At 70.5% G+C, this 115,343-nt stretch carries 96 protein-coding genes and 1 pseudogene (1 of these 97 only partly in view); 44 read left to right on the forward strand and 53 right to left on the reverse strand.

The window, feature by feature from the left end:
* Nucleotides 1-214: pseudogene (locus tag OC490_RS16905) on the reverse strand (DedA family protein); the annotation flags it as partial.
* 196 nt (nucleotides 215-410) lie between these two features.
* On the opposite strand from OC490_RS16905, the gene efeU reads away from it, so the two are divergent.
* The 3 genes from efeU (at nucleotide 411) to OC490_RS16920 (ending at nucleotide 5,073) form a co-directional block, all read left to right on the forward strand.
* Nucleotides 411-2,447 (forward strand): iron uptake transporter permease EfeU, encoded by a 2,037-nt coding sequence (gene efeU / locus OC490_RS16910; RefSeq protein ID WP_262058767.1) that lies wholly within the window; start codon nucleotides 411-413, stop codon nucleotides 2,445-2,447.
* 56 nt (nucleotides 2,448-2,503) lie between these two features.
* Nucleotides 2,504-3,775: an iron uptake transporter deferrochelatase/peroxidase subunit gene (efeB, locus tag OC490_RS16915; protein ID WP_262058768.1), complete on the forward strand. Its 1,272-nt coding sequence runs from the start codon at nucleotides 2,504-2,506 to the stop codon at nucleotides 3,773-3,775.
* Nucleotides 3,776-3,909: 134 nt separating this feature from the next.
* Nucleotides 3,910-5,073: a HoxN/HupN/NixA family nickel/cobalt transporter gene (locus tag OC490_RS16920; RefSeq protein WP_262058769.1), complete on the forward strand. Its 1,164-nt coding sequence runs from the start codon at nucleotides 3,910-3,912 to the stop codon at nucleotides 5,071-5,073.
* Nucleotides 5,074-5,077: 4 nt separating this feature from the next.
* On the opposite strand, the gene OC490_RS16925 is transcribed toward OC490_RS16920, so the two are convergent.
* The 4 genes from OC490_RS16925 to OC490_RS16940 form a co-directional block, all read right to left on the reverse strand.
* The gene (locus tag OC490_RS16925; protein ID WP_262058770.1) at nucleotides 5,078-6,037 is read right to left on the reverse strand and encodes a hypothetical protein; all 960 of its coding nucleotides are present in this window, start codon (nucleotides 6,035-6,037) and stop codon (nucleotides 5,078-5,080) included.
* Between the two features lie 10 nt (nucleotides 6,038-6,047).
* A complete protein-coding gene (locus OC490_RS16930; RefSeq protein WP_262058771.1) occupies nucleotides 6,048-7,520 on the reverse strand; it encodes an APC family permease in 1,473 nt (490 codons plus the stop codon).
* Nucleotides 7,521-7,745: 225 nt separating this feature from the next.
* A complete protein-coding gene (gene sthA, locus OC490_RS16935; RefSeq protein ID WP_262058772.1) occupies nucleotides 7,746-9,149 on the reverse strand; it encodes a Si-specific NAD(P)(+) transhydrogenase in 1,404 nt (467 codons plus the stop codon).
* A gap of 69 nt (nucleotides 9,150-9,218) precedes the next feature.
* Entirely contained in the window at nucleotides 9,219-9,416 is a 198-nt protein-coding gene (locus OC490_RS16940; RefSeq protein WP_262058773.1) for a hypothetical protein, read from the reverse strand.
* Nucleotides 9,417-9,571: 155 nt separating this feature from the next.
* Between OC490_RS16940 and OC490_RS16945 the strand changes: the two genes are divergently transcribed.
* Both OC490_RS16945 and OC490_RS16950 read left to right on the forward strand, forming a co-directional pair.
* A complete protein-coding gene (locus OC490_RS16945; RefSeq protein WP_262058774.1) occupies nucleotides 9,572-11,407 on the forward strand; it encodes a glycoside hydrolase family 15 protein in 1,836 nt (611 codons plus the stop codon).
* 135 nt (nucleotides 11,408-11,542) lie between these two features.
* On the forward strand, nucleotides 11,543-13,030 hold the full coding sequence (locus tag OC490_RS16950; protein WP_262058775.1) for an FG-GAP-like repeat-containing protein: 1,488 nt from the start codon (nucleotides 11,543-11,545) through the stop codon (nucleotides 13,028-13,030).
* A gap of 214 nt (nucleotides 13,031-13,244) precedes the next feature.
* Here OC490_RS16950 and OC490_RS16955 read toward each other — a convergent pair whose 3' ends face one another.
* Together OC490_RS16955 and OC490_RS16960 are read right to left on the reverse strand one after the other, a co-directional pair.
* On the reverse strand, nucleotides 13,245-15,971 hold the full coding sequence (locus OC490_RS16955; RefSeq protein ID WP_262058776.1) for a SpoIIE family protein phosphatase/ATP-binding protein: 2,727 nt from the start codon (nucleotides 15,969-15,971) through the stop codon (nucleotides 13,245-13,247).
* Nucleotides 15,972-16,047: 76 nt separating this feature from the next.
* Nucleotides 16,048-18,591, reverse strand: coding sequence for a SpoIIE family protein phosphatase (locus OC490_RS16960; RefSeq protein WP_262058777.1), 2,544 nt, complete (start codon nucleotides 18,589-18,591; stop codon nucleotides 16,048-16,050).
* A 493-nt stretch (nucleotides 18,592-19,084) separates the two neighbouring features.
* On the opposite strand from OC490_RS16960, the gene OC490_RS16965 reads away from it, so the two are divergent.
* Nucleotides 19,085-20,263, forward strand: a complete 1,179-nt coding sequence (locus OC490_RS16965; protein ID WP_262058778.1) for a cytochrome P450 — start codon at nucleotides 19,085-19,087, stop codon at nucleotides 20,261-20,263.
* Between the two features lie 17 nt (nucleotides 20,264-20,280).
* Here OC490_RS16965 and OC490_RS16970 read toward each other — a convergent pair whose 3' ends face one another.
* On the reverse strand, nucleotides 20,281-20,775 hold the full coding sequence (locus tag OC490_RS16970) for a MarR family winged helix-turn-helix transcriptional regulator (protein WP_262058779.1): 495 nt from the start codon (nucleotides 20,773-20,775) through the stop codon (nucleotides 20,281-20,283).
* Nucleotides 20,776-20,873: 98 nt separating this feature from the next.
* On the opposite strand from OC490_RS16970, the gene OC490_RS16975 reads away from it, so the two are divergent.
* Nucleotides 20,874-22,151 carry a multidrug effflux MFS transporter gene (locus tag OC490_RS16975; RefSeq protein ID WP_262058780.1) on the forward strand — a complete coding sequence of 426 codons (1,278 nt, stop codon included), beginning with the start codon at nucleotides 20,874-20,876 and terminating at the stop codon, nucleotides 22,149-22,151.
* Nucleotides 22,152-22,231: 80 nt separating this feature from the next.
* On the opposite strand, the gene OC490_RS16980 is transcribed toward OC490_RS16975, so the two are convergent.
* From OC490_RS16980 to OC490_RS17010, 7 genes are read right to left on the reverse strand one after another with little or no spacing between them, the layout of a single operon-like run.
* The gene (locus OC490_RS16980; protein WP_262058781.1) at nucleotides 22,232-23,695 is read right to left on the reverse strand and encodes an aldehyde dehydrogenase family protein; all 1,464 of its coding nucleotides are present in this window, start codon (nucleotides 23,693-23,695) and stop codon (nucleotides 22,232-22,234) included.
* A gap of 57 nt (nucleotides 23,696-23,752) precedes the next feature.
* On the reverse strand, nucleotides 23,753-24,577 hold the full coding sequence (locus tag OC490_RS16985; protein WP_262058782.1) for a mycofactocin-coupled SDR family oxidoreductase: 825 nt from the start codon (nucleotides 24,575-24,577) through the stop codon (nucleotides 23,753-23,755).
* Nucleotides 24,578-24,585: 8 nt separating this feature from the next.
* On the reverse strand, nucleotides 24,586-25,212 hold the full coding sequence (locus OC490_RS16990; protein ID WP_262058783.1) for a histidine phosphatase family protein: 627 nt from the start codon (nucleotides 25,210-25,212) through the stop codon (nucleotides 24,586-24,588).
* Between the two features lie 2 nt (nucleotides 25,213-25,214).
* Nucleotides 25,215-25,436, reverse strand: a complete 222-nt coding sequence (locus tag OC490_RS16995) for a hypothetical protein (protein ID WP_262058784.1) — start codon at nucleotides 25,434-25,436, stop codon at nucleotides 25,215-25,217.
* A gap of 3 nt (nucleotides 25,437-25,439) precedes the next feature.
* Nucleotides 25,440-25,880 (reverse strand): Zn-ribbon domain-containing OB-fold protein, encoded by a 441-nt coding sequence (locus OC490_RS17000; protein ID WP_262058785.1) that lies wholly within the window; start codon nucleotides 25,878-25,880, stop codon nucleotides 25,440-25,442.
* Nucleotides 25,877-27,088 carry a thiolase C-terminal domain-containing protein gene (locus OC490_RS17005; RefSeq protein WP_262058786.1) on the reverse strand — a complete coding sequence of 404 codons (1,212 nt, stop codon included), beginning with the start codon at nucleotides 27,086-27,088 and terminating at the stop codon, nucleotides 25,877-25,879. The genes OC490_RS17000 and OC490_RS17005 overlap by 4 nt, the downstream gene beginning before the upstream one ends.
* A gap of 4 nt (nucleotides 27,089-27,092) precedes the next feature.
* A complete protein-coding gene (locus tag OC490_RS17010) occupies nucleotides 27,093-28,217 on the reverse strand; it encodes an amidohydrolase family protein (RefSeq protein WP_262058787.1) in 1,125 nt (374 codons plus the stop codon).
* A gap of 158 nt (nucleotides 28,218-28,375) precedes the next feature.
* Between OC490_RS17010 and OC490_RS17015 the strand changes: the two genes are divergently transcribed.
* The 3 genes from OC490_RS17015 (at nucleotide 28,376) to OC490_RS17025 (ending at nucleotide 36,859) form a co-directional block, all read left to right on the forward strand.
* Complete coding sequence (locus OC490_RS17015; protein WP_262058788.1) at nucleotides 28,376-29,062, forward strand: TetR/AcrR family transcriptional regulator; 687 nt, start codon at nucleotides 28,376-28,378, stop codon at nucleotides 29,060-29,062.
* A gap of 228 nt (nucleotides 29,063-29,290) precedes the next feature.
* Entirely contained in the window at nucleotides 29,291-32,305 is a 3,015-nt protein-coding gene (locus OC490_RS17020) for a helix-turn-helix transcriptional regulator (RefSeq protein WP_262058789.1), read from the forward strand.
* Nucleotides 32,306-32,602: 297 nt separating this feature from the next.
* A complete protein-coding gene (locus OC490_RS17025; RefSeq protein WP_262058790.1) occupies nucleotides 32,603-36,859 on the forward strand; it encodes a carboxypeptidase regulatory-like domain-containing protein in 4,257 nt (1,418 codons plus the stop codon).
* Nucleotides 36,860-36,953: 94 nt separating this feature from the next.
* Here OC490_RS17025 and OC490_RS17030 read toward each other — a convergent pair whose 3' ends face one another.
* The 5 genes from OC490_RS17030 to OC490_RS17050 form a co-directional block, all read right to left on the reverse strand.
* Nucleotides 36,954-39,413, reverse strand: a complete 2,460-nt coding sequence (locus OC490_RS17030) for a CoA transferase (RefSeq protein ID WP_262058791.1) — start codon at nucleotides 39,411-39,413, stop codon at nucleotides 36,954-36,956.
* Nucleotides 39,414-39,450: 37 nt separating this feature from the next.
* A complete protein-coding gene (locus tag OC490_RS17035) occupies nucleotides 39,451-40,305 on the reverse strand; it encodes an SDR family oxidoreductase (protein WP_262058792.1) in 855 nt (284 codons plus the stop codon).
* Between the two features lie 29 nt (nucleotides 40,306-40,334).
* Complete coding sequence (locus OC490_RS17040; RefSeq protein WP_262058793.1) at nucleotides 40,335-40,739, reverse strand: MaoC/PaaZ C-terminal domain-containing protein; 405 nt, start codon at nucleotides 40,737-40,739, stop codon at nucleotides 40,335-40,337.
* Nucleotides 40,736-41,167 (reverse strand): MaoC family dehydratase N-terminal domain-containing protein, encoded by a 432-nt coding sequence (locus OC490_RS17045; protein WP_262058794.1) that lies wholly within the window; start codon nucleotides 41,165-41,167, stop codon nucleotides 40,736-40,738. The genes OC490_RS17040 and OC490_RS17045 overlap by 4 nt, the downstream gene beginning before the upstream one ends.
* A 101-nt stretch (nucleotides 41,168-41,268) precedes the next feature.
* Complete coding sequence (locus OC490_RS17050; RefSeq protein ID WP_262058795.1) at nucleotides 41,269-41,952, reverse strand: PaaI family thioesterase; 684 nt, start codon at nucleotides 41,950-41,952, stop codon at nucleotides 41,269-41,271.
* Between the two features lie 664 nt (nucleotides 41,953-42,616).
* Between OC490_RS17050 and OC490_RS17055 the strand changes: the two genes are divergently transcribed.
* The gene (locus OC490_RS17055) at nucleotides 42,617-43,249 is read left to right on the forward strand and encodes a hypothetical protein (protein ID WP_262058796.1); all 633 of its coding nucleotides are present in this window, start codon (nucleotides 42,617-42,619) and stop codon (nucleotides 43,247-43,249) included.
* Between the two features lie 22 nt (nucleotides 43,250-43,271).
* Here OC490_RS17055 and OC490_RS17060 read toward each other — a convergent pair whose 3' ends face one another.
* A complete protein-coding gene (locus OC490_RS17060) occupies nucleotides 43,272-44,441 on the reverse strand; it encodes a serine/threonine-protein kinase (RefSeq protein WP_262058986.1) in 1,170 nt (389 codons plus the stop codon).
* Between the two features lie 206 nt (nucleotides 44,442-44,647).
* Between OC490_RS17060 and OC490_RS17065 the strand changes: the two genes are divergently transcribed.
* Both OC490_RS17065 and OC490_RS17070 read left to right on the forward strand, forming a co-directional pair.
* The gene (locus OC490_RS17065) at nucleotides 44,648-45,367 is read left to right on the forward strand and encodes a DUF6461 domain-containing protein (protein WP_262058797.1); all 720 of its coding nucleotides are present in this window, start codon (nucleotides 44,648-44,650) and stop codon (nucleotides 45,365-45,367) included.
* 14 nt (nucleotides 45,368-45,381) lie between these two features.
* Nucleotides 45,382-45,750 (forward strand): signal peptidase I, encoded by a 369-nt coding sequence (locus OC490_RS17070; protein WP_262058798.1) that lies wholly within the window; start codon nucleotides 45,382-45,384, stop codon nucleotides 45,748-45,750.
* Nucleotides 45,751-45,913: 163 nt separating this feature from the next.
* On the opposite strand, the gene OC490_RS17075 is transcribed toward OC490_RS17070, so the two are convergent.
* From OC490_RS17075 to OC490_RS17100, 6 genes are all read right to left on the reverse strand, one after another.
* Nucleotides 45,914-47,719, reverse strand: a complete 1,806-nt coding sequence (locus tag OC490_RS17075; RefSeq protein WP_262058799.1) for an RICIN domain-containing protein — start codon at nucleotides 47,717-47,719, stop codon at nucleotides 45,914-45,916.
* Between the two features lie 23 nt (nucleotides 47,720-47,742).
* Nucleotides 47,743-49,899 carry a beta-galactosidase gene (locus OC490_RS17080; RefSeq protein ID WP_262058800.1) on the reverse strand — a complete coding sequence of 719 codons (2,157 nt, stop codon included), beginning with the start codon at nucleotides 49,897-49,899 and terminating at the stop codon, nucleotides 47,743-47,745.
* A 52-nt stretch (nucleotides 49,900-49,951) separates the two neighbouring features.
* Nucleotides 49,952-50,878 carry a carbohydrate ABC transporter permease gene (locus tag OC490_RS17085; protein WP_262058801.1) on the reverse strand — a complete coding sequence of 309 codons (927 nt, stop codon included), beginning with the start codon at nucleotides 50,876-50,878 and terminating at the stop codon, nucleotides 49,952-49,954.
* Nucleotides 50,875-51,792 (reverse strand): carbohydrate ABC transporter permease, encoded by a 918-nt coding sequence (locus OC490_RS17090; protein ID WP_410098636.1) that lies wholly within the window; start codon nucleotides 51,790-51,792, stop codon nucleotides 50,875-50,877. Before OC490_RS17090 ends, OC490_RS17085 begins: the two co-directional genes overlap by 4 nt.
* Nucleotides 51,793-51,862: 70 nt before the next feature.
* Nucleotides 51,863-53,260: an ABC transporter substrate-binding protein gene (locus tag OC490_RS17095; protein WP_262058802.1), complete on the reverse strand. Its 1,398-nt coding sequence runs from the start codon at nucleotides 53,258-53,260 to the stop codon at nucleotides 51,863-51,865.
* Between the two features lie 357 nt (nucleotides 53,261-53,617).
* Nucleotides 53,618-54,769, reverse strand: a complete 1,152-nt coding sequence (locus tag OC490_RS17100; protein WP_262058803.1) for a LacI family DNA-binding transcriptional regulator — start codon at nucleotides 54,767-54,769, stop codon at nucleotides 53,618-53,620.
* A 273-nt stretch (nucleotides 54,770-55,042) separates the two neighbouring features.
* Here OC490_RS17100 and OC490_RS17105 point away from each other — a divergent pair, with 273 nt between their 5' ends.
* Nucleotides 55,043-55,165 carry a hypothetical protein gene (locus tag OC490_RS17105; protein ID WP_262058804.1) on the forward strand — a complete coding sequence of 41 codons (123 nt, stop codon included), beginning with the start codon at nucleotides 55,043-55,045 and terminating at the stop codon, nucleotides 55,163-55,165.
* Nucleotides 55,162-56,973: an ABC transporter ATP-binding protein gene (locus tag OC490_RS17110; protein ID WP_262058805.1), complete on the forward strand. Its 1,812-nt coding sequence runs from the start codon at nucleotides 55,162-55,164 to the stop codon at nucleotides 56,971-56,973. Before OC490_RS17105 ends, OC490_RS17110 begins: the two co-directional genes overlap by 4 nt.
* A gap of 28 nt (nucleotides 56,974-57,001) precedes the next feature.
* Here OC490_RS17110 and OC490_RS17115 read toward each other — a convergent pair whose 3' ends face one another.
* Nucleotides 57,002-57,634: a hypothetical protein gene (locus OC490_RS17115; RefSeq protein ID WP_262058806.1), complete on the reverse strand. Its 633-nt coding sequence runs from the start codon at nucleotides 57,632-57,634 to the stop codon at nucleotides 57,002-57,004.
* A 172-nt stretch (nucleotides 57,635-57,806) separates the two neighbouring features.
* Between OC490_RS17115 and OC490_RS17120 the strand changes: the two genes are divergently transcribed.
* The gene (locus OC490_RS17120; RefSeq protein WP_262058988.1) at nucleotides 57,807-58,589 is read left to right on the forward strand and encodes an alpha/beta fold hydrolase; all 783 of its coding nucleotides are present in this window, start codon (nucleotides 57,807-57,809) and stop codon (nucleotides 58,587-58,589) included.
* A gap of 15 nt (nucleotides 58,590-58,604) precedes the next feature.
* On the opposite strand, the gene OC490_RS17125 is transcribed toward OC490_RS17120, so the two are convergent.
* From OC490_RS17125 to OC490_RS17135, 3 genes are all read right to left on the reverse strand, one after another.
* Nucleotides 58,605-59,261 carry a response regulator gene (locus OC490_RS17125; protein WP_262058807.1) on the reverse strand — a complete coding sequence of 219 codons (657 nt, stop codon included), beginning with the start codon at nucleotides 59,259-59,261 and terminating at the stop codon, nucleotides 58,605-58,607.
* Nucleotides 59,258-60,559, reverse strand: a complete 1,302-nt coding sequence (locus OC490_RS17130) for a sensor histidine kinase (RefSeq protein ID WP_410098680.1) — start codon at nucleotides 60,557-60,559, stop codon at nucleotides 59,258-59,260. Before OC490_RS17130 ends, OC490_RS17125 begins: the two co-directional genes overlap by 4 nt.
* Nucleotides 60,560-60,663: 104 nt before the next feature.
* Entirely contained in the window at nucleotides 60,664-62,901 is a 2,238-nt protein-coding gene (locus OC490_RS17135; RefSeq protein WP_262058809.1) for an MMPL family transporter, read from the reverse strand.
* A gap of 286 nt (nucleotides 62,902-63,187) precedes the next feature.
* Here OC490_RS17135 and OC490_RS17140 point away from each other — a divergent pair, with 286 nt between their 5' ends.
* On the forward strand, nucleotides 63,188-64,678 hold the full coding sequence (locus OC490_RS17140; RefSeq protein WP_262058810.1) for a serine/threonine-protein kinase: 1,491 nt from the start codon (nucleotides 63,188-63,190) through the stop codon (nucleotides 64,676-64,678).
* Between the two features lie 94 nt (nucleotides 64,679-64,772).
* On the opposite strand, the gene OC490_RS17145 is transcribed toward OC490_RS17140, so the two are convergent.
* Nucleotides 64,773-65,198 (reverse strand): hypothetical protein, encoded by a 426-nt coding sequence (locus OC490_RS17145; protein ID WP_262058811.1) that lies wholly within the window; start codon nucleotides 65,196-65,198, stop codon nucleotides 64,773-64,775.
* A 219-nt stretch (nucleotides 65,199-65,417) separates the two neighbouring features.
* Here OC490_RS17145 and OC490_RS17150 point away from each other — a divergent pair, with 219 nt between their 5' ends.
* Nucleotides 65,418-65,930 (forward strand): SigE family RNA polymerase sigma factor, encoded by a 513-nt coding sequence (locus OC490_RS17150; RefSeq protein ID WP_262058812.1) that lies wholly within the window; start codon nucleotides 65,418-65,420, stop codon nucleotides 65,928-65,930.
* Nucleotides 65,920-66,513 carry a hypothetical protein gene (locus OC490_RS17155; protein ID WP_262058813.1) on the forward strand — a complete coding sequence of 198 codons (594 nt, stop codon included), beginning with the start codon at nucleotides 65,920-65,922 and terminating at the stop codon, nucleotides 66,511-66,513. Before OC490_RS17150 ends, OC490_RS17155 begins: the two co-directional genes overlap by 11 nt.
* Before the next feature lie 49 nt (nucleotides 66,514-66,562).
* Here the strand turns inward: OC490_RS17155 and OC490_RS17160 are convergent, their stop codons facing one another.
* Nucleotides 66,563-67,456, reverse strand: a complete 894-nt coding sequence (locus tag OC490_RS17160; protein WP_262058814.1) for an MBL fold metallo-hydrolase — start codon at nucleotides 67,454-67,456, stop codon at nucleotides 66,563-66,565.
* A 115-nt stretch (nucleotides 67,457-67,571) separates the two neighbouring features.
* On the opposite strand from OC490_RS17160, the gene OC490_RS17165 reads away from it, so the two are divergent.
* The 3 genes from OC490_RS17165 to OC490_RS17175 all read left to right on the forward strand — a co-directional run bounded on the left by OC490_RS17165 (nucleotide 67,572) and on the right by OC490_RS17175 (nucleotide 71,947).
* Nucleotides 67,572-68,456: a LysR family transcriptional regulator gene (locus OC490_RS17165; protein WP_262058815.1), complete on the forward strand. Its 885-nt coding sequence runs from the start codon at nucleotides 67,572-67,574 to the stop codon at nucleotides 68,454-68,456.
* Between the two features lie 153 nt (nucleotides 68,457-68,609).
* The gene (locus tag OC490_RS17170) at nucleotides 68,610-69,650 is read left to right on the forward strand and encodes a LacI family DNA-binding transcriptional regulator (RefSeq protein ID WP_262058816.1); all 1,041 of its coding nucleotides are present in this window, start codon (nucleotides 68,610-68,612) and stop codon (nucleotides 69,648-69,650) included.
* A gap of 119 nt (nucleotides 69,651-69,769) precedes the next feature.
* Nucleotides 69,770-71,947 carry an RICIN domain-containing protein gene (locus tag OC490_RS17175; RefSeq protein ID WP_410098641.1) on the forward strand — a complete coding sequence of 726 codons (2,178 nt, stop codon included), beginning with the start codon at nucleotides 69,770-69,772 and terminating at the stop codon, nucleotides 71,945-71,947.
* On the opposite strand, the gene OC490_RS17180 is transcribed toward OC490_RS17175, so the two are convergent.
* Together OC490_RS17180 and OC490_RS17185 are read right to left on the reverse strand one after the other, a co-directional pair.
* Entirely contained in the window at nucleotides 71,944-72,450 is a 507-nt protein-coding gene (locus OC490_RS17180; RefSeq protein WP_262058817.1) for a fibronectin type III-like domain-contianing protein, read from the reverse strand. The genes OC490_RS17175 and OC490_RS17180 overlap by 4 nt on opposite strands.
* Before the next feature lie 476 nt (nucleotides 72,451-72,926).
* The gene (locus OC490_RS17185) at nucleotides 72,927-73,280 is read right to left on the reverse strand and encodes a hypothetical protein (RefSeq protein WP_262058818.1); all 354 of its coding nucleotides are present in this window, start codon (nucleotides 73,278-73,280) and stop codon (nucleotides 72,927-72,929) included.
* Between the two features lie 275 nt (nucleotides 73,281-73,555).
* On the opposite strand from OC490_RS17185, the gene OC490_RS17190 reads away from it, so the two are divergent.
* Both OC490_RS17190 and OC490_RS17195 read left to right on the forward strand, forming a co-directional pair.
* Nucleotides 73,556-74,734: a PP2C family protein-serine/threonine phosphatase gene (locus tag OC490_RS17190; protein ID WP_262058819.1), complete on the forward strand. Its 1,179-nt coding sequence runs from the start codon at nucleotides 73,556-73,558 to the stop codon at nucleotides 74,732-74,734.
* Between the two features lie 254 nt (nucleotides 74,735-74,988).
* Nucleotides 74,989-76,416 (forward strand): alkaline phosphatase family protein, encoded by a 1,428-nt coding sequence (locus OC490_RS17195; RefSeq protein WP_262058820.1) that lies wholly within the window; start codon nucleotides 74,989-74,991, stop codon nucleotides 76,414-76,416.
* A 153-nt stretch (nucleotides 76,417-76,569) separates the two neighbouring features.
* Here OC490_RS17195 and OC490_RS17200 read toward each other — a convergent pair whose 3' ends face one another.
* Both OC490_RS17200 and OC490_RS17205 read right to left on the reverse strand, forming a co-directional pair.
* Nucleotides 76,570-77,478 carry a fructosamine kinase family protein gene (locus OC490_RS17200; protein ID WP_262058821.1) on the reverse strand — a complete coding sequence of 303 codons (909 nt, stop codon included), beginning with the start codon at nucleotides 77,476-77,478 and terminating at the stop codon, nucleotides 76,570-76,572.
* Nucleotides 77,453-77,995 carry an AAA family ATPase gene (locus tag OC490_RS17205; RefSeq protein ID WP_262058822.1) on the reverse strand — a complete coding sequence of 181 codons (543 nt, stop codon included), beginning with the start codon at nucleotides 77,993-77,995 and terminating at the stop codon, nucleotides 77,453-77,455. The genes OC490_RS17200 and OC490_RS17205 overlap by 26 nt, the downstream gene beginning before the upstream one ends.
* 123 nt (nucleotides 77,996-78,118) lie before the next feature.
* Between OC490_RS17205 and OC490_RS17210 the strand changes: the two genes are divergently transcribed.
* Entirely contained in the window at nucleotides 78,119-79,348 is a 1,230-nt protein-coding gene (locus OC490_RS17210; RefSeq protein ID WP_262058990.1) for a PP2C family protein-serine/threonine phosphatase, read from the forward strand.
* 24 nt (nucleotides 79,349-79,372) lie between these two features.
* On the opposite strand, the gene OC490_RS17215 is transcribed toward OC490_RS17210, so the two are convergent.
* Genes OC490_RS17215 through OC490_RS17225 form a run of 3 tightly spaced genes read right to left on the reverse strand, consistent with a single transcriptional unit; the run spans nucleotide 79,373 to nucleotide 84,990 of the window.
* Nucleotides 79,373-82,318: a tetratricopeptide repeat protein gene (locus OC490_RS17215; protein WP_262058823.1), complete on the reverse strand. Its 2,946-nt coding sequence runs from the start codon at nucleotides 82,316-82,318 to the stop codon at nucleotides 79,373-79,375.
* Nucleotides 82,319-82,321: 3 nt separating this feature from the next.
* On the reverse strand, nucleotides 82,322-83,584 hold the full coding sequence (locus tag OC490_RS17220) for a hypothetical protein (RefSeq protein ID WP_262058824.1): 1,263 nt from the start codon (nucleotides 83,582-83,584) through the stop codon (nucleotides 82,322-82,324).
* Entirely contained in the window at nucleotides 83,584-84,990 is a 1,407-nt protein-coding gene (locus tag OC490_RS17225) for a hypothetical protein (protein WP_262058825.1), read from the reverse strand. Before OC490_RS17225 ends, OC490_RS17220 begins: the two co-directional genes overlap by 1 nt.
* 126 nt (nucleotides 84,991-85,116) lie before the next feature.
* Here OC490_RS17225 and OC490_RS17230 point away from each other — a divergent pair, with 126 nt between their 5' ends.
* The 3 genes from OC490_RS17230 to mftR all read left to right on the forward strand — a co-directional run bounded on the left by OC490_RS17230 (nucleotide 85,117) and on the right by mftR (nucleotide 87,726).
* A complete protein-coding gene (locus OC490_RS17230) occupies nucleotides 85,117-85,539 on the forward strand; it encodes a hypothetical protein (RefSeq protein WP_262058826.1) in 423 nt (140 codons plus the stop codon).
* Nucleotides 85,540-85,672: 133 nt separating this feature from the next.
* Nucleotides 85,673-87,088 (forward strand): hypothetical protein, encoded by a 1,416-nt coding sequence (locus OC490_RS17235; RefSeq protein WP_262058827.1) that lies wholly within the window; start codon nucleotides 85,673-85,675, stop codon nucleotides 87,086-87,088.
* 8 nt (nucleotides 87,089-87,096) lie between these two features.
* A complete protein-coding gene (gene mftR / locus OC490_RS17240) occupies nucleotides 87,097-87,726 on the forward strand; it encodes a mycofactocin system transcriptional regulator (RefSeq protein WP_262058828.1) in 630 nt (209 codons plus the stop codon).
* A gap of 14 nt (nucleotides 87,727-87,740) precedes the next feature.
* Here the strand turns inward: mftR and mftG are convergent, their stop codons facing one another.
* Nucleotides 87,741-89,285 carry a mycofactocin system GMC family oxidoreductase MftG gene (mftG, locus tag OC490_RS17245; RefSeq protein ID WP_262058829.1) on the reverse strand — a complete coding sequence of 515 codons (1,545 nt, stop codon included), beginning with the start codon at nucleotides 89,283-89,285 and terminating at the stop codon, nucleotides 87,741-87,743.
* A 135-nt stretch (nucleotides 89,286-89,420) separates the two neighbouring features.
* On the opposite strand from mftG, the gene mftA reads away from it, so the two are divergent.
* The 9 genes from mftA (at nucleotide 89,421) to OC490_RS17290 (ending at nucleotide 97,055) form a co-directional block, all read left to right on the forward strand.
* Nucleotides 89,421-89,558 carry a mycofactocin precursor MftA gene (gene mftA, locus OC490_RS17250; RefSeq protein WP_262058830.1) on the forward strand — a complete coding sequence of 46 codons (138 nt, stop codon included), beginning with the start codon at nucleotides 89,421-89,423 and terminating at the stop codon, nucleotides 89,556-89,558.
* Between the two features lie 9 nt (nucleotides 89,559-89,567).
* Nucleotides 89,568-89,843 (forward strand): mycofactocin biosynthesis chaperone MftB, encoded by a 276-nt coding sequence (gene mftB / locus OC490_RS17255; RefSeq protein WP_200712301.1) that lies wholly within the window; start codon nucleotides 89,568-89,570, stop codon nucleotides 89,841-89,843.
* Nucleotides 89,840-91,048: a mycofactocin radical SAM maturase gene (gene mftC, locus OC490_RS17260; protein WP_262058831.1), complete on the forward strand. Its 1,209-nt coding sequence runs from the start codon at nucleotides 89,840-89,842 to the stop codon at nucleotides 91,046-91,048. Before mftB ends, mftC begins: the two co-directional genes overlap by 4 nt.
* A gap of 23 nt (nucleotides 91,049-91,071) precedes the next feature.
* Entirely contained in the window at nucleotides 91,072-92,295 is a 1,224-nt protein-coding gene (mftD, locus tag OC490_RS17265; protein WP_262058832.1) for a pre-mycofactocin synthase MftD, read from the forward strand.
* Nucleotides 92,292-93,026 (forward strand): mycofactocin biosynthesis peptidyl-dipeptidase MftE, encoded by a 735-nt coding sequence (gene mftE, locus OC490_RS17270; protein ID WP_262058833.1) that lies wholly within the window; start codon nucleotides 92,292-92,294, stop codon nucleotides 93,024-93,026. The genes mftD and mftE overlap by 4 nt, the downstream gene beginning before the upstream one ends.
* Nucleotides 93,023-94,408 carry a mycofactocin biosynthesis glycosyltransferase MftF gene (mftF, locus tag OC490_RS17275; RefSeq protein WP_262058834.1) on the forward strand — a complete coding sequence of 462 codons (1,386 nt, stop codon included), beginning with the start codon at nucleotides 93,023-93,025 and terminating at the stop codon, nucleotides 94,406-94,408. Before mftE ends, mftF begins: the two co-directional genes overlap by 4 nt.
* Before the next feature lie 120 nt (nucleotides 94,409-94,528).
* Entirely contained in the window at nucleotides 94,529-95,710 is a 1,182-nt protein-coding gene (locus OC490_RS17280; protein WP_262058835.1) for a hydroxylase, read from the forward strand.
* 36 nt (nucleotides 95,711-95,746) lie between these two features.
* Nucleotides 95,747-96,265 (forward strand): flavin reductase family protein, encoded by a 519-nt coding sequence (locus tag OC490_RS17285; protein WP_262058836.1) that lies wholly within the window; start codon nucleotides 95,747-95,749, stop codon nucleotides 96,263-96,265.
* Between the two features lie 121 nt (nucleotides 96,266-96,386).
* The gene (locus tag OC490_RS17290; RefSeq protein ID WP_262058837.1) at nucleotides 96,387-97,055 is read left to right on the forward strand and encodes a hypothetical protein; all 669 of its coding nucleotides are present in this window, start codon (nucleotides 96,387-96,389) and stop codon (nucleotides 97,053-97,055) included.
* Between the two features lie 47 nt (nucleotides 97,056-97,102).
* Here the strand turns inward: OC490_RS17290 and OC490_RS17295 are convergent, their stop codons facing one another.
* The 5 genes from OC490_RS17295 to OC490_RS17315 all read right to left on the reverse strand — a co-directional run bounded on the left by OC490_RS17295 (nucleotide 97,103) and on the right by OC490_RS17315 (nucleotide 101,110).
* Nucleotides 97,103-97,750 carry a hypothetical protein gene (locus tag OC490_RS17295; protein ID WP_262058838.1) on the reverse strand — a complete coding sequence of 216 codons (648 nt, stop codon included), beginning with the start codon at nucleotides 97,748-97,750 and terminating at the stop codon, nucleotides 97,103-97,105.
* A gap of 43 nt (nucleotides 97,751-97,793) precedes the next feature.
* Nucleotides 97,794-98,183, reverse strand: coding sequence for an alpha/beta hydrolase (locus OC490_RS17300; protein ID WP_262058839.1), 390 nt, complete (start codon nucleotides 98,181-98,183; stop codon nucleotides 97,794-97,796).
* A 204-nt stretch (nucleotides 98,184-98,387) separates the two neighbouring features.
* Nucleotides 98,388-99,146, reverse strand: a complete 759-nt coding sequence (locus OC490_RS17305) for an SDR family NAD(P)-dependent oxidoreductase (protein ID WP_262058840.1) — start codon at nucleotides 99,144-99,146, stop codon at nucleotides 98,388-98,390.
* A gap of 48 nt (nucleotides 99,147-99,194) precedes the next feature.
* Nucleotides 99,195-99,959, reverse strand: coding sequence for an SDR family oxidoreductase (locus OC490_RS17310; RefSeq protein ID WP_262058841.1), 765 nt, complete (start codon nucleotides 99,957-99,959; stop codon nucleotides 99,195-99,197).
* 26 nt (nucleotides 99,960-99,985) lie between these two features.
* Nucleotides 99,986-101,110 carry an acyl-CoA dehydrogenase family protein gene (locus OC490_RS17315; protein WP_262058842.1) on the reverse strand — a complete coding sequence of 375 codons (1,125 nt, stop codon included), beginning with the start codon at nucleotides 101,108-101,110 and terminating at the stop codon, nucleotides 99,986-99,988.
* Between the two features lie 130 nt (nucleotides 101,111-101,240).
* On the opposite strand from OC490_RS17315, the gene OC490_RS17320 reads away from it, so the two are divergent.
* Nucleotides 101,241-102,413, forward strand: coding sequence for a thiolase family protein (locus OC490_RS17320; protein WP_262058843.1), 1,173 nt, complete (start codon nucleotides 101,241-101,243; stop codon nucleotides 102,411-102,413).
* A 15-nt stretch (nucleotides 102,414-102,428) separates the two neighbouring features.
* Here the strand turns inward: OC490_RS17320 and OC490_RS17325 are convergent, their stop codons facing one another.
* Entirely contained in the window at nucleotides 102,429-103,907 is a 1,479-nt protein-coding gene (locus tag OC490_RS17325; RefSeq protein WP_262058844.1) for an aldehyde dehydrogenase family protein, read from the reverse strand.
* Nucleotides 103,908-104,097: 190 nt separating this feature from the next.
* Between OC490_RS17325 and OC490_RS17330 the strand changes: the two genes are divergently transcribed.
* Nucleotides 104,098-105,357 (forward strand): amidohydrolase family protein, encoded by a 1,260-nt coding sequence (locus OC490_RS17330; RefSeq protein ID WP_262058845.1) that lies wholly within the window; start codon nucleotides 104,098-104,100, stop codon nucleotides 105,355-105,357.
* A gap of 88 nt (nucleotides 105,358-105,445) precedes the next feature.
* Here OC490_RS17330 and OC490_RS17335 read toward each other — a convergent pair whose 3' ends face one another.
* The gene (locus tag OC490_RS17335) at nucleotides 105,446-106,450 is read right to left on the reverse strand and encodes an LLM class flavin-dependent oxidoreductase (RefSeq protein WP_262058846.1); all 1,005 of its coding nucleotides are present in this window, start codon (nucleotides 106,448-106,450) and stop codon (nucleotides 105,446-105,448) included.
* A gap of 63 nt (nucleotides 106,451-106,513) precedes the next feature.
* Entirely contained in the window at nucleotides 106,514-107,287 is a 774-nt protein-coding gene (locus OC490_RS17340; RefSeq protein ID WP_262058847.1) for an enoyl-CoA hydratase/isomerase family protein, read from the reverse strand.
* Nucleotides 107,288-107,403: 116 nt separating this feature from the next.
* Between OC490_RS17340 and OC490_RS17345 the strand changes: the two genes are divergently transcribed.
* Genes OC490_RS17345 through OC490_RS17355 form a run of 3 tightly spaced genes read left to right on the forward strand, consistent with a single transcriptional unit; the run spans nucleotide 107,404 to nucleotide 110,285 of the window.
* Complete coding sequence (locus OC490_RS17345) at nucleotides 107,404-107,712, forward strand: hypothetical protein (RefSeq protein WP_262058848.1); 309 nt, start codon at nucleotides 107,404-107,406, stop codon at nucleotides 107,710-107,712.
* Between the two features lie 18 nt (nucleotides 107,713-107,730).
* Nucleotides 107,731-109,248, forward strand: a complete 1,518-nt coding sequence (locus tag OC490_RS17350; protein WP_262058849.1) for a class I adenylate-forming enzyme family protein — start codon at nucleotides 107,731-107,733, stop codon at nucleotides 109,246-109,248.
* Entirely contained in the window at nucleotides 109,245-110,285 is a 1,041-nt protein-coding gene (locus tag OC490_RS17355; protein WP_262058850.1) for a phosphotransferase family protein, read from the forward strand. The genes OC490_RS17350 and OC490_RS17355 overlap by 4 nt, the downstream gene beginning before the upstream one ends.
* Here OC490_RS17355 and OC490_RS17360 read toward each other — a convergent pair.
* Both OC490_RS17360 and OC490_RS17365 read right to left on the reverse strand, forming a co-directional pair.
* Nucleotides 110,213-110,836, reverse strand: coding sequence for a TetR/AcrR family transcriptional regulator (locus tag OC490_RS17360; RefSeq protein WP_262058851.1), 624 nt, complete (start codon nucleotides 110,834-110,836; stop codon nucleotides 110,213-110,215). The genes OC490_RS17355 and OC490_RS17360 overlap by 73 nt on opposite strands.
* A gap of 67 nt (nucleotides 110,837-110,903) precedes the next feature.
* Entirely contained in the window at nucleotides 110,904-111,641 is a 738-nt protein-coding gene (locus OC490_RS17365) for an SDR family oxidoreductase (RefSeq protein ID WP_262058991.1), read from the reverse strand.
* Nucleotides 111,642-111,734: 93 nt separating this feature from the next.
* Here OC490_RS17365 and OC490_RS17370 point away from each other — a divergent pair, with 93 nt between their 5' ends.
* Nucleotides 111,735-112,574 (forward strand): LysR family transcriptional regulator, encoded by an 840-nt coding sequence (locus OC490_RS17370; RefSeq protein WP_262058852.1) that lies wholly within the window; start codon nucleotides 111,735-111,737, stop codon nucleotides 112,572-112,574.
* 64 nt (nucleotides 112,575-112,638) lie between these two features.
* Here the strand turns inward: OC490_RS17370 and OC490_RS17375 are convergent, their stop codons facing one another.
* Both OC490_RS17375 and OC490_RS17380 read right to left on the reverse strand, forming a co-directional pair.
* Nucleotides 112,639-113,418, reverse strand: coding sequence for an SDR family NAD(P)-dependent oxidoreductase (locus OC490_RS17375; RefSeq protein WP_262058853.1), 780 nt, complete (start codon nucleotides 113,416-113,418; stop codon nucleotides 112,639-112,641).
* A complete protein-coding gene (locus OC490_RS17380; protein WP_262058854.1) occupies nucleotides 113,415-114,734 on the reverse strand; it encodes an acyl-CoA dehydrogenase family protein in 1,320 nt (439 codons plus the stop codon). The genes OC490_RS17375 and OC490_RS17380 overlap by 4 nt, the downstream gene beginning before the upstream one ends.
* A 113-nt stretch (nucleotides 114,735-114,847) precedes the next feature.
* On the opposite strand from OC490_RS17380, the gene OC490_RS17385 reads away from it, so the two are divergent.
* Nucleotides 114,848-115,343, forward strand: the 5' end (the start) of a protein-coding gene (locus OC490_RS17385; protein WP_262058855.1) for a CaiB/BaiF CoA transferase family protein. The gene runs 737 nt beyond the window's last position; the window shows 496 of its 1,233 coding nt (coding positions 1-496); its start codon is at nucleotides 114,848-114,850; the stop codon falls past the right edge of the window.

Here is a 115,343-nt window from a genome sequence, read left to right on the forward strand (position 1 = left end):
GGAGCGACAGCTTCACGGCTCTGTCCGCGCCGCCCGTGCAGAGCAGGCCCGCCGTGAACAGCAGGGAGTCACCGGGGAGGAAGAACCCGATCAGCAGCCCCGTCTCGGCGAACATCACCACGCCGACCCCCAGCGCACCGAAGGCGGCCAGCAGCGACTTGGCGTCCAGCACGTTCACGGCGAGCTGGGACGCCAGGTCCAAGGGTGTGGTCATCGTCGTGAGCCCCTTCGCCGGTGTGTGACTACAAATCTGTAGACGGTCTACTGAACTGTAGACGATCGCGACCCGCGAGGAGTTCCGCACTTTTGCCCGGTCGTTGCCGATTCATGACTGACGGACTACATGCATGTCGTCATGATGGTCCGCGAAGTAAGGCATGCCTTCACTAACCCAGGAGGGGTCGCACCCAATGTGGGACGACGCGTTTCCGAGCTTTCTGATCGGGCTGAGGGAGGGACTGGAAGCGGGACTCATCGTCTCGATCCTGGTCGCCACCCTCGTCCGCGCCGACGCCAAATCCCGCCTGCCGCAGGTGTGGACAGGTGTGCTGGCCGCGATCGCCCTCGCACTGAGCTTCGGCGCCGTGCTCACGTTCACCGCGGCGAACCTCTCCGCCACCGCCCAGGAAGCGTTCGGCGGAGTGCTCAGCGTGATCGCCGTCGCGTTCGTCACCGCGATGGTGTTCTGGATGCGCCGCTCGGCCCGCACCTTCTCCGGCGAGATCAGGGAGAAGGTGACCGGCGCGCTCGGCATGGGCGCGGGCGTCCTGATGCTCACCTCGTTCCTCGCGGTGGGCCGCGAAGGCCTGGAGACGGCCCTCTTCCTGTGGACCACCGCCCGCGCGGCCGGCGAGTCCTCCGGCCCCCTCACCGGCGCGGCCATCGGCCTCGTCCTCGCGGCGGGCCTGTGCTGGGGCCTGTACCGCCGGGTTCTCCGGATCAACCTGACGAAGTTCTTCACCGCCACCGGCGTCGTCCTCGTCGTCATCGCCGCCGGTGTCCTCGGCTACGGTCTGCGTGACCTCCAGGAGGGCGGTGTCCTGCCCGGCCTGACCACGTACGCCTTCGACCTCAGCGGCAGCGTCGACGCCGGCTCCTGGTACAGCACCCTCGTCCAGGGTGTGTTCAACCTGATGCCCACGATGACCTGGCTCCAGGTGGTGGGCTACGTCGGCTATCTCGCCGTGGTCCTGCCCCTGTTCGTGCGCGGAGTGCGGGTCAGGACGCCGGAACCGGAGCCCGTACCGAAGCCGGCGCCCGCACCGGAGGCCGTGTCGTCCCCGCGCCACCGCCCCGTCTGGGTGGTCCCCGTCGCCGTGGTCGCCGTACCCGCCGTCGTGGCCGGGCTCGTTGTCGCGTTCGCCCGCCCCAAGCCCGCGCGTTCCGAGACGGTCGCCGTCTCCGAGACGGAGTGCGGCAAGGGCTTCACCGCGCCCGACACCGGACGCCAGACCTTCCGGATGCACAACACCGGCGACAAGACGTCCGAGGTGTACCTCATCGACCCGGCCTCGGGCGCGGTCTACGGCGAGGTCGAGGGCATAGCGCCGGGCACCACCCGGGATCTGGTCGCCACCGTCGCGGGCGGCTCGTACGCCTGGCGCTGCGTCCCCACCGGCGCGAAGGCCGTCACCTCGGCCACCGTGCACGTCAGCGGTGGGGGAGGGACGGTGAAGGCGGTCGTCCCCGTCTCCGAGAACGACCTCGCCGCGCCGCTCAAGGCCTACAAGGTGTACGTCGACCAGGGCCTGGCCACGCTCGAAACCCAGACCCGGCAGCTCGGCGCCGACATCGCGGGCAACCATCTCGACAAGGCGCGCACCGCCTGGCTGACCGCGCACCGCACCTACTCCTCACTCGGTGCCGCCTACGGAACCTTCGAGGACTTCGACCAGAAGATCAACGGCCGGTCCGACGGGCTGGCCGGGGGAGTCGACGACAAGGACTTCGCGGGCTTCCACCGCATCGAGTACGGGCTGTGGCACGGGCAGTCGGCGGGCGAGCTGAAGGTGCCCGCGCAGCAACTCGCCACCGCCGTCGTGGGGTTGAGGAAGGCGTTCCCCACCCAGGACTTCGACCCGGGCGACCTCCCGCTGCGGGCCCACGAAATCCTGGAGAACGCCCTGCAGTTCGAGCTGACCGGCGACACCGACGAGGGCAGCGGGACCAACCTCGCGACCGTCGACAGCAACCTCGCAGGCACCCGTGAACTCCTCACCGTACTCAGGCCGTTGTTGACCAAGGAGTCCACGACGCTGCTCCCGACCGTCGACGCCGCCGTGGCCCGGCTGCAGAAGCTGCTCGACTCGGCGCACCACGGCGGCAGTTGGACCCCCGTCGAGCAGCTGAGCCAGCCGGACAGGGCTCGACTCAACGGTGCCACCGGGCAGTTGCTGGAGGATCTGGCCCCGGTGCCGGACCTGCTGGAGATCAGGAAGTCCGCCTGATGAGCAGCGAGAACACGAGCAGTACCGAGAACAGCCGTAGTGAAGGGAACCGTCCGATGTCCACTGCCGAAACCCCGGGCTGCCCGGCCGGAGCCGGCCGTCGCTCCTTCGTCCGGACGGCGCTCGGTGCCGGGGCCGCCGGAGCGGTGCTGGCCGGCGGGGCGTTCGCGCTCGCCGAGACCGGCGGCACGGCCCAGGCACAGGCCGCGGACACCACGAACGCGGCGAAGGTGCCCTTCCACGGTACCCACCAGGCAGGCATCCTCACCCCCGCGCCGGCCGCCGCGACCTTCGTCTCCCTCGACGTGATCGCCGACAACCGCGCCGAACTGGCCGACCTGCTGCGCACGATCACCGAACGGGCCCGCTTCCTCACCTCCGGCGGCACCCCCGCCGACCTGGGCGTGGGCGCGCCGCCCGCCGACAACGGCATCCTCGGACCCGAGGTCCCCGCCGACGCCCTCACGGTGACCGTCGGCGTCGGTGCCTCCCTCTTCGACGACCGCTACGGCCTCGCCAAGGCCAGGCCGAGCCGGCTGACCCCCATGAAGACGTTCCCGAACGACAACCTGCGCGCCGCCGAGTGCCACGGCGACCTGTCGCTCCAGGTGTGCGGCGCCCGCCAGGACACGGTGCTGCACGCGCTGCGCGACATCGCCCGGCACACCCGCGGCGGCATGCAGATCAAGTGGCGTGTCGACGGCTTCCAGAACACCCCGCGCCCCACCGGCGCCCAACGCAACCTGCTCGGCTTCAAGGACGGCATCGCCAACCCCGACGTGAAGTCCGCCCGCGAGACCGACCGGCTGATCTGGGTCGGCGCCGGACAGGGCGAGCCCGCCTGGGCCAGCGGCGGCAGCTACCAGGTGATCCGGATCATCCGCATGCTGGTCGAGTTCTGGGACCGGGTCTCGCTGAGCGAACAGGAGCTGATGTTCGGCCGCCGCAAGGACACCGGCGCCCCGCTGGACGGCGCCAAGGAGACGGACATCCCGCACTACGCGAAGGATCCGAAGGGCACGGCGATCCCGCTCGACGCCCATATCCGTCTCGCCAACCCGCGCACCGCGGCCACCGACACCTCGCGCATCCTGCGCCGCGGCTACAACTACGACCGGGGCATCGACACCGTCGGCAACCTCGACATGGGCCTGGTCTTCTGCTGCTACCAGCAGGACGTGAAGCGGCAGTTCGAGGCGACCCAGACCCGGCTGATCGACGAACCCCTCGTCGACTACATCTCCCCGACGGGTGGCGGCTATTTCTACGCGCTGCCCGGTGTGCGGGACGCCAAGGACTGGCTCGGACGGGGTCTGCTGGCGACCTGACCAGGTATTTTCCTCCCCCTTGACCAAGACCTGCCGTGGGCTTTGCCGACCGTTACTGCGAATGGGTTGCAGGTACGGGAGGATGGCACGAGGTTGCAGTCCGCGACCGCGTCCCCGGCAGAAAGACCCCCTTGATGACGGCCGCCCCCGAGTCCACCCCGACCCTCCCCGCCACGGCCGCGACCTCGCGGCCGTCGGTCTGGTACCGCGTCCGTACGTCCATGACGCGGCAGGAGTGGACCAGGGTCGGCGGGATGGCCGGCTTCATCCTGGCGCTGCATGTGATCGGCTGGTTCACGCTCGTGTGGATCGTCGCGCCGGGGCACTACAGCGTCGGCGAGAAGTCCTTCGGCATAGGCATGGGCGTGACCGCGTACACGCTCGGCATGCGGCACGCGTTCGACGCGGACCACATCGCGGCCATCGACAACACGACCCGCAAGCTGATGAGCGAGGGGAAGCGGCCCCTGTCGGTGGGCTTCTGGTTCTCGCTCGGCCACTCCAGCATCGTCTTCGGCCTGACGCTCCTGCTCTCCCTCGGCGTCAAGGCACTCGCGGGCCCGGTCCGAGACGACAACTCCCAACTCCACGACGTCACTGGCCTCATCGGTACGACCGTCTCGGGCACCTTCCTCTACGTCATCGCCGGCATCAACCTCGTCATCCTGGCCGGCATCTGGAAGGTGTTCCGTCAGATGCGCTCGGGCGACTTCGACGAGGCCGCCCTGGAGGAGCACCTGAACAACCGGGGCTTCATGAACCGCATCCTGGGCCGCTTCATGAAGTCCATCACCAAGTCCTGGCAGATGTATCCGCTGGGCCTGCTGTTCGGCCTGGGCTTCGACACCGCGACCGAGATCGCGCTGCTGGTCCTCGCGGGCTCGGGCGCCGCGTCCGGCCTGCCCTGGTACGCGATCCTGTGCCTGCCGGTCCTGTTCGCCGCGGGCATGTCGCTGCTCGACACGATCGACGGCACGTTCATGAACTTCGCCTACGGCTGGGCCTTCTCCAAGCCGGTCCGCAAGGTCTACTACAACCTCACGATCACCGGTCTGTCCGTCGCCGTCGCGCTGATCATCGGCACGGTCGAACTCCTGGGCCTGTTCGCCGAGAAGCTCGACCTGCACGGCTTCTTCTGGGACTGGATCGCGGGCCTCGACCTCAACGTCATCGGCTTCGTCATCGTCGGCCTCTTCTTCGCGACCTGGGCCGTGGCCCTGCTGGTCTGGAAGTTCGGCCGGATCGAGGACAAGTGGACGGCGGGCCTGGCCCAGTCGGCGGAGCAGCCCACAGAGTAGGCCGTCAGGTCCGGACGCCCACATCCTTGCGCCACTTCACGATCTGCTTCTCGGCGTCCCCGGTGTACGACCAGGGAGTCGGCGTCGCCCGACGCCCCAGCATGCCGAGAACGGCCGCCGCCACGTCTTTCGTCCCCGCGTAACAGGCCGCGTGAGCAAGGTAGTTGACGTCGCGGAGTTCGCCGGGCGGGATCGCGCCCTCCTCGCGGGCCGCGATCCAGCGCTGCCAGGTCCGGCGTACGTCGCTGACGGCGCCGTCGTGCGTCCAGTGCTGGCCGAGGCCCACGGCGGCCTGCCTGCCCTTGGCCGCGTCGAGGATGTAGCGGTACTCCTCGACCCGCGCGTACTGCACCAACACGGGCAGCGCGCAGCCGGGCGGTGCCACGCCCGCCGCGTCGCGGGCGAAGTCGTACATCAGGCCGTGGCTGCCGTGCCAGCGGGAGGAGTAGTAGTGGAGGACCTGGAGGTGACCCTCGACGCTGTAGGGGTCGCGCCGGTGCAACTCGTCCCACCAGCGGGCGAGTTCCTGCCGCCGTACGCCCGCCGGATAGAGGCGGGCGACGGAGATCAGGGAGATCCACGGCGTGGGGTCGTCCGGGTACGTCTCGGCGGCCTGGAGGCAGGCCATGACGGCGCCGTCGATGCGGTTGCGGTCGATGGGCACGCCCCGGCCCGCCGCGATGGCCAGGTTGAAGGCCCGGGCCGTCTCCGTGGCCGCCCGCAGCGTGAGCGCGTCGCCGCTGCCGGGCTCGGCGGCCAGCCAGGACTCCACCGTCGAACTGCTCGCGCAGGCCTGTGCGAGCATCCGGACGCGGTGGCCGCGGGCGAGCCAGTGCGCGCCGGTGTTCCGCAGCAGGTCCCGCAGGCCCTGCCAGCGGCCGATGACGATGTCCTGGCGTGCGGAACTGAGGGGCGCGTCCCCGCAGTCGGGGTCGAAGTCGGGGGTGAAGCGGTCTCGCGCCATCGGGTGCCCCTCAGAAGTCCGTCGGGAGACCCTGGTGGACCCGGGACTGTTCGGGCACGAAGTCGTCCGGGACGTAGTCCGTCACCACGGTGTGGGTGGCGTCGAGACGCGCGGGCCGGTAGTAGTCGCTGCCCTGCTTCCAGTACCAGAGCATCGGGATCAGGCCCACGGCAAGGCCGCCGATGCCGATGGTGATCGCGGCGGTGCTCAGGCTGCTCAGCGACTCGGCGAAGATCCAGAACATGAACAGGGCGCCGAACAGCGGCCACAGCCCGCCGAAGAGGAAGTTCCCCGCCGACTTGAACAGCATCTTGCGGTAGGCGACGACCACCGCGAGGCCCGCAAGGCCGTAGTACACGGCGATCTGCAGGCCGATCGCCGAGATCGCGTCGGCGAGGATGTCGCCCACCGAACCGAGCGCGTTGGAGGCGATGAACATCGCCAGCGCCACCCCGCCGACCACGACGATCGCCACCCACGGCGTGTTCCAGGTGCGGTGCACCCGGCCCAGCGCGGACGGCATCGTACGGTCGCGGCCCATCGCGAACAGCGACCGCGTGACCTGGATGAGCGTGGTCTCCAGGGTGGCGATGGTGGACAGCATCACGGCCACGATCAGCAACTTGCCGCCCCAGCCGGGCCAGATCTCGTCGCCGAGCACGGCCAGCACATTGGCGTCGTTGCTCTCGATCTGCCGCGAGGACAGGATGACGTTCACCGCGATGGTGAACACCTCGAAGAGCAGGAAGACGATGCCGACACCGATCAGGCCCGCGAGTCCGGTCGTACGACGGCTGTTGCGGGTCTCCTCGCTGAGGTTGCTGGTGACGTCCCAACCCCAGTAGTAGAACGCGGCGATGAGCGCGCCCGACGCGAAGCCGGACACCCCGTCGAAGTGGCTGAAGCCCAGCCAGGACCAGTCGAAGACGCGGGCGTTGTCGGTGTGGACGAGGGCGAACACCGCGAACAGCGCGAGGATCCCCAGCTCCACGCCGGACATGACGAGCTGGGCGCGGACCGTGAGCCGTGCGCCGCCGAGCACCACGAGCAGCATGATCACGAACCAGGCCGCGCCGACGACCGTCGACAACGCCGTGTTGTCCGCGAGGCTTTGATCGAAGAGGGACAGGGTCATCGACCCGGCGGGCAGTGATCCGGCGACCATGAAGATGGTCGCGGAGATCACCAGGGCCCAGCCGCTGATGAAGCCCAGAAAGGGGTGCAGGGTGCGCCCCACCCAGGAGTAACTGGCGCCCGCGTTCACATCGATACGGCCGAGATAGCTGAAGGCCAGCGCGATGCCCAGCATGGGTATCGCGCAGTAGAGGAGGGCGGCCGGACTGGCCAGCCCCACCGCGCCGACCAGGACCGCGGTGGTCGCCGCGATCGAGTACGCCGGGGCGCTGCCCGCCACGGCCATCACCACGGTGTCGAACGTACCGAGGGCGTTGGCCTGCAGCCCTCTGCCCCTGTTGTTGCTCATGGATGCGCTGCTTTCCGTCTTGCACGACGTGCGGAGTTGAGCGGACCGGCCCCGGACCCGGAGAGGGGTGGCCTCGGGTCGAGTGGCCGGTCGGAACAACAGATAGGGAATGGCGGATACCGCTTAACCGCTGCGTCGGCGGACGGTCACACCGTGTGTGGGTGTGATGATAGCCGTAGCTCTTGACCTTTCAAGATTGACCAGCGAGTAATCTCCTGTGAACGATCAGTCGCCGAGTCGGTCGATCTGCCGCAGTTTGTTCGTCGCGTCGAGGGCGGCGACCTTGTAGGACTCGGCCAGCGTCGGGTAGTTGAAGACCGCGTCCACGAGATAGTCGACCGTTCCGCCGCAGCCCATGACCGACTGGCCGATGTGAATGAGCTCCGTCGCACCGGTGCCGAAACAGTGCACGCCGAGCAGGGTGCGGTCGGTGGGGGAGACCAGCAGCTTCAGCATGCCGTGCGAGTCGCCGATGATCTGGCCGCGCGCGAGTTCGCGGTAGCGGGAGATACCGACCTCGAAGGGCACGCACTCCTCGGTGAGTTGGTCCTCGGTCTTCCCGATGAAGCTGATCTCCGGAATGGTGTAGATGCCGATCGGCTGCCGGTCGTCGATCCGGTGCACCGGCTCACCACAGGCGTGGTACGCGGCCGTACGGCCCTGTTCCATCGAGGTCGCCGCGAGCGCCGGGAAGCCGATGACGTCGCCGACGGCGTAGATGTGCGGGACGGCGGTGCGGTAGTTCTCGTCGACGTCGATCCGGCCGCGCCGGTCGGCGGACAATCCGGCCTTGTCCAGGTCGAGTTCGTCGGTCAGGCCCTGCCGTCCCGCGGAGTACATCACCGCGTCGGCCGGGATCTTCTTGCCGCTCTCCAGGACCGTCAGCGTGCCGTTGGTGTGCCGCTCGACGGCGGCGACGGTCTCCCCGAAACGGAAGGTGACGGCGAGGTCCCGCAGGTGGTACTTGAGCGACTCGATGACCTCCAGGTCACAGAAGTCGAGCATGCCGGCGCGCTTCTCCACCACGGTGATCTTGCTGCCGAGCGCGGCGAACATGGAGGCGTACTCCATGCCGATGACACCCGCCCCGACGATGACCATGGACCGGGGGACCTTGGGCAGATCCAGGACGTTGTCCGAGTCCATGATGGTCTGCCCGTCGAACTCGACGGTGTCCGGCCGCGCGGGACGCGTGCCGGTGGCGATGATGATGTTCTCCGCGGTCAACAGCCGCTCGTGGCCGGTGACTTCGGTCAGGGCGATGGTGTGCGGGTCGACGAAGCGGCCGGTGCCGGCGAACAGGGAGACCTGGTTGCGGGACAACTGGTTGCGGATGACGTCCACTTCACGGCTGACCACGTGCTGGGTCCGCGCGGTGAGGTCGCCGACGGTGATGTCGTCCTTCAGGCGGTAACTCTGCCCGTACAGATCTCGCTGGGTGAGGCCGGTGAGATACAGCACCGCCTCGCGCAGGGTTTTGGAGGGGATGGTTCCGGTGTGGATGGAGACGCCGCCCACCATGTTCGGGCGGTCGACGACGGCGACCCGGCGGCCGAGCTTGGCCGCGGCGATGGCGGCCTTCTGGCCACCCGGTCCTGAACCGATGACAAGCATGTCGAAGTCGGGCACCTCCGGAGTCTGTCAGCCGGAGCGCCTTCTCCGAAAGGGTGAACGGGTAACCAGGTGCCCACAGCACGGCTAAGGGAGCAGTTTGTCCAGCGCGGCCACCCCCTCCGTCTCGATCTTCCGCTTGGCCCACTCCAGATTCTTCGGCGTGACATCCCGGCCGGCCGCCAGGACCACGTCCTCCGGGGTCACCTCGGTACCCGTGCGGGTGTGCAGCAGGGCGTCCGGAGTGGCGCGATCGGTGCCTTCATCGGGTTGCGCTGTCGACATGGTGCCTCCTCGCCTGAGACCGGGTGAGTGCCGTGGGTCCCACTCCCACGATTCCTCGCCCGCCCCCAGTGTGCATCCGGAAGAGTGGCCGACGGAGAACCTGAACCTAAGCTTGGAACCGGCCCGCGCGGGCCCGAACCAGGGAGGCTGCCGCGATGGTCGAGACCCCGCCCGAACAGGACACCCCCACCGAACCCGGATATCTGCCCATCGCCGAGCACGGACTGATCGGCGATCTGCGGAGCGTGGCGCTGGTGGGCACCAACGGCACGATCGACTGGTACTGCTGCCCGTCCTTCGACGCCCCCAGCGTCTTCGCCGCGATCCTGGACGCGGAGCGCGGCGGCTCCTTCGAGCTCGCCGCCGCCGTGCCCGCCCGCACCAAGCAGTTCTACTTCCCCGACACCAACGTCCTGATCACCCGGTTCTTCACCGAGGACGGCGTCGGCGAGGTCCAGGACTTCATGCCGGTGACCGGGGAGTCGGACGAGTCCGCCCGGCACCGGCTGATCCGCCGCGTGGTGTGCGTGCGCGGCTCGGTCCCGTTCCGGATCAAGGTCGCGCCCAGGTTCGACTACGGCGCCAGCCCGCACACCGCACGGATGCTGGGCGACGTGGCCCTCTTCGAGTCCGCCGAGAAGTCCCTCGCGCTGACCGCCACCGTGCCCCTGGAGTGCGACGAGGTCGACGTATGGGCAGACTTCAAACTCGACGAGGGCGAGTCCGAGGTGTTCGCCCTCGACCAGGTCGACGGCGAGGTCACTCCCCGGGGCTGCGCGCGCACCGAGGCCGAGGACGAGTTCAACACGACCGTCGCCTACTGGCGGCGCTGGCTGTCCCAGTCCCGCTACCGGGGCCGCTGGCGCGAGATGGTCCACCGCTCCGCCCTCACCCTCAAGCTGCTGACCTATGCGCCCACCGGCGCGATCGTCGCCGCCCCCACCACCAGCCTCCCCGAACAGCTCGGCGGCGAGCGGAACTGGGACTACCGCTACGTCTGGATCCGCGACGCCGCCTTCTGTGTCTACGCGCTGCTGCGCCTCGGCTTCACCGGCGAGGCGAAGGCGTTCATGCAGTTCGTGTCCCGCTACATCAGCCCCGGCGACGGCAACCCCTCCGGCCCGCTGCAGATCATGTACGGCATCGACGGCCGCACCGAACTCACCGAACGCGAACTCCCCCACCTCGAAGGCCACCAGAAGTCCGCCCCGGTCCGCGTCGGCAACGCCGCCGCCGACCAGCTCCAACTCGACATCTACGGCGCCCTGATCGACTCCATCTACCTCTACGACAAGTGGGCCGAGCCCATCTCCAGCGCCCAGTGGGACGACGTGTGCGCCCTGGTCGACTGGGTCTGCGTCAACTGGGACCAGCCCGACGAGGGAGTCTGGGAGACCCGCGGTGGCCGCAAGAACTTCCTCTACTCACGCCTGATGTGCTGGGTGGCGATCGAGCGCGCGATCCGCCTCGCCAACCGCCGCGGCCTCCCCGCCAACCTGCCGTACTGGGGCGGCTGCCGCGACACCATCTACCGCCGCATCATGGACCGGGGCTGGTCCGAGACCCGTCAGGCCTTCGTCCAGTACGAGGGCAGCGACGTCCTCGACGCCGCGCTGCTGATGATGCCGCTGGCGAAGTTCATCGCCCCCACCGACCCCAAGTGGCTTTCCACACTGGACGCGTTGACCGAGGAACTGGTCTCCGACTCGCTCGTCTACCGCTACAACCCGCAGGCCAGCCCCGACGGACTGCGCGGTGACGAGGGCACGTTCTCGATCTGCTCCTTCTGGTACGTCGAGGCCCTGGTCCGGGCCGGCCGCGTCGACGAGGCCCGGCTCGCCTTCGAGAAGATGCTCACCTACGCCAACCATCTCGGCCTGTACGCCGAGGAGATCGGCCGCACCGGCGAGCAACAGGGCAACTTCCCCCAGGCGTTCACCCATCTCGCCCTGATCAGCGCCGCGTTCAACCTGGACCGGGCGCTCGGCTGATCCGTCCGAGTTCGTCCGGGGCGCGCAACAAGCGTCACCGACGTGTCACAGCACACCGAGGCACCACAACTCCCGCGTCATGTCTCGTGTCGAACCCGTTGACCGCAACAGATTTGACCCACGGGGGAACACATCATGACGAACGTGTCACGCAAGAAGGTCTCCGCCGCCGTCGCGTCCGCGACCTTCCTGCTCCTGGCCGGCGCAGGCATCGTCGCCGCACCGGCCAGCTACGCGGGCGTCCCGGGCGGCACCAGCGCCGTCGACCGCAACAGCGACTTCAACGGGGACGGCTACGACGACGTCCTGATCGGCGCGCCGGGCGGCAGCGTCGACGGCAAGGAGGGCGCCGGGTACGTCACCGTGCAGTACGGCGCCCCGAACGGCATCGCCACCAACAACACGGTCCCCAAGGGCCGTACGGCCGTCATCAGCCAGTCCACGCCCGGTGTCCCGGGCACCTCGGAGACCTACGACTCCTTCGGCCAGGCGATCGCCACCGGCGACCTGGACGGCGACGGATACGACGACGCGATCATCGGGGCGCCCGGCGAGGACGAGGGCACCGTCGAGGACGCGGGCCGCGTCACGGTCCTCTACGGCTCGAAGGCGGGCCTCGGAGCCGAGACCAACGACTCCTTCACCTCCGCCACCCCGAAGGCGGGCGACCGGTTCGGCCAGTCCGTGGCGGCGGCCCGCTTCACCGGGGCGACCGACACCGACGAGATGGCCGTGCTCGACAACAACGGTGCCCAGATCTTCACCTACCACACCGGCATCCTGCACACGATGGGCGCCCTGAACACGACCACCCGTCCCGGCGGCCACCGCCTCCAGCCCGCGTACCTCACCACCGGCGACTACGACCGCAACGGCTTCGCCGACCTGGTGATCTCCGGCTACAGCCCCGACGACGACTACCAGCAGGGCTGGTCGGCCCTCTACGCGGGCGGCGAGACCTCGCTGACGTACCGTCAGGACCTCAACGGCGGCCTCGGCACCGCCTCCGGCGACATCAACCACGACGGCTACGACGACCTGGTCCTCGGCCAGCGCAGCAGCGCCGACGACAAGGCCGAGGGCGACGACGGCGGCAAGATCGCTGTCTACTACGGCAGTTCGAAGGGCCCCACCGGCCCCGCGGACTGGTGGTCGCAGAACTCCCCTGGCGTGCCCGGCACTTCGGAGCACGGCGACGCCTGGGGCAACGACCTGTCCGTGGGTGACGTGGACGGCGACGGCTACGCGGACGTGGCCGTCGGCGCGCCCGGCGAGGACGTCGGCACCGTCCAGGACGCCGGCGCCGTCTGGCTGTTGCGCGGTTCGCGGGACGGCGTGACCGCGACCGGTGCGCAGTCCTTCGACCAGAACACCGCGAACATCCCCGGCACCGCCGAGGCCGACGACGCCTGGGGCTCCCAGGTCCGCCTGGCCGACACGAACCACGACGGCCGCGCCGAACTCGTCGCCTCCGCACCGGGCGAGAACTCCGGTGACGGCTATGTGTGGTTGCTGCCCGCGGGCCCGAACGGCCTGCTCGCGGAAGGCTCTTCGCTGTACGGCGCGGCGGACCTCGGCGGTGCGGCCGGGGCGGCCCGGTTCGGGGCGGCGATCGACGAGTAAGGGGGAGTGCGTCGGTGCCCGCATCCGGTGCGGGCACCGCGTGCGACCTGGTTGGATGCGCGCATGTTGGTGGGGACGGTGGTGGCGTGAGGCGCTGGCGGTCAACCCCTCGTCCCGGATCCTGGAGTACGAGGCGGCGGGCGAGCCCCTGCTGATCGCGGCCTTTGTGGGCGACTTCGACGCGATGGCGGAGATCCTCGGCGAAGCCCAGGTCTCACAGCGCCTGTTCGGCCCAGATCACCTTGCCCGCCGGGGTGTACCGGGTGCCCCAGCGTTCGGAGAGCTGGGCCACCAGGAACAGGCCCCGGCCGCCCTCGTCCGTCATCGCCGCGTACCGCAGATGCGGCGACGTCGTGCTGCCGTCGTAGACCTCGCAGATCAGGGTGCGGTCGCGCAACAGGCGCACGCGGACGGGGTCGTTGCCGTAGCGGATCGCGTTGGTGACCAGTTCGCTGAGGATGAGTTCGGTGGTGAACGTCAGGTCGTCCAGGCCCCAGTGGGTCAGTTGGCGGGTGACCGAGGCGCGCATGTCGGCTACGGCGGCGGGCTCGGACGGTACGCGCCATTCGGCGATGCGGTCGGCGCCGAGGGCGCGGGTGCGGGCGACGATCAGGGCGATGTCGTCGCTCGGCCGTACCGACAGTTCCGAGTCGAGGACGGCGCGGCAGGTGTCCTCGGGCGAGTCGCCGGCCCGGGTGAGTGCTGTGCGGAGCATCTCCAGGCCCACGTCGATGTCCCGCTCCCGGTCCTCGACCAGCCCGTCCGTGTAGAGGACCAGCCGGCTGCCCTCGTCGAGCTTCAACTCGGCCGTCTCGAAAGGGAGTCCGCCGAGACCGAGCGGGGGTCCGGCGGGGACGTCGGGGTACTCGACGGTGCCGTCCGGGCGGATGAGTGCCGGGGGCGGATGGCCGGCGCGGGCGACGGTGCAGCGCAGGGTCACCGGGTCGTAGATGGCGTAGAGACAGGTCGCGCCGGTGACCGGGGCGCCGCTGTCCTCGGTCGTCTCGTCCTGGTCGATGCGGCCGACCAACTCGTCCAGCAGACCGAGGAGTTCGTCCGGCGGCAGGTCGAGTGCGGAGAAGTTGAGGACCGCGGTGCGCAGTCGTCCCATGGTGGCCGCCGCGTGCAGACCGTGGCCGACGACATCGCCCACGACCAGCGCGACCCGGGCACCGGACAAGGGGAGTACGTCGAACCAGTCGCCGCCGACCCCGGACTTGGCGGGCAGATAGCGGTAGGCGACGTCGAGCGCGGTCTGCTCCGGCAGCCGGCGGGGCAGCAGACTGCGCTGGAGGGTCACCGCCATGCCGTGCTCGCGGGTGTAGCGGCGGGAGTTGTCGATGGAGACGGCAGCGCGGGCGACCAGCTCCTCGGCGAGGGCCAGCTCCTCCGAGTCGAAGGGCTCGGGCTTGTCGGAGCGCCAGAAGTTGACCACGCCCAGGATCAGCGCCCCGGCCCGCAGCGGCACCGTGATCAGCGAGTGGATGCCGTACTCCACGACCTGCGCGGTGCGCTCCGGATCCTGGGTGAGCCAGCCGGGGGCCTCGCCGAGCCGGGGTTCGACGACGGCTTCACCGGTGTCGAGGCTGCGCGCCTGCGGGGCGGACTCCACGAACTGGATCTGCTTGCCGACCGGGTAGAGCGGCGCGTCGTCCCGTACCCCGCTGTAGGCCGTGCGGCGCAGCTCGGTGCCGGGCTGGGGTTCCTCGCCGCTCAGGACGGCGTCGTAGAGGTCGACCGTGACGAAGTCCGCGAAGCGGGGGACGGCCAGTTCGGCGAGTTCCTCGGCGGTGCGGGTGACGTCCAGGCTGGTGCCGATGCCCACTCCGGCGTCGTAGAGCATGTTGAGACGTTCGCGGGCCACCTCGGCGCGGCCGGAGAGGGCGCGCAGTTCGGTGGAGTCGCGCAGCGTGGTGACGCTGCCGGGCGGGCCGCCCTCCAGGTCGGTGGGGCGCTGGTTGACGGCGAGGAGCCGGCCGCCGACCCGGTGCACCTCGTCCGTCGCGACCCGTGCGGAGGCCAGCAGGGCGGTCATCTCGTCGTCCAGCCCGAGGTCGAGGACCAGGCGTCCTTCGCCGTTCTCGGGCAGGTCGAGGAGCTGGCGTGCCTCGTCGTTGGCGAGCAGCAGCCGGCCCTCGCCGCTGACGATGATCACGCCCTCCCGGACCGAGTGCAGCACCGCGTCGTGGTGCTCGTACATCCGGGTCATCTCGTGCGGGCCCAGGCCATGGGTCTGGTGCTGGAGGCGTCTGGTGACCAGGGCGGTGCCGCCGAGGGCGAGGACGAGCGCCGCACCCGCGGCGATCAGCAGGAGCGGGAGCTGCTGGTCGGCGGCGCCGCCGACGTTCGCCTTCGTCACGCCGGCCGACACGAGGCCGACGACCTTGCCGCCGGGGCCGTCGACCGGCACCACTGCCTGCACCAGCGGCCCGATGGTGCCGGTGATCTCCTCGGTGACGACGTGACCGGCCAGCGCGGGCGCGATGTCCCCGACGAACTTCTTGCCGATGCGGTCCGGTTTGGGGTGGGTGTAGCGGATCCCGTCGGTGTTCATCACGACGATGAAGTCGACCTTGGACGTCTTGCGCGCGGCCTCGGCGCGCGGCTGGAGGATCGCCGTGGGGTCGGCGCTCTTCAGGGCCGCGACCGTGCCCGGCGCGTTGGCGAAGGTCTCGGCGACGGCCACCGACCGGTTGCGGGCCTCCTGCGTGCTGTCGTGCCGCACCTGGAGGACCTGTGCCACCACGGCCGACACGACCAGCAGCAGCACGATCACCACCTGCAGCATGAACACCTGCCCGGCGACGCTGCGGGCGGCGAGACCGGACCGCCGGTGCCGGTGTTCGCGCGCCCGACGGGCACGGTCGTACGGGCGCTGCGCGCGCAGACCGTCGGGGCGGTGGGTCGACCGGGCCCTTGGCCGACCCGTCAGGCGGACCATGAGCCCATGTCTACACTGCCCGACCTCAGGAGGCGAGGGGCGTCACGCCCGGTGACAGGCCGGGGCCGAACCGGGATCAAGGGTGCCTGCCCGGCTTGGCGCGCCGGGCCGCGAGCAGCAGCGCGATGTCGTCGGGGCGGTCGGCCGCGTGCCGGGCGGCCGTGGTGAGCCGGTCGGCGACACCGGCCAGGGAACGCCCGCCCGGCCGGGCGGCGGGACCGCCCGCCTTCGAGAGGGCGACCCGCAGGGCGGCGATGCCGTCGTCGATGTCGACGCCGGGCCGCTCGACGAGGCCGTCGGTGTAGAGCGCCAGGATGGAGTCGGGCTCCAGCTGGAGTTCCGTGACGGGGTACTGGGCGTGCGGGTCCACCCCGAGTACCACGCCCCCGGGGATGTCCCAGACCCGGGTTCGGCCGTCCGGGGTACGGATGAGCGGGGGCGGATGCCCGGCCCTGGCGACCTGGACCAGGCCGCTCGCCGGGTCGAGACGGAGGTAGCAGCAGCTCGCGAACTGGCCGGGGTCGAGGTCGATGAGCAGATGGTTGGTGCCGCTCATCACCTCGTCGGGCGGCCGGTCGCCGAGCGCGAACGCCCTTACCGCGCTGCGGAGTTGACCCATGGTTGCGGCGGCCTGGACACCGTGTCCCTGGACGTCGCCGATCACCAGGGCCAGAGCGTCGCCCGACTCGACGACGTCGTACCAGTCGCCGCCCACCTCCATGCCCTGGGTGCCCGGCAGATAGCGGCCCGCGGTCTCCACCTGCGGGTGGGCCGACAGTCGGCGGGGGAGCAGGGCCTGCTGGAGGCCGCGGGCGAGGGCGGCCTCCGAGTCGTAGCGCTGGGCCTTCTCCATCGCGTGGGCGATCAGTCCGGCCAGCGCGGTGAGCACAGCGCGCTCCTCGGAGCTGAAGTTGCGGGACCTGTCGAAGCCCAGGATGGCCGAGCCGACCGGGCGCCCGGACGCGATCAGCGGCAGGAACGCGCGGGCCCCCACCTCCGCGTCCAGCGGGATGCCCGGGTAGGCCTCCGCGAGCTGTTGCATGGAGTCGAAGAAGAGCGGGCGTCCGGTGGTGAGCGTCTCGACACCGGGCAGCCGGGCGTCGAGTCCGATCCCGTCGAAGGGTGCGAGGAAGCCCTGCGGGAAGCCGGTCTCCCAGGCCAGATACAGATGGCGCTCCTGCAACAGGTAGATCGCCAGGCGCCGGCCACCGAACGCGGGCAGCAGCTCCTTCATGACCACCGCGGACACCTGGCGGGCGGTGACCGCCTCCGTCAGCGCGATGGCGAGCACGATCGGCCGGTACAGCGGGGCCAACGAGGTGACGCCGTTCCCCGGCGCGTCGGCCCCCTCGGGGTGCACCGGCACCAGCGGGATCGGCGGGCCGGACACCCGGGTGGACGGCGCGACCGTGCAGGTCAGCTGGTCGTGGCCCGGATGGACCGCCAGCGCCAGCCAGTCGCCCTCGTACCCCTCCGGCGGCTGCTTCTGCCCCTCCGGACGCCGGACGTGGAAGTGCACCGACCCCAGCGACAGCAGGGCGCCGCGCAGCTGGTCCTCGCAGCCGATCTGGTTCAGCCAGGGCACGCCCTCCCACAGCGGGCGGCCGAGCAGCTCCTCGCGCGGGCTGCCCAGCAGCTGGGCGGCGCGCGGATTGGCGTAGGTGACCAGCCCCAGCCGGTCCAGGCAGAACACGCCGTCCGGCAGCAGATCGGCCGCGCTGTCGGCGACCGGGGCGGGGCCCGGGTCCAGGACGACACCGCTGACCGGATGCCCGCCGCCCGCCGGGACGGGGCCGGTGGCGGGCGTCCACAGGTCCAGCAGCCGGATCGAGCCGTCCGCCGCCCGCACCCGCAGAGGCAGCGGCGGGGGATTCCCGGCGGCTGTCGCCCGCAGCGCCGCCATGACCTGGTACGTGTCACCGGGGGCCAGGGCGTCCGCGATGGCCCGGGCGGTGCCGGGGGACTCGTCGGGCCCGACGCCCAGCAGGGTGTGCAGAGCGCCGTCCCCGGTGACGACGGCCGTCGCCGGGTCCCACACGAACCGGGCCATCCGGCCCTCGGGGCGGTGCGTGGCCGCCGTCCGGACGCACACCGGTTCGCCGTCCCAGGCGACGCACGGCCCGTCCTCGTCCTTGTGCTCGTCCTCCAGGTCCCGCAGCGCCGCGCCCAGCTCCTCGGCCAGCCGTGTCATGCGGTCCAGGCCGGACAGCACCTCGGTGGTGTCCGCGGCGGACGGCCGCAACACGGTGAGCACGCCGTACGTCGTCGACCCGCTCATGACCGGCACGTACTGCGAGCCGAACTGGAAGGGCAGACTGGCGGCGAACTGGGGGTAGCGGCGCATGCACTCCGCGGCGTTCGGCAGGACCACCTGGACGCCGAGTCGGAAGGCGTCCGCGACGGGGAACTTGTTGTCGACGCTCAGCCGGTTCCAGGGGCGGAAAAGCGGCCCGGGCAGTCCCGCCAGCACGGCGAGGCGCAGCAGTCCGGGCGTGCTCGACCGCAGGTAGACGCCCCCGGAGTGGCCGCCGGCCGCGTCGATCGCCTCCGTCGAGGCGTCGATGAGCAGCTCGGCGAGCCGTCCGGGCGTCCCCTTCTCGCGCTGGGCACTCCCAGTCATCGGGGATCTACCTCGTCCCTGTGGCGCCGGGTGGGTGACACAGCAAGAATGCGCCAGGACGCGGCTGGGGTCACCTGGGCGGACGGGATGGGCTGGAAGGGCACGGGTATCGCCGGTCCGTCGGGGTCTGATGAAGTGATCAAGAGTGACTCAAGTGTCGGTGTCGGTATCGGTGTCGTCGGATCGGGCCGAGGGTGCCGGATCGGCACATTGAGTGGACAGTCGGAACAGGGGAGTTGAGGCCCGACGTGCTGCTGTGACCGGGTCCGCGTCTCGTGGCGTTCAGGATGGCGCAAACTCTGCCTCGCGCGGGGCGAATTCGATCTGTTGCCCGCATTCGTCGGCGGTGACCGGGAGTCGGCGGGACACAGGGCGACCGAGAGGTGGCAGGCGGTGACGGCCGTCTCGCCGTACGGTCCCACCCGCGGTGGGCCGCGCCCGAATTGTTAGCCTCGGCCATGGCCAGTTTCCCTCTGCCCCGACCTGGAGCGCGATGAGTACGGTCGCCGCCGCCTACCCGCTCGGTGCCGGGACCACGCTCGCCGAACTCGCCGACGACCCGCACCCGCGGCTGGCGCGGCTCCGCGAGAGCGAACCCGTGTCCTGGCTGCCCGAGTTGGACGGCTGGCTGGTCACCCGGCGCGACCTCGCGCTCAACGTGATGCGGGACGCGGCCACGTTCACGGTGGACGACCCTCGCTTCTCCACCGCCCAGGTCGTCGGCCCGAGCATGCTCTCCCTCGACGGGGAGCGGCACACCCGCCACCGTGAACCCTTCACCGCGCCTTTCCGACCGCGCGAAGTACGGGACGGCTTCGCCTCGTTCATCGAGCGGGAGACCGACCGGCTCGTCACCGCGCTGCGACCGGCCGGCGCCGGCGAACTTCGCCGCGACTTCGCCGGCCCGCTGGCGGTCGCCGTCGTGACCCACGCACTCGGACTGACCGGCACCACCCCGTCCACCGTGCTCTCCTGGTACGACGCCATCGTGCGGTCGGTCTCGGACATCACCGCCGGACACGCGGCGGGAGCCGCCGGCACCGCGGCCTACGCGGAACTGCGCGCGGCCGTCGAGGCCACCGTCGCCGACCGGGACGCCGCCTCACTCCTGGTCTCGGCCGCCGGGCAGCTGACGGTGCCCGAAGTCGCCTCCAACGCCGCCGTGTTGATGTTCGGCGGCATCGAGACCACCGAGGCGATGATCACCAACGCGCTGCTGCACCTGCTCCGGCACCCCGACCAACTCGCCCTCGTCCGGGCAGACATGAGCCTGCTGGACGGCGCGATCGAGGAATCGCTGCGCCTCGAACCCGGCGCTGCCGTCGTGGACCGCTACGCCACCCGGGACACGGTCCTCGGCCCGGCCACGATCCGCGAGGGCGACCTGGTCACGGTCTCCCTCACCGGCGCCAACCGCGACCCGGCGGTCTTCCCCGACCCCGACCGCTTCGACGTCCGCCGCGAGAACGCCCGCCTCCAACTCGCCTTCGCCCACGGCCCGCACTACTGCCTCGCCGCACACCTCGCCCGCCTGGAGACCCGTATCGCCCTCCACCACCTGCTCGACCGCCTCCCGTCGCTGCGCCTCGACCCGGACCACCCGACGGCCCCGCACGGGCTGGTCTTCCGCAAGCCGCCGACGCTTCATGCGCGGTGGGACGCTGCGTTCTGACGGTTCGTCAGGATCCATCACTCGCGGTCGACTTGGCGCTCCATGGCCTTCACGAGATGCTCCAGTGCGTTCAGTACCCGGTCCCTGTCCTCGCCCAGGCCCGCCAACAGCTGTACTTCGGCGGCCAGTTGGCGGGGGAACAGGTCGTCCACGGCCTTGGCTCCGGCCGGGGTGATGGTCACCAGTGCGGCCCGCCGGTCGGCCGGATTCGGCGTACGGGCGATGAAACCGCGCTTCTCCAGCTTGCCCAGGGCCTTGCTGACCCCCGCACGGGACAGGCCCAGCCATTCGGCGAGCCGGCGGGCGATCACCGGTTCGGTGGCGTGGCGCAGCGGGATCAGCATGTCGACCTCGGGGGCGGTGAGCGCGGCTCCCGCGTAGAGGGGTTCCACCGCCCGGTTCAGGAGCCCGGTGGCGTGCTTGAGCAGGCCGATCAGCTCCATGGGGGAGGTGTCGAGACCGGGGTTGTGCTCGGTCCACTGCGCGCGGACGTCGGTGGGGGAGGGCGGCATGCGGCTCTTGTTCTCGCTTTCGGGACTTCGGGGACCTCGATCGGGGCTTGCGGGCCCCGTCATTGTTAACCGGTAAACCATCGGTTACCGTTACCGTCATGGTATCGCCGTCCCCCTCCCGTTCCGCCGCCGCGCGCCCCGCCGCACCGGCCGACTCCGCCGACCCCTCGCGGCGCGCCGTCGTCGTCCTGGTCGCGGTCCTCGCCGCGCTGACGGCGGTCGCCCCGCTCGCGACCGACATGTACGTCCCCGGGTTCCCCGCCATGGGGGACGCGCTCGGCGCGAGCAGCTCGGCCGTACAGCTGACGATGACCGCCTTCCTGGCCGGACTCGTCGTCGGACAACTGCTCATCGGCCCGATCAGCGACAGCCTCGGCCGCCGCGGACTGCTGCTGTCCGGGACGGCCGCGTTCACCGTCTTCTCAGTCGCCTGCGCCCTCGCACCCGATGTCGGTCTGCTCGCCGGCGCCCGGTTCCTCCAGGGCCTGGCGGGCGCGGCCGGCATGGTGCTGGCCCGCGCCGTGCTCACCGACCGCTTCCACGGCGCCGACCTGCCGCGCTACTTCGCGGTGCTCTCCCAGATCATGGGCGTCGCGCCGGTCGCCGCACCGGTGCTCGGCGGGGCGGTCCTGGCCGTGTCGACCTGGCGCGCGGTGTTCGCCGTACTGACCGTGATGGGCGGGCTGTTGCTGCTGGGCGTCCTCCGCAAGGTCCCGGAGACCCTGCCGCCGGAGCGACGGCACGCAGGCGGGATCACGCAGACCTTCCGCGCGATGGGCGCGCTGCTCGGCAGACGTACGTTCATGGGGTACGTCCTCGTCCTCGCGTTCATCTCGGCGGCGCTGTTCGCCTACATCAGCGGCTCCAGCTTCGTCTTCGAAAACCTGCACGGAGTGTCGGCCACGACGTACTCCCTCATCTTCGCGAGCAACGCCGTCGCCATGCTGATCGCCGGCGCGGCCTTCTCCCAACTCGCCGGACGCGTACGGCTGAACACCCTCCTCGCCGCGGCGGTCGGTGTCGCCGGGGTTGGTGCCCTCACGCAGGTCCTGCTGGTGCTGACCGTGGGGGAGACCCTCGCCGGCACCTGGATCAGCCTGTTCGTCACGGCCGGCGGCATCGGCATGGTCTTCCCGTCGACCCTCAGCATCGGCCAGGCCCTCGGCCGCGCTGCCCCCGGCGCGGCCTCCGCCCTCCTCGGCGGCCTGCAGTTCCTGTTCGGCGCCCTCGCCGCGCCGCTGGTCGGACTGTTCGGGGAGGAGAGCTCGCTGCCGATGGCGGTGATCATGCTGATCGCCGTGGCGGCGGCGGGAGTTGCGCTGGTGGGGATGGCCAGGCCTTGGGAGGGGCGGGGAGAGCCGACGGCGACGGCGTAGTCGCGGACGTCCCGTCCGGAGTTCCCGCTGGTCTCCCTTGAGGACCTCGACAGGAATGCATAGATCTTCGGCTTCCTCCCCTACTCCGGCTGGATGATCGACACGGTCTTGTAGCGCAGGAACTCGTCGATGCCGGCTCGGCCGCCCTCCTTGCCGTAACCGCTGAGGCCGAGACCGCCGAAGGGGGCGTAGGGGAGGTTCTGCCGGGCGCCGTTGACGTAGACGCCACCGGCCTTCAGCCGCTCGGCCACGCGATGGACGCGGGTGAGGTTCGTGGACTGGATGTTGGCGCCGAGACCGTACGGCGTGCTGTTGGCCAGGGCGACCGCCTCGTCCTCGGTCGTGAACCTGAACACCAGCAGCACGGGGCCGAAGACCTCCGTCTGCGCGATCTCGTGCTCCGGGTCCACGTCGACGATGACCGTGGGCTCGACGAAGTTCTTGTCGGCGAGGTCACCCCCGGCCCGGTTGCCGCCGAGGGTGATCCGCCCGGCCTTGTCCTGCCTGGCGCGGTCGAGCATTCCGCAGACCCGCTCGACGGCGGCGGCGTTGATGAGCGGACCGACCTTGACCCCGGGATCGAACGGATCCCCCATCCGGTAGGTCGCGGCGACCTCGGTGACCCGCTCGACCATCTCGTCGTAGATGTCGTCGTGCACGATCAGCCGCGTCGGCACCACACAGCCCTGCCCGGCCAGCACCCCGATGCTGTCCCGTACGGCGCGGCTCGCCACCGCCGCCGGGTCGCCGGCGTCGGGGAAGACGATGCTGCCCGTCTTGCCACCCAACTCCAGTACGGCGGGCTTGAGTTGCTCCGCGCAGGCGTGCATGATCCGGCGGGCCGCGACGGGGCCGCCGGTGAAACTCACCTTCTCCACCTTCGGGTGGCGCACCAGGGCCTCGCCCGCCTCCGCGCCGCCGCTGAGGATGCTGCACACGCCGTCCGGTACGCCTGCCTCGCGCAGGAGCCGGGCGTAGAGGTGCGGGGCGAAGGGGGTGAACTCCGAGGGCTTGACCACCACGCAGTTCCCCGCCGCCAGCGCCGGGATCACCTTCATGCCCAGGGAGACGACCGGGCCGTTCCAGGTGACGATGATGCCCACGACGCCGTACGGCTCGGGTGTCGTGTAGGAGAAGTAGCCGCGGGTGTCGAGGGTCGAGAGCAGCTCGCCGGAGAGTTTGTCGCACCAACCGGCGTAGTAGCGCGTCCAGTTGATCGAGTTGTCGACGATCCGTTCGCCGAAGTGGGTCGGGGTGCCGCCGTCGAGCGCCTGGAGGTCGACGAACTCCTGCCGGTGTTCGCCCAGCAGCTCGGCGAACCGCGTCAGGACGTCACGCCGCGCCTCCGGCGTCCAGCGGCGCCAGGACTCCGCCTGCGCTGCGGCCAGTTCGACGGCCTCGTTGATTTCGGTGGCGCCCGCCAGCGGGATCGACGCCTGTACCTCGCCCGTGTAGGGGTTGCGGTGCTCGAAGACACCGCCGGAGCCGGAGTCGAGGACCTTGTCGCCGTAGCGGAGTCGGACGTGCGGAGCGGTCACGGTCATGGGTGTTGTCTCCCGGGGAGCTCTTGGCCGGCGGGGTCGGGTGCGGTGTCGCGCGGCTCAGCGGACGGCGAAGCCCGCGTCGAGGGGCAGTTGGACGCCGGTGATGTAGGCGGCTTCGTCGGACACCAGCCAGGCGACGGCGTTGGCGATGTCCTCGGCCCGGAGGATGTCGATCGGGAGGGCGTTCTGCATCTGGCTGATCGGGTTCTTCTCGCCCTTGGCGGCCTGCGCGTGGAGCGCCTCCATGGCGGGGTTCTGTGTCATGCCGGACAACACCCCTGTGGGATGGATGGTGTTGACCCGGATCCGCTCGCCCGCGTACTCGTTGGCGAGTACCTGCATCAGGCCGACCAGGCCTCGCTTCGCCGCCGTGTAGGCCTGGCCGCCGGCCTTGTCGTTCGCGCCGCCCTTGAGCCCGGCCACCGAACTGGTGATGACGATCGACCCGCCGCGCTCCCCGGCCCTGATCGCGGGCAGCACCACCTCGATCGTGCGCCAGACGCCCGTGAGGTTCACGTCGATGATGTCGGTCCAGGTGCGGTCGCGGTCGCCGCCGGGGGAGAGCCGGATGATGCCCGCGTTCGCGAGCAGCACGTCGACCCGGCCGAAGCGTTCGACACCGTGGTCCAGGACCCGGCGCAGATCGTCGAAGCTGCGCACGTCGCCCTTCTCGGCGACGATCGACCCGCCCGCCTCCTCGACGGCCTTGACGGTCGCCCGGAGGTCGTCCTCGGTGGCGTTCGGGTAGTCCATCGACTCGATGTCCTCGCAGATGTCGAGACCGATGATGTCCATGCCCCGGGAGGCGAGTTTCACCGCGTGCGCGCGGCCCTGACCGCGGGCGACACCGGTGATGAAGGCGACCTTTCTGCCTGACTCCATGTCAGCCCCTATCTGTAGGTGACGAGTTGAGCGGGCAGGTGGGAGTGCTCGTTGAAGGTGACGAGCGTGCAGCCCCGGCCGCCGACGACCACCTTTGTGACCCCGCTGTTGACCGCAACGCGGTTGAGCGCGGACCACTGCGGCTCACCGCCGCCCAGCAGCGACGCGGCGACCCACCCGATCACCCCCGCGCTGGTGAAGACGACAGCGGTCTCGCCCGAGCCCAACTCGGCGGCCAGCGTGCGCAATGCGTCGTCGACCCGCTTCGTGAACGCGGGGAACGGCTCCGTGTACTCGTGGTCGTGCAGTCCCGAGGACCAGCGCGGAATGGCCCGGTCGAGCGGCTCGGCGTCAGGGGTGTCGACCTCGCGATGCGCGGCGGCGACGTCCTCGTGGTCGAACTCGTTCCACGCCTCGTCGACCTCCACCGACGTCGACCACCGCGACGCGCGGAGTGTGCAACGGGCGGTCTGCTGCTGGCGGTTGAGGCGTCCGGTCAGGATCCGCGCCGGGGAGACGCCGCGCCGGGAGAGTTCTGTCCCCAGCAACTCCGACTGGAATTCACCGGTGTCGGAGAGCACGTCGTAGTCGGCCGCGCCCAACGATGCCTTGCCGTGCCGGACGAAGAGGATCACGCTCACTGTCGTGCCCCCGCCGTGGAGGTGTGGAGCCGGGCAAGTCGCAGTCCCTCGGCCTGAGTCGGTGCCTGGACGTTCCACTCGCCGCAGGAACACCAGCACCGGTAGCGGTCGCCGTCGGGGACGACGGCCTGGCCGTCGCAGGAACCCCCGCTGTTCGCCACGCTCGCCAGGAATTCGAGCGGCTTCTCCTCCAACGCGCTTTCGTAGTCGTCGCTCATGTCTCAGACTTCCTCGGCGGCCACGCGGAACACGGGCAGCAGCCAGCCGTCGGTGATGGGGTGGAAGTCGACGGTCAGCGCCAACCCGATGCGCACGTCCGCCGGTTCGACTCCGATCACGTTGCTGACCAGCCTCACCCCGGGCGCGTCCGGCAGTTCCACGACGGCGGGGACCAGGGTCAGATCGGGCAGCCCGGGGTAGCCGTGCACCACGGCGAAGCTGTAGACCGTTGCGCGGCCCGACAGTTGGGGCCAGTCGACCGCCGTGGACTGGCACTCGGGGCAGAACGGGGTGGGCGGCAGCCGGAAGGTTCCGCAGTCGCCGCATCGCGGTGCCACCAGTCGCCGTTCCTTCGCGGCCTGCCAGAACGGCTCGGTGACGTGGTCCGTCGCGATCCGTACGACGTCCGAAGGCAACGCCGTCGCGAGACGCGCCCCGGTCACCGGTCGCGTCCCAGGATCAGTCCGCTGACCGGCAGGCTCGCCGGACCGCCGGTGCACAGCGCGAACTCGGCGTCGTCGACCTGGTTGATCGCGATGCCGCGCATCTGCTCGACGCCTTCGACGAGGTGGGTCATCCCGATGACGTACGCCTCGGAGAGCTGTCCGCCGTGCGGGTTGACCGCGACGGTCCCCGGCTTCCTGTGGCGGGAGTAGCGGATCGCGCCGCTCTCGACGAAGGGGCCGCCGTCGCCCTTGGCGCAGAAGCCGTAGTCCTCCAGTTGCATGAGCACCATCGGGGTGAAGTGGTCGTAGATCAGGGCCACATCGATGTCCTGGGGTGTGATGCCGGCCCGTTTGAAGAGGCGTCCGGCGATCGGTCCGTGGCCCGACGAGGTGAAGGTCTCGTCGGGCATGCCGTACCAGGAGAAGCCGCGGCCCCAGTCCCGGGTGCCGCCGTGGGCGACGGCCACCACGGGGACCGGCTTCTGGCGCAGGTCGCGGGCGCGGTCGGCCGAGGTGGTGATCACGGCGACCGCACCCTCCGTCTCCAGGCAGAAGTCGTAGACGCAGAGCGGTTCGGCGATCATCCGTCCGCCGAAGTACTCCTCGCGGGTGAGGGGCGTCTTCTTGATGGCCTTGGGGCGGTTGAGGGCGTTCTGGCGGGTGGAGACGGCGATCTCGGCGAACGCGTCCCGGGTGGTGCCGTACTCGTGCATGTGACGGCGGGCCAGGACCGACATCAGATGGCCCGGGCCCGCCAGTCCGGACGGCTGGAGGAAGGAGCTGATCGGGGTCACCGGCTTGGCCGCTATCACCGTGCCGAGGCGCTGCCGCTGCTGTTGCAGGGCCATGACCGTGACGACGACGCTCGCGTCACCGGCGACGATCGCCGCGCGGGCGAGGCCGATCGAGCCCGCCGAGCCGCCGCCCCCGTTCGTGAGCGACGCCGAGAAGCGGACCTCGGGGATACCCAGAGTCTCCATGAAGTCGACGGACTCCATCTTGTCGCCGTAGCCCGCACCGGCGCCCGAGTAGTAGGCGAAGCCGTCGATCTCCTTCACGGAGAGACCGGCGTCGGCGCAGGCGGCGAGGATGGCCTCGCCGGCGAGGTGCGTGATGCTCTTGTCGGCGGACTCTCCGCGTCGGTAGTAGGGCGTGGCGCCGACGCCGACGATCGCCACGTCGCGCAGTCCCGAATCCCGAGGCATCGGCTCAGACCCCGTTCGTGGGGACCGGCGGCACCTGCGGGAAGAGTTCGAAGAACGCGCCCTGGGTGATCCGCAGCCGGGTCTCGTCCGGGACGCCGTCGAACAACGACGTCAGGGTGTCCTGCGTGTGCCCGAACGTGCCTTCCATGTGCGGGTAGTCGGAGCCGAACATGACGTTCCGGTAGCCCATCGACTCGAACGCGGCGACCGCCGTCTCGTCGTGCTGGAAGGAGGCGTACACCTGGGTCATCAGGGTTTCCTTCGGGTCCCGTTCGAGTGTGGGACGCACCGCCATGTGGTGCTGGCGGTAGCCCTCCCGCATACGGTCGCCCAGGAACGGGATCCAGGTGGCGCCGCCCTCGGAGATCAGCACCTTCAGCTCCGGGTGCCGGTCGAGGGCGCCGGAGGCCACCAGCTTCATCGCGGCCCGCTGGCCGGAGAACGTCGTCTCCGCGTAGTTCATGACCGCGCCGCCGGGGCCGCGGTAGACCAGGCCCGCGCCGCCGGTCGTCATGTCCACCGGATCGGTGCCGATGTGGAAGGCGAGGACGATCCGGGCGCGTTCGGCGGCCTCCCAGAACGGCTCCCAGTCGGATCGGTGCCAGTCCGGTGCGCTGGGGTGCGGGGTGGTGGGCAGGAACACGGCACGGAAGCCCTGTTCGGCGGCCCACTCCAGTTCGGCGATCGCGTCCTGGACCACCAGCGTCGACACCTGCGCGGTCACGACGTAGCGGTCCGAGACCGCCGCGATCTCCTCCAACGCCCACTCGTTGCTCGCCCGCATACACGCCTTGAGCAGTTCGGGCGTCCGGAAGGTCGAGGACCACATGCCCAGTGACGGGAAGATGACCTCGCCCCAGACGCCCTCCTGGTCCAGGTCGCGAAGGCGGGCCCGCGCGTCCCGGATGCCCTGCGCCTTGCGGCTCTCCTCCAGGAACTCCCTGGCCACCGAGGTCGGCAGTTTCCGACGGAACGACTGACCGTCGACATGCACCGTCTCGTACTCCCCGTCCGGATCCTTCTCGGACTTGGGCGTCAGATCGGCGAGCCGCTTGGGGAGTCGCGACTCCCAGAGATCACCCGGTTCGAGGAAGTGGGAGTCGCCGGAGTTGGTCCAGATCTTCGGCATCGTGTGAAGTCCTCCGGAAGTAGGGAGGGTTGAGGCCTGCGTCGGCAGGTCTTCGCAGTGAACTGTTCCATCGACCGGGCCCTCTGTCCATACTTTCTAATACATCTCCATTAGTTTTGGCGTTGCGCGTGCCACGCCGCATCCATGAACATGAGGCCATGGCAGTGGACGAGAAGGCCGCGGGCCGCAGACGCCGGCACACCACGGGGGAGGCGACCCGTGAACTGCTGATGACGACCGCCGAGCGGCTCTTCGCCGAGCGAGGGGTCGAGGGTGTGACCCTGCGGGAGATCCAGATGGAGGCGGGGCAGTCGAACTCGTCGGTCATCACCTACCACTTCGGCTCCAAGGCGGGCCTGGTCCGGGACCTGATCGCCTTCCGCTACCGCACCATCGACGCGCGCCGGGCCGTACTCCTGGAGGAAGCCCGCGCCGACGGCGTGGCCGAGGACCCCCTCGCGGCGGTGTGGCTGGTGGTGCGCCCGCTGATCGAGAGCATCGAGGCCGGCGAGATGTTCGTACCGTTCCTGGCCCGGCTGGCCCCCGCCACATCGGACGCGGAGTACTGGCCGCGCCAGATCGAGGACGCGACCGACGTACTCCAGGAGTTGGTGCCCGAACTGCTCGGCGCGCTGCCCGACCGGGTACGGCGGGGTCGCGAGGTGCAGCTCTACAACAGCGTGCTCAACCTCCTGGGCGACCACGCGCGCAACCGGCACCCGATCAGTGACGCCCAGCTCAACAACTACATCGACGGCTGGGTGGGCATGCTCACCGCGCCCGTCTCGGCGGTGACGTACGACCTCATGGAGGACGAGGCGCGGGCGAAGCGCCGACGCGGCTGACCCGGTCCCTGGGGGAGGACGCCGACCTCGGCAGGGTCGGCGAGGCGAGGCGTCCCGGCCGGCACGGTCAATATTGACGCAGGGTCAGAAGTGCTTGGGGAGAGTGCAGTTGTGGCATACCCGGGCACGTTTGGTTTGGGCGTCGTGGCATGCTGCGGTGTCGGGACTCGCACACGTGGTCGGCGCCTGGGTCGCACACACTCGGGGCGCGGGGGGAAAGGCGGTCGGATGGAGCGCTCTGCGGACGGCGGCCTTCCGCGTGTGCTGCCCGGCGTCAGTGTTCCGCGTTTTGTCGGCCGGGCGGTCGAACTGCACCGGCTGACGGACGCCTTGGCCCGGCCGCCGGCCACGGTTCTCGTCGAGGGCGAGGCCGGTATCGGCAAGAGCCGGCTCGTTCAGGAGGCGCTGGACGAGCCCGGTGTCGCTGCCCAGCGGCCACTGGCCGCCGTATGCCCTCCGTTCCGGGAGGCACTCACCCTGGGCCCGGTCGTCGATGCCGCCCGCGAAGCCATGCCCGATGTGGCCGAGTTGAGCCTCACCTCCCTCGCCGGGGTGCTGCGACCGCTGTTCCCCGAGTGGGGGCAGGATCTGCCGCCGGCCCCCGAGGCGCTGTCGGACGCGGGCGCCGCCCGGCACCGGCTGTTTCGCGCACTGGCCGAACTGCTGGACGCGATGGGAGTCGGCGTGCTGGTCCTGGAGGACGTCCACTGGGCCGACGAAGCCACCCTGGACTTCCTGCTGTTCCTCGCCTCCCGCCGTTCCCGCCGGATGAGCCTGGTGCTGACCTACCGTCCCGAGGACGTGGCGCCGGAGTCCGCGCTGATGCGGCTGACCTCCCGGCCCCAGTCCGGTACCGGACACGTACGGATCTGTCTTGGTGCGCTGGACGTGGCGCAGACCGCCGAGTTGATGTCGTCGATGCTCGACGGGGAACATGTCTCCGAGGCTTTCGCGTCGTTCCTCCAGGAGCGGACCGACGGTGTGCCGCTGGCGATCGAGGAGTCCGTCCGGCTGCTGCGCGACCGGGCCGATCTGGTCCGGCGCGACGGCGAGTGGGTGCGCAGGACGCTGGCGGACATCGCTGTGCCGCCCACGATCCGGGACGCCGTCGCCGAGCGTGTCTCGCATCTCACCCCGATCGCGCAACGGGTGCTGCAGGCCGCCTCCGTGCTGGCCGAACCGGTCGGCCCGGCCGTCCTCGCGACGGTGAGCGGGCTCTCGGACAACGTTGCCGGAGGGGCCGTCGACGCCGCCGTACGCAGTGGACTGCTCGGCGAGGACCGGGCCGGCCGGGTCAGTTTCCGGCACGCGCTGGCGGCCCGCGCGGTCTACGACATGACGCCCGCGCCCGATCGCCGGGCCCTGCACCTTGGAGCGGGCCGCTCGCTGCGGGCCATGACGCCGCAGCCGGTGGCCCGGCTCGCCCACCACTACCGGGAGGCGGGGGACACCGGGCAGTGGCGCGAGTACGCGGAACGGACCGCCGACCTCGCGCTGGCCTCCGGGGACCATCGCACCGCCGTCGGACTGCTGCACGAGTTGCTCACCGGGAGCGATCCGCCCGCCGCCTCGGTGGCCCGGTGGGCACAGAAGATGCCGGTCCTGGCCTTCGCCGGGCTCGTCGCCCGCGGCGACCTGATCCGCGCGCTGCGCAGGGTGCTGGACGGGGAGGCGCTCGCCCCGCACGACCGCGCGGCCGTCCGCATTCAACTGGGGAGGATGCTGCTACAGGTGGCCGAGTACGCGGCCGGTGCGGCGGAACTGGAGAGGGCACTGCCGGATCTGGCCGACGAACCGTTCCAGGCAGCCTGGGCGATGACCACGCTCGGCAGTCCGCCGAGCACCCTGATGTCCGCCGGGGAGCACCGCCGTTGGCTGGACCGGGCGGCCGACGCGGCCCGGCTGCCGATGACGGCCGACCAGCGGCTGGCTCTCGTGGTGGACCGGGCAACCGCCCTGCTGGACATGGGCGACGAGGCCGGCTGGGCTGTGGCCGCGGAACTGCCCGACACCGCGACGACGCCCGCAGGAATGATGCAGCTGACCCGCAGCGGACTCAATATCGGTAACGCGGCCATGCGTTGGGGCCGCTACGGCGAGGCCAGAGCGCTGCTGACGACCGGGCTGGCCAGGGCCGAGGAACACCGGTACCTGCGGCTGCACGACATGATCCTGGTGACGCTGGTGCACCTGGACTGGTTCACCGGCGCCTGGGACGGACTGGCCAGGCGAGCCGCAGCCCTGGCGGCGGTGGACGAGGAACCTCTGCTCCAGCTGGACGCGCTGCTGGTAACGGCCCTGCTGGACGGGGCCGTTGGCGGCGCCGGAGCGGATCCCGCCCCCGTGGCGGCGGCCGTAGACGGGACCGGGACTGCGACCGAGACCGGGACCGTCGAGGAGCGGCTGCGCCAGGTGCTCGACGCGGGGCTGCGGCGGGGCATCGTGGATCTGCCGCTGGAGCCCGCGGCAGCCCTGGCGCGGATCCGGCTCGCCGAGGGGTCGGCCGCCGAGGCGCTGGAGCTGACGGACGGACCGGCCGACGTCGTGGCTCGCAAGAACATCTGGTTGTGGGCCACCGAGTTCGCTCCGGTGCGCACCGGAGCGCTGCTCGCACTCCAACGGCCGGACCAGGCAAGGAAGTTCGTCGCGGACCTGGCCGAAGGGCTCAGCGGCAGGAACCTGCCGGGAGCGGACGCGGCCCTGGAGACATGTCGCGGGGTACTGGCAGAAGGAGAGGGCCGCAGCGTCGAGGCAGCCGCCGCGTTCGGCCGGGCCGCCACCGCCTGGAAACGCCTGCCCCGGCCGTACGACGCACTGCTCGCGGCCGAACGCCGGGCCGGCTGCCTGCTGGCAGCGGGGGACAGGGACAACGGACTGGCCGAACTCGCCCGCGCCCAGGCCGGGTTCACGGCTCTGGGAGCCCGGACGGACGCCGCCCGGGTGCACGCCGCACGCCGTGCGGCCGGGGCGCCGGTACGAGAGGTGTGGCGCGGCGGGCGGCGCGGATACGGCGACCAACTGTCCCCGCGCGAGCTGGAAGTCGTCCGGCTGATGCTCACCGGCCTGACCAACCCGGCCATCGCACGCGCACTTTCGCGTTCCCCGAAGACCATCGCCACGCAACTGAACTCCGCGATGCGCAAATACGGAGTGACCTCGCGTACCGCACTCGCGGTCAGCCTGACACAGGCCGGAATCACCCCGTCGGAAGGCGACGCCACCGGCGTCGGCTCCGATCTTTAGGTCATCCGCCCCATCGCGAAGCCACCCGGCAGCCGTCGATACTCAGTGCGCGCAGGGTCCGCAGGCCGGCCTGCACCTGGACATGACCGGAGAGGCATCCATCCGTCGGATGAGCAGCGCACCCCCCGAACCGACACGCCCCGAACCGACACCCCCTGAACCGACGCCCGCCGCACCGGGTGTACCTGCCGACGACACGACGGCAGACCCCGCCTGCGAGGACGACTCGTACAGCGGTTACGAACCCCTGTGATCCCGGCCCGACCGGGTCCTGAACGCGACGAAAAGGGTGCCCCCTTGCTGTCCTCCAGACGTGCGCGCGTACGCGCGCCCCTCTCCCTTCTCATAGCCGGCTGTCTCGCCGCCGGAGCTCTCGCCGCGATACAGCCGGCCACCGCCTCCGCGGCCACCCCTACCTCCTCGGCCTCCCCCACCTCCTCGTCCGACGCCGGCTCTTCCAAGGCTTCCGACCTGCTCAACGCCGTGCCGCAGGACAACGTCCCGCAGAACTACGTCCCGGCCGGTTGCAACAACCCGAGCCTCAAGGACGGCGTGGCCCAGTGCTTCGCCGATGTGCGCACCGGCTCCGACCACATCGTCCGGCCGCAGGCGGTTGCGCCCCCGTCCACGGCGTTGGGCCCGACCGACATCCAGGCGGCCTATGACCTTCCCGCCGGGGGCGAGGGCAGGACGGTGGCGATCGTCGACGCGTACGGCAACTCCCACGCCGAGGCGGACCTTGCCGCGTACCGCGAGCACTACGGGCTGCCCGAGTGCACCACCGCCAACGGCTGCTTCCGCAAGGTCGATCAGAACGGCGGCACGGACTACCCCGCCGACGACGCGGGCTGGGCGCTGGAGACCGCGCTCGACCTCGACGCCGTCTCCGCCGCCTGTCCGGCGTGCAACATCCTTCTCGTGCAGGGTGATTCGGCGAGTCTGGACGACCTGGGCACCGCGGTCGACACCGCCGTGCGCCTGGGCGCCAAGTACGTCTCCAACTCCTACGGTCTGCCCAGCGAGAGCGCCTCCCAGACCGCGTACGACCACCACTACGACCATCCCGGTGTGGCCGTGGTCGCGTCCACCGGCGACACCGGCCATGTCCAGAACTGGCCCGCCACCAACCCCAATGTGGTGGCCGCCGGCGGCACCCGGCTGACCCGTGCTGCGGACACCGCGCGCGGCTGGACGGAGTCCGCCTGGGACTCCGGCGGATCGGGCTGCTCGCTGTACGAGGCCCAGCCCGCCTATCAGCGGGGGCTCGCCACCGGCTGCGACACCCGGGCGACGGCTGACGTCTCCGCGGTCGCCGACCCCGCGTCCGGCCTCGCCGTGTACGACACCCTGAGCAAGGACGGCTGGCTGCAGGTCGGCGGCACCAGCCTCTCCGCGCCGTTGATCACGGCGATGTACGCGCTGGCGGGCACACCCGTCGAGGGCACCTACCCGGTGACCTACCCGTACATCAACGGCTCCGGGCTGAACGACGTCACCGAAGGGTCCAACGACGACTGCGGCACGGTGGTGTGCACCGCCGGCGCCGGCTGGGACGGCCCCACCGGTCTCGGCACCCCCGGCGGCGTGTCCGCGCTGGCCTTCGGCGTCCACGGAACGCTTTCCGGGCGAGTCACGGACAGCGCGTCCGGCGCACCGCTCGCCGGTGCTGCGCTGGCCCTCTCCGAGGAATCGGCGGACGGCCGGGAGTACCGCGTCACCACCGACGCCGATGGCGCGTACGACCTCCCCGTCGCGGTGGGCAACTACCGGATCACCGCCACCGACTTCGGCTACCAGGAGAAGACCAGCTCCGGAGTGGGCGTCGCCGAGAACCAGAGCACCACCGCCGACCTGACCCTGGTGAAACTCCCCACCCGCACGGTGTCCGGCACGGTCAAGGACGGCAGCGGGCACGGCTGGCCCCTGTACTCGAAGATCACCATCGACGGCTACCCGAACGGCGCCGTCTACACCGACCCCTACACCGGCAAGTACAGCGTGGAGCTTCCGGAGAAGACCACCTATGCCCTCCATGTGGCCCCGGTCTACCCCGGCTACCGAAGCACGGACCTGAGTGTCCCGGTGGGCACGGCCGACGTACGTACCAACGTGGCCCCGGACGTGGACCTGACGGCCTGCGTCGCACCCGGCCACGCCTACCCGGCCGAGACCGGCTTCGAAGGCTGGACCGGCACCACGCCGGAGCACGGCTGGACCGTCGTCAATCACGGGACGGACGGCGCCGCCTGGGACTTCGCCGATAAAACGGTGTGGAACTTCACGGGCGGAACCGGGAACTGGGCCTCCGCGTCCCCCTACACCCGGGGCAGTGTCCCGGAGGACACCGAACTCGTCTCACCCAACTTCAGCCTGGCAGGCCAGACCTCACCCGTCCTCGGCTTCGACGCCGCCTACGCCCCCAGCAAGGACTCGGTGGCCAACGTCGACCTCAGCCTCGATTCGGGCGCGACGTGGACCACGGTGTGGCACCAGGACACGGCCGAGTACCTGGGCCACGCCGAGGTTTCCCTGCCCCAGGCGGCAAACGCGAAGCACGTGAAGGTGCGCTTCCACTACTCCGGCAGCGGCCTGTCGCTCTGGCAGCTCGACACCGTCACCGTCGGCTCCTGCGCCGCCGTGAGCGGAGGCATCGTCGCCGGAAAGGTCGTCGACGGCAACACCGGCGGCACCATCACGCCCGCCACCATCACCGACACCGCCGACCGCTACGCGACGGCGACCACCGTGGCGACCCCCGACGACCTGGCGCTGGCCGACGGCTACTACTGGCTGTTCAGCGCCCCCGCCGGACGCCACACCTACACGACGGCCTCCGCCCGCTACACCACCTCGACCGGCACCCTCACCACACAGCCCGACAAGGTCAACCGGTTCGACCGCACGCTCAAGGCGGGCCGCCTGGCGGTGAGTTCGGACAGCCTCTCCGTCAGCGAGACGCTGGGCGGAGCAAGCAGCAAGAAGGTCACCTTCACCAACAAGGGGCAGGCGCCGCTGCACGTCAACCTCGGTGAGCAGAGCACCGGTTACACCTCACCGGCCGGCACCTCCACGACCACGTCGGACTCCTCGGCAGGCACACCGACGCTGCGCGTCAAGGGCAACTACTCACCCGGACCGATGAGTTCCACCTCCTCGGCCTCGAAGAGCCCGTCGACCGACCCGCCGGCCACGGCAGCGACCGGGCCCTGGACCGGCATCGCCGACTACCCCGAGCCCGTCATGGACAACGCGGTGGGCACGTACCAGGGCAAGGTCTACTCCGTCGCCGGAGTCTCCGGAATCATCAACGGGCAGTACCTCAGTCACAGTTATGTGCACGACCCGTCCACCGACGCCTGGACACCCATCGCCGACCTCCCCGAGGCCCTGGAGTCACCCGGCGGGGCGTTCATCGACGGGACCATGTACGTCGCCGGCGGCTGGGCCCCGGACGGTGCCCGCGCCACGCTCTACGCGTACCACCCCACCACCGACACCTGGACCCGCCTCGCCGATCTGCCCCAGGCGGTCGGCATGCCGAATGTGACCGTCCTCGACGGCAGCCTCTATGTCATCGGAGGCTGCACCGGATCCGGCTGCACGGACATGGTCAGCACCGTCTACCGCTACACCCCGGCCACCGACACCTGGACCCGCCGCGCCGACTATCCGTTCCCCATGGAACGTGCGGCCTGCGCCGGCATCACCGGTGAACTGGTCTGCGCCGGGGGCATCTCGGGCAGCGACAGCAAGGGAGAGACCTACCGTTACAGCCCCTCCGCCGACACCTGGACCCGCGCGGCCGACATGCCCGACACGCGCTGGGGCGCCGTCGCCGGCGGGAACGACGGCAAACTTCAGGCCGTCGGCGGCATCGCCGGACGGGACTCGGTCAACACCGTCGTCGAATACGACCCGGTGTCCAATACCTGGTCCGACCTGCCCAACGCCTCCTCCACCGTCTTCCGGGCCGGCGGCGGCTGCGGGATCTACCGCGTCGGCGGCATGATCTCGCTCTCCGAGATCGTCTCCTCGGCCGAGGTCCTGCCCGGGCACGACCAGTGCGACGGCGACGACGTCACCTGGCTGTCGGCGGACAAGACCTCGTTCGACCTCGCGCCCGGCCGCTCCACCACGGTCACCGTCCGCGCGGACGCCTCCGCCGTGGCCACGGCCGGTACCTACACCGCGCGGCTCACCTACACCACCGACGCCCCCTATGCCGGAGCATCCGTCAAGGTCAGCCTCAAGGTCACGATCCCGCGGACCTGGGGACACCTCTCCGGCACGATCACCGACCGGCGAACAGGGGCACCGCTCGCCGGAGCCACCGTCCTGATCTGCCCGCCGGCGCACACCGGAACGACCGGCTGCGGCCACCTCGCCCACACTGTCCGCACCGACTCCGACGGCCACTACGACCTCTGGCTGGACGCCCGCCCGAGCCCGCTGCGGATCACGGCCTCGGCCGTCGGCCACCGCCCGGCGTCAAAGGAGGTGACCCTGCTTCCGGGCCGCGCCACGACGGCCGACCTGTCACTGACCACGACCTGACCCCGCCGCCCGTGCCGGAGCGGCCCAAGAGGCCCTCCGGCAACGGGCGTTCGGGTACCGGTTCCGCCGGTACGTCGAGCCGCGACATGTCGCATCACCGTACGACGCGTGCCTCGCGGAGACGGGCGATACGGGCCTCGTCGTACCCGAGCTCCCGAAGCAGCGCGTCCGTGTGCTGGCCCAGGGTGCAGCCCGCCTCCGCCTTCGTCGTCGACCGGGAGAACCGGTTCAGCGGTGCGAGCCTACGGTGCTCGTCGAAGACGGGGCTGACGGCGTCGACCGCGTAGCCCGCCGCGTAGAAATCGTCCCCCTGCATGTGCCGTTCGGCCGGTTCCTGGGTCACGGCGACGCAGCCGACGTCCTTCGCCGTCAGGTCGGCCTCCCACTCGGCCTTCGTCCGGGTGGCGAAGACCTTGGTGAGTACGTCCGCGAGCGCGCCGTCGTGGGCGGCACGCGCCCGGCTCGTGGCGAACCGCTCGTCCGCGAGGTCGCCGGGGTCGCCGAGGGCGGCGACCAGGGGAGCCCATTCCTTTTCCTTCGGTGCCGCGAGGAACAGCCAGCCGTCGGACGCTGGATACATCCGGTAGAGGGCGCCGGTCCCTCGGAAGTCGGGGTCGACACGGGGGTGTGCGGGGCGTCCCGCGTAGCTGGTGTTGTGCGCGATCAGCGCCTGCGTGCTGGTGCCGAGCATCGTGGCGACGATGCCGGTCAGCGCGGTCCCGCGACGCTTCGCGCAGATCCCGAGGAGCAGGGCCGAGGCGACACCGAGGGCGGCCATCCCGTCCGACTGGACCGCCGGGACCGTCCCGCCGGCGTACAACTTGCGGGCCTGGGACAGCAGTTGGTCACGGTCCGCCGCGGGACGGCCGACCACCTGCGCATCGGTCACGGAGACTCCGGACGCCGCGCCGATGGACGGCGCGTAGGCGGGCTTGGAACCGTACGGGCCGTCGATCCCGTAGCCGGGAGCGTTGGCGTAGACCAGATCCGGGTTGATCGACTTCAGGGAGGCCTCGTCCACGCCGATCCGGGTCGCGGCACCCGCCCGGTAGCACTGGAGCACCACATCTACCTGACCGACCAACTCCCGCAGGATCTGCCGGCCTTCGGGGGAGCGGAGGTCGACGGCGATGCTCTCCTTGCCCTGGAGCACCTTCGCGCCGCCCGCCTCCGGGAACGCCATGATCGTGCGGATCAGGTCGCCGTCGAGGGGCTCGACCTTGATGACCCGCGCGCCGAGATCGGCGAGGAGGGTGGCGCCGTACGGTCCGGCGTACATGGCGCCGAGTTCGAGCACGGTCACGCCGGCGAGGGGAGGACCGCAACGGCCTTGCTGAGCAACGGAGTTGGGGGGTGTTGTGCTGCGGGCGAAGGCGCGCAGCTCCCGGGTGTGCTCGCCGGGGCGGGGCGCGCGGCGGATCCCCGTGAGCGGACGTCCGGCCGCGTGGACCAGGGTCGAGGGCTGGCGCACCGGGCCGAGGTCGGGATCGTCCACCACGACACCGCGGCCCTCGTGGACCAGTTGGGGGTGGTCGAGCGCCTCGTCCGGCGTACGGAACTGCTCGCCGAAGACATCCGGATTGCGGGCGAACGCCTCCTCCCACTCCTTCAGCGTTCGCTCCCCGACCTCCGAGATCATCTTGTTCCACCACTCGAAGCGCAGCTCGGGCGTCGGGAGCAGGGGAAAGCCTTCCCACTTGGGATCGGTGAGTTCGGTGCTCAGGCCGAGCTCCTTCAGCCAGGCCTGCATGAGCCGGGGTGCCGTCTGCGCGAACTGCAGCCAAGTGCCGTCCGCCGTCGCGGCGATGAGCAGCGCGTACAGCAACTTGGTCTGGGGGCGGCCCTGTTGGTCGAAGGCGGCGCCCAGCGACTGGAACGCGTCCGGGAAACGGCGGAGGACCAGCTCGTAGAACCAGTTGTACGGGTCGTACGCGCCGACTCCGGTCACCAGATCGGACTCCACCAGCTGGCCCAGGCCGCTCTCCTCCCGTTCGAGCAGGGCCGCGAGGATGCCGTGGACCGCTGCCTGCGCGGCGGCGAACGAGGCGTAGGGAGTGGTGACATGGGCGGGGTCGGGGCCGGTGGTGAGCTGGTGCTTGGAGTGCAGGACACCGCTCTTGGCGAGGATCAGCGCCTCGTAGCCCTTGCGGTCGGACCAGGGGCCGAGGGTTCCCCAGCCGGTGATGAGGGCGGCGACCAGACGCGGGTACCGGGCCGCCAACTCCTCGGCGGTGAAGCCGAGTCGGGCCGCGGCGGCCGGGCGCATCGCGGCGACGGCGACGTCCGCCCCGGCGAACAGGCCGTCCAGCGTCGCGCGATCGGTGTCGTCGCGCAGGTCGAGTGTGATGCTCCGCTTGCCGCGCAGCAGCCCCGGCCAGCCGGGGTTGGCGCGCAACGGGCTTCCACCGGGCGGCTCGACGAGGATGACGTCCGCGCCCGCGTCCGCGAGGAACTGAGTGGCCTGAGCGCCGGGCAGAGTCGTCGAGAGGTCGATGACGACTATGCCGTGCAGCGGACCTTCGCCGAGGTCGGCGCCGTCGTTCCGGTCGGGCATGCTCAACTCCCTTGGAAGAAGTGGGTCCACGGCGCGGTCAGCTGAAGCGGGTGGTCGCCAGGATGCCGCCGTCGACCAGCAGATCGGTTCCGGTGATGTACGAGGCGCGGTCGGAGGCGAGGAACTCGATGGCGTCGGCGGTCTCCGGCATCGTGCCCTCGCGGCCGAGCGGCGACCGCCGCAGCATGGCCAACTTGACCTCGCGGTGCGGGCCTTCGAACTCCACCGCGCCCATCGGGGTGGCGATCGGGCCCGGGGACATCGACACGATGCGGGCCCCCTTCGTCCCCCACACCGCCGCACGCCTCCTGCACATGCGGAGCAGCGCGAACTTGGTGAGCCGGTAGGCCTGGAGGGACGTCCGCTCCGGCACCAGCTTCTCCAGGCGCTCGACGAAGTCCGGCACGAGCGGGTCGTCGAGCACGGCGGTGATCTCCGGAGAGGGCGGTTCGGCGAGGTGTCCGGCGGAGGAGGACACGAACACCGCGGCCGTGCCCGGTACCGCCAGCTCCAGGCTCGTCCGCTCGACGAGCGTCGCCCCGACGAGGTTCACCTTCAGCAGGGTCCGCCAGTCGCCCATCGACGGGGACAGCGCCGCGACATGCGCGACCGTACGCAACCGGCCCCGCGCCGCGACGAGTCGACCCAGTCCCGCGACCGACTCGGGGTCCGTGATGTCGCACCGCGTCACCACCGCGTCGATCCCGTCCTCGCGCAACACCGTCTCGCGCGCCGGGTTCTTGCCGGCCGACAGGCTCGCCAGTACGAGCCGATGCGACTGGCCCAGCCGGCGTGCCGCCGACATACCGATACCCCCCCCGCCGATCACCAACGCGACCGGCAGGTCCGGGCGTTGGCTCGTACCGGTCCTCAACTCGCCGTCAGGCTGCATCCGTTGCCCTTCTCCGGTACCCGGGGATGTCACGTCAGCGCGAACTCGGCGGAGCCGTCGATCACGAGCGCACCGTCGTCCTTGCGCAGCTGGATCGCGAGTTCCAGGCGTCGTTCGCCGTCCTGCTCGAAGAGCCGTACGACCTCGGCCGACGCGGTCAGCCGGTCCCCGCGGTACACCACCTGCGTGAAGCGGGTGCGGAAGCGGCGCACACTCTCCTCGCCGAAGCGGTCGGTGCAGTACGCGGCGAGCCAGCCCGCGCCGAGCATCCCCACGCTGAAGGCCGCGGGATACCCGGCGGAGCGGGCGAGTTCGTCGTCGTGGTGCATCGGGTTCAGATCGCCGCTCGCGCCCTGGTAGCGCACGATGTCGGTCATCGTGACCGGCCCGAACCCGCGCTCCGGAAGGCGGGCACCCGGTGCGAGGTCGGTCACGACGCCTCCTTGCGCACATAGGCGGAGGTGTACCGGCACTCGGCGAGCAGCAGTCCCTCGGCGTCGTGGAAGGACACCAGGAAGCGGACGATCACCATCGGCCCCCTGCGGCCCTGTCTGATCCGGACGTCCTGGAGGCGCTCGGAGTTGTGCAGGGTTTCCCCCGCCCGTGGCACCCGGCCGTGGAAGACGTACTCCTGCTCCAGCGAGAGCAGATTCCGTACGTCGGGCTCGATCCCGACGCTCGCGCACGCCTCGGCGACCTCGGGAGCCCGGACCGTCTCGCCGATGGTGCTCCAGTGGACCACCGTGGCCAGAAAGGTCGGCGGGACCGGGGCGTTCGGGTCGTCGAGGTACGCGGGACGTGGCGCCGCCGTCGCGGTGGCGTACTCCCGCACCTTGCCCCACTCGATGGGCATGATCGCCATGTCTGCTCCTCGCCGGAGTAGGTCCGCGTCGAACTATTTCGCCGACGGAACCGAGCGTCAATGCTTTCTAAGAAATGTTCATTACCTTTTGCTGCCCGGAGTCAGGGCTGACCGGGCTTGAGTGTGACGAACAGGCCCTCCGCCTCGGCGCACAGCACCCCGTCGTGCCGGATCTCGGCCCGCAGGACCCGCTTGCGGCCCTCCTCGCTCACGAACCAGCCGTGCACGTCGAGTTCGGCGCCGATCGGGGTGATCGACCGGTAGTCGGTGTGCAGATAGGCGGTGCGGGCCCGGCTGCGGCCGGCCGAGCCCGACAGGCGCCCCAGGACCTCGTCGAACAGCAGCGGGACGGCGCCGCCGTGGACCGCCCCGTTCCCGCCCAGGAAGTACCGGCCGAAGCGGACCGTGCCCCGGACGCTGTACCGGTCGGCCTCGTGGACCTGGAAGGCCGGTGCCATCGTCTGGCCCCGGCCCGGCATGTCGTCCCGGTGCCCGAAGACCTGCTCGCGCTCGGGAACGGCCGCGTCGGCGAGCCGCTCGCACCAGGCGCCGAGGTCGTCCGAGAGCGCGGCCAGCGTGCCGGGGTCCGGCCGGGCCGCCGCGACGTAGTCCAGGAAACCGCGCAGACGCGCGACCATCTCGCCGTACCCGTCGGCACTCCGGCCGTCCGGTCCCGTAGGCCGGGTCCACGACTCGACCCGCGCGACGCGCTCCGGTTCAGGAATGCCCAGGCCGAGCGCCGGGTCGTCGTGGGGGCCGCCGCCGGGAAGACCGGGCGCCCTCATGCCGACCCGTTTCGTATGTGGTCGCCGTTCCTCATGGTCCACCCTTCGTTCGTGGGGTCTCCGGGTCGCGGGATCCGCGACGGTCCCTCACTACCCGATCGACCTAATGAGTATCCTCATTGGAAAGAATCGAGCGCGCGGTCACAGGACGGCGTGCGGGACACCCTGCGGGAGTTCCGTCGGTGCCGGGGGTCGTCGCCGGCCGTCCGGACGGTGAGACGGTGCTCTCCGGAGTGCGGCGCGGGGGAGCGAGCGTGGGGCTCAACGACAGCTTGTCGACTTGGCCTTGCCGAAATCGACGACTCGGCACTGCGTCAGGCAGGGCGTCAGGCGAGCGACGATGATGCCCTGCGTCCAATGCCGAATTCTGATCAAAACCGATTGTGCGTGATTATCGATGCCGCTCCGGCCTGCGCCGATTCGGCGGACCCGTCCTGGAGACCTGCGTGCTCGTGGCTGTGGCCCCGGCCGGACGGCGTTCCGACTCGGGTACCTGGATCATGTTCCCGGTTTGGATCACGCGCGCGGCTCGCGGGGCACCGCCCCTGGTCGAACGTCCCTCTCATCGTCCCGTAAGCCGGAGCCACTACACTCTCCTCCCCTGACCGCTCACGCGCGCGGTCGGCTCCCGCTGCCGCGGGCACTGATTCATCGGGGGAGATCCATGCGGGATCCAGGGCATTCAGGGCCGGACGTCGGCACGGCTTTCGAACGGCTCCTGTGCCGGGCGCTGGATTCCGGGCGGGTCAGGGAGGCGCTGGGCCGGTCCTGCGGGAAGCTCGACCGCGAGTGCCTGCGTAAGCGCGCGCTCCTGGAGCGGGCCGCGATCTCCGAGTCGGCCGCGGCCGAGTACCGCGAGTACGTGGAGGCCGGCGGCCGGCAGGACGCTCGTGGGGACACCGGCTCCCCGTCCCGGGCCGCGAAGTGGGGCGGTGGCTGGCTGATGGCCGCGCTCGCCTTCGTGGCCGTTGTCGCGGTCGCGCTGTTGGTGCTCGGCTTCGCTTTCCGCGTCTTTGTCGGGCGGCCCTACGTCGGCGACGGCGTGATGACGGCAGGGCTGATCGTCGGCGCCGTGGCCGCCGGGGCGATCGTCGGGGACCTCGTCTGGTCGTGGAAGGCACCGGCCCACGACCGCCCGGGCGCGGACGACGCGTCGTCCGGCGAGGAAGCGGCCGAGGGCGGCTGGATACAGGAAGAGTGGGAACTCGCCCTGCTGGAATGGGGATTGGTGCCGTTCCTGCTCGACTGCATCGAGGAACCGGGACTGCTCGAACAGGACAACCGGCCCGCGCGCTGACTCGTACGGGCCGGTCGGCGCGTCAGGGGCTGGTGGCGCTGGGCGGGTTCGTCGCCGGTGTGTCCGCCGAGCTGTGGTCGGGGGAGAACAGCGTCACGCCGACCAGCAGCGCCCCGAGGAAGATCGCCACGGCGGCGACGGTGACCACCATCCGCGAGTTCCGCGGCGTCTGCGACCGCCGTCCGGCGGCGGGGCGGACCCCCTCGCGCTGCCGGCGCCGCGTCCGGTGGGCCGGAGCGGTGCTGGCGGCGGAGGTCGGGAAGGCGTACGTGGTCACGGACCCGGAAGCCGTGTTCGCCCTGGGCTCGCCGACTGCCTCCCGGTAGGCCGCACGTGGCACCGGCTCGGGGTGCGGCGCGGCTGCGGGGAGCGGTTCGGCGATCCCTTTCCAGGCGCCCGTGGCGAACCAGTTGGCCGCCTGCCCCGCCGTGGGGCGGTCCTCGGGCCGCTTGGCGAGCAGACCGAGCAGGTAGTTCTCAAAGGCGGGCGGCAGCCCGACGCCCAGCTCCCGCGGCGGTACGGGGGGTGTGTCGAGGTGGTGATGGAGTACGGCGATGGCGCTGCCGGCGCGGAACGGCGGCTGTCCGACGAGGAGTTGGTAGAGCACACAGCCGAGCGAGTACACGTCGGACGGCGGTCCGGCGGGCTGGCCGAGGGCACGCTCGGGGGCGATGTACAGGCTCGTCCCGACGATCTGGCCGGTCGCGGTGAGCGCGCCACCGGGGTCGTTCATGAACTGCGCGATCCCGAAGTCGGCGATCTTCACGGACCCGTCGGCGTCGAGGAGCAGATTGCCGGGCTTGATGTCCCGGTGCACGATGCCCTGTTCGTGCGCGGCGGCCATCCCGGCGGCCGAGTGGGCGGCGATGCGGGCCACCTGCTCGGCCGGCAGGGAACCCGCCTGGGCGAGCACATGGGAGAGGCTGTCGCCCTGGACCAGTTCCATCACCAGGAACAGCCGGCCCTCCTGCTCGCCGAAGTCGAGGACACCGACCACATGGGGGTGGCTGAGCCGGCCCGCGGTCTGCGCCTCCAGACGGAAGCGGGCGGCGGCGGTGGGTTCGGAGTTCTGGGCGTGCAGGAGCTTGACGGCCACGGGTCTGCCGCCCACCTCGTCGTACGCCTGCCAGACCTCGCCCATTGCGCCGCGTCCGATGGCGACGTGCAGCCGGTACCGGCCCGCTATCAGCACCTGTTGTTTCATCCTCACGCAGTGAGACCGACTCGACCGCTACGGCCCATGTCCCTTTGCGGGGACGGGTGTTGGTGGGGAGGCCGTGGCTTCCCTACCCTACTGGCGGGTCGGGGGTGTTCGCCCACGATCGGGGATCGGCGGTCGGACCGATCGGGCCGATCGGTCCGCGCCCGGTGTCAGTGACGGCTGGCAACATGCACTCCATGACCACAGCCACCGCGGCCGACTACGGCTGGATACGTTCCGCGACATCACCGTTCCGCTATCCGCTGGAGAGCGGGTACACCCTGACCCTGGTGCGGGGAGTCTCTCCTGCGGAACTGCTCGCCCTGGCGGGAGTCGAGCCGAGCGGCGCATGTGAGGGGCTCGGCGAACTGATCGAGCAACATCTGGAGCTCCTCGAAGAATCCGACGGAGAGGAGGGCCCCTACGTCCTCGCGGGAGTGTGCACTGTCCCGGGTGAGGAAGGCGACTGGACCCTCGCCCTGGCCCTCGGTGGGGATCTGGGGTCGCTGGACTTCATGGAGACCCTTTCGGCCGGGACCCGCGCCGTCTCCCATTCGAGCAACGGCGGGAAGCCCATGCACTTCTTCCACTGGTACGAGAACGGGGAGTTGCGCACCGAGTTCGAATGGCCCCCGGTCAGAAGCGGCAGCACCCCGGACGAGCTCAATGACCTGATCTGCGAGGTGGGCCTGGGCCTCACGGACGAAGACGCGTCCCGTGTCGATCGCAAAGCGGCGGTGTTCGCACTGGCCGAGCGCCTCACCGGAGTCCGGGTGACCGCGGAACTACTGGCACTGGCCGAATACCGGACGGCCGAAGTGCCCGAGGAGCCCGCCGAGGAGTGGAAGAGCGTCACCATCGATATCACGGATGCGCACGGCGTGCGGACCTACGCGCATATCGAAAATGATGGCTGATAAGGTCTGGATTTATGAACGGAAATATATATGTGGGAAATGCGGGCAAGGATGCGCCACTGGACAGCGGATGGCTCCTCGGCCATTTCAAGGCCGCCGACGACCCTCGCCACACCGATGCCGTAGAAGTCAAATGGGGAATCCATCCACAGGGTGACGAACGGCTGGAGTGGGTGAGAGGTGACGAGCGGACTGCTCTTCTGGTGCTTGTCAGCGGCCGGTTCCGGGTGGAATTCCCGGAGCGCAGTGTTCTTCTGGAGCAGCAGGGGGATTATGTCGTGTGGGGTCCCGGAGTCGACCATTCCTGGTTCGCGGAAGAGGAATCCGTGTTGGTTACGGTGAGATGGCCGTCCGTATCCGGTTATGCGGTGACGTCGGAATAGCGAAGAGGAATGGCCGGCACGTGGGGTGCAGGACGGCGTGGGTGCAGGGGTGCTCGGCGGCGGTCAGTTCGGCGCCGTCGGCGACCCGGGCCACCACGGCACGCCCGGACAGTGTGCCCTGTCGGGCCTGGCCGATGGAGGCCAGGCCCTGCCTCAGGTGGGCCTACCGGACGAGCTTCCAGTCCTGCGAGCCGTCCGTGAGCGCGTTCTGCAGGGTGAGTTGCGCTCCGGCTGTCGCCCCGGTCAGGTACAGGCTCGTGTTCTTCACGGACTGCAGGGTGTAGAACCCGTCGCTGGTCTTGACGAGGTTCCAGCTGCCGGTGCCGCTGTTGTCGACCCACTGGCCGATCTTCTGGCCGACCGTGGCGTTGCCCGTCCAGATGGCGGCCGCCCTGCCGCCGGACTTGTTGAGCAGGGTCGTACCGCCCTGCGGTTCGGTCACCACGTGCCAGTACTCGGTGTCCGGGTCGGCCGCCGCACCGGTGTCCTCCAGGACCACGTCGGGCACGTTCCCGTTGCCGAGGTTGGCGTCGTTGGTCCTGTTTCCGGTGCCGATCACCTGGCCGGTCTTGCGGTTCACCAGCCGGTAGTAGGCACCGTCCGAGTCCCCGAGGTCGACCTCGGCGTAGGCGATCGTGGACGTGCCCTGGTTGTTGAGGATCGCGATGCGGCCGGTGCCGTCGACGTACTGGAGGTTTCGGCTGTAGCCGGCCGGCGAGGTCGTCTGGTACTCGGTCCAGACTCCGTCGCTGCGCCCGCTCTCGTTGACCCAGACGTCGCCGCTGCTCGACGCGTTGTACACCAGGCGTCCGTCGGGGAGCTGGATGACGACCGGGCTGCCGCCGCCCGTGAGCGGGCGGGAACCCGCGACGACGGGCAGCGAGCCGACGGACATGCCGGTCTGGGTGCCGCGGAAGAACTTCAGCGGGTCGTCGGCGATCGCGTACCGGGTGTTGGCCCCGCCGCCCCAGTACTCGAACGTCAGCATCCACCGGCCGTCCGTCGTGGGGACGACATTGGTCATGCCGGGCCGTCCGCCACCGATCTCCGTCTTGCCGCCCCCCATGTCCTGGCCGGCACCGGAGATGTCGACGACCGGGCTGCTCCAGTTCCCGTCGCTGCCGTCCCAGGTCCTGTGGACGAGGATCTGACCGTGCGAGTCGGTGGCGGTGTCATTGGCGGGGTCGAGCGTGGGGACACCGGTGACCGGGTTGAAGCCCGTGTAGTCGTTCTCGTCGGAGTAGTAGCAGACGAGCTTGCCCTTGTAGACCATCAGGTACGGCTCCCACAGGGGGTCGACCTGCTTGTCCGTGTTGGCGTTCGCGATGTTCTGGCCGATGGCGCCCGCGCTGCCGCCCTGCCACCCACCGGTGGCGATGACGTTGACCACCTTCCAGGTCCTGCCGTCGTCACCGCTCGAATACAGGGCGATCGCCAGGTCCTTGCGGTCCCCGTCGTTGTTCGGCGTCCAGTTGGGGTCGGCCGCCTGGTGCTCCTTGTAGTAGTAGTCGTCGCCCGACACGACACTCGCCAGGAGCAGCGTGCCCTTCTTGAGGCTGCCGACCTTCTGCGGAAGGACGTAGAGGTAGGGGTTGGTCCAGTTGCTCGTGTACTTCGCGTACCGGGGATCCTTGGAGAGGTACGCCGGAGCCTTGACCTCCGACAGCGCCTGCCAGCTCGTGCCCTGGTCGTCGCTCTTGTAGACCGGGAGGGTCTGTCCGTCGGCGCTGCCCGACGCCGTCACGACCGTCGACTTCTCGAAGGACGCGACGAGCCGGCCGCTCGGCAGCTGCGCCGACTTCGGGTAGATCGCGCAGTTGCCTCGCCCCTTCAGGCAGGCGTCACTGCCGAGTTGGTAGAGGGTCCCGCCTGTCGGGTTGTACGCCTGAGCGCTGACCATGGGTATGGCAAGGATCGCGGATGTAGCGGCAAAGGTTCCGAGGGCTCGTCCAAGCCGTCTTCTCTGCATGGCCCCTCCTCAGGGGAGTTGGATCACGATCGGTTGGCTGTTGCGGAGACGAGAACGCGTACGTCCCAGGCGCCGAGGTCCAGGGCCGAGCCGGTGACGACCGCATCGCCGGTCAGGGCGTCGGTGAGGTCCACCGGGGCGGGGACGCTCGCGGGCTCCCAGCTCCAGTTGTGGACGATGTGGACACGGCGGCCGTCGGGTGCGGTCCCGGTGGTCGCGGTGACGGTCGGGGGAAGGTGCTGCCAGCCGCTGCTCGCGGCCGGGGACAGCCACTCGGCCAGCGCCCGGGCGAGATCACGGTCCGGCACCGTGCCGACGCAGGTGATCCGACCCGCGCCGTGGCTACGGGTGGTCACCGCGGGCCAGCGGCCGTAGTGCGGGTGCTCGTAGGCGGCGATGATCTCGGCGTCGACGGCGGTGAGGCCCTCGATCCACCGCGTGGCACGGGCGGTTGCGGGTACCTCGAACGGGCCGCCGGGCACTGCGCGGACCGGTACGTCCTGTGTGAGGTTGCCGAACTCGTCGTACTGCACGCCCGCCGCCGCGACGAGCCGTCCGGGGGCCGGTTCGTGGCGGGCCCGTGCCTCGTGGTCGGCGTAGCCGGTGCGCGGGCCGAGGACCAGGTGGCCGCCGGCGTGGGCGTACGCCTCCAGCCAGTCGAGCGTGGAGTCGTCGACGACATACAGGGCCGGGGCGACGAGGACGGGGTGGTGTTGTACCGCTTCCTGCGGTGTCATGCCGTCCCGCTCGCCGCGCGGATCGTGCAGCTGGCGGGCGTGCACGATGCGCACCTGGCGGCCCGCGTCGAAGGCGCCCCGGTAGAAGGGGTCGAAGAACCGGTGGTAGGCGGCGGCGTCCGGTTCGCCGTCGGCGTTCGCGAGCGGCGGGTACTTCTGCATCAGCCACTTGCTCGGCATGGAGTAGACCATCGTGATGTCCGCGTCCGGCTCAAGACCGGCGACGAGCGGGCCCGCGGTCTCGAACTCCGCGCCGAGACGGGCTATTTCGGCATAGGTACGGTCCGGCAGGCCGCTGTGCGGGAGGACTCCGCCCCAGTAGGTCTCCGCGCCGAAACGCAGTGTCTGCCACTGCCAGTACTCGATCATGCGGGCCCCGCGCGCGACGTGCGCCCAGGCGGCCTGGCGCCACTGGCCGTCGTAGCCGGGCCGGTTGTCCCACGGGAAACCGATGCTCTGGGCGTTGGTCTCGGTGACGAGGAACGGCTCCTGGCGCGAGGAGAACATCCAGTCGGCGGTCTGGTACATCGACCACACCCCGGTGGTCTTCCACTGCTGCTCGTGGTCGTCGGGAGTGGGATCGGGCAACAGGAGGCCGTCCTGCATGTCGTAGTACGGGTTGCCGGAGGCGATGTCGAGGCGGTCCGACAGTTCGTCGTCCTCAACTCCCTGGCGGGTGTACGAGATGCAGGTGGTGACGAACTGGCCCGGCCGGGCGTACTCGCGGACGAGGTCGGCCTGCCAGCCGATGAACTCGGTGACCTGGCGGGCCTGGAACTCCCGCCAGGCGACGTCGTATTGAGGCTGTTCGTTGCCGTCCGGGGTCCACAGGTCGGCCCAGGTGGACAGGCGGTGGGACCAATAGACCAGTCCCCATTCGCGGTTGAGGGTCTCGACGTCGCCGTACTTCTCCCGCAGATGGTCCACGAAGCGCTGGAAGACGCCGTTGTTGTGGAGGAGGTGCAGGCCCGGCTCGTTGTCCACCTGCCAGCCGATGACCGCCGGGTGGTCGGCGTACCGGGCCACCATCCTGCGGATGATGCGCTCCGCGTGGAAACGGAACGCGGGATGGGTGAAGTCGATCTCCTGGCGGGCACCCCAGCCGAGCCGCTGCCCGGTGGCGTGCTCGGCGGTGATCTCCGGGTACAGGCGGACCAGCCACTGGGGGGCGGCGTAGGTCGGGGTGCCGATGATCACGGAGATGCCCCGCTCGTGGGCGCCGTCCAACACCGGTTGCAGCCAGTCGAGTTCGAACTGGCCGCTCGTAGGTTCCCAGGTCGACCAGACCGACTCGCCTACCCGGATGACGGTGAAGTGCGCCTCGGCCATCAGGTCCAGGTCGGTCTTGAGCTGTTCGTCGGGCCGAGCGGTGGAGCCGTAGGCGGGCGTGTACTCGTGGTAGTACGCGGCACCGAACAGGACACGGGCAGGCAGAGCCGCCATGGGGGGAAACCTCCGGGGAAACGGGAAGTGGTAAGAGGGACGCGGATGCGCGTTACTGCTTGACGCCGCCGGAGGCCAGGCCGCTCTGCCAGTACCGCTGGAGCATCAGGAACGCCACGACGAGCGGGACGATCGAGATCAGGGAGCCGGTCACCACCAGGGCGAGCATGTCGCTGCTGGAGCCCGCCCCGCCGTTCTGGGCCTGTGCGGCCCAGGAGGAGAGGCCGACGGTGACGGGGTACAGGTTCGGGTTGTTGAGCATGATCAGCGGCAGGAAGTAGTTGTTCCAGGTCGCCACCAGCGTGAACAGCAGGACGGTCACCAGACCGGGACCGAGCAGCCTCAGCACGATCCGGAAGAAGATCCGAGCCTCGCCGGCGCCGTCGATCCGGGCGGCCTCCAGGATGCTGTCGGGGACGGCGTCCTCGGCGTACACGCGCATCAGGTAGAGGCCGAACGGGTTGACCAGGGACGGCAGGATGACGGCCCAAGGGGTGTTGACCAGGCCCGCCTTGGCGAACAGCAGATAGGTCGGGATGGCCAGCGCGGTGGCCGGGACCATCACGGCGCCGACGACGAGATTGAACGCCACCCGGTCGCCGCGGAAGCGGAACTTGGCGAACCCGTAGCCGCCGGCCGCCGCGAGCAGCGCGGCCCCGACCGAGCTGACACCCGCGTACATGACCGTGTTGAGCAGCCAGCGCACGAAGACGCCGTCGTCCTGGGCGAAGGTGGCCCTGACGTTCGTCAGCAGCTGCGGGGCGTGCGAGAACCACAGGCCGAAGGTGTTGAAGAGGTCCTGGGTGCTCTTGGTCGAGGCGACCAGCAGCCACAGCAGGGGCAGCAGGAAGTACGCCAGGACGGCCAGCATGGCGATGGTCAACGGGGTGCTGTGGCGCTTCCTGCGCCGCTTGCCCGCGGTGGCCGGAGCCCGCTTCGCCGGCGGAGCGAGCTCGGCCGTGTGAAGGGTGGTCGTCATGATGTCCTCCTGCGGTTGGCGGTGAGCAGGACGGCATAGGAGACGATCACGATGACGAGGCCGAGGAGGAAGGACACCGTGGCCGCGTAGTTGACCTGCTGTCCGGTGAACGCGAGCGTGTAGGCGTAGAGGTTGGCGGTGTAGGAACTGCTGATCACGTCCGGGGCGATGCTCATCAACAGCTTCGGCTCGTTGAAGAGCTGGAAGCTGCCGATCACCGAGAACAGCAGGGTGAGCATCAACGCCGGTCTGAGGGCGGGCAGTTTGATGGACCAGGCGATGCGCCAGGCGCCCGCCCCGTCCACGGCGGCGGCCTCGTACAGCTCCTCGGGGACGGTGCGCAGCGCGGCGTACAGGATGATCATGTTGTAGCCGACGAACTCCCAGGTCACGATGTTCGACAGACTGCCGAGCATCCAGCTGTCGCTGAGGAAGTCCGGGGCCGGCAGATGGAGATCGTGGCTCAGCTGGGCGAACGGTCCGAAGTCCGGCCCGTACAGATAGCCCCACATGAGCGCGGCGACCACGCTCGGCACGGCGTAGGGGACGAAGATGCCGAGCCGGATCACCCGGGCGAACCGCAGCAGCCCGCTGTCGAGCGCGAGCGCGAACAGCAGCGCCAGCAGCAGCATCAACGGGACCTGGATCACGAAGAACAGGGCGACGCGTACGACACCGTGGATGAGTTGGGGGTCGCCCAGGGCCCGGACGTAGTTGTCCAGTCCGACGAACGCCGTTCCGCCGATGAGCCGTTCCTGGAAGAGGCTCAGATAGGCGGCGTAGCCGAGCGGGGCGAGGAAGAGCAGCAGGAACAGCGCCATGAAGGGTGCGACGAACAGCGGCCCTGCCGACCGGTGGCGGCGCGCGCCGCCGCGCCGGCCCTTGGAGGAGGCCGCGGTTGTGGCAGTCATCATCGGGCCTTTCTGAGGGGTGGGGTGTGCCGGGGATCAGGTCCCGCGCCGCCGCGCGGGACCCGGCGCGCCGTCAGGCCGAGTGGACCGTGAAGCCCTGGGTCTTGGCGTACGTGGTCAGCCGCGACTGCCAACTGCCCAGCGCGCGCACGGTGTTCGTCTTGTCGGCGAGGGACTTGCCGACGGTCTCGGTCCAGTCGGTCGCCGCCTGGTCGAGGAACGGGGGCCACTGGAAAGAGGAGTTGACCGTCGAGCTGATGTCGGCGAACACCTGGTTGACCTTCTGGCCGCCGTAGAAGGTCGGCGCGTCCGACACGAAGTCGGCCTCCGTGAGCAGGGCCTTGGTCGCCGGGAAGAAGAACTGCTCGGTGGCGAACATCTTGGCGCTGGCCGGGTCGGTGTTGAGGAACTGGGCGAACACCGCTGCCTGGATGGGGTTCTTGGTGGAGCGGATGACCGCGGTGGTGGAGCCGCCCCAGTTGCCGGAGCTGGGCTTGGCCGCGTCCCACTGCGGGAGCGGGGCCGCGCGCCACTTGCCGGCGGTGGCCTTGGCGGAGCCGGACAGGAAGACCGGGCCCCAGGCGGCGGTCAGCCAGGTCGCGTACTTGCCCTTGTTGAGGGCCGCGTACCAGGAGTCGGTGAAGTCCGGCTCCACGCCGATGACTCCGTCCTTGGCGAGTCCGCCCCAGTACGCGCCGAGCTTCTGGGAGACGGCGTCGTCCACGCCGATGGTGATGTCGCTCTTGCCGGACATCGCGTAGGGCTTGGCGCCCGCCTGCCACAACAGGCCGTGCCAGGCCGCGACTTGGTTGGCGGCGAGGTTGGTGAGGTAGACGTCCGGGTCGGCCTTGTGCAGCTTGCGGGCCGCCGCGGCGAACTCGTCCCAGGTGGTGGGGACTTCGATGCCGTGCTTGTCGAAGATGTCCTTGCGGTACAGCATGCCCATCGGGCCGGTGTCCTGCGGGATCGCCCAGATCTGGCCGCCGCTGCCGCTGACCTGGCTCCAAGTCCAGTCCACGAACGTCGACTTGAGGGCCGAGGCGCCGTAGGGACGCAGGTCGAGGAGGCTGTCGGTGATGGTGAAGGTCGGGATGGCCTGGTACTCGATCTGCACCATGTCCGGGGCGCCGCTGTTCGCCTTGAGGGCGGTGCGCAGCTTGGTGTACTGCGGTGTGCCCTGACCGGCGTTGACGACCTTGATCTTGACGGCCGGGTACTTCTTCTCGAAGAGCGCGACCTCCTTGTCGATGTTCGGGACCCAGGTCCAGAACGTCAGCTCGGTCGGCGTCTTCATCGCCTTGTCGATGTCGGCCTGGCTGACCGGCTTGGCGGAGGCGGTGGAGCCGCTGGAGCCGCTGCCGCCGCAGGCGGTGAGGGTGACGCCGAGCGACAGGGCACCGGTCGTGGCGAGGAAGCCCCGACGGCTCATCGAGAAGGGGCCGGGCGTGGACGAAGAGGTGTTTCTGGGCATGGTGAACTCCCGCCGGTGGCGAAGTTGACGGCACGCCTGGCAAGGGCGTGCGGATGCGTGATGGAGGAGGGCGCGGACGCGCCGGCCGAGGAGCGGACGCCGACGGGGTCGGGCACGCGTCCTCGTGGACCGGGCCGACGACTTCTCCGGATGCGGAGACGGAGGTCGTGGCCGAAGAAGAGGGTGGTGAGTCTGCGACGGAGACGGTGGGGGCGAGGCGGCTCGCCGTCGGCCGGTTTCAGGAACGGCCTTGCCTGGCAAGGGCGTTCGGAGGGGCGGGGCGTGACCGGGACCTGCGGCTCGTCCTGGGGTCGCGCGCCGGCCGTGCGCTGGTGCTGTCCGGGCTGACCGGCGTCGTCACTGGTGGGTGGCCGGGCCTCCGTTCGGCGGCGGAGCGTGGTGCGCCCGCCCGTGGGAACGGACGGCGGTACGTCTGCCACGAGCCGGGGTCGTCCGGCCGGGCGGTGGTGCGGTCGAGGTACGGATGATGAGGTCGACCGGCGGGGGGCTCGTCGGCAAAGGAGCCGCGTTCGGGTTCTCGATGGCGTGCACCAGACGTTTGAGCCCTTCCTGTGCCACGGCGTCGAACGGCTGGCGCACCGTGGTCAGCGGAGGAGTCACATAGGCGGCGACCGGGATGTCGTCGAAGCCGACCACGCTGACGTCCTCGGGCACCCGCAGCCCGGCCTCCGTCAGCGCGCGGATCAGACCGATCGCCATGTCGTCGTTGGCGGCGAACACCGCCGTGACACCACCGTCCTCGGCCAGTTCGCGCCCCGCCCGGTACCCGGACGCGGCCGACCAGTCGCCCTCGACGGGCGGCGGTACGGCCCTGCCGTGCGCGGTCAGGGTGGCCCGCCAGCCGTCGAGACGGTCCCGCGCGGCGTACCACCGCTGCGGACCCGCGAGGTGATGGACCGTCATATGACCGAGTTCCAGGAGGTGTTCGGTGGCGGTGTGGGCCATGAGGTCGGCGCCGTCGCCCGCGGTCAGGACGAGCGGCGCGGAGACCGGCGAGGGCGCACCGAGGACGAGGATCGGAACGTTCAGACGGGGAGCGGCACTTGCGTCGTCACCGGGGATGCCCTCCTCGTCGATCGGCTCAGAGATGACGATGCCGTCCACGCCCTGATCGAGGAGCGAGTCCACGGCACCGGCCATGCCCGCCGGGTCGCCTTCCATCGTGTTGACCACGCGCAGCGCGTAGCCGGTGTCCCGGACGACCCGCTCGACACCCATGAGGAGCGAGGCGGGCCCGTACAGGGCGGTGCCCAGCGTCACCACGCCGATCGAGCGGGTGCGTCCGGAGGCCAGTGCCCGGGCGGCGTTGTTGCGCCGGTAGCCGAGCTCCTCGGCAGATTCGAGGACGCGTCGGCGGACGTCGGCGGAGACGTACTGCTCGTCGTTGAAGACCCGCGAGACCGTCTTCTGCGAGACCCCGGCCAGGCGCGCGACGTCCACGCTGCGCGGAGCCGCGGTGTTCCCGCTCCGCCCCGTGCCTCGCGTCATGGTGTCTCCCGGTGGCCGGTTCTGCTTCTGGCTGCGCAGTCATGTCTGCGCTGTCATGTCTACGCAGTCATACGGCTGTCGTCAAGAGTCCGGAACGCATCCGTAACTTCCCGCCCGGCGCCGCACGGCACGGCCGGTCCCGGCAACGGACTCGGCAAGGGGCTCGGTAAGGGATTCGGTAAGGGAACATCATCCAACGCTCACCTCCCTTCCTGAGTTCGCCAACTCCCGCCCCCGTACTACCGATTGCCAACTCCGAGAAAGGGGAACGACGTGTCCTTCGCGAAGATCGCCCTGGCCAAGAAGGCCAAGAAGAAGGAGTGCGCCAAGGAGGCGCATCACAAGCACCACGAGAAGAAGCACCACCACCGCAAGCACAAGAAGCACGGCAAGTGACGGCTGTGCCGGGGTCCGTCCGTCCGCCTGACATGGACCCCGGCACGCACTGGGACTGGACTGCGGCAGGGGAACACAACCCGTCCCGGATGCGGCACGCCCGCGTCTCCCCGCTCGCCGCCTTCCGCGCCTTCTGGCCCCTGGTCCGCGGCAATCGCGTCGCCGTCCTCTCCTCGGCCCTGCTCCTCATCGCCTCGTCCGCTGCCGACGCCGTCGCGATAGCCATCGCGGGCCGCCTCACCGACGACGTCCTCGCCCCCGGCGACCTCGACGCCTTCTGGGGCCCGGCCACGCTGTGGCTCGGCCTCGCCGTGGCGGGCGCCGCGGCCTCAGCGGCCGGCAGCTACCTGTCCGGCTGGACCAGCGAGCACTTCCTCCTGGGCCTGCGCGACCACGTCTTCCAGCACCTCCAGCGCATCCCGCCGGACACCCTCGACCGCTACGGCACCGGCGACCTGGTCACCCGCCTCACCGGGGACATCGAGGTCGTGGAGACGCTGGTCGCCGCCGCCCCCGTCGAGCTGATCACCTCCGCCGTGGGCGCCCTCGTCTTCGCCGCCGCCGCGTTCCGGACCAGCTGGCAACTGGCGCTCATCACCCTCGCGGCCGCTCCGCTGATCTGGCTCGGCGCCCGTGTCTTCGGCACCCTCATGCGCACCGCCACCCGCGCGGAACGCGACAGCAACGGACGCCTCGCCTCCCTCCTGGAGGAGAGCCTCGCCAACATGCCCCTGGTGCAGGCCTACGGCCGTCAGCGGGCGGAGAGCAGCAAGGTGCACCGCGAGGGACGCACCTGGATGCGGGCCGGACTCCGCCAGATCCGGCTGTCCTCCGTGTACGGTCCGCTCGGCGAACTCCTCGAAACCCTCAGCGTGCTGGCGGTGATCGGCGCCGGGGCGTGGCAGATCTCCGAGCACCACCTCACCGTGGGCGGTCTGCTCTCCTTCGCCGCCTTCCTCAGCTACCTCCACCCTCGACTGCAGGAACTCGGCGAACTCCTCGTCGGCGCCTCCACGGCCACGGCCGCCTGCGAGCGCCTGATCGAGGTCCTGCGCACCACCCCCACCCCCGAACCGACCCCGCGCCCCGACGTGAGTTCACTCCCCGAACCCGTACGCGGCGCCGTCACCTTCCAGGACGTCGGCTTCTCCTACCCCGCCGCCGCGGGCCCCGTACTCCACCGCGTCCAACTCGACATCCCCCCGGGCCTGTTGGTCGCCGTCACCGGGCCCAGCGGCGCCGGCAAGTCCACCCTCGGCAAACTCCTGCTCCGCTTCCACGAACCCACCCGGGGCCGCATCCTCCTCGACGGCCGGGACATCGCCGAACTCCCGGTGGACGAGGTGCGCCGCCACATCACCCTGCTCCCGCAGGACAGCATGCTGTTCGACGACACGATCCGCGCGAACATCGTCTACGGCCGCCCGGACGCCGCCGACAGCGAGGTGCTCGCCGCCGCCGTCGCGGCCGACGCGCACGGATTCGTCAGCGCGCTGCCCGAGGGCTACGACACCCCGGTCGGCAAGCACGGCAACAACCTCTCCGGCGGCCAGCGCCGCAGGATCGCCCTCGCCCGGGCCATGCTGCGCACCGCCCCCGTGCTGATCCTCGACGAGCCCACGACCGGCCTCGACGACGCGGCGACCGCCCGCATCATGGCGCCCCTCCGCCACCTCTCCGCCGGCCGTACGACCTTCCTCATCACCCACGACCGACGACTGGCGGCCCTGGCCGACCTCGTGCTCCACCTGACCGACGCCACAGCCGTACTGACGGCACCCGAACCGATCGCGACCGAGGCGGCCTGAGCGCGCGAGCCGCCTCGGGCCGTACACCCTACGGGTTCGTCGGCGCGGGCAGGTCCAGCGCGCGGCCGAGAGCCTGGACGACCGGGGCGGCGTATTCCGCCAGGTGCAACGGGGCCCAGGCGGCGGCCAGTTGGAGGAAGTCGATCAGGTTGCGTTCCGCGTCGGCGAGGAGGAGGCGCAGGTCGGTGACGGGAAGTTCGATCACGGGGCTGCCTTCGTCGTCGGCGTCGACGGTCAACTGGACGACGTCGCCGTGGCGTTCGGCCAACGGAGCGGGATCGTGACCGAACGAGGCCCAGCCGTCGCCGTCGACGACCTCCCACCAGTCGCGGCGCTCGTCCAGCCCGTTGCAGCAGCCGGGCAACAGCGTGGTGCCCGTCGCCGTGTCCGTGACCCGCAGGCCGCCGGATGCGAAGAGTCCGTCCATGGTGAGCAGTCCGTGCAGGAAGGCGCCGAGCGGGTCGGTGGGCCTGGGAGGGTGATCGTCGTTCTCGGGCTCGACGGTGTTGCAGTCGGCGATGTGCATCACCGCTGCGCCGACCTCGGCGGGAGTGAGCCCGCCGTGGAGCGGCAGGAAGCCGTAGGGCGCGGACTCGGCGACGGGCCAGAGGGTGAAGCCGTCACGGGCGAGCGTTTCCAGGACCGGCTGCAGAACGATCACCCAGAAAGTCTGCGGCATGTCTGCTCGTGCCCGGCCCGTCGACGATCTCGATCTCGTTGCGGAACACGGCCGGGGACGGCAACTCCCTTGTGTTCAGGGCAAGATCCGGATCATCCCGGTCAACGACCTTGACGCCGACCGGTGGACGGCTGCCGCACCCCAGGAGACGCCCATGCCGAAACTCGAAGTCGACGGCGCGGTACTCGTGTACGACGACGAAGGCCCCCGTGACGGAGCCGGCGCGCCGCTGGTGTTCATTCACGGCTGGACGGCCAACCGGCACCGCTGGGACCACCAGTTCGCGCACTTCTCGACCGAACGGCGGGTCATCCGGCTCGACTTGCGCGGGCACGGCGAGAGCACCGGGGCGGGGTCGCGGACCGTCGACGAACTGGCCGGAGATGTCGTCGCCGTCCTCGACCACCTGGAGGTCGACCGCTTCGTGCCGGTCGGGCACTCCATGGGCGGGATGATCGCGCAGACCCTGGCCCTCGCCCGTCCCGAGCGGGTCGAGCGGATGGTGCTGGTCGACTCGATCAGCCGCATGACGTACAGCTGGGCGCGCGGTGTGCTGCTGGCGGTGTCCACACTGCTGCCGTTCAAGCTGTTCGTCGCCGTCAACATCCAGCGCGCCTTCGCTCCCGGCTACCCCAAGGACAAGATCCGCCAGTACATCGAGGCCTCCGCCGTCACGCCCCGCGAGGTCGTCATGACCTGCTACGGCGCCATGCGGGCCTTCGACGTCCTGGACCGGGTTCACGAGATCACCGCGCCCACGCTCATCGCGCACGGCTACCACGACATCCAGTTGCCGCTCTCCCAGATGCTGCGGATGGCGAACGCCTACTCGGACGCGGTCGTCCGGATCGTCGACGCCGGTCATGAACTGCCCGTGGAGAAACCGGCCGAACTCACCTTGCTCATCAGCAAGTTCGTGACCGGGCCGACGGCCTGAGCCCCCCGGCTCACTTCAGGCCGGCCGTACCAGTCCCGCGTCGTACGCGAAGATCACCGCCTGGACCCGGTCCCGGGCGCCGATCTTGGCGAGGATGCGGCTGACGTGGGACTTGACGGTGGACTCGGCGAGGGAGAGGCGTTCGGCGATCTCGGTGTTGCTCCAGCCCGAGGCCATGACGGTGAGGACTTCGCGCTCGCGGTCGGTGAGGGTGTCGAGGCGGCGGTCCTGCTCGGGGGTGCGGCCGGGCATCCGGTCGCCGAAGGCGTCGATGAGTTTGCGGGTCAGACCGGGGGAGATGACCGCGTCCCCGGCGGCCACCGCGCGGATGCCCGCGACCAGTTCCTCGGGCAGCGCGTCCTTGAGGAGGAAACCGCTGGCCCCGGCGCGCAGCGCGGCGTACGCGTACTCGTCGAGGTCGAAGGTGGTCAGGACGAGGACGCGGGAGCGGCCCCCGGACTGCACGATGCGGCGGGTGGCCTCGATGCCGTCCATACCGGGCATCCGGACGTCCATCAGGACCACGTCGGGGCGGAGTTCGGCCGTCAGCCGGACCGCCTCGACGCCGTGCGTGGCCTCGCCGACGGTGCTCAGGTCGGGGTACTGCTCGATGAGCATGCTGAAGCCGAGGCGCTGCAGGGCCTGGTCGTCGACGATGAGGACGGTGGTCATGCGGGGTGCTTCTCCAGGAGGTCGGGGGCGGTCGAGGCGGGCAGGAGGAGGGCGCGGACGGTCCAGCCGCCACGGGAGTTGGGGCCCGCGGCGACCTGTCCGCCGTAGAGCGCGGCCCGTTCGCGCATGCCGACCAGGCCCTTGCCCTGCTCGTCGGTGCCGGGGGCCAGGTGTGGGCCGGTGTCCTCGACGGTGAGGTGCACGGCCTCCGGGTCGGCCGCGACCGTGACCTCGACGGTCGTGTCCGGTGCCGCGTGCTTGAGCGTGTTGGTAAGGGCTTCCTGCACGATGCGGTAGACGGCGAGCTGAAGTCCCTGGGGGAGACCGGTGAGGTCGCCCTTGAGCCGCAGAGTGGCGGCGGGGCCCGCGGCCCGGACCCGCTCCATCAGAGCGCCCAGATCGGACAGTCCGGGCTGGGGAGCGAACGGGGTGTCGTCGGGTTCGTCGTCGTGGATGACGGCGAGCAGTCTGCGCAGTTCGGCCAGGGCGCCGCGCCCGCTCTCCGCGATGATCCGCAGCGTGTCCGCGCCCCGCTTGGGTTTGCTCTCGGCGAGCCCGGCCGCGCCGCCCGCCAGACCGACGATCACGGCGAGGGTGTGACCGAGGATGTCGTGCATCTCCCGTGCCACCCGGGCGCGTTCACCGGCGGCGGCGAGCCGGGCCCGCTGGTCGCGCTCCACCTCAAGACGTACGGCGTGGTCCTTGAGGGCCTCGATGTAGGCGTTCACGAGTTTTCCGGCCAGCCCCAGCGCGGCCATCGACAGGATGGCGACCACGGCCAGGAACGCCAGCACAGGGGTACTGGCCTCCTGGTCCGATCCCTTGAGACCGTTGAAGAAGACGATCGACACGAACGTCTGCAGGAGGTTGTACACGACGCCGACGGCCAGCTGTCCGGGAGCCCCGAAGCGGCCCAGGTTGAGCAGCGCCACCAGCTGGGTGGCGGTCGAACCCGAGTCCACGCTCAGGGCGAGGCACACCTCGGAGAGGACGGCCAGGACGGCGAACACCAGCACGGGCCGCTGCCTCCGCCACAGCAACGGCACGGTGAACCCGGCGGTCACCGCCAGCGTCAGCACGAAGGCGGCGGCGGAGTCGTGGGCCGCGCGTACCAGGGCCGGAATCCCGGCCAGCGCGTAACAGGCGGGCACCCCCCACACCCTGACCCGTGGATGGGCCGTGTCGGCCTGCCGCACCCGCCCCAGCCAGGTGAGCAGCCCTACGACCGCACGGTACTCGGAGTCACCCAGCCGGGCCCCTCCCATCAGGCTCTCCGGCATGAGGGACCGGGCCGTCATCGGTGGTGAGGTCACGGGATACACCCTCCATGGTGCGGGCGGGGACGGTGTGGCCGAGGGCGGCCCCGGACCGGCGTCCTGGTGTGGATCGTACGGCCGCTGCCTCAGCGCTTCCCGGTGGCGACGGGCGACACGGGTGCCCGGTCCGGGCTGCCGGAGCCGTCGTCCGGGGTCTCGGCCAGCAGGTGGCGCAGCCGTTCGCCCTCGACGTCCACGTTGGGCAGGATCCGGTCGAGCCGGCCGGGCAGCGCCCAGGCGCGGCGGCCGAGCAGGGTCATGACCGCCGGTACGAGCGTCATGCGGACGACGAACGCGTCGAAGAGGACGGCGGAGGCGAGGCCCAGACCGATCGACTTGATCAGCGCCACGTCGTCCAGCAGGAACCCGGCGAAAACGGAGATCATGATGACCGCGGCGGCCGTGACCACCCGGGCGCTGTGCCGGAAGCCCGCGATCACGGCCTCGGTGGGCTCGGCCCCGTGGACGTACGCCTCACGCATCCGGGTCACCAGGAACACCTCGTAGTCCATGGCGAGTCCGAACACCACGCCGATCATGAAGATCGGCAGCACGCTCACGATCGGCGAGGTCTGGTCCACGCCGAACAGGTCGGCCAGCCAGCCCCATTGGAACACCGCGACCACCACACCGAGCGTGGCGACCACGCTGAGCAGGAAGCCGAGGGCTGCCTTGAGCGGGACCAGGATCGAGCGGAAGACCAGGAGCAGCAGGACCAGGGCCAGGCCGACGACCACACCGAGGTAGGGGATCAGAGCGCTGCTGAGCTTGCTGGACACGTCGATGTTCAGCGCGGTCGTGCCGGTCACCATCAGCTCGGAACCGGTGTCGGACTTCAGCGCCGGGCCCCGGTCGCGGATCTGGGAGACCAGGTCGACGGTGTCCTGACTGCTGGGGGAGCTCTTCGGGACGACGGAGATCAGGGCCACGTCGCTGTTCTGGTTGAACACCGCGGGGCGCACGGCGGCGACGTCGGACAGCTTGCCCAGCTGGGTGACCGTGTCCTGCGCGGCGGTCTTGGCATCGCTGCTGCCGCGACCGTCGACGACCACCGTGAGCGGGCCGTTGTAGCCGTCGCCGAAGCCCTTGGTGATGGTGTCGTAGGCGATGCGCTCGCTGGTGCCGGGGGCGGACATGCTGTCATCGGGCAGGGACAGCCGCATCGACAGGGCGGGGATGGCGAGGACACCGAGCCCGACGACCGAGACGAGCAGCATCTTCACCGGGTTGCGGGTCACGAACCGGGCCCAGCGCACGCCCGTCGTCTCGCCCTCGCCGCGGTCTTGGAAGGCGCGCATCCGGCGGCTGGTGAACCGCCCGCTCATGATCCGCATCCCGGCGAAGCCCAGCATCGCGGGCAGCAGGGTCAGCGCGATCAGTACGGCGACGACGACAGAGAAGGCGGCGCCCAGGCCCATCGTGGTCAGCATGCTGATGCCGATGATGCTCAGACCGACCAGGGCGATGACGACGGTGAGACCGGCGAAGACCACCGCGGAACCGGCGGTGCCCAGCGCGCGGCCCGCCGCCTCCTCCGGTTCGTGGCCGTCCCGGATCTCGCTGCGGTAGCGGGAGACGATGAACAGGGCGTAGTCGATGGCCACCGCCAGGCCCAGCATCAGCGCCAGCGTCGTGGCGGCCGAGCTGAGGTCGAAGAACGCGCTCGCGACCGTGATGGCACAGACCGCCGCCGCGACCCCGAAGATCGCCGTCAGCAGCGGCAGCCCGGCCGCGAGCATCGACCCGAACGTGATGACCAGTGCCACGGCGGCGATCAGCAGACCGATCAGCTCGGCCGCCCCGCCGCCCGCCTTCTCCTGTACGGCGTTGCCGCCCAGGCTGACCGAGAGGCCGGCCTTCTCGCCCCGGTCGGCCACCGAGTGCAGGGCGTCGCGGGCCGCGTCGGTGACGTCGGCCTGGGCGACCTTGTAGGTGACCTGGGCGTAGGTGATGGTGCCGGACTTGCTGATCAGACCGCTCTGGTACGGGTCGCTGACGTTCGCGACCTGGGGCGCCTTCTTGAGGTCGGCGATCAGCGACTCGACCTCGGTCTTGTTCGCGCCGGACTTCAGCTGCTGCCCGCCGGGCGCCTCGAACACCACGCGGGCGGTGGCGCCGGCGGCCGACGCCTGCGGGAACTCCTTGCCCAGCAGGTCGATCGCCTTCTGCGACTGCGTGCCGGGCAGGGTGAAGCTGTCGGACGTGCTCGACGACACGCTCGCCGCGCCGATTCCGACGGCCGCCAGGACGGCGATCCACAGCATCAGGACGAGCCGTCGGCGCCGGAACGAGAACCGGCCCAGTCGGTAGAGGAAGGTGGCCACGGAGTACTCCCACCAGGTTCGAGAGAAAGAGGATCGAGAGGAAAAGGAGGGCCTGCGCGACCCACGTCTTCACGCTAGGAGCGCCTTTCCGGGCATCCGCAGCACCGGGGAAGTGAAAACGGCCGGGGCGACTAGTACCGGGGTACTAGGCCCTCTCCACCCTCCAGTCGAGGTGGGCGGCCCTCCGCTCCGGGAAGGCCCCGTGATCCGCCCCACACGATCCGGGACAAGAGCCGGTTATGGTGACCAGGCGAATCGAACAGGGACAGAACCGGCGGAGGACACCGTGTCGGACGAAGGGCGTCGCATCGCCGGACGCTACCGGCTGGCCGAGCAGATCGGCCGCGGCGGCATGGGCACCGTCTGGCGGGCCGACGACGAGGTGCTCGGCCGCCAGGTCGCCATCAAACGGCTGCACGAGCGGCCGGAACTCTCCGCCGACGAACTCGCCACCCTCTACGAGCGCACCCGTCGCGAGGCCCGCAGCGCCGCCCGGATCCAGCATCCGAACGTGATCGTCGTCCATGACGTCGTCGACGACGACGGCCGCCCCTGCATCGTCATGGAGTACGTCCCCGGTCCCACGCTCGCCGACCTACTCAAGGACGGCCGGACCCTCCCGCACGAGGAGGCGGCCCGTATCGGCCTGGACACGGTCGCCGCCCTGCGCGCGGCCCACGCCGCCGGCGTACTGCACCGGGACGTCAAGCCCGGCAACGTCCTGCTCGGCACCGGCGACCGTACCGTCCTCACCGACTTCGGCATCGCCATGACGGACGGGGCGTCGACACTGACGAAGACCGGCGAGATGGTCGGTTCCATCCACTACATGGCCCCGGAGCGGATCCGCGGCCTCACCCCCGGCACCGCCTCCGATCTGTGGGCCCTGGGCGCCACCCTCTACCAGGCCGTCGAGGGCCGCCCGCCGTTCCGCCGGGCCACCGCGATGGAGACGGCGTACGCCATCGCCGTCGACCCCCTCGAACCCATGAAGCAGGCCGGACCACTGGAGCCGATCGTCGAGGCACTCCTGATCAAGGAGCCCGACGAACGCCCGACGGCGGAACAGACCGAGCGCGCCCTTCAGAGCGCGTGGTGGGGCGACTCGACCACCGAACTGCCTCCACCCGCCGCCGAGTTGACCGCCGTAAAGCCGGATCCGAAGCCGGCTGGGGAGTCCGGCCGTGGGCGGCGCCGGGGTCGCAGGGGGCTCACCGCCGGGGTGCTCGCCCTCGCCGCGGCGGCCACGGCGTTCGTGCTGCACGGGACATCGACCTCGGCACCCGGCCACACGACGAGCCGGCCCGCCACCACGACCTCGGCGTCCCCCGTCCCGGACGGCTACCACCTCGTACGGGACCGGCAACTCGGTGTCTCCTTCCCGGTGCCGGACGACTGGAAGGCCGGCAAGCGGACGGCGGAGGGAGTTACCTACACCGACGCGACGGGCCTGGCCGGGCTCACCATCGGCGTCGTGGACCCGGCGGGACCCAACCCGAGCACGCACTTCACGGACATCGAGGCCAACACCAAGGTCAACTACCCCACCTATCGCAGGCTCCGCATGCAGCAGACCACCTTCCGCCAACAGCCCGCCGCCATCTGGGAGTTCACCTTCCAGGGCCGGGTCCGGGTGTTCCGCGCCATCGACCTCGGCTTCGGCAAGGAGGGTGACCGCGAGTACGACATCTACCTCTCGGCCCCGGACGCGAAGTGGGACACCTACCGTCCCGTCTTCGACAAGGTCAGGGACGGCTTCGTGACGAGCGCGTCCTAGCTCCGATGCACTCGCCGGCTCCGAGAGCGCTCTTTCCCGCGCGGCCGACGGGACTTGGGAGAAGTCCCGTCGGCCGCGCGGGTCGGAAGCCTGGTCAGCCCTTGGGGGCGTGAGCCAGCGCGATCGTCTTCATCTTCAGGGTGCGTACCGCCGCGGGATCCGTCACCGGCCGGGAAACCTGCTCCTTGGCCTCGGCGGCCTTCTTCGCCCTCAGGGCCTTCTCGGCTTCGGGGCTCGGTGCGGAGTGGGAGGCCTTCTGCTCGGCTGCGGCGGCGACCGCTTCGGCCTTCTGCTTCTGGGTGCGCGCGGAGTCGGCTTCGGGGCTCGGTGCGGAGTGGGAGGCCTTCTGCTCGGCTGCGGCGGCGACCGCTTCGGCCTTCTGCTTCTGGGCACGCGCGGAATCGTTGTCCGTCGCGGAGTGCGAGGTGGCCGTGGCCGCGTGGACCTGCGACCCCGCCGCCACCGTCAGACTGCCGAGCGCGAGAGCGCTGACCGCGGCGGTCCTGAGCGACGTACTCATCCTGCTCGGCTTACGGGGGGCGGCATGGCGCATGGGAGTTCCTCTGCTGTCGGTGCGACGTGGACAGCCGGACTACGCAGCGCGGAGGGCCGGACGCGACACCCGGACACGGTGATCCAGGTCACAGGGCATCGCTGTAGCGGGGGATCGGCGCCCGTGCGTACTCCCTGTAACAGAGGACCCCTGGCCGTTCTGTGGACGGATACGAATGGCGGAAGAGTGGCGAGAGGCACGGTGGAAGAGGAGTTCGATGCGTTCTACGCACTGGCCTATCCCAGGCTCGTCCGGCAGCTCTACGCGATGACCGGAGATCTGGCGGAGGCCCAGGACGTCGTGCAGGAGGCGTTCATCAGGGCCTGGGGCCGACGGGGGGCATTCACGAGCGACGGTTCCCAGGAGGCATGGATCCGTACCACGGCCTGGCGGCTCGCCGTATCCCGCTTCCGGCGGCTGCGGCGCGGTGCGCAGCTCATGCAGCGTCATCACGAACAGCGCCACGCCGAGGGCCCGTCCCCCGAACGCGTCGCTCTCGTCGAGGCACTCCGCACCCTTCCGAAGAAGCACAGAAGTGTCGTCGTCCTCCACCACCTGTGCGACCTCAGCGTCGAGCAGATAAGCGCCGAGACGGGCTGGCCGGCCGGCAGCATCAGGGTGTGGCTGGTCCGTGGGCGGCTGTCGCTCGCCCGCCACTTCTCCGCCCTGCCGGACCAGGAGGTGGACCGTGTCGGATGAGTACGAGCGTCCTGGCTGGCTCACCGAGAGCATCGCCGAGTTGGCGAGTGTCCGCGTCGAACGGCCGGTGTCCGCACAGGAGTTGCGCCGCCGAAGCGTCCGACGCCGTCGACGGCGTACCCGTTCCGCGGTCGTCGCCGCCTTCGCCGTGTCGGTGCTCGGCGCGGGTGCCTACTGGAATTCCATGCGCGCGGACCTGTCGGCGGAGAATCCCTCCCGCCACGGAGAGGCTTCCCAGATGTCGGCGGCCCAGGAAGAACTGCGGGCCTATTACTCGGTTCTGCCGGACGCCTTCGCCACGCGGGATTCGACATCGGAGCTGTGGAAGCTGATGACCGCGCACTTCACGGAGAGGGCACAGAAGCGAGAAGCCGCTCTCGAAAGCGGCGGAGCCGACGACTTGGCGGCCACATGCGGACAGGTGGAACCCACCACCACCTTCACCGTCGGCGACCCCCGCAGCGTCGGACCCGACACCGTCCGCGCCCGCGTGACGAGCGACAGCGCTCCGGAATCGATCGAGGTCGAACTCGATCTCCGCACCATGAGAATCTCCAAGTGGTCCTGCCCCGAAGGTTCCTGACCGCGCACGCCCTTGGCTCCGCTGTCTCCGCGCGGGGCCATTCCCCTTCTCACGCCGGGTGCTCGGCGCACAGGCAGCCGACCCCCTTGTCGATCCAGTCCCGCTCGGTCCACTCCGGGTGCCGCTGGATCATGAGCGCCCTGACCTCCTCGACGATCGTCTCCTCGCTCGTCGCGGAGTCGCGGCGGACCCACGTCTCGTCCCGCAGCAGCCGGAGATAGTCGCGGACGTTCGCGAGCAACTCCGGCCCGCCCACGGCACCGTGACCGGGCACCACGACCCGTGCCCCCTCGCCCGCGAGCCGCTCCATGACCGCCAGCCAGCGAGTGCCGGAGACATCGGTGTCGTACGGCGGGAACCACGGGAAGATGGCGAACTGTCCCGCCTCCACCAGATCCCCCGTGAACAGCACGCCCGCGTCCGGCACCCGGATCACCTGGTCGCCCCTGGTGTGCGCCCGGCCCGTGGCCCTCAACTGCACGACCCGGCCGCCCAGTTCGAGGTCGTACGCCTCGTCGTAGACCAGGTCGGGCTCCGGCAGCACGACACCTTCGAGCTGCCGGGCGACCGGCTCACCCAGCCCCCGGAACATGTCGAGGTAGCCCGCGCCCTTCACCTTCAGGTCCTCGGCCTGCGCGCGGTTCACGAGGAACGTCGCCTCGCCCGCGAACGCCTGCGCCCCGAAGGCGTGTTCAGGGTGGAAGTGAGTCGTCGTCAGATACAGCCTGCGTCCCCTGGCGTACTCGGACGCGAATTCCAGCACCTTCTCGGCGTTGCGCGGCCCCAGACCCGTCTCCACGACGAGCACGGCGTCCCGGCCGCCGATGACACCGATGTTGGGCACCAACTGCACCCGCCTGTCGGGCACGATCACCAAGTCGCGGCCCAGTTCCCGCACTTCGGCGATGCGGACGGCGGGGTCGTGCGACACACGGTCGGGCATGGTGACTCCTCAGCGGTACGGCGATCTCGTTCGCCCTCCACTCCACCGCCGGTCCCGGACCGGTGTCCAAGACCGATCCTGTGCGGCCGATACCGCGTCGGTATCATCGCCGGTCATGGAGCTACGTACGCTGCGCTACTTCGTGGCGGTTGCCGAGGAACTCCACTTCGGCCGGGCCGCCGCGCGTCTGCGGATGACCCAGCCGCCGCTGAGCCGGGCGATCAAACAGCTGGAGACTGAGCTCGGCTGTGTCCTTCTGCTCCGCTCGCCCACGGGGGTGGCGCTCACCTCGGCCGGCGTCCTCCTCCACGAGGAGGCGTGCGCGCTGCTGGCTCAGGCCGACCGGGTGCGGGCCCGGGTGAGTGCCCTGGCCGGACCGGTCACCCTGACCGTGGGCACCCTCGCCGACAGCGCGGAGCAGTTCGGCACGCGGCTTGCCGCTGCCTACCGGGAGCACCATCCCGCCGCCCGCATCCTCATCCGCGAGTCGGACCTGACCGATCCGACGGCGGGACTACGGGCCGGACTCGTCGACGTGGCGCTGACCAGGGAACCCTTCGACGACACCGGCATCACCACCCGCACCCTGCGCTCGGAACGGGTCGGCGTGGTCCTCCGTACGGACGACCCGCTCGCCCACCGTGAGAGCCTGCGCCTGGCCGACCTCGCCGAGCGCCGCTGGTTCCGCTTCCCGGACGGCACGGACCCGGTGTGGCAGGCCTACTGGACGGGGTCGGCGGAAGACGGCCGACGCCGGGACGGGCCCGTCGTGCGGACGGCTCGGGAGTGCCTGCAATCCGTCCTGTGGAACGGCACCGTGGGGCTGATGCCGCTCGGGCACGCCCTGCCGGAGGGGCTGACGGTGGTGCCGTTGGCCGACATGGCGCCGAGCAGGTTGGTCATCGCCTGGCGGGCCGACGGCACCACTCCACTGATCCGGTCCTTCGTGCGGATCGCCGAGACCGTGCATGGCACCGCTGATCGGACTCGCGCGGGATGAAGGCCGCGCGTTCCCCGCAGGTCGAACCGTATGAGACGCCGTGCACCGGTATTGCCTCCACGCCCCGCGCCCCGTTACCTTGCGGCAAAGTTACAGGCCAGCTACGCGATGCGGTCCGGCGCATCGGTGTTCGGCGAGCGGAACGGGCATCGGGTGACAGGTCGCGGCAAGGGACAACTGGAGGCGCAGTACGGCCTCCTCACGAGCATCGCCACCGAGGCGGGCGTCTCGCTCAGCACGGTGTCCAAGGTGGTGCACCGGCGCCGGGACGTCGGCGCCCGGACGCGCGAGCGGGTCGAGGAACTCCTCGTGCGGCACGGCTTCGTCCGGCCCTGGGAGCCGGATCCCGCGACACCCCGGCAGATCATCGCGGTCTTCCGTGACCTGTCCGGTCCGTACACGCTGGAGGTGGTCCGCGGCATCGTGGACGCGGCCGGAGAGCTCGGCATCGACGTGGTCACCGGCACGACGAGCCGCCGGTCGATCTCCGGGTGGCTTGAGCGGTGCGTCGCCCTCGGTGCGGCCGGGATCGTCATCGTGATCTCGATGCTGTCCGAGGAGGACCAGCACCGCATCGTCGAACAGCGCCTCCCCGTGGTCCTGATCGACCCGCTCAGCGCACCCTCCGAGGACATCCCCAGCATCGGCGTGACGAACTGGAGCGGCGCCCGCGACGCCGTGCAGCACCTGCTGGACCTCGGCCACACCCGGATCGGCATGGTCGCGGGCCGCTCCCACTCGCTGGCCGGGGCGGCCCGCGTGCACGGCTACCGGGCCGCGCTGGCGGAGGCCGGGATCGCCTACGACCCGACGATCGTCCGCTCCACCGACTTCGACTACGCCGAGGCGCTCGCCACCGGCGCCCAGATCCTGCACGCCGACGACCCGCCCACGGCCGTCTTCGCCGCCAGCGACGCACAGGCGCTCGGCGTACTGGAGGCGGCCCGGCAGCACGGCCTGGCCGTACCGGACGACCTGGCGGTGATGTCCTTCGACGACACGCTCGTCGCGGCGATGGCCTGCCCGCCCCTGAGCGCCGTACGCCAGCCCTTCGAGGAACTGGGCCGCGAGGCCACCCGGGTGCTCCTCGAACTCGCCCAGGGCCGGCCGCCCGTGTCCCCGCGCATAGAGCTGGCCACGGAACTCGTACTGCGGACTTCGACATCCGTGCGGAGACGCGTCAATACCACGTAACTCCCCATTCCGCGAAACACTTTCGAAATGCGGCGGTGACATTGCCATGTCCGCTGCGAATACTGGCTTCCTGCCCGGACCCCCTCCCGGTGAAAGGAAAGCCGTTGACAAGAACCTGGGTGCGAAAGGCTTTCGCGTGGGCGACAGCCTTCGGCACAGGCGTGGCATTCGCCATCGCCTCTGCGACAAGTGCGTCGGCCTATCAGCCGAGTTCCGCCAATCTGTATACGGCGACCAACACCGCCGCGTGCAACAAGAGCCCGTGCGTGCTCTATCCGAAGTCGGCCCAGTTGCCGGACGGCCGGATCGTGGCCACCTTCGAGAACGACCAGACCGCCCCGGTGGGCCAGACACTGCCCGTGTACAAGAGCGACGACAGCGGCACGACGTGGGCGAAACTGTCCGACGTCAAAGCCCCCGCCTATCTCTCCGGCGACTCCAAATACGCGAAATACACGAGCAATTGGACCAACCCGTATCTCTATGTGCTCCCGCAGAACGTCGGCAGCCTGAGCGCCGGCACCCTGCTGCTCGCGAGCATCGTCTCCGGCGACGACTACTACTACCAGGAGCAGAAGGCCGCCAACTCCAGCTGGACGCCCACCAGTGACGGCGACCGCAAGGACGTGGCGCTCGCCCTGTACTCCAGCACGGACGACGGCGCGACCTGGACCGTCCAGAGCATCATCGCCGCCGGCGGCTGGCAGGGCGGCAGCGCGGGCAGCATCGGCCGGGTCTCCACCGCCAACACCTCCGCCCAGGTCGACCCTGTGTGGGAACCCCATCTCCTTGCCCACAACGGGCAGCTCATCGCCTACTACTCCGACGAGGACGACTACACCGGCTACAACACCAGCACCGGTGCGCCGACCCTCGACCCGGCCAACGACACGGCGACGGACTCCGGCGGCCAGGTCCTCGTCCACCGCACCTGGGACGGCTCCAGCTCAACTACCTGGAGTTCCCCGGTAGTTGACGTCCCCGGCGCGACGGTGAGCATGGGCAGCGGCAAGACGGAGATCGGCGGCGGCCGACCCGGCATGACGACCATCGCCCCGACGACCGACGGCAAATGGCTTCTGACGTACGAGTACTGGGGCGGCGGTACGAACGTCCGCTACCGCATCTCCGACGACCCGACGAAGTTCTTCTCCGCCACGGACAACCCGATCACCTCCCTGCCCGTGCCCTCCGGCGGGGCAACCCTGGCAACCGGCGGCAGCCCGGTCCTCCTCCCCATGCCGGACGGCCGGATCGTCTACAACGCGGCGGGCAGCGGCGACGTCTGGGTGAACGAGTCCGGGCTCTCCACCGGCACCTGGAAGGAGTACAAGACGTCGATCGCGGCCGGGTACAGCCGCACGCTCCAGTACGTCGACGGCACCGGACGCGTGCTCATACTCCAGGCGTCGTGGAGCGGCACCAGCGTCGGCCCCGTCAAGTACGCAGAGGTCGACCTCGGCCGCTCCGACGGCGCCTACTACAGCCTCGTCAACCGGCTCACCGGGCAGGTGCTCAGCCCCGCGTCCGGCAAGACCCAGGACGCCAACCTCACAGGGAACACCCCGGACCTCGTCCTGAGCGCCGCCAACTCCACCGACGCCACCCAGCGTTGGCACCTCACCGCCAAGGGCAGCAACATCACGCTGCTCAACAAGGCGGGTGGCCGCTCGGTCGCCATCTGGACCGGCACCGCGACGGCGGGGCAGAAGCTGGCCCAGTGGGTCGACGACGGAGCCACCGACAAACAGTGGACCCAGGTCGCGTCCTCTACCAGCGGCTACTACAAGCTCCGCTCGGTCCTCAACACCAGCCTCTACATGACCGGTTCGGCCGCCGGCGGTTCCGTCACCGTCGCGGCGGCGACCACCGACGGCTCCCAGGACTGGCAACTGGTCCAGGACCCACTGCCCACGGCCTCCACCTTCACCCTGAAGGGCACCAACTCCGGCCGCTGCCTCGACGTCCCGAACGGCGCGACGGGCGTCCAGGTCCAGATCTACGACTGCTCCGGCAACGCCAGCCAGACCATCACGCAGAACACGGCCGGCGAACTCCGCGTCAACGGCAACTGCCTTGCCGCGAACGGCGACGGCACCACCGCGGGCACCACGCTCATCCTCTGGGCCTGCAACGGGAAGTCCAGCCAGAAATGGGCGTTCCGCGTGGACGGCACCATCGTCAACCGCTCCAACGGCCTGGTCATCGACGTGACCAACTGGGGGACGGCCAACGGCTCGAAGGTCGAGCTGTGGACCGGTCTCGGCACCGCCACCCAGCAGTGGACCCGCAGCTAGCCCGAGAACAGAAGCGGCGCCACCGTCGGAGACGGTGGCGCCGCTCCTCGTGGGTGTCCCCGCCGCTCCTCGCGCTCGACACTCACCGGCACCGCGTGCTGCCGCAGCACCGTCGCCCGCTCACCGGGCTCCAGGGCCACCTTGGCGAACCCGAGCAGGGACCGCACCGGCCGGGTCACCTGGGCGACCGGATCGATCGCGTACACCTGCACCGTCTCGGCACCCGCGACCGCCCCCGTGTTCCGCACCCGCGCGCTCACCGTGAACTCACCGTCCACCGGCACCAGTTCACGGTCCACGCCGAGCCCGTCGATCTCGAACGTCGTGTACGGCAGCCCGTGCCCGAAGGGGAACGCCGGTGTCGGGTCGAGGTTGGAGAGCCGGCTCTGCCGGTCGCCCAGCGGTGCGTGCAGGTAGGTGTAGGGCCGGCCGCCGGGTGTGGTCGGGATCTGCACGGGCAGCTTGCCGCTGAAGTCCGCCTGACCGGCGAGGAGTCGGGCCACCGCGAGCTTGGAGTCCAGGCCCTTGACCGGCGGGACGCTGCCCGAGGCGAGGTAGGCGTCGACCTGGGGTCCGTTCAGGATGTAGTCCTTCAGGTAGGTCAGCGCTTCCGACTTGTGCTTGGTCGACTTGTTCAGCGACAGGAAGTTCGACGGGTTGCCGACAATGTTCGCCGGGCTGCCGGCGCCGCCGGTCAGGGCCGGGAACGCGGTGTAGCCCAGCTCGCCCTTCTTCAGGAAGTCGGGCCCGGGGCGATGTTGGCGTACTCCCAGGTGCCCATCACCTCCATCGCGGCCTTGCCCGTGCAGAGCAGCGCGGTCGAGGCGCTACCGGACCGAAAGGCTTTCGGATGCCCCGCCGTGGGTCGCCTGCCTGCTGGCCGGGACACTGACACGGAATTCACACCCAGGACAAGCACGGGAAATTCCCCGGCTACGAAAGACTTTCGTAGCGCGGGGGGCGTGCTTGCCCCGGAGGCTCACCGGAACTCCTGCACCACCTGGATCTCGCCGACGATGTGGGCGTTGAACTCGTCCAGCTCCTCGGCCGGCACCCACAGCTCCAGAATCGTCCGGCCGCCCGCCTGCCGGACGGGATACCGGGTCAGGAACTTCGACTCCACCTCGAACCGCGTCACGAAACCGGCGCCGTCGTGCTTGACGTTCCAGGCCCGCGCGATCCTGATCGCGTAGTCCTCGTTGAGGACGGGGTAGAAGATCGGCTGCTCGGGCAGCCGGGGCGGCCAGGCACGCCAGTCGAGCGCCCGGACCAGGTCCAGCTCCACGGGGCCGGTGGGGCGCCAGAGGGTGGTCGTCGGTCGCCGGTTCGTCATCGGAGTCGCTCTCTGCGTCAGGATCAGGACAGGGGCAGGTCAGGGATCAAGTCGGGGATCAAGGGGTCGTGGCGGACGATATCCGCGGCATCCAGGGGCCGGCCACGGAGTTTCGACCCCGGGTGGCCGACGCCCGACCCCGACCCGATGCCGCCGTACCACGGGTCGCTACCGCCCGAACGCCCGCGCGGGTGTTGGGATGGGGACGGCAGAAAGGGGCCGTGGTGGACGGTGACGGGGTTGGCGGGTCCGAGGAGGGCTCGGCGGATCGGTTCGTGCTTGCGCGGCGGGCGGTCTCCGCGATCGGGTCGACGCTCGACGAGCGCAGGACCGCGGCGGAGTGCGCGAGGTTCCTCGTCGACGAGCTGTGCGAGGCCGCGGCCGTCGACCTGTTCGCGCAGGACGAGGCGCGCCCGGCACGGCACGGCATGCTGCACCCGATGGCGGCCGTCGGCCGCAAGGAACTGCTGGACAGTCTGCGCAGCGCGCCACGCGAGGACGTCATGGTCCGCGCTCTGGACGCCGGCCACCCGATCACCACCTCCTTCACCACCAACGACCACGGCGTCCTGGCCGCCCTGTCCGTGCCGCTCACCGCCTGGGGCAAGGCCTACGGCGCACTCCTCGCCATCCGCGCCGGACAGACGTTCGGCGACGACGAGGCCGCCGCCGTGCACTACGCGGCCCGGCTCACCGCCGCCCATCTGCACCACGCCGTCGAACACCACCGACTGCGCACCACCGCCCTGAACCTGCAACAGGTCCTGCTCACCGAGCCCAGCCGCCCCCACCCCAACATCGAGATGGCCACCCGCTACCTCCCCGCGGGCAGCGGCACCCTCGTCGGCGGCGACTGGTTCGAGGCCGTACGACTGCACTACGGCCGCACCCTCCTCGTCATCGGCGACGTCATGGGGCACGGCCTGGACGCGGCGGTCGACATGAACGCCTACCGCTCGATGCTGCGCTACGTCGCCTCCACCGACCTGCCGCCCCACCGCATCCTGCGCCAGATGGACACCGCCATGTCCGAGGAGCACAACCGCCGCCCCGCCACTTGCCTACTCGCCCTCGTCGACCCGGACCGGGGCACCGCCGCCTTCGCGAGCGCGGGCCATCTGCCGCCCGCCGTCTTCCACCGCGACGGCGCCGGTGAACTGATCTCCGTCCCCGTCGGCCCGCCCCTCGGCACTGGCTCCGCCGACTACGACATGACCACGCTCACCCTCACCCCCGACGACACCTTGGTCATGTTCACCGACGGGCTGGTCGAGCGGCGTGGCGAGGACATCGACGTCTCGCTGTCCCGTCTGGCCCGGCTGCGCCTCCACCCCGGCCAGGGCGTCTCCCGCCTCCTCGACGACATCGTGCTCCGCCTCCATGTCCAGGAGGCCGAGGACGACGTCGCCGCGATCGCCGCCCGGCTGCGTCCCAGAGGTTCGATTCCCGGTTGACTTCGCAAACGGGAAACAGGGGTACGGCGCCGGTGTCCCCGGCCGGGTCGGATCATGCACCGGCCAGCCGTCCCCCATGGTTTGGCAACACCTCGGCAACGCCCGGATGGTGACGGTCACGGCTTGGCCAACCCCTTTCCGCACGTTGGCCGCAAATTCACCGCACGCCCCTGACACCCCTTGCCGAGCAAGGCGGAGAGTGATCCGAGGTCTGGTCCACGAGATCCCTCGAAGCTCTTCAAGAAGGGGCAATCATGGCCGAGTTGACACGTCGTAGACTCCTGGGTTCGGCCGCCGGCGCACTGGGCGGTGCCGCGGCTCTCTCCCTCCTCCCGCCGAGCGTCCAGAAAGCCGTCGCCGCCGAGCCGCCGAAGAACGGCTCGCTGCGGGACATCGAACACGTCGTCATGCTGATGCAGGAGAACCGGTCGTTCGACCACTACTTCGGCACTCTCTCCGGCGTTCGCGGTTTCGCCGATCCGCACGCTCGCAAACTCGACACCGGGCGCAGCGTCTTCTACCAGCCGGACGCGGTGAACCCGAAGGGTTACCTCCTCCCGTTCCACCTCGACACCCACACCTCAAGCGCCCAGGCCATCCCGTCCACCAGCCACGCCTGGTCGGTGCAGCACCAGGCATGGAACAACGGCAAGATGGACCGGTGGCTGCCCGCCCACCGCGCGGCCGACGGTGTCAACGGCCCCTATGTGATGGGCTATTACACGCGCGAGGACATACCGTTCCAGTTCGCGCTCGCCGAGACCTTCACCATCTGCGACAACTACTTCTGCTCGGTGTTCGGGCCGACCTGGCCCAACCGGCTGATGTGGATGACCGGTTCGATCGACCCCGGCGGCACCCAGGGCGGCCCGATCATCAGCAACGTCGCGCCGACGCCGTACCGCTGGACGACGTACGCGGAACGCCTCCAGAACGCCGGTGTCAGCTGGAAGGTGTACCAGGAGGAGGACGACTACGGCACCAACATGCTGGAACAGTTCGCCTCGTTCAAGAACGCCAAGCCCGGCTCCGACCTGTACGAGCGGGGTGTACGGCCGCAGGCGCACGGCACGTTCGAGGACGACGCGCGCAACGACCGGCTGCCGACGGTGTCGTGGATCTGCCCCACGAGCTACCAGTCGGAGCACCCGGACTACCTCCCGGCCGCCGGCGCCGACTACGTCGCGTCGAAGATCGAGGCCATCGCCTCGAACCCGAAGGTGTGGCGCAAGACCGCGTTCATCCTCAACTACGACGAGAACGACGGCCTGTTCGACCACGTCGTGCCGCCGACCCCGCCCGCGGGCACGAAGGACGAGTTCATCCAGGGGCTGCCGATCGGCGGCGGCTTCCGGGTGCCCGCCATCATCATCTCGCCCTGGACCGTGGGTGGTTGGGTCGCCTCCGAGGCCTTCGACCACACCTCGGCGCTGCAGTTCCTGGAGCGGTTCACCGGCGTCGAGGAGCCGAACGTCACCGACTGGCGCCGGGAGACCTTCGGCGACTTCACCACCGCGTTCCGCTTCCGTGACGCCCGCCCGCGCTCGCCCCGGCTGCCCCACGACACGGCGGAGCAACTGGAGAAGGCGCAGGAGGAAGTGGCGACCCTGCCGAAGCCCACCCTGCCCGGCGCGGACCAGAAGTTCCCGCACCAGGAGCGGGGCCGCCGCCCGCACGTCTGACCCGGACCACCAACACGGCGGCCCCGGCCGGTGTCACCCGGCCGGGGCCGCACGCGGCCGAGATGGTCTGTTCGGCGAAGCCGCAGCCGAACAGCGGCACGTGGGCCAGCGGCGTCTGACCCGGACCGTGGCGACGGGCGGCCTCGCCCGCTGTCACCCGGCCAGGGCGCCCCGCGCCACCGACAGCGCCTGCCCGGCATAGCCGCGCCCGAACAGCACCACATGCACCAGCAGCGGAAACAGCTGGTGCAGCCCGACGCGGTCGGTCCAGCCGGGGGCGAGCGGCGCGGCCTGCTGATATCCCTCCAGCACCTCGGACAGATACGGGCAGCCGAAGAGGCGCAGCATCGCCAGGTCGGTCTCCCGGTGTCCGCCGTGCGCGGCCGGGTCGATCAGCCGGACGTGTCCGTCGGCGCCCCACAACACGTTGCCGTCCCACAGATCGCCGTGCAGCCGCGCGGGCGGCTCGGCGGGACCGGCGAGTTCGGGCAGCCGTGCGCAGACCCGTTCCACCACCGCGGCCTCGGCGTGCTCCAGGGTGCCCATGTCGACCGCGCTGCGCAGATAGGGCAACACCCGTTGTCCGACATACCAGTTGGGCCAGTCGGCGGCGGGAACGTTGCGCATCGGGGCGAGCCCGATGAACGCCTCCGTGGGTCCGTCGGGCGGCGGCGCGCCGAACGCCGGTGCCCCGGCGGCGTGCAGGGCGGCCAGGTCACGACCGAAGCGCAGTGCCGCCCGGGCACTCGGGGGACCGGTGCGGACGCGATCGGTGACCAGCCACCGCTCGTCCCGGCCGCGCACGGCGGGAACACGGACGGTACCGGCGTCCCCCAGCCAGCGCAGCCCCGCCGCCTCGGCCCGCACCGCGCCGGGCGCCTGGGCCCGCTTCACCATCACCAACTGCCCGCCGTCGAGGGCGACTTCGGTGAGCGCCCCGGACAGCGGACGTTCACCGGCCACCGTGCACCCGGTGAGCCGCGCCGCCGCCGCACCCGGAGTCTCGCCTTCGATCACCGGGACAGCGTACGACCGGTCAATCCGCCCGCGACGGAAGGACATTGCCGAGGCCGGACTCGCGCAGCACCCGCTCCACCGTCTCCTCCAGCGGGCTCGCCGCCGGGACCACCGTCTCGACACCACCGGGGAGCACGTCCAACGGCCGGTACCACTCACGGAGTTGGTGCTCGCTCACCTCGTCCGCGATGGGCTTCGTGGCGTGCCGGGCCAGGGTCTCCTCGAACGGCACGTCGAGGTAGTAGCAGTGCGTGCGGCCCGGATGGTCGGCGAGCAGCCCGGCCAGCATCTCGCCGTAGTGGGCGAAGTGGAGGATGCCTTCCAGCACGGTGTGGAAACCGTGCGCCAGGGCGTGCCGGACGGTCAGGTCGATCAGGCCGATGTTCGCGCCGCCGGGAATGTCGCGCTCGCGCAGCACCTCGCGGCGGAGGACGTCCTGGCGCACCAGGGCGATACCGCGCCCGTACCGCTCGCGCAGGGCGGTGGCCACCGTGCTCTTGCCGGAGGCGCTGTTGCCGCGCAGCACGATCAGCCGGGTGGGGGAGGAGGGCGGCGGGGTCACCGGGGCACCCTACCGGTCAGGTGTCGCCCAGTGACCGAGTGGGCACATTGCGTCTCCTGGGGCCCGTCCACTCTGGTTGTATCGTGAGAAAATGGTGTGACAGCGGTGATGGGCGGCAGGGCCATGATGCACGCGACGATCGACTACGCGGCGGTGTTCCAGGGGCTGCCCGGGATGGTGGCGCTGCTGACACCCGACCTGGTGTACGCGGACGCCAACGAGGAGTTCCTGCGCATGTCCGGCCGCACCCGCGAGCAGGTCGTCGGCCGTTTCCTCTTCGACGTCTTCCCCGACAACCCGGACGACCACGCCGCCACCGGCATGCGCAACCTGGAGACTTCGCTGCGTCGCGTCATCGCCACCGGTGAGCGCGACACCATGGCCCTCCAGCGGTACGACGTCGAGTCCGCGGCCTGCCCCGGGCAGTGGGAGGAGCGCTACTGGAGCCCGGTCAACACACCGCTCCTCGATCCGGACGGCAAGGTGGTGCTGCTGGTCCACCGGGTCGAGGAGGTCACCGAGCTGATCCGGGCCCGCGGCGGCTCCGGCGGCGGTCGCACCCGGGTGCTGGAGGCCGAGCTGTACACCCGTGCCCGCGAACTGCAGGAGGTCAACGAACGACTGCGCGGCGCCCACGCCCGTGAACGCGAGGTCGCCCTCGCCCTCCAGGAGGCGATGCTGCCCACCCGCCGACAGAGCACGAGCCACCAGATCGCCGTCCGCTACCGGCCCGCCGTCGGTTCCTTGAACGTGTGCGGAGACTGGTACGACGTGGTCGACCTGGTCGGCGGCAACCGTATCGGTGTGTCCGTGGGGGACGTCGTAGGCCACGGCCTGGCCGCCGCCGGCGTCATGGGCCAGCTGCGCAGCGCCCTCACCGCCACCTCCCGGGTCGCGGACGGCCCCGCCCAGGCCCTCGACATCCTGGGCCGCTACGCCAACGTCGTCGACGGTGCCGAATCCGCCACCGTCGTCACCACCTTCGTCGACTTCGACGACCACACCATCACCTACAGCAGCGCCGGACACCCACCGCCCGTCCTGGTCCGTCCCGACGGCCGCGTGGAATTCCTCGACCGGGCCACCGACCCGCCCCTCGACGCCCGCCCCGCCCCGACGCCCAGACCGCAGGCCGAAACCACGTTCACACCCGGCACCACCCTGGCCCTCTACACCGACGGCCTGATCGAACGCCGCCACGAGGACATCGACAGAGGCCTGATCCGCCTCGCCGACTCCCTCGTCCGCCACCGCGACACCGACCCCGAAGCCCTCGCCGACGCCGTACTCCTCGAACTCCTCCCGCACGGCGGCGCCACCGACGACACGGCCCTGATCATCGTCCGACTGTGACGACCGGCGGCAGGGCGATCCCGGTCATACGACGATGCAGGTCAGCGCCGCCCACAGCAGGGGCGAGTGCTCGATACGGCCGTCCGCGCGCCAGCGGTCGAGCTGCTCGCGCTGCCAGCGGCCGAGCCGGTGCACGGGGTCCTCGTGCTCGTGCGCCGCGTCGACCGCGACGATCGCCTCCGACAACGGGCGTACGGAGTCCGGCAGTTGGGCCAGCCGATGGAAGGCGAAGCTGGTCGGCAGCACCCAGCGGGTGGCGGTGACCAACTCCGCACCGTTGTGCAGCATCGCCGTCGCGGGCCCGAACGACTCGGCGAACCGCAGATCACCGCCGCTCTCACAGCCGATCAGGGCGACACGGGCCGGCGCCGGCCAGATCCGCGCGCCCGGCTCGCCGTCCACGCGCAGCGGGAGCGTCCCCAGCAGCAGATCCTTGGCCGACAGCGGCCGATGCGTGCGCACCGCCTCGGCCAGACCGACGGTCTCCGCGGTGCAGGACAGGTGCAGTGTGCCGTCCTCGCTCTGCCCGCCCTCGACCGGCGCACCGCTGACATGCCCGACGTACAGCAGCCTGCGGGCGCCCTTGCGGAGCACACCGCTCAGCCAGTCCCGGTCCAGGTCGGTACGGCGGAAGGCCTCCGCCGGGGTCGCGACGGACGGTACGACGCCGCCCGCGTCGAGATGGCGCCGGACCAGCGACAGCAGTTCGGGGTCGGAGCCGAGCGGCCCGAGCACCGAACCGAGCGGGGAGTCGGCGCGGAAGCCGGGGACACGGGGGTCGAGGACGAGAACGACAGGGCCCGTGTCCGCGCGCTGTGTCGCTGCGGCCGACGGATTTCGTGGCCGTACCGACGCCGGTGCGGTGGTCACCACGTCCGCCAGGTCGATGAGCCGGACATCGTCGTCGTCGACGGCGAGCAGCTCCCAGGGGACCTGGGCGACCCGGGGCGACGGCTGGATCCGTACCAGCGGACGGCCCGCCCGCTCCGACACCTGACGTATCTGCGCCGTCAGCCCCTCCGGCCACAGCGCCTCGGCCAGTGTCCGTGCGAGCCGCCCCTCGCTGTCGTGTTCGGCCAGCGCGCCCGTGAACGCCCGCCGCATCCCCTCCGTCCCGGCATCCGCTCCCGGCAGGGCATCGGAGAGCGCGCGGACCGCCCGGTCGACCTCGTCGCCGGGGCCGTGCCCCGTGCCGAACCCCCGGGCCCCGCCGGCCCAGGTCCAGGTCATGAACAGATCACCGGCGTCGGCCAGCCGGATCTGGACCACCGGGCGGCTCGTCATGTCGTCGGTGATCCAGAACGGCACCTCCTCCGCGTCCACGATCGGCCGCCGGTAACGGAACTCGGCCGCCGCGATGTACTCCTGGAGCGCGACGCGTCCCGGGCCCGACTGCGCCGACATCCGCACCTTCGGCGGCGGCGAGACCCGCAGTCCGGCGGAGGCGGCGGCCTCGGCGGCCACCCCACCGAGGGTCATCGTGCCGTTCGCGTGCCCGTACGTTTTCATGGCCGCATTCGGGAAGACCGACGCGAGGTCCTCAACCGGAACGGAGGCCGGGGCGGAAGTCGGGGCGGAAGTCGGGGCGGAAGTCGGGCTCGGATTCAGGGCCAACGAAGCGCCCGCGCAACGGTGTTCGGCCAGTTCGAAGAGCAGCCCCTGGTCCTGTCGGCGGATCACCAGACGGAACACCAGCTCTACGGCGTCCTCGGCGAGCCGCAGCCACTCATTGCGCGCGTGGGCGGTGGCGAAGTCGTAGCGAGCCGCCTCCAGGGCCAGCGCGGCGGGCAGCGCGAGGGAGAGCGCGTTGTCGATGGACTCCCGCTCCCGGTCGCCGTGGTCGGTCCGGTTCAGGTTGTCCTCAAGGGTGCGTGCGAGCATGAGGTCGACCTGCGCGCACCGTTCGTACACCTCCCGTTCCTGGTACACGTCCCGGGCTTCCTGTGCCAGCCGCTTCATCTCGTCGATGTCGCCCCGGGCGTAGGCGTGCTGGGCGCCCAGCAGCATGCTGTCGGCGGCGGCGATCGAGGCACCGAGCCGTTCGAACCGCTCCAGGCTCGCCGCCAACAGGCCCTCCGCGCCGCTGTCGTCGCCGCGCTGACCGGCGAGGAAGGCACGCGCCTGTTCGCAGACCGCGAGGTCGCCGGACCACCCCTGCCGCTCGAAGAACGCGGACGCCTCCGCGAACAGCCGCTCCGCCAGGTCGAGTTCGCCCTGATGCAGCGCGGCGTACGCCCGGTGCGCCAGCAGTGTCTGCTGCTCACCGGTGTCCCCCGACAACCGGAAGCGCTCCTCGGCGCGCGCGAAATGGTCCTCGGCCGCGTCGAAGCGGCCGGTCGACGCGCAGATCATGCCGAGGGCGACCAGCAGTCGCGGGATGGTCTCCACCGCCGTCTCCGGCGTGGTCGACAGCAGCGCCGACGCCTGTTCCTCGGCGGCTCCCCAAGCACCCCGGTCCATCAGCAAGTGCACCCGGTTCAGGCCGAGTTCGGAGGTGCGCAAGCCATCGGGGTCGTCGAACTCGGGCAGCCTGAGCGCCGCCTCGTCGAGACAGTCCAGCGCCTCGTCCAAGTGCCCGGTCCTGCGCAGCAGATCGGACCTGGCGATCAGCGTCCGCAGCACCAGCTCCAGCCACAGCTGACGTCCGCGCGGCCCCATCGGCGCCGACGCGATGCCGTCGAGCAGAACGTGGGACCGGTCGATGGCGTCCTGCGCCGCCCCAAAGTCCGTGGCGGCGAGCTGGACACTCGCCACGTTCGCCAGCAGGTGCGCGCGCAGGAACCGTACGTCGGGCGAGTCCTCAAGGGACTCGGCCAGCGTGAGCAACTCCTCGTAGACGGCCAGCGCGGCGGCGACTTCGGCCTTGAGGTGATGTTCCTCGGCCCGGGCCAGAGCGCTGTCGAACGGTTCACCGTAGAGCGGTGTCACCGTACCGGCGCCGTCCGGCGTGTCGTCTTCCTGGTCCGGCATCCGTCAGTAGTCCTCATCGATGGTGGCGGCGGCGATCTCGGCGAGGAACGGTGCGGAGGAACTGCCGTGCGGCAGCGCGTCGTACGCGACAGGCTGTGCCGCCGCCGCGAGGCGCCGCCGGACCAGTGTGCGGACCGCGTCGCGTTCGGCACCGGTTTCCGGACCCGGTCCGGGGTCGAAACCGGGCAGCAGTACGCCGAGTTCGACGCGCGGCCGGGTCTCGTCGGCCGGTAGGTCCAGGTCCGCCCGGCCGGTCCACATGTCGTCCCGCCTGGCGAGGACGACCCGTTTCCGCGGACCGTCGTTCACCCGGACCTCCGCCGCGAGGGGTGCACCGCTCGCGGGTGCCGCGCTGTGGGCGACGACGTCGACCTCGAACTGTCGTCGCGCGCCGAGTGCGCGGGCGGTCCAGGACACCGCGGCCTCGGAGGCGTCGACGAGCCCGGGCGGATAGCGGCGCCAGTCGTTGGTCCCCGAGCCCCGGGCGATCAACCGGCCGCCGGCGACGAGCAGTTCGCCCGCCGCGAGGGCGTAGCCGTCGGACCGGTCGAACAGCGCGCCGGGGGCCGGCGGAGCGGCCGCCGGACCGGGCCGGTCCAGGAGCAAGCGCAGTCGGCGCAGTTCAGGGCCGTCCAGACCGGCGCCGTCCGCCGCGTCGTCGATCAGCCGCAGCACGCTCTCCAACCGGCGTGCCGTGTCCGTCGAGGACCCCGGTGCCGCGCGCCACCACTGGATCAGCGGGTCGAGGGCGGCCCGGTGGTCCTCGATCAGCTGGGCCGCGCAGTCGTCGGGCTGGTCGCCGGAGTCACCGAAGCCGTCACCGCTGTCGAACAACTGCTGGCACCGATGGGTCAGCGCCGCCAACTCCAGCCCCAGTACGTCCGGTTGGAGCGCCGGTATGCCGTCGAGGTGTGAGGCCGGCCACCAGCGGGCCGCCCAGTGCCCGAAACCGAGCCGGGCGGCGTCGGCCGCCAGGGTGGTCGGGTCCGCCCGCACTCGTACCTCGGCAGGCTCGCCCGTCGCGCAGGCCTGCACGGCCGCGGCGGCGCCCTCGCCGTAGACCGCCCACAGCCACTGCTGCGCCCGCCCCACGTCGTGGATCTCGGCGGCCGGCGGTCCCGAATTCCCGAGGACGGGCCAGGTCAGCACCGCTCCGGCGACGTCGAGCACCGCCACCGTGAAGTCGGGACCGGCACTGCCGACGGCGACCTGGACGATGCCCTCGTCGTCCCGCGTGACGCGGACATCCACGGGAGGCGGCGCCATCACGCACTCCTCGACTCGGCCGCTTCGGCCACGGCGGATGGTGGCGCCGCAGGCGTCGACAGCGCGCGCAGCGCCGACCGGACCCTGGCCCGGTGGTCCATCATCACTGAGCGGGCGACCCCGTCGAGCACCGCCCAGGCCGCCGCGGTGTCCGCCAGCGGCGCGTCGCGGACGTCCCGTCCGTGCAGTCGCACCCACAACCGCCGCATGTAGGCGGCCCAGGGCGTACGAAGGTCCTGGGCGAGGGCGTCCAGGACGCCGCCGTCCGGATCGGGGCGGGGAGAGACGGTCATCCGGCGGGCGCGCAGGACCGAGGCCTCCCGACGCCAACGGCTGTTGACCGCCCGGTGTGCGGAGGTCCGTCCCGGCGCCGGTTCCCCGGTGCCCAGCGGGTCGAGACCGACGGCGAGACGGCCGCCGAGTACGACGGCGACGCGCAGGCTCTCGTCGCACAGACCGAGCGGAGCGCAGCTACGGCCGACCTCGCGCCGGACGAGTTCCGGGACCGTCGGCAGTTCCTCGCGCCGGGCCGAGGACTGGAGCACGACGAAGAGCCGCTCGAAGAGCGTGCGGTCCAGCGGCGCCGGGAGCGTGGCCGTCGAGGCACCCCGACCGACCTGCGGACGCGGCGGCAACTGCCGCTCAGTCAGCCCCAGATGGGTCGGTAGATCCGCACGGCCCCAGAGCCTGTCCCCGCTCATGTCCGCCCACAGAGCGCGGCCGAACAGCTCACCGTCGCCCGCCTCGACCATGGCCCCGTACTCCGGTGAGTCCCGCGGCCCGTCCGGCCCGCCGCAGGCCTCCAGCACCTCGGCCGCCCGCGCGACCACCGCGGCCGTACCAGAGGTGGCAGCAGTCCGGCGGCTCTCCCATGCGAGGGCCAACTCCCTCTCAATACGCGCGTGTTGGGCGTCGTCGGCAAGGTGGCGCTTGAGCGCGTCCACCGTACGGCCGCCGTCCGAGTCCGCCACATCCTCGACCACGGCCCTGGCCAACGCGCCCGCGCCGCCGTCCGCACCGGCGGCGGGCGCTCCGTGCTCGGCGGCGAGTTCGAAGCACCGCTGGAAATACAGGTCCTGCGGATTGCCCGCCACCACGCCCAGCGCCCGGCGGGTCCGCTTGAGCAGGGTGAACCACTGTGCCGTCGCGACCAGCCGCGCGCCGGACTCCCGTATCAGCGTTTCGAGTTGGGCGGCCGGCTCCGGCGCGAGGAAGTCGGCGGCGAGTTCGGGATGCAGGGCGGGCCGGACGACCAACGGCAGCAGGATCAGCTTGACGGTCCGGGTCAGCGGGGCGCCCCCGGGACCGCTGAGCGGTTCAAGACCCGGCCCGAGAGCGCGCCAGGAGCCGTCGATGACCATGGCGCGCGGACGGCGCGCGTCGGTCGACTGGCTCGGAAGCGGCATGTCAGGAGGGTACGTCGTCCCGGATCGGGCGGTCGAACCTGGGATCGGTAGGCGAACGGGAGCACCTAGCGTCCACAGGGACAGCGGGAACCACGGGACACCACCCGATCAGAAGGAGGAACCGTCATGGGACTCTTCGGACGTCGCAAGAGCCGCGAGGAGCGGGCCGCGGACATCGCGGCACAGGTGGCCGGCGGCAAGGGCTTCTACGGCCGCAGCACCCGCGCCTTTCTCGGCAAGGAGGACTTCGCCAGGGTCCAGGAGTCGATGGGGGCGTACAACTCCGGCCTTGGCGTGCAGCAGTTGCTCGCGGCGGGAGCGCCGACCACGTCCGCCGTCGTGCTGTCGATCGGCGACACCGGCCAACTGATCAACCACGACCCGGTCGTCGACCTGGTCCTCAAGCCGTCCGGCAGCGCCGAGCAGATCACCCTGCGGGCCATCGTCTCCAAGCTGCGGATCCCCCGCACCGGCGACGAGGTGCTGCTGGTCGCGGACCCCGCCCGGCCGGGTGCCTACCTCTACGCCGGGGACGGTACGACCCCGTGACGCCACCACCCCGCCCTGTGCGGGGGCCTCCGGTGCAAGGCGGTGGTCGACCCGGCCGGCGGGCGTTTCCGGGTCGAGTTGTGAGCATTTTCAGCGAGGCGAGTCCACAGAGGACAGGAACGGAGGCCAGGCCGTGCGTAGCCGTACCGGTGTCTTCATCGGCAATCTGCTGTTCGCCGCGCTCTGCTGTTGTACGGGCCCGTTCTTCCTTGCGATCGGTTACTCCGCCTGGGACGAGGACCCCGGCTGGGGCTGGCCGGTTGCCGTGGCGGCGGCCGGGGCGGCCATCACGCTCGCGATCCCCGTCTCCGCGATCATCTTCACGCGGAACGAGTTTCCCGGGATCACGCGAAGGGACCGACTGAAGGGCGGGGGCTTCCCGTACCGGGACGACACCTTCGTGCTGTTGGCGCCCCGGTCCCAACAGGGCTCGCCGCAGGCGCGGTTGATGCGGGCGGACGTACTGGAGGCATCCCTGGTCCGGTACAACCCGGACGGCGAGTCGGCCTTCACCACCCATGTGGGCAACTACACCCCCGACGAGTTCACACCGCTGATCGGACTGAGACTGCGGGTGCACGACACCGAGGAGACCGACAACGGGACCGACGGGACCGGGGACTTCGAGGTCACGGGCGAGTGGCGGGTGCCGTCCGTGTGCCTGTCGGCGATCACGGCGGGCCGTCTGGTCGTGCTCGTCGAGCCGGCCGTTCCAGGGGCGCGGCGAGCCGTCACGCCCGAATGGCCGCGCAGCGCCCTGCTGGCGGGCACGAGAACCTCCCGGTTGATCGATCTCGAAGGCCGCTCGGCCGAGGTGACCCGGCGCTCGGGCCGCCAGCTCCAGCAGATGCGGATCTCGCGGGAGGCCGGAGGCGTCGTCATGACCGGCGACACGATCGACCTGCGGAAGCTGGACCCGTACACGGCGGCACGCTACGCCGCCCTGGCCGACCGGTACCGTGCCTGCCCCGAGGCCCAGGCGCCGGTGACCGAGCCGGGTGAGGAGTCGCGTCGACTGGCGGATCAACTCCCGGGTGATGAAGGTGAGTTCGGATGGGTCGGCCGCCGTTGGTCGCGGCGCGCAGGGGTGCTGGTGCGCGCCCGCTTCCTGGAGATGCGCGGCAGGACCACCTTCCAGGACCACGGCCCGGTCCTCGACACGGTCCTGCGCATCCAACCGGCGGACGGCACACCCCCGTTCGACGCCGCCCGGCGGCTGACGGTGCCGATGAACTATCTGACGGTCCTCCACCGGACCAAGGAAGTCGTCCTCGTCGCCGGCCCGAACGGCCGCTCGTACGTGGTCGACTGGGCCCGCAGCAACCTCCTCGCGGGCGTCACCACGGCCAGGGTCATCGCCCCGGACGGCGGGGAACTCCCCGTGGCGGGACGCCCCGACCTCATCTGGGCCCTGATGAACCTGCTGGTGTCCCAGGGCCTTTCGGTCACGACGCCCGTCCTGGACCTCCGCAAGCGCCGCCTGAGCAGGGTGGCGGACGTGGTGACGCGGGTCGTGCGGGACCACGCCGACCCCCGCACCTGTGCATGATGTGCGCTGTGGATGCTGCGAACGGCGACAACGGACAGCGACCGACCAGAACGGGCCGGCCGCCCGCGACCTCGCGGGCCGTCCTCGAACGGGTGGGCTTCGAGTTGTTCGCGGGGCGCGGCTTCGACCGTACGACCGTCGACGACATCGCCGCCGCGGCAGGCATCGGCCGCCGCACCTTCTTCCGCTACTTCGCCTCCAAGAACGACCTGGTGTGGGGCGACTTCGCGGCCGAACTGGTCAAGCTCGACGCCCTGTTGGCGGCCACCGATCCGGCCGTCCCGATGATGGACGCGCTGCGCGGCGCGGTCGTGGAGTTCAACCGCTTCGACCCGGCGGTGGTGCCCTGGCACCGGCAGCGCATGGCGCTCATCCTGCGGGTCCCGACACTGCAGGCCGACTCGACCGTGCGGTACGCGTCGTGGCGGACACTCGTCACGGAGTTCGCCGCCCGGCGCACCGGCCGGGCTACCTCGGACCTGCTGCCCCGGCTGATCGGTCATACCGTCCTCGCCGCGTGCATCGCCGCCTACGAACACTGGCTGACCGACGAACAGGCAAGCCTGGGGGACCTGTTGGACCAGGGCCTGCGGCAACTCGCGGCGGGTTTCGAGGGCCCGGCCCCGGCCCTCGCCTGATCCGTCGATCCGTGTCACGGCAGGGCGCGCCGCATGGCGTCGGCGACGAGTTCGCCGATGAGCACGGCGGTGGCCGCCGGGCCGCGCAGCGGCGGAGTCGGCAGGATCGACGTGTCCGCGACGCGCAGGCCCAACACACCGTGCACACGCCCGTAGTGGTCGACCGCGGCCCCGGGATCGTCGGCCGGGCCCATGGGAACCGTGCCGCAGGTGTGGTGCGAGGTGCCGAGCCGCGCCTTGATCCACCGGTCGAGCAGCTCGTCGTCCGCCAGCACGTCCGGCCCCGGTTCCACGAGCCCGCGCGACACCTCTTCGAACGCGTCGGTGGCGACCAACGCGGCCGTGGCACGGGCCACTTCGCGCAGCCGCCGCCGGTCCTCGCCGGTCGCCAGATAGCCGTAGTCGATACGCGGGGGAGTGGCGGCGTCGGCGGACAGCGTGCGCAGTCGGCCGCCGAGCCGGGGCGACTGGACGGACGCCAGGAACGCGAGGGGCGCGCCGGGGACCGTCACGGTGCCACCGGTCAGGCCCGCCATCGGGACGAGTGACTGAAGTATCTCCAGGTCGCCCGGGTGGCCGCCGTCCGACGCGGACAGATGGAGACATCCGCCGAGCCAGGAGTCGGCGGGTGCGGGCACCGGCCGCCGGGGCAGCCACTCCAGGACCAACTGCGGATGGTCACCGAACCGGGCTCCTACAGCAGGGGAGTCGACGGTCGTCGCAACGCCGAGGCGCGCCAACTCCTCGCACGGTCCGATGCCCGACAGATGCAGCAGGTGCGCGGAGCCGAACGCCCCTGCGCACAGCACGACTTCGCCGCACTCCACCGTCGTACGACGCCCGTCGCGCTCGACGACGACACCCCTCGCCCGGCCCCGCTCGACGACCACCTGAGTCACCGAACTACCGCCCGTGACCGTCAGGTTGGGGCGATCGAGTGCGCCCAGCAGATAGCCGACGCCGGTGTTGACACGCACCCCGTCCACGACGTTGGACGGTACCGGCCCGAACCCGGGTCTGCCCTGGGCGTTCTTGTCGGGCTGCTCGGGAAAGCCCAACTCCCGTGCGGCTGACCGGAATGCCACAGCGGCGGGATGCCGCAGGTCCGTACGCCGGATCCGTACCGGACCCTCGGCGCCGTGCGACTCGTCCTCGCCGTAGTCGAGGTCTGCCTCCAGGGAACGCAGCAGCGGAAGCACGCGCTCGTACGACCAGGCAGCACCTCCCACCGCCGACCACCGCTCGAAGTCCTCGCGCCGGGCCCGGACGAAGTAGCCGCCGTTGACGGTGGTCGACCCGCCGAGAACGCGCCCCCGCGCGACTGTGTAGGGCCGCTGCGGCGTGAGGTGGACGGCATACGGCTGGACGGCGGGATGTCCGGGCTGCGCACCCGGCACGAGTCGCGCGTCCAGCAACTCATGTGCGAAACCCGGACGTTGGCGCGGCACGGGCCCCGCCTCCAGCACCAGCACACTGCGGTCGGAGTCCTCGCTCAGCCGTGCGGCCAGGGGAGCTCCGCTGCCGCCCGCCCCGACGACGATGACGTCCGGGCGGCTCAACCGGACCTCGGCGCCGATATAGACCGACCGGTCGAAAGAATCATGGTGACTTCCTCTTCACTTTCGGCACCGGGTGCCATTACTGTCGACGGCGCAGCCGCCCGTATGCCCAGCCGGATGCCCAGGGAGAGTCGCATGAACGAGCTCCACTCCGTACCGACCGTCCCGGCCAACGAGAACAGGGCCGAAGAACCCGTCACGGAACAGCAGTTGATCGAGGCCGACGACCTCATCGAGGAGATCTCCATCGACGGCATGTGCGGTGTCTACTAAGCCGCCCGCATGACCGCGCCGACCCTCGACCGCGCCCTCGGCCTGCACCCCCAAGTCTCGGTACGCCCGGAACCGTTCGGCGCGCTGCTCTACCACTTCGGGACCCGCAGGCTGACGTTCCTCAAGGATCGCAGACTCCTGGCCGTCGTCGAGTCCCTCGCGGACGCCCCCACGGCCCGCGCCGCCTGCCTCGCGGCCGGTGTGCCGGAGGCCGAACTACCGCGCTACGACAGGGCGTTGGCAGCCCTCGCCGAGTCATCGATGCTCGTCGGAAGGACCCCATGACCGCCACCGCCGCCGGAACACGGCTGGTCGACCTCTTCGAATCCGGACTCGACGCGCCGATCTGCCTCACCTGGGAACTGACCTACGCCTGCAATCTGGCCTGCGCCCACTGCCTCTCCAGCTCCGGCCGCCGCGACCCGCGCGAGCTGTCCACCGCCGAAGCCAAGGCGGTCATCGACGAGTTGGAGGCCATGCAGGTCTTCTACGTCAACATCGGCGGCGGAGAGCCCACCGTCCGCGCCGACTTCTGGGAACTCCTCGACTACGCCACCGCCCACCACGTCGGCGTGAAGTTCTCCACCAACGGCGTCCGCATCACCCCCGAAGCCGCCCGCCGACTCGCCGCCAACGACTACGTGGACGTACAGATCTCCCTCGACGGCGCGACCGCGGACGTCAACGACGCGGTGCGCGGCCCGGGTTCGTACGACACGGCGATCAAGGCCATGGAACACCTCTCCGCCGCAGGCATGCGCAACTTCAAGCTCTCCGTCGTCTGCCCCCGCCACAACATCCCCCAACTGGACGAGTTCAAGGCCCTCGCCGACCACTACGGCGCCCAACTCCGCCTGACCCGACTGCGCCCCTCGGGGCGCGGAGCCGACGTCTGGGACGAACTCCACCCGACCGCAGGCCAGCAACGCGAGCTGTACGACTGGCTGTTGGCGCACGGCGACAAGGTGCTCACCGGCGACTCCTTCTTCCACCTCTCCGCCTATGGCGAGCCGCTACCCGGCCTCAACCTGTGCGGCGCCGGACGCGTGGTCTGCCTGATCGACCCGGTCGGCGACGTCTACGCCTGCCCGTTCGCCATCCACGACGAATTCCTCGCGGGCAACGTCCGCGCTCCCGGCGGCTTCACCGAGGTGTGGCGCGGCTCGGAACTCTTCGCACGGCTGCGCACCCCCCAGCACGGCGGAGCCTGCGCCTCCTGCGCGTTCTACGACACCTGCAAGGGCGGCTGTATGGCCGCCAAGTTCTTCACCGGCCTGCCCCTGGACGGCCCCGACCCGGAGTGCGTGCAGGGCTACGGCGAACAGGAACTCGCCAAGCGCGCCGACGACCGGACGGACCTCCCCAAGCCGTCCGGCGACCACTCCCGCCGCCGGCCCGTGGACCTGGTCCTCACCCGACGCCGAGGCCCGGAACGGCCCCCGGTCGGCGACTGCGCCGAGGACCCTTTGGCCGGGCTGCGCCTCACCTAGAACTCAAGAGAAGAGAACACGTCATGGGCGGGAACCCCTGGTTCGAGACGGTCGCCGAAGCGCAGCGCCGGGCGAAGAAACGGCTGCCGAGCACGGTCTACGGCGCGCTCGTCGCGGGCTCGGAACGCGGCCGTACGATCGACGACAACACGGCGGCCTTCGCCGAACTGGGCTTCGCGCCCAAGGTGGTCGGCCACCACGCGGAGCGGGATCTGTCCACGACCGTACTCGGGATACCCACCGCGTTCCCGGTGCTCATCTCGCCGACCGGGGTGCAGGCGGTGGACCCCGAGGGTGAGGTCGCCGTGGCTCGCGCGGCGGCGAGCCGGGGTGTCGTCATGGGGCTGAGTTCCTTTGCCAGCAAGGCAGTTGAAGAGGTCGCCGCCGCGCAGCCGGACTTCTTCTACCAGCTGTACTGGAGCGGTACGCGCGCGACGATGGTGCAGCGCATGGACCGGGCCAGGGCGGCCGGTGCCAAGGCCCTCATCGTCACCCTCGACTGGTCCTTCTCGCACGGCCGGGACTGGGGGAGCCCCGCCATCCCGGACCGGCTCGACCTGAAGACCATGCTGCGGTTCGCACCCGATGTGCTGCCCCACCCCGGCTGGCTGCTCCGGTTCGCCAGGTCCCGCCGCCTGCCCGACCTTTCGGTCCCCAACCTGCGGCCCCCGGGCGGCGAGGCCCCCACCTTCTTCGGCGCCTACGGAGAATGGATGCAGACCACACCCCCGACCTGGGAGGACGTGGCGTGGCTGCGCACGGAGTGGGGCGGGCCCTTCCTGCTCAAGGGAGTCACTCGCGTGGACGACGCCAAGCGGGCCGTCGACGCCGGAGTGTCCGCGCTCTCCGTCTCCAACCACGGCGGCAACAACCTCGACACCACCCCCGCCACCATCCGGGTGCTCCCCGCCGTCGCGGACGCGGTCGGCGACCAGATCGAAGTCCTCCTGGACGGCGGCGTCCGCCGGGGCGGTGATGTCGCCAAGGCCCTCGCCCTCGGCGCCCGCGCCGTCCTGATCGGCCGCGCCTATCTGTGGGGCCTGGCGGCCAACGGACAGGCCGGAGTTGAGAACGTCCTGGACATCCTGCGCGGCGGACTCGACTCGGCGGTGCTGGGCCTTGGGCACTCCTCCGTCCACGAGCTGTCGCCCGACGACCTGGTGATACCGCCGGGCTTTCTCCTGGAACTGGGTGGCAGTTCCGACCTCTCCGGCCACGACACCCCGGCCCCGGCCGCCCGAGCATGACCGGCGACAGCGCGACCGAACTGGCTCACACGGCTTGGCCGGACGTGCCGCCCGACGCGCTCGTCCTGCTGCCGGTCGGCTCCACCGAACAGCACGGCCCGCATCTGCCGCTCGACACGGACAGCGTGATCGCCCACGCAGTCGCCCGGAGAGCCGCAACTGCCCTGCCCGGCACGCTGGTTGCACCGACGCTGCCCTACGGAGCCAGCGGCGAACACGCGGGCTTCCCCGGAACCGTCTCGATCGGCCACGAGGCACTGCGTGCGGTACTCGTGGAGTTGGTGCGCTCACTGTCCCTGTGGGCAGCACGGATCGTCCTCGTCAACGGCCACGGCGGCAACACCGCCACCCTCGACACCACCGTCCGCCTGCTGCGCGCCGAAGGCCACGACGTGGCCTGGACCGGCTGCTCCGTACTCGGGGGCGATGCGCACGCCGGCCGTGCGGAGACCTCGGTGATGCTCCATCTCGCTCCGGAACGCGTGCGGTTGGCGGCGGCTGTCACCGGCGACACCCGGCCGCTGTCCGTCCTCCTCCCGGAGCTGATGGCTCACGGCGTCCACGCGATCTCACCGTCCGGCGTCCTCGGCGACCCGACCGGCGCCACGGCGAAGGAGGGCCGTACGGCCATGGACGCGATGGTGTCGGCCGCGGTCCGGCGGATCGCCGCCTGGGGTGTGGACGACCGGGGCCGCCTCACCGAGCCGGTTCACGAGGCCGTACGGCCATGACCCTGCCCGTCGGCTTTCTGGTCGAACTCGACCGGCACACCCGGATCGTGGACGGCGGCCGGGCTCTCGTCGGCGGCTTCCCGACCCGGCTGATCCGGCTTACCCCACGGGCCCAACGGCTTTTCACCGGGCGGACGTTGAACGTGCGGGACGCGGCGGGCGCGCTGCTCGCGGACCGGCTGCTCGACCTCGGGATGGCCAATCCGGTCGTCGGCGCACTGCCTCCGCCCGCCGACTCCCGGTACACCGTGGTAGTACCGGTCCGCGACCGACCGCGCCAACTCGCCAGGCTGCTCAGCAGCGTTGGCGGCGGCCGTCCCGTGATCGTGGTCGACGACGCGTCCCGGCACCCGAAGGCCGTGGCCACCGTAGCCGCCGAACACGGTGCCGAACTCCTTCCCTTGACCACGAACGTCGGCCCGGCCGGTGCCCGCAACGCCGGACTGCGGCTCGTCACGACCCCCTTCGTGGTGTTCGTCGATTCCGACATCGTGCTGACCCCCGCCACCGTGCCCACCCTGCTCCGGCACTTCGCGGACCCCGCCGTCGCCATGGCCGTACCCCGCATCACCGGACTGCCCTCGGCCGCCCCCACCTGGATCGAGCGCTACGAGAACGCCCGCTCCTCCCTCGACCTCGGCGCCCACCCGGCCGGAGTCCGACCCGGCAGCCCCGTCTCCTGGGCCTCCACCGCCTGCGTCGTGGCGCGGACCGACGACCTGGCGGACGGGTTCGACGAGGGGATGCGGGTCGGCGAGGACGTCGACCTGTGCTGGCGACTGATCGAGCGGGGCCGCCGGGTGCGCTACGAGCCGGCCGCCGAGGCAGCCCACGAGCACCGGACCCGGGTCGACGACTGGCTGCTGCGCAAGGCGGTCTACGGCACGGGGGCGCACCCCCTCGCCGAACGTCACCCACGCTTCATCGCCCCCGCCGTGTTCGCCCCGTGGAGCGCGGCACTCGTGACCGCGCTGCTCGCCCAGCGGCGCTGGTCGGTGCCCGTTGCCGGGGCCGTCCTCGCCGGTGTCACCTACCGGATCGGCCGCAGACTTGGCGACACCCGGGACCGCCACCGGCTCTCCGCGCGGCTCACGGCCAACGGCGCGCTGGCCGCCCTGGCCCAGACCTCGGCCCTGCTCAACCGGCACTGGTGGCCCCTCACGGTCGTCGGCTGTGTCGCCTGCCGCAGGGTGCGCCGGGCCGCGGCGGTGGCCGCGCTGGCCGACATCGCCCTGGAGTACCGACGGGACCGGGCCGATCTGGACCCGGTCCGCTACGGCGTCGCCCGACGCCTCGACGACCTCGCCTACGGGGCGGGCGTCTGGCTGTCCGCCCTCAAGGGACGCTCCACCACCGCGTTGCGGCCTCGCGTCACCCGCTGATCCGCAGTCCCGGTCAGCGGAAACCGGCCGGCGGACGATCGGTTCCGGAAATGACACTGGGATCATCCCGCCGCGTGTGTGCGGCACTTGCGAGGAACCAGCCAGCAGGAGGTGTGCGGCGTGACGCACGAAGTGGTCAACCGTGTCGAGGAACTCGGGCCCGAACTGGCCGCACTCGCCGAACAGAACGAGAAACTGGGCAAGTTGAGCGACCGCACCGTCGAACTGCTCCGCTCCGCGGGGGTGATCCGGCTGCTGCAGCCCAAGGAGTTCGGCGGCTACAGCGCTCACCCCCGTGACTTCGCCGAAGCGGTGATGGCGGTCGCGCGGTACGACGGAGCGGCGGGCTGGGTGTCCGGTGTGGTCGGCGTACATCCTTGGGAACTGGCCCAGTTGGACCCCCGGCTCGCGCACGAGGTGTGGGACGACGACCCGGACACCTGGATCGCCTCGCCGTACATGCCCAACGGCATCGCGGAACCCGTGGACGGCGGATACGTGCTCAGCGGTCGCTGGCCGTTCTCCTCCGGGAGCGACCACTGCAGCTGGGACTTCCTCGGCGCGCTCGTCGGCGACGGCAAGGGGCGGCCGGCCGGGCCGATCTCCGTACTCCATGTCGTACTACCACGCTCGGACTACGAGATCATCGACGGCACCTGGGACGTCATCGGCCTGGCCGGCACCGGCAGCAAGGACGTCGTCGTCGACAAGGCGTTCGTCCCCGCCTACCGCACCATCCGGCAGGAGGAGGTCCAGGAGGGCAGCGCCGCCGAGGCGGTCGGACTCACCGACACCCTCTACAAGTTGCCGTTCAGCTCCATGTTCCCGCTCGGGATCACCGCTGCCGTCGTCGGCATCTGCGAGGGCGCCCTCGCACTCCACCTCGACCAGCAGCGGGACCGGGTCGCCGTGACCGGGGTCCAAGTACGCGACGACCCCTACGTTCTGTACGCCGCCGGGGAGGCCGCGGCGGAGATCGCCGCCTCCCGGGTCCAACTGATCGACGGCATCAGCCGGTTGTACGACCAGGTCGAGGCCGGAAAGCCCATCACCGTCGAGGACCGCTCCAACGTCCGCCGCAACCAGGTGCGGTGCGCGTGGCGTGCCGTCGCCGCCCTGGACGAGATCTTCGTCCGCTCCGGCGGCAACGCGATCCGCCGCGGCAACCCGCTCCAGCGGTTCTGGCGGGACGCGCACGTGGGGCTCCAGCACATGATCCACGTCCCGGGGGCGGCGTATCACGCCAACGCCCTGGCCCAGATGGGACTTGAGCTGCCCGAGCCGATGCGCGTCCTGATCTGACGGGACGTCAGGAGAGTGAGCGAGCAAGGAGGGGTCGTGTCGGACGTGGTCGAGGGACGCTACTTCCGTGAGGTGCTGGGGCATTTCCCCACCAGCGTGGTCGCGATCACCACGACGGACAGCGACCGGCAACCCCGGGGAATGATCGTCGGAACCTTCATGTCCGTGTCCCTGGAACCGCCCCTGGTGTCCTTCCTGGTGGACGGTTCCTCCAACACCCTGCGGACGATCCGGACGGCCGGGCGGTTCTGCGCCAACGCGCTCGCGGGCAACCAGGAACGCCTGTCCCGGCGGATGGCCGGCGGCCCGAACCGCTTCGAGGGAACCGACTGGGAGGAATCCCCGCTCGGAAATCCCGTCCTCGCCGGAATCGTCGCATGGGTCGACTGCACGGTGGACAAGATCGTCGAACTCGGCGATCACCAACTGGTCGTCGGACGGGTCCGCACGCTCCGCGTCGAGTCGATGAAGACACCACTGCTCTTCTTCCGCGGTGGATACGGCGACTATCTGTCCAGCGCGGGACTACTGCTGGACAGGCTCGTCGGCTGGTGAGAGAGCGAAGAGCAAGAAGAGCTGCAAGATCAAAGGAGATCCGTTGATGCGCCAGGACCTTCATTTCAGATTGGAACGCATCTCCGCATGGTGCGGATTTGTACTGCTGCTGGGATTCGCCGTGGCTTTCTCCGTCGGCCATCTCATCACGCCGATGGACCCGACGAAGAACGCGCAAGGCGTCGTCGAATTCCTCACCGACCATCAGACGGGCATCCTCGCCTGCGCCGCGATCATGGTCCTCGTCGTGCCGTTCGAGTACCCGTTCGTCGTTCTGACCAGCATGCAGATGCGCCGTATCGAAGGCGGCTGGGGCCTGCTGTCCATGGTCCAGCTCACTACGGGTGTCGTCGCGCCGATCGGCTTCTTCTTCCCGATCGCGATACTCGCCGCCGCTGCCTACAGACCGGAAAGCCACTCGCCCGACGTGCTCTACGCGATGTCGGACATCTACTGGCTCATGCTGGTCGGCAACGCCTGCATATTCGTCCTCCAGGTCTGGTCGATCGGCTACGCGGCCCTCGTCGACGACCGCGCCAAGCCGGTGTTCCCGCGCTGGTTCGGCTATCTCAACCTGGTGCTCGGAGTTCTGCTCATCCCGGGCGCATTCGTCTTCCTCACCAAGACCGGCCCGTTCGCCTGGAACGGAATCCTCGCGAACATGCTGCCCACGCTGGTGTACTTCATCTGGAAGATCGCCACCCCGATCGTGCTGCTGCGTGCCGTGAAATCCGAGGAGGAGGAAGCGACGGCGAAGGCCGCGGAACCGTCCGCACTGGCGAGCACATAGCGGGGAAGCGGCCGGAGCGTGGCAGACAGACAGACGCGGATCAACCGCTACGGGCAGGACTCCCCGAACTTCACCGCGGAGAACTCCACCGACTGCCCGGTCAGCTTCGTCCCGGCCGACGGTTTCTGCGAGCACACCTGCCAGTTCGACGCCAGCAGGATGAAACGCCCTTTGCCGGACGCGTCCTTGACCGTGATCGACGTCCCGGACGCGAATGCGGCGCGGGCGGTGTTCACCGACTTTCCCTTGAAGTCCGGCATCGTCGCGCCGACCGGTGCGGGTGCGGACTGGTCCTTCGAGGGGCAGGTCTCGGCGAGCTTCACGGCGCCGAAGTCGAGCCGCGTGGTGGTGGCGGCACGCGTGCCGGCCTTCACGTTCTGCGAGCAGACCTTCCAGTCCCGGTCGAGGATCTGATGGCGGTCACGGCCGAGCGCGTCATGGGACTTGAGGCTGTAGAAGCCCTGCTTCTGGGCGGCGTCCTGGGCGGACTGGAGCCCCATGCCCACGAATGCGGGAACGGTCCTTGTCCCGCCACCGGTCCTGGCGTTGCCGCTCGCGCCTGCTGTCGTGCCCCCTTGCCCTGTGTCGGGGTCGCAGGCGGTTCCGAAGCCGCCGATGACGAGGACGCCTGCGATGGCTCCGACGATGAGCTTCCCGTCGCGCCGCCTGGGCGACGGGAACACGGAGTTGGACACAGCAGGCCCCCTGGTGTGATCGGCAACGCGGGCTGATCCCCTACTACTTGAGGTGCTGCCCCAGGAAGTCGACGATATGTCCCATCGTCTCCTGCGTGGACCACGGCAGGGCGGCCGAGGTGTCGCCGGTGAAGGTCAGGTCGCCGTGGCCGGCTCCGGTGAGGACGTAGCGGGTGCTCTCGATCCCCTTGGCGCGCAACGCCGTCCGCAGATCGAGGGTTTCGCTGGGCGAGACCAGGTTGTCGGCGCTGCCGTGGAACAGGACGAAGGGTGCCGTTTTGGCGCTGATGTGTGTCGCCGGGTCCGCTGCCGCGACCTCGCTGGTGCGGTCCGCTACCGACTTCTTGGTGCCGGGGCCGTAGACCCACTGGGCGGCGCTGTTGCCTGCCGCGTAGTTGGACTCCCTGGTCGATCCGCTGATCGACCGTGCCAAGGAGCAGGGGCACTGCGGGCCGACGTGGAGCCCCTGGACCTCCCGATGATCCAGCTGATGGTGGGGGCGGTCACCGACCAGACCGGAGAGCCGGACCTGTGGCGCCGCTGTCTGCGGATGCTGCTGGACGGCATGCGGACCAGGCCGGACGGGACCGAGCCACTGCCCCCGGGCCCGCTGTCCCACCCGCTGTGCCGCAAGACGCTAGACGGAGAGCGCGAACCCGCCCGTCACCCGCAGCGTCTCACCCGTGACGAACGACGCCTTCGACGAGACCAGATACAGCAGCGCCTCGACGATGTCCCGTTCCTCGCCCTCCCGTTGGAGGATCTGCTCGCCCAACACCCGCTTCGCCTCGGCCTCGGAGAGTTCGGCGCGCACGGTGTCCGTGAAGATCAGGCCCGGCGCGATCGCGTTGACGCGGATGCCGTCGGCCGCGAACTCCCGCGCGAAGGACACCGTCAGGCCGCGCACGGCGAGTTTGGAGACGCCGTAGATGCTTCGGTTGGCGTAGGCCGCCGACGAGGAGATGTTGACGATGGTGGCACCGGTGCGGCCCCGCATGGCCCGTTGGGCCGCGAGGGAGCAGATGACGACGCCCATGACGTTCACGTCGAGCACGCGGCGCACATTGGCGAGGCCGAGTTCGGCGAACGGCCGGTTGTAAGCGGCGTGCAGGCCCGCGTTGTTGACCAGGATGTCGAGACCGCCATGGCGTGCGGCGACCTCGTCCATCACCGCCGCGACCGCGAGCTCGTCGGCCACGTCACAGGCCACGCCCGTCACGCTGCCGCCGCCGGCGGTGAGTTCGGCCGCGGCGGCCCCGGCCGCGGCGCCGTCGATGTCCGCGAGCACGACATGCGCGCCCCGCGCCGACAGCGCGGCGCCGAACGCCTTGCCGAACCCGCGCCCGCCCCCGGTGATGAACGCGACCTTGCCCTGGTGTTCCTCGTCGCCCGGCATACGGCTGCTCCCGTCGTCGTCCTGGTCCGAATGGGCTTGCCGCGCCTGTCACTTGGGGGCGAACCGCTGCCCCGCGTCGAGCCGCAGGCACTGGCCGTTCAGCATCGGGTTGTCGATGATGGCGAGCGCGAGTTTCGCGTACTCCTCCGGCCGGCCCAGGCGTTTGGGGAAGGCCGCGTCCTCGACCAGCGCCGCGCGCGCCTCGTCCGGGATCTTCTCGACGGCGCCCGTGTCGAACAGGCTGGGCGCGATGGCCAGGACCCGGATGCCGAACGGGCCGAGATCGCGCGCCATGGTGAGACACATACCGGCGATCGCGGCCTTGGCGGCCCCGTAGGCGACCTGCCCGATCTGCCCTTCGAAGGCCGCGATCGACGACGTGTTGACGATGACACCGCGCTCGCCGTCCGGCTCCTCGGGCTCGTTGCGGCTCATGTGCGCGGCGGCGAGCCGGCTGATGTTGAAGGTCGCGACGGTGTTGAGGTCGAGGATGTGGCGGAAGGTGTCGAGGTCGTGCGGACCGTTCCTGCCGAGGGTCCGTTTCGCCTTGCCGCCACCGGCAGTCGTGATCGAGACGTGCAGCCCGCCCAGCGCCTCCACGGCGGCGGCGAGCGCGCTCTCCGTCGCCTCGAAGTCGGTGACGTCGACCGGCTCGAAGCGTCCGCCCAGCGCCGCCGCGACCTCGGCACCGGCCGACGTCGGACGGTCGAGTACGACGACATCGGCGCCGCGTGCAGCGAGCAACTCGGCGCCGGCACGGCCCATTCCTGAGGCCCCGCCGAACACCACGGCCTTCTTGCCCTTGATCTCCATCGATATCGATTCCCTTTCGCTTGCGCTCAGGCCGACGCGGCGGACCGCTGAAGGAGGGTGCAGAGCCGGTCGCGGTGCACGGCGGTGTCTCCGTACAGCACCCGGTCGGCCCTGGCCCGGCGCAGATGGAGGTGGAGGTCGTGCTCCCAGGTGAAACCGATCCCGCCGTGCAACTGCAGTGCCCGCGCGGCGACTTCACCGCTGCCGGCCGTGGCGTAGGAGGCGGCGGCGCAGGCCGCCCGGGCGGTGTCGTCCGCACCGGCGTCGGCGGCCATCGCCGCGTAATACGTCGCTGCCCGGGTGCCGTGCACCAGCAACGCCATGTCGGCGCAGGCGTGCTTCACGGCCTGGAAACCGCCGATCGGCCGCCCGAACTGCACCCGGCTCTTGGTGTGTTCGACGGTCAGCTCCAGCATCCGTTCCATCACGCCCAGCGCGTCGGCGCACCGCAGGACGGACGCTTCGTCGAGCAGGGCCTGGATGCGGGCCGGCCCACCGTCGAGCCGGGCGTCGAGTGGGACGCGTACGGCATCGAGGCGGACCTTGTGGAAGGCGCGCGTGGGATCCAGGACGCGTTGGCGCAGGACGGTGACACCGGGAGCCGCGCGGTCGACGAGGAAGGACGCCGGCACACCGTCGTGGAGCGCGGTGACCAGCAGCCAGCGCGCACCGTCGGCATCCTGCACCACTGTCTTGACCCCGTCGAGGACGACTCCGTCGCCGTCGCCGCGTGCCGTGGCGTGGATCCCGTCCAGCGTCCAGGGCGCGTGCGGTTCGGCGAAGGCCCAGCCGGCCCAGCTCTCCCCGGTGGCGAGTGCGGGCAGCACCTCGTCACGCAGCCGCTCGGAACCGCCATAGGCGATCGCCCGGCCGACCAGTGCGGTCGGCAGGAAGGGGCCCCGGCCCAGTGCGCGCCCGATCTCCTCGGCGACCAGGGCGAGTTCGACCAGTCCCTGGCCGGACCCGCCGTACTCCTCGGGCAGGGCCAGGCCGGGCCAGCCGAGGTCGGACGTCAGCCGCCACAGCTCGGGGTCGACGTCGTCGGAGCGGTCCAGCCAGGCTCGTACGACGGCGATCGGGGCCCGGTCGGACAGCAGGTCGCGCGCGGCCTCGCGGAGCATGGCCTGCTCCTCGCTGAGCTCGAAGTTCACCAGCCACCACCCGGTCCGCAGCGGATCAGTACCTCGAAGAAGGTATCCTCTTTTGTGTCGTTGGTCGAGATCTAGTGCCGTTTCTGGGCGTTCTTACGTGCACTTCACCAAGTTGAGTATCATCAATTGCATGACTGATGCCGTTCTGCTCGCCGCCTGCCGCACCGCGATCGGTACCGCTCGGAGGGGAACGCTCCGGGACACCAGCGCCTTCGACCTCGCCACCGTCGTCGTACGGGAGGCCGTGCGGCGCTCGGGGCTGCCACTCGATCTGATCGACGACGTCGTCCTCGGCGAGACCCTGGCCGGAGGCGGGGACATCGCCCGCTACGCGGCACTCGAAGCCGGGCTCACGCATGTGCCGGGGCTCGCCCACAACCGGCACTGCGCCTCGGGGCTGGCCAGTGTGGCGACCGCCGCCGCGGGTGTGCTCGCAGGCATGGACCGCGCGGTCGTCGCCGGCGGCACCCAGTCCTCGTCCACCAATCCGCAGGCCCGGCGCCGGATTCCGGGCACCGACGACTGGCAGGACCCCTGGTCGTCGCCCTCGCACGCGCCGACCCGCGAGGCCCCCAACGACGACATGGCCACGCTGGTCGGCTGGAACACGGCCCGGCTGACCGGTATCTCCCGCCAGGACATGGACAGTTGGGCCCTGCGCTCGCACCAGCGGGCCGTCCGCGCGATCGACGACGGACGGTTCGTCGACGAGATCGTCCCGGTGGAGGTCACGGACCGCAGCGGCGGGGTCTCCGTGTTCGACACCGACGAACATCCGCGCCGTGACACCAGCATCGAGAAGCTCGCCGCGCTGAAGGTGCTCCGCCCCGAGACGGAGGGGTACTCCATCACCGCGGGCAACTCCAGCGGGGTGAACGACGGTTCGGCCGCGGTCGTCGTCGCCTCCTCCGAGGTCGCCGCCCGTCATGGGCTCACCCCGCTCGCCACCGTACGGTCGTGGGCGAGCGTCGGCGTCGATCCCGTCGAGACGGGACTGGCCCCGATCGCCGCCATCCGCAAGGCACTTGACCGGGCCGGGCTGCGGATCGAGGACGTCGACCTGTTCGAGATCAACGAGGCCTTCGCCGCGGTCGCCGTCGCCGCCACCCGTGAACTGGGCCTGGATCCCGAGCGGGTGAACCCCTTCGGCAGCGGGTGCAGCCTCGGCCACCCGATCGCGGCCACCGGCACCCGCATGATCGTCACCCTCGCGCACGAGCTGCGCCGCCGTGGGGGAGGCACGGCGGTCGCGGCGATGTGCGCGGGCGGCGGCATGGGATCGGCGATGGTGCTCACCGTGTGACGCGCCGAGCACCGGTCAGCGGGCCGCCCAGCTCACCGTCTTCGTCTGCAGATACTCGTCGAGCCCGAACTCGCCCCACTCCCGGCCGAGTCCACTCTGCTTGTAACCGCCGAACGCGGACCGCGGGCTCACCCCGGCGCTGCCGCCGTTGATCGTGACCCCGCCGGTCCGCAGCCGGGTCGCCATCTCGTACGCGGCCACGGTGTCGGCGCTCCACACGGCACCGCCAAGACCGTACGGACTGTCGTTGGCGATGTGTACCGCCTCCTCGTCGGTGCGGAACGGGATGACGACGCCGACGGGCCCGAAGAACTCCGTCCGGGCGACGGTCATCGCGTTGTCCACGGCGGCGAAGAGCGTCGGCTCCATGAAGTAGCCCCGGTCGAGCCCGGCCGGCCGCTTGCCACCGCACACGATTCGGGCGCCCTCCTCCTCGCCGACCCGGATCAGCTTCTCCACCTTGTCCCGCTGGGCCGCGCTGATGAGTGGCCCCATTGTGGTGGCCGCGTCGGCGGGGTCACCGACCCTGACCCCGGCGAGGGCCGCGCTCAGCCGGGCGATGAACTCGTCGTGGACGGACTCGTGCACCAGCGTGCGGGTCAGCAGCGAACAACCTTGTCCCGCATGGGTGGTCATGCCGGAGAACGCGGAGCGGACGGCGCCGTCGAGGTCGCCGTCGGCGCGTACGATGTTGGCCGACTTGCCGCCGAGCTCCAGGACGACCTTCTTCATGGAGGCCGCGGCCTGGGCGTACACCGTGCGGCCCACCGTGTCCGACCCGGTGAAGCTGACGAGGTCCACCATCGGGTGCGTGGTCAGCTCCCGGCCGGCCTCCACATCGCCGGTCACGATGTTCAGCACCCCCGGCGGCAGCCCGGCCGCGTCCGCGAAGTCGCCGAGCAGCAGCGAGTCGAGAGGGGTCTGCGGCGCCGGTTTCAGGACGACGGTGCAGCCCGCGGCGAGGGCGGGGACGACCTTCATCATGCTGAGGAAGAAGGGGAAGTTGTACGCCGAGACCAGCGCGCACACCCCGAACGCCTCGCGGCGCAGCACCCCTTGGAAGATGCCGCTGCCCGGCGCGATCGTGGGATCCATCGGGCGCTCCCACGCGAAGGCCGGGATCACCCGCTCGGCCATGTCCCGCAGATGCGCCACCGGCACCCGGGTCTGCAGAGTCTCCGCGAGCCCGCGCACCGAACCCGCCTCGGCCATGTTCACGGCGACGAGCTCCGGCAGCCGCCGCTCCAGCTCCTCCGCCATCCGCAGCAGCACCGCGCCCCGCTCGGCGGGGCTCATCCGCGGCCACGGCCCCTCGTCGAAGGCCCGCCGCGCCGCCTCGACCGCCCGTCGTACATCCCCGAGCGAGGAGTCCGGCACCTCTGCGAGGGTCTCCTCCGTCGCCGGATTGCGTACGACGATCCGCGCTTCCGACGTGCCGTCGGTGTGCCGCCCGTCGATGTAGAGCCGCGAAGAGAACGAGTACGTCGTCGTCATGTGTGCCGTCTCCTCATCAGATGTGTCCCGTGTTGAGTGTACTGAATTGGCGAGGGCGGGCCAGGAGTGTGCCGTGTTTATTGACTAGACCGGTCGGTACAGCTAACTTCGCAGATATCTGGGGGTCGGCCTTCTGGCTACGAACGACGGAGTTCGAAGAGAGGTACCGCCTGTGTTCAAGGAATTTGTCGTGTCCGGCGACTCGCACATCATCGAGCCGGTCGATCTGTTCAAGACCCGCCTGCCCAAGGATCTCCGCGACCGCGCCCTCTGGGAAGAAGAATTCACCCTGGACGAGCCGATCGTGCCGGGCGGCCACACGGAGTTCAAGAAGCTCCACACCATCGGCTTCGACGGCTGGACCATCTCCAAGTACCGCCAGACCGGCGGGGAGACCCCGGACGGCGATCCCGAGCACATCATCCGGGACATGAACTTCGACGGCGTGGACGCCTCGGTCATGTTCCCCAACCTCTCGCTGTTCGTCCTGTTCACGGACGACCACGAGTTGTCGATGGCCCACGCGCGCGTGTGGAACGACTACCTCGTCGAGCGGTACCTCCCGTACAAGGACCGGCTGCGCCCCACGGCCGCGATCCCGATCACGGACGTCCCCGCGGCCGTGGCGGAGATCGAGCGGATCGCGGGGCTGGGACTGGGCGCGATCCTCCTCCCGGAGATCCCGCCGCTGCCGTACTACGCCCGGGAGTACGACCCGATCTGGGCCGCCGCGCAGGCGCACGGACTGCCGGTCTTCATCCACGTGGCCACCGGCGGGGTGAAGGTCAAGGAGCAGATCTCCGGGACGGCGCAGACCGTCCGGGGCCTGATGACGTCCATGAACATGGGCAAGGGCAACCTGACCGACGACATGGTCGCGGGCCGGACCATGGGCTTCGCGGCCGGCGCCGGTGTCGCGGGTCCGCAGGGCATCATCGCCAGTCTGGTCGGCGGTGGAGTGTGCGAGCGCTTCCCGGATCTGCACTTCAACCTGATCGAGTACACCGCCGGCTGGCTGGTGTCCTTCATGGGCTACATGGACAAGGCGTGGAAGACGGGCACCGGTCAGGACCCCGACTGGTGGCTCGGTTTCTGGGACGACAGTCGTCCGGCGAACGAACAGCCCTCCATGGGAAGGCTGTTCGCGATCAACGACAAGTGGCCCTACCCGCTCAAGCCCACCGACTACGTCCGCCGGCAGATCCATGTGCAGTTCGCGGACGACCCCACGGCGGTCAAGGCGCGCCACATCACCGGTCTGTCCACGGTCATGTGGGGCAATGACTACCCGCACGCGGAGGGCACCTTCCGCAGCAGCGCGGAGTGCATCGCCGAGAACTTCGAGGGCGTGAACGACGAGGACCGCGCGGCCATCCTGGGCGGCACGCTCGCCGACGTCGTGCACTTCGACAAGAGCAGGAAACTCGCCCCGGTCACCGAGAGCGCCTGATCGGCGGAACGGCGGAACGGCGTTTCAGGGCACTGAAACGCGACGACAGCGGCGGGCGGTCCGAGGGTGCCGCCCGCCGCTTCTCCTGTCACGGCGTGGGCAGTTCGCCGATCAGTGCGAGGGAGGCCCGGGCGTAGGCGGCCCGGCGCCTCTGGCTCACCAGGAAGCTGGGCGGTGCGAAATAGCCGACGTCACGAGGGAGCGAACCGGCGCGAGCGGCGAGCATGGCCTTCGCGTCGGCCGTCGTCCCGCACACGGCGATCGCGCTGAGCATCTCCTCGGTGACGGCGGCGGCCATCGCGTCCGTGTCCCCGGCCCGGAACGCCTTGCGCAGCTGCGCCACCGGGTCCTCCCAGCCTTGGTGGGCGACGAACGGGTCGTACGTCTTCACCGTGAGGTAGAAGGCGATCATGCGGCGGGCGTCGGCCACGGCGCGTTCGGGGGCGGAGTCGTCCACCGCCGTGATGACCCAGCCGTGCTCCAGCGGCGGTTCGGTGCGTCCGGCCGTGGCGGTGCCGCGCTCGACGGACGGCCGTACGACGTTGTTCCACCAGGAGCGGGTGAACAGCCCGTGCCCGATGACGCCGTCGGCGACCCGGCCCGCGGTGGAGGCCATCCGGGTGTTGAACGCGGCGAGCAGCACGGGGATGTCGAGCCGGCCGAGCACGGGGGCGCGGACGTCGGCGTCGAGCGAGTAGAACTCGCCGGAGTAGTGCACCTTCTCGCCGTTCTCCGCGTGCAGCCAGGCGCGGACGGCGCCGACGGTCTCCGCGATCCGGTCCACAGGCCGGTCGGCGGGTACGTCGAGCCAGTCGCGGTTGATGCGGAACGCGGCGCTGCCGAGGCCGAGGAAGAGCCGCCCCGGTGCCTGGGCGTGGAGCTGGCGCAGCGCGGTGGCGTGCGCGTACGGGGTGCGGGCGAAGGCGTAGGCGATGGCGGGCCCCGCCAGGGCGCGTTCGGAGTTCGCGACGATCTCGGCGAGGGTGAGGTAGGCGTCGTGGTCGACGAACTCGCCGGCGCAGAAGGCGCCCGCGCCGGCCTCCTCGGCCTCGTGCGCCACCTCACGGCCCGGCCAGGGCATGCCGAATCGCATCAGAGCCAGCCCTTCGTGGAACCTCGTAAAAAAGGATACTGTTTTATGGAGCGTAGGGGAGTGTCAGCGCAGTGTCCACCGTCCCCGCGGCACCGCGGCGCGGTCCACCTCCGCCTTCCCGACGGGGTTTCCGATCTGCGTGTACGACAGCCCGGTGCGCAGGGCCTGGGTGCGGGTCGAGTCCAGGGACTCCCAGATCGCGCGGACCGTGCCCTGGATCGCGGCCGGCGGTTTGGCGGCGATGATGCGCGCGATCTCGTCCGCCCGGTCCCAGAGTTCCGCACCCGGCAACACCTCGCTGACCAGGCCGATTTGCAGGGCGCGCGCGGCCGACACCCGCTCGTCCAGGCCGAGCAGCGCGATGCGCAGGGTCTCGCCGAGCGGGATGCGGCGGGCCAGTCCGATGGGTTCGAGCGCGGCGGTGAGTCCGTAGCTGACGTGCGGGTCGAAGAAGGTCGCGTCGTCCGAACAGATCAGGATGTCGGCCTCGTTGAGCCAGTAGAAGGCGCCGCCCGCGGCCATCCCGTGCACCGCGCAGACCAGCGGTTTCCACACCTGGTTCAGCTTCGGCGACAGGAACTCCCCGGGGTCGGTCTGCGACCAGACGTTGGGATGCCGGTCGATGCCCTCCTTGACGTCCATACCGGTGCTGAACGCGCGCTCGCCCGAGCCGCGCAGCACGACGACACGCACGTCGTCGTCGGTCTTCACGGTCCGCCAGATGAGGTCGAACTCCTCCAGCATCTCCTGATTGAAACTGTTCATGGCCTGCGGCCGGTTCAGGGTGATGGTGGCGACATGGTCGGTCACCTCGAACAGGACGGTCTTGAGATCCATCCGGCGACTCCGTTCGTCGACTCGGTTCGTCATCTCGACGCGATCGAGGTAAGTAGTATACTTTTTTCTGGTCTTCGGGCGCCCGGAACGCAACAAGATCCGCGGAGGAACCTGCGATGAGGCCACGAGTGGGACAGATGCTCGCCAGCACGGTGGACACGACGGCGGTGATCGTCGTGCGCTGTCCTGACAGCGACCTGGACATCACCTGCGGCGGTGCCGCGATGGCCGAGGGGCCCGCGACCGGAGCCCCCACCGGCACCGCGGACCCGGACCGGATGGGCGGTTCACTGCTCGGCAAGCGGTACGCCGACGAGGAACTCGGCATCGAACTCCTCTGCACGAAACAGGGACCGGGCACCCTCGCGGTGAACGGCGTCCCGCTGCCCGTGAAGACCGCGAAGCCGCTCCCGGCCTCGGACTGAGAAGAGGGAAGCGCGCCGATGAACGTGTCGATGATCCTGGACATGGCCGCCGAGGGCTTCGGCGACCGGATCGTGATCGGCCGCGCACCGGACGGGCTCACCCCCGTACGGCTGCGCGAACTGGCCGTCGGCGGGGCGCGGGTGATCCGCGCGGCCGGCGCCGACGCGCTCGTGTACCTGGCCACGAACGGCCCCGCCTTCGCCGTCGCCCAGTTCGCCGCGGCCCACGCCGGAGTTCCGCTCGTTCCGGTCAACTACCGCCTGGGCGACCAGCAGTTGGACGCCCTGCTCGCGAACCACCCGCACGCCCTGGTCATCGCCGCCCCCGACCAGGAAGCGGCCCCGCGCCGGGCCGGACTGCCGGTCCGCAGCCCGGCGGACTGGCTCACGGAGGCCGCCGCGCATACCGACGGCGACACCGAACCGGCCCCGCCGACCGAGGCCCCCGCCGTGCTGATCTACACCAGCGGCACCACCTCGGCCCCGAAGGGTGTGGTCCTGCGCCACCACAACCTGGTGTCGTATGTGCTCGGCACAGTGGAGTTCGCCGCGGCGGACCCCGCCGAATCAGCGCTGATGAGTGTGCCGCCGTACCACATAGCCGCCGTCTCCAATGTGCTGACGAACCTCTACGCCGGCCGACGCACCCTCACCCTCGACCAGTTCACCCCGGAGGGCTGGCTCGGCCTCGTCCGGGAACAGGGGGTCACCCACGCGATGGTCGTCCCCACCATGCTCGCCCGGATCATGGACACGGAGGGCCTGGACCGATCAGTGCCCTCAATGCGCTCGCTCGCCTACGGTGGCGCCAGGATGCCGGTGCGTGTGATCGAGACGGCGCTGCGCTCCTGGCCAGGGGTGGACTTCGTCAACGCCTATGGCCTGACGGAGACTTCGTCCACGATCTCCGTACTCGGCCCGGCCGAGCACCGCGCCGCGGTCGGCAGCGACGACCCCGTGGTACGGGCTCGGCTCGGCTCGGCCGGACTGCCGGTGCCGGGCATCGAGATCGAGGTCCGTGACGTGACCGGGGAACCCCTCGGCGCGGGGGAGACCGGGCAGATCTGGGTGCGCGGCGAACAGGTCTCGGGGGAATACGCCGGTCAGGGCTCCGCAGTCGACGAGCGCGGCTTCTTCCACACCCGCGACCGGGGCCGCCTCGACGCCGACGGCTACCTCCACATCGAGGGCAGGACCGACGACACGATCATCCGCGGCGCGGAGAACATCGCCCCCGCCGAGATAGAGGACGTTCTGCTACGCCACCCGGACGTGCTCGACGCCGTCGTCGTCGGTGTCCCCGACGAGGAGTGGGGCCAGCGCATCGAGGCCGTGGTCGTACCCCGTGACGGCGCCCGGGTCGACGCCGTAGCGCTGCGCGCGGCCGTGCGCAGCACCCTGCGCGGCTCGAAGACCCCGGAACGCATCACTTACTGGACCGAACTCCCGCGCACGGTGACCGGCAAACTGGTCCGCCGCGACATCGTGGCGGCACTCACCGCACCGGAGAACGGCACGAAGGGTCAGCAGTCATGAGCGTCGTCGCCACCAACAGCCCCGCACTGGTACGGGAGTTGACGGACCGTACGGCCGCCGTGGTCGGCGGCTGGATCCCCGGAGCCACCGTCGACGGCGTCGAACCGCTCACCGGCGGCACGTCGAGCCTGACGTACGTCGCCGCACTGTCGGGTGTCCCGGCCGGCTACGAACGTGTCGTCCTCAAGGTGGCCCCGCCCGGCCTGCCCCCGGTCCGCAACCGGGACGTGCTGCGCCAGGCGCGGCTCATGGCGGCCCTGGCCGGACAGCCGGGCGTGCGGGTGCCGAAGGTGCTGTTCTGCGACGCGGGCGTGCCCCCGGCCGTCCAGCCTTTCGTGGCAATGGAGTTGGTGCCGGGGGAGTGCGTCGAACCGGTGCTGCTGCCTCGCGGCACTCTGGCGCCGGGGGAGGTGCGGGCCCGTGCCCTGGACGCGGCGCGGATGCTGGCCGACCTGCACCGGGTGGATCCCCGGCGTACGGCGCTCGCGGCGGAACCGGCCGTGTCGCTCGACGCCGAGATCGGCCGCTGGACCCGGGCGTTCGGCACCGTCTCCGAGGACCTGAACGCCGGCCACGAGGCGGTCGCGGACCGGCTGCACGCCACCGCGCCCGCCGCGATGACACCGGTGTTCACCCACGGGGACTACCGCCTCGGCAACACACTGTGCGCGGGCGGATCGGTCACGGCGATCATCGACTGGGAGATCTGGTCGCTCGGTGATCCCCGCGTCGACATGACCTGGCTGACCTTCTTCACCGACGAGGCCCGCCATCCGGCCTCCGTGTCGGACGAGCCGACCGGCATGCCCTCCAAGGCCGAACTGGTCGGCGCCTACGAGGAGTTGCGCGGCGAACCGCTGCACGACCTGCAGTGGTTCGAGGCGCTCACCAAGTACAAGGAGTCGGCGGCGACGGCACTGCTGATCAAACGGGGCCGTAAATCAGGGCAGTTGAACGCGATGCATCAGCGGATGCTGCCCGCGCTGCCGGTGTTGCTCGACGAGGCGATGGAACTGCTGGGCACAGCCCGGAGTTGATGGATGCCCAGATCGAGGGCCGCTTCGAGGTGCGTGAGCGAGCCGGTGGACATCATGATCAGGACACCTCCCTGGATACCTGCCAGCAGGGCCGCCGCGGCGCGGTCGGCGTCGAGGCCGGCGGGGATCTCGCCCTGGTCCTGCATGGCCCGGATGCCGATGGCGAGCTTGGACTGCCACGAGGCGACGAGCTGCCCGGTGACGGCCTGCGCGCCGGGCGTGGCGGGGGTCAGCTGGGACATCAGGGCGTTGAGCGGGCACTGCTGTCCCTGGCGGCGGTAGCGGTCGACGACCGCGTCCCGCCAGTCGTACCAGGCCCGCCACGAGGTGAGCGCACTGAGGTGGGGCTGCTGGTCGGACAGGACACGGTCGGCCTCGTGCCGGGCCACGGCGAGCAGGAGCTCCTCTTTTCCGCCGGGGAAGTAGTGGAAGAGCTGGCTCTTGCTGGTGGACGTGCGGGCGCGGATGTGGTCGAGGGTCGTCGCGGTCACACCGCGGGCGCGGATCTCCGCCGCGGCTCCTTCGACGATGCGCTGGTCGACGGAGTCCATGCGTTCATCCGCGCGTACGCCACGCGCTGAGCGGCGTGTCCCTGTCGAGCAGCAACCGCGCAGAACTTCACCATGGCACGACTCCGCTGTCGTCGAACATCTGACCAGTGGGGCCGTCGTCGGGAAGAGCCGCCAGTCGGACGGCGATCGCCGCGCCCTGCTCAGGGGTCTGAGTGCCGCTGAACCCATTGAGGTCGGTGGCCACGTAGCCGGGGCAGGCGTTGTTGATCAGGATGTTGGTGCCGCTCAGCTCCTTGGCGTACTGGATGGTGACCGCGTTCAGGAAGGTCTTCGTCGGCGCGTAGGCCCCGCTGATCCCTCCGAGGTCGACACCGGGCGTGGTCTGCAGGGCCAGCGAGCCGACATGGCTGGACTGGTTGACGATCCGTGGGTGCGCCGAGCGGCGCAGCAGCGGCAGCATCGCGTTGGTGACCCGGATGACGCCGACGACGTTGGTCTCCACCAGCCGCCGCACGGTCTCCAGGTCGATGGTCGTCGGCTCCTCAGGCCAACCGCCCGCCACTCCGGCGTTGTTGACCAGGACGTCAAGGCGTCCCGCCCGCTCCTCGATCAGCCGCGCCGCGGCGGTCACGCTTTCGTGGTCGGTCACGTCCAAGGGCACGCCGAACGCGTCGGCGCCTGCCGCGCGCAGTTTCGCCACGGCGTCCGTCCCGCGCCGCTCGTCCCGGGCGCCGACACCGACACTCCAGCCCAACGCGCCCAGCATGGCCGCGATCTCGTACCCGATTCCCTTGTTCGCGCCGGTGACCAGCGCGATCGTCTTCTCGCTCATGACAGCGAGCATGGCCGCGCTCGGGCCGTGCACCAACACCACCTCGGTCGCGCATCAATACCCGCGCGACATGGATCGACCGTCCGCCGCGGCTACTGTGCAGGGATGGAGATACGCGAGTTGCGGTACTTCGTCGTCCTCGCCGAGGAACTGCACTTCGGCAGGGCCGCCCAGCGTCTGGAGATGGCCCAGCCGCCCCTGTCCCGAGCGATCGCCCGGCTCGAACGGCAGCTGGGGGTAACCCTGTTGGAGCGCACCAGCCGCAAGGTCACGCTCACCGAGGCCGGCGCCGTACTGCTGTCCGAGGGTCGCGCGATCCTCAGCGCGGTAACCGCGGCCGAGCGGCGTACCCAGGAGGCTGCGCACAAGCACCACCACCTCGTTCTCGCCGTCAAATCCGGCACGGCCGACGAGTTGGTGGCGAAACTGCTCGGCGCCTACCGCGCGGAGCCCGGCGCGGCCACCGTCGATCTGCTGCTCTGCGAGGCGCACCAGCAGCAGACATTGCTGCAGAACGGGCAAGCCGATGTGGCTCTGCTGCACTTGCCGTTCGATTCGGTGGCCGGACTCGACACCGAAATTCTGCACACCGAGGGACAGGTGGCGATCCTGCCCACTTCTCACTCACTTGCCGGCCGCTCACGGATTCGGACGGCCGAGGTCACCTCGTTGCCGGAACTCCCGATGGCGCGCTGGCCCGATCCTGGCGGCAGCTATCCGGAGGGACCGGGCGCGGAGGTACGGAACCTGACACAGCTCTTCCAACTGATCGCGCTCGGCCGTACCACTGCGATCATGCCCGAGTCCGCCGGCACCGACCTGCGCCGGGATCTCACCGCCGTACCGGTCCTTGACGCACCACCCGTGACAACGGTGATCGCATGGCCGTCGCAGAGCCGACTTCGCGCAGCCGCCGACCTGATCCGCGTGGCAACACGTCTTTGACCGGCTGGGGCGGATGACCCGGCGCACTCTTGGAGCGGTCAGGGGACGGGGATTGAGGAACAAGCTAGTACAGCCCGCCGTCCACCCGGATCAGCGCTCCCGTCGTATAGCTCGACGCGTCGCTCGCGAGGTACAGCGCGGTGCTGACGATCTCCTCCGGCTGTCCGGGACGCCCGATCGCGCTGCGTGTCGTCTGGCGTTTCTCCTCCGCCCAGGACTTGGCGATGTCCGTGAGGAACGGTCCGGCCGAGATGGTGTTGACGCGCACGGTCGGGCCGTATTCCAGGGCGAAGACCGTCGTGAGTGCGTTGAGTGCGGCCTTGGCGCCCGCGTAGGGGCCGAAACGGGGCTGTGGCATCAGTGCGCCGGACGACGAGACGTTGATGATCGAGCCCCCGTTCTCCGAGTCGGCCATCCGCTGTCCGACCAACGAGGCGAGCCGGAACGGGCCTTTGAAGTTGACGCCGATCACCTTGTCGAAGAGCTCCTCGCTGGTGTCGGCCGAGGAGGGGGCGAGGGGTGACATGCCGGCGTTGTTGACCAGGACGTCGACCCGGCCGAACTCCTCGTAGGCCGCGTCGGCGAGCCGGGCCAGGTCGTCCCAGTGGCCGACGTGTGCGGCGACCGGCAGAGCGCGGCGACCCAGGGCCCGGACCTCGTCCGCCACGGCCTCGCACGCGTCGAGCTTGCGGCTGGCGATGACGACGTCGGCGCCCGCGGTCGCGAAGGCGCGCACCATCGCGAGGCCCAGGCCCCGGCTGCCGCCCGTGACGAGCGCGACCTTGCCGGACAGGTCGAACAGGTCGGCCGGAGCAAGGGACTTGGTGTCGCGTGCCTCGCTCATGCCTGCACCCGGCCGGAGAGGCTGTCGTCCTCGACGATGTGGGCGTACCGCTTGCGGGCGGACTCCAGCTTCGGCGGGATGTGCTCGCTGGGGAACAGACCGTCGGCCGGACGGCGGTTCTTGAGCAGCTGCTTGGCGATCGTGGTGCGGTGCACCTCGGTGGGGCCGTCGGCGAGCGCGAGGTTCGGTGCGGCCATCCACCATTTGGCGAGCGGGAGTTCATTGGTGGTGCCGAGCGATCCGTGCAGATGCAGGGCGCGTTGGACGACGTCGTGCAGCACCTTCGCCGTCTGCACCTTGCACATCGCGATCTGGGTGCGGGCCGCGCCGTGCGGCTGGGTGTCGATGATCCAGGCGGTGTGCAGCACCAGCAGCCGGAACTGCTGCAACTCCACCCAGGAGTCCGCGATGAACTGCTGCACGGCCTGCTTCTCGGCGAGAAGAGTGCCCTGAGTACGACGGGACAGCGCGCGCTCGCACATCATGTCGAAGGCGCGGGTGCACTTGCCGACCGTGCGCATCGCGTGATGGACCCGGCCCCCGCCGAGCCGGGCCTGGGCGACCTTGAAGCCCTCGCCGGGGCCGCCGAGCATGGCGTCGAGCGGGACCCGCACCTGGTCGTAGCGGATGTAGGCGTGGATGCCCTCGTCGAGGGAGTCGCGTTCGTCCATGGTGCCGACGTTGCGCTTGATCTCGATGCCGGGTGTCTCGGCCGGGACGATGAACATCGACATCCGGGCGTGCGGCGGAGCCTGTGGGTCGGTGACGGCCATGACGATGAGGAAGGCCGCGTACCGGGCGTTGGAGGAGAACCACTTCTCGCCGTCGATCACCCACTCGTCCCCCTCGCGCCGGGCCCGGCACACGAACTCCTTCGGGTCGGCTCCCGCCTGCGGTTCCGTCATCGAGAAGGTGGAGACGATGTCCCCGTCGAGCAGGGGCTGCAAATAGCGCGCCTTCTGTTCCTCGGTGCCGAACATGGCGAGGATCTCCGCGTTGCCGGTGTCCGGAGCGGCGGTCCCGAAGACGGTCGGGGCCCAGTAGGAGCGGCCGAGGATCTCGTTGAGGTACGCGAGCTTCACCTGGCCGTAGCCCGCACCGCCGAGTTCCGCGCCGAGATGGCAGGCCCACAGGCCCTGGGCGCGGACCTGCTCCTGGAGCGGTTTGAGGATCGCGCGTGCCTTCTCGTTGCGCGTGTCGTACGGGTCGCCGCCGTGCGGGAACAGCAGGTCGAGCGGTTCGACCTCCTCCCGCAGGAAGGCCGCCGCCCAGTCCAACTTGGCCTGGAACTCGGGTTCGATCGAGAAGTCCAGCATCGGCCCTCCGGAAGGTGCGCGTTGGTCGGCGACAGCAAAACAGTATACTTTTTAGCGAGGTTCGGTCCATACTCGGAGTGCGTGACGGCAGATTGAGTATGAGGAGTTGGTCGATGCGCAGGCCGATGGAGGGCGTACGCGTTCTCGAAGTAGCCCAGTTCACCTTCGTCCCGGCGGCGGGCGCCGTGCTCGCGGACTGGGGCGCCGATGTGATCAAGATCGAACACGCCGAACGCGGCGACGGACAGAGGGGGTTGGTCCGTGTCCTCGGCTACGACGCCACCAGCGCGGGGTCCTCGTTCTTCCCGATCGTGGAGGGACCCAACCGGGGCAAACGCAGCGTCGGTCTCGCCCTGGAGAAGCCGTCGGCCCGTAAGGCCTTCGAGGAACTGGTCCGCCGCAGCGATGTGTTCCTGACCAACTTCCTGCCCGAGGCGCGCGCGAAACTGCGCATCGAGGTCGAGGACATCCGGGCCATCAACCCGGACATCATCTATGTGCGGGGCAGCGGTTTCGGTCAGCGCGGCGACGAGGCCACGAAGGGCGGCTACGACAGCACGGCCTTCTGGGCGCGCGGCGGCAGCGCCGCAGGTGTCACGCCACCGGGTG

Source organism: Streptomyces sp. STR69 (assembly GCF_024519455.1).
Taxonomy (GTDB): Bacteria; Actinomycetota; Actinomycetes; order Streptomycetales; family Streptomycetaceae; genus Streptomyces.

Coding starts and splice junctions, on each gene's coding strand:
- OC490_RS17230 (WP_262058826.1), top strand. CDS start 85,117: ATGGGACTCTTCGGACGTCGCAAGAGCCGCGAGGAGCGGGCCGCGGAC.
- OC490_RS16985 (WP_262058782.1), bottom strand. CDS start 24,577: ATGGAGTCAGGCAGAAAGGTCGCCTTCATCACCGGTGTCGCCCGCGGT.
- OC490_RS17325 (WP_262058844.1), bottom strand. CDS start 103,907: ATGACGACGACGTACTCGTTCTCTTCGCGGCTCTACATCGACGGGCGG.
- OC490_RS17090 (WP_410098636.1), bottom strand. CDS start 51,792: ATGATGACTGCCACAACCGCGGCCTCCTCCAAGGGCCGGCGCGGCGGC.
- OC490_RS17200 (WP_262058821.1), bottom strand. CDS start 77,478: ATGTCCTTCCGTCGCGGGCGGATTGACCGGTCGTACGCTGTCCCGGTG.
- OC490_RS17380 (WP_262058854.1), bottom strand. CDS start 114,734: ATGCTGGACTTCTCGATCGAACCCGAGTTCCAGGCCAAGTTGGACTGG.
- mftD (WP_262058832.1), top strand. CDS start 91,072: ATGGGCGGGAACCCCTGGTTCGAGACGGTCGCCGAAGCGCAGCGCCGG.
- OC490_RS17195 (WP_262058820.1), top strand. CDS start 74,989: ATGGCCGAGTTGACACGTCGTAGACTCCTGGGTTCGGCCGCCGGCGCA.
- OC490_RS16945 (WP_262058774.1), top strand. CDS start 9,572: ATGGTCGAGACCCCGCCCGAACAGGACACCCCCACCGAACCCGGATAT.
- OC490_RS17125 (WP_262058807.1), bottom strand. CDS start 59,261: ATGACCACCGTCCTCATCGTCGACGACCAGGCCCTGCAGCGCCTCGGC.
- OC490_RS17055 (WP_262058796.1), top strand. CDS start 42,617: ATGCGGGATCCAGGGCATTCAGGGCCGGACGTCGGCACGGCTTTCGAA.
- OC490_RS16970 (WP_262058779.1), bottom strand. CDS start 20,775: ATGCCGCCCTCCCCCACCGACGTCCGCGCGCAGTGGACCGAGCACAAC.
- OC490_RS17145 (WP_262058811.1), bottom strand. CDS start 65,198: ATGAGTACGTCGCTCAGGACCGCCGCGGTCAGCGCTCTCGCGCTCGGC.
- OC490_RS17020 (WP_262058789.1), top strand. CDS start 29,291: ATGGAGCGCTCTGCGGACGGCGGCCTTCCGCGTGTGCTGCCCGGCGTC.
- OC490_RS17035 (WP_262058792.1), bottom strand. CDS start 40,305: ATGCAGCCTGACGGCGAGTTGAGGACCGGTACGAGCCAACGCCCGGAC.
- mftA (WP_262058830.1), top strand. CDS start 89,421: ATGAACGAGCTCCACTCCGTACCGACCGTCCCGGCCAACGAGAACAGG.
- OC490_RS17075 (WP_262058799.1), bottom strand. CDS start 47,719: ATGCAGAGAAGACGGCTTGGACGAGCCCTCGGAACCTTTGCCGCTACA.
- efeB (WP_262058768.1), top strand. CDS start 2,504: ATGTCCACTGCCGAAACCCCGGGCTGCCCGGCCGGAGCCGGCCGTCGC.
- OC490_RS16960 (WP_262058777.1), bottom strand. CDS start 18,591: ATGACTGGGAGTGCCCAGCGCGAGAAGGGGACGCCCGGACGGCTCGCC.
- OC490_RS17320 (WP_262058843.1), top strand. CDS start 101,241: ATGACTGATGCCGTTCTGCTCGCCGCCTGCCGCACCGCGATCGGTACC.
- mftC (WP_262058831.1), top strand. CDS start 89,840: ATGACCGCCACCGCCGCCGGAACACGGCTGGTCGACCTCTTCGAATCC.
- OC490_RS17340 (WP_262058847.1), bottom strand. CDS start 107,287: ATGGATCTCAAGACCGTCCTGTTCGAGGTGACCGACCATGTCGCCACC.
- OC490_RS17010 (WP_262058787.1), bottom strand. CDS start 28,217: ATGCCGAAGATCTGGACCAACTCCGGCGACTCCCACTTCCTCGAACCG.
- OC490_RS16965 (WP_262058778.1), top strand. CDS start 19,085: ATGAGTACGGTCGCCGCCGCCTACCCGCTCGGTGCCGGGACCACGCTC.
- OC490_RS17310 (WP_262058841.1), bottom strand. CDS start 99,959: ATGGAGATCAAGGGCAAGAAGGCCGTGGTGTTCGGCGGGGCCTCAGGA.
- OC490_RS17130 (WP_410098680.1), bottom strand. CDS start 60,559: ATGACGGCCCGGTCCCTCATGCCGGAGAGCCTGATGGGAGGGGCCCGG.
- OC490_RS17220 (WP_262058824.1), bottom strand. CDS start 83,584: ATGGCGCCGCCTCCCGTGGATGTCCGCGTCACGCGGGACGACGAGGGC.
- OC490_RS17080 (WP_262058800.1), bottom strand. CDS start 49,899: ATGGCGGCTCTGCCTGCCCGTGTCCTGTTCGGTGCCGCGTACTACCAC.
- OC490_RS17375 (WP_262058853.1), bottom strand. CDS start 113,418: ATGAGCGAGGCACGCGACACCAAGTCCCTTGCTCCGGCCGACCTGTTC.
- OC490_RS16950 (WP_262058775.1), top strand. CDS start 11,543: ATGACGAACGTGTCACGCAAGAAGGTCTCCGCCGCCGTCGCGTCCGCG.
- OC490_RS16940 (WP_262058773.1), bottom strand. CDS start 9,416: ATGTCGACAGCGCAACCCGATGAAGGCACCGATCGCGCCACTCCGGAC.
- OC490_RS17360 (WP_262058851.1), bottom strand. CDS start 110,836: ATGGACTCCGTCGACCAGCGCATCGTCGAAGGAGCCGCGGCGGAGATC.
- OC490_RS17165 (WP_262058815.1), top strand. CDS start 67,572: ATGGAGCTACGTACGCTGCGCTACTTCGTGGCGGTTGCCGAGGAACTC.
- OC490_RS16980 (WP_262058781.1), bottom strand. CDS start 23,695: ATGACCGTGACCGCTCCGCACGTCCGACTCCGCTACGGCGACAAGGTC.
- OC490_RS17345 (WP_262058848.1), top strand. CDS start 107,404: ATGAGGCCACGAGTGGGACAGATGCTCGCCAGCACGGTGGACACGACG.
- OC490_RS17070 (WP_262058798.1), top strand. CDS start 45,382: ATGAACGGAAATATATATGTGGGAAATGCGGGCAAGGATGCGCCACTG.
- OC490_RS17335 (WP_262058846.1), bottom strand. CDS start 106,450: ATGCGATTCGGCATGCCCTGGCCGGGCCGTGAGGTGGCGCACGAGGCC.
- OC490_RS17120 (WP_262058988.1), top strand. CDS start 57,807: ATGCCGAAACTCGAAGTCGACGGCGCGGTACTCGTGTACGACGACGAA.
- OC490_RS16930 (WP_262058771.1), bottom strand. CDS start 7,520: ATGAGCAACAACAGGGGCAGAGGGCTGCAGGCCAACGCCCTCGGTACG.
- OC490_RS17015 (WP_262058788.1), top strand. CDS start 28,376: ATGGCAGTGGACGAGAAGGCCGCGGGCCGCAGACGCCGGCACACCACG.
- OC490_RS16925 (WP_262058770.1), bottom strand. CDS start 6,037: ATGGCGCGAGACCGCTTCACCCCCGACTTCGACCCCGACTGCGGGGAC.
- OC490_RS17350 (WP_262058849.1), top strand. CDS start 107,731: ATGAACGTGTCGATGATCCTGGACATGGCCGCCGAGGGCTTCGGCGAC.
- OC490_RS17225 (WP_262058825.1), bottom strand. CDS start 84,990: ATGCCGCTTCCGAGCCAGTCGACCGACGCGCGCCGTCCGCGCGCCATG.
- OC490_RS17085 (WP_262058801.1), bottom strand. CDS start 50,878: ATGACGACCACCCTTCACACGGCCGAGCTCGCTCCGCCGGCGAAGCGG.
- OC490_RS17215 (WP_262058823.1), bottom strand. CDS start 82,318: ATGCCGGACCAGGAAGACGACACGCCGGACGGCGCCGGTACGGTGACA.
- OC490_RS17185 (WP_262058818.1), bottom strand. CDS start 73,280: ATGACGAACCGGCGACCGACGACCACCCTCTGGCGCCCCACCGGCCCC.
- mftE (WP_262058833.1), top strand. CDS start 92,292: ATGACCGGCGACAGCGCGACCGAACTGGCTCACACGGCTTGGCCGGAC.
- OC490_RS17030 (WP_262058791.1), bottom strand. CDS start 39,413: ATGCCCGACCGGAACGACGGCGCCGACCTCGGCGAAGGTCCGCTGCAC.
- OC490_RS17160 (WP_262058814.1), bottom strand. CDS start 67,456: ATGCCCGACCGTGTGTCGCACGACCCCGCCGTCCGCATCGCCGAAGTG.
- OC490_RS17100 (WP_262058803.1), bottom strand. CDS start 54,769: ATGACGCGAGGCACGGGGCGGAGCGGGAACACCGCGGCTCCGCGCAGC.
- OC490_RS17095 (WP_262058802.1), bottom strand. CDS start 53,260: ATGCCCAGAAACACCTCTTCGTCCACGCCCGGCCCCTTCTCGATGAGC.
- efeU (WP_262058767.1), top strand. CDS start 411: ATGTGGGACGACGCGTTTCCGAGCTTTCTGATCGGGCTGAGGGAGGGA.
- OC490_RS16955 (WP_262058776.1), bottom strand. CDS start 15,971: ATGGTCCGCCTGACGGGTCGGCCAAGGGCCCGGTCGACCCACCGCCCC.
- mftB (WP_200712301.1), top strand. CDS start 89,568: ATGACCGCGCCGACCCTCGACCGCGCCCTCGGCCTGCACCCCCAAGTC.
- OC490_RS16920 (WP_262058769.1), top strand. CDS start 3,910: ATGACGGCCGCCCCCGAGTCCACCCCGACCCTCCCCGCCACGGCCGCG.
- OC490_RS17305 (WP_262058840.1), bottom strand. CDS start 99,146: ATGCCGGGCGACGAGGAACACCAGGGCAAGGTCGCGTTCATCACCGGG.
- OC490_RS17365 (WP_262058991.1), bottom strand. CDS start 111,641: ATGCTCGCTGTCATGAGCGAGAAGACGATCGCGCTGGTCACCGGCGCG.
- OC490_RS17210 (WP_262058990.1), top strand. CDS start 78,119: ATGATGCACGCGACGATCGACTACGCGGCGGTGTTCCAGGGGCTGCCC.
- OC490_RS16995 (WP_262058784.1), bottom strand. CDS start 25,436: ATGAGCGACGACTACGAAAGCGCGTTGGAGGAGAAGCCGCTCGAATTC.
- OC490_RS17005 (WP_262058786.1), bottom strand. CDS start 27,088: ATGCCTCGGGATTCGGGACTGCGCGACGTGGCGATCGTCGGCGTCGGC.
- OC490_RS16975 (WP_262058780.1), top strand. CDS start 20,874: ATGGTATCGCCGTCCCCCTCCCGTTCCGCCGCCGCGCGCCCCGCCGCA.
- OC490_RS17045 (WP_262058794.1), bottom strand. CDS start 41,167: ATGGCGATCATGCCCATCGAGTGGGGCAAGGTGCGGGAGTACGCCACC.
- OC490_RS17370 (WP_262058852.1), top strand. CDS start 111,735: ATGGAGATACGCGAGTTGCGGTACTTCGTCGTCCTCGCCGAGGAACTG.
- OC490_RS17050 (WP_262058795.1), bottom strand. CDS start 41,952: ATGAGGGCGCCCGGTCTTCCCGGCGGCGGCCCCCACGACGACCCGGCG.
- OC490_RS17065 (WP_262058797.1), top strand. CDS start 44,648: ATGACCACAGCCACCGCGGCCGACTACGGCTGGATACGTTCCGCGACA.
- OC490_RS17355 (WP_262058850.1), top strand. CDS start 109,245: ATGAGCGTCGTCGCCACCAACAGCCCCGCACTGGTACGGGAGTTGACG.
- mftF (WP_262058834.1), top strand. CDS start 93,023: ATGACCCTGCCCGTCGGCTTTCTGGTCGAACTCGACCGGCACACCCGG.